At 72.2% G+C, this 115,343-nt stretch carries 63 protein-coding genes and 1 pseudogene (2 of these 64 running past the window's edge); 32 read left to right on the top strand and 32 right to left on the bottom strand.

The window, feature by feature from the left end:
* From ACQPYD_RS19365 to ACQPYD_RS19330, 8 genes are all read right to left on the bottom strand, one after another.
* Positions 1-2,679, bottom strand: partial view of a condensation domain-containing protein gene (locus ACQPYD_RS19365; RefSeq protein ID WP_433696996.1) — the 5' portion only. 3 nt of this gene lie to the left of the window's left edge; 2,679 of the gene's 2,682 nt are visible here — the first part of the coding sequence; the start codon lies at positions 2,677-2,679; its stop codon lies off the left edge, out of view.
* Between the two features lies 1 nt (position 2,680).
* Complete coding sequence (locus ACQPYD_RS19360) at positions 2,681-3,922, bottom strand: hypothetical protein (RefSeq protein ID WP_433696995.1); 1,242 nt, start codon at positions 3,920-3,922, stop codon at positions 2,681-2,683.
* Positions 3,923-3,991: 69 nt separating this feature from the next.
* Positions 3,992-4,243 carry an acyl carrier protein gene (locus ACQPYD_RS19355; RefSeq protein WP_433696994.1) on the bottom strand — a complete coding sequence of 84 codons (252 nt, stop codon included), beginning with the start codon at positions 4,241-4,243 and terminating at the stop codon, positions 3,992-3,994.
* Positions 4,244-4,275: 32 nt separating this feature from the next.
* Positions 4,276-5,127 carry a 3-hydroxyacyl-CoA dehydrogenase family protein gene (locus tag ACQPYD_RS19350; protein WP_433696993.1) on the bottom strand — a complete coding sequence of 284 codons (852 nt, stop codon included), beginning with the start codon at positions 5,125-5,127 and terminating at the stop codon, positions 4,276-4,278.
* 46 nt (positions 5,128-5,173) lie between these two features.
* Positions 5,174-10,591, bottom strand: coding sequence for an SDR family NAD(P)-dependent oxidoreductase (locus ACQPYD_RS19345; RefSeq protein ID WP_433696992.1), 5,418 nt, complete (start codon positions 10,589-10,591; stop codon positions 5,174-5,176).
* A complete protein-coding gene (locus ACQPYD_RS19340; protein WP_433696991.1) occupies positions 10,591-15,213 on the bottom strand; it encodes an SDR family NAD(P)-dependent oxidoreductase in 4,623 nt (1,540 codons plus the stop codon). The genes ACQPYD_RS19345 and ACQPYD_RS19340 overlap by 1 nt, the downstream gene beginning before the upstream one ends.
* Positions 15,210-19,778, bottom strand: a complete 4,569-nt coding sequence (locus ACQPYD_RS19335; RefSeq protein WP_433696990.1) for an SDR family NAD(P)-dependent oxidoreductase — start codon at positions 19,776-19,778, stop codon at positions 15,210-15,212. The genes ACQPYD_RS19340 and ACQPYD_RS19335 overlap by 4 nt, the downstream gene beginning before the upstream one ends.
* Complete coding sequence (locus ACQPYD_RS19330; RefSeq protein ID WP_433696989.1) at positions 19,775-22,369, bottom strand: non-ribosomal peptide synthetase; 2,595 nt, start codon at positions 22,367-22,369, stop codon at positions 19,775-19,777. Before ACQPYD_RS19330 ends, ACQPYD_RS19335 begins: the two co-directional genes overlap by 4 nt.
* Positions 22,370-23,319: 950 nt before the next feature.
* On the opposite strand from ACQPYD_RS19330, the gene ACQPYD_RS19325 reads away from it, so the two are divergent.
* From ACQPYD_RS19325 to ACQPYD_RS19310, 4 genes are read left to right on the top strand one after another with little or no spacing between them, the layout of a single operon-like run.
* Complete coding sequence (locus ACQPYD_RS19325; RefSeq protein ID WP_433696988.1) at positions 23,320-36,558, top strand: amino acid adenylation domain-containing protein; 13,239 nt, start codon at positions 23,320-23,322, stop codon at positions 36,556-36,558.
* Positions 36,555-36,830 (top strand): MbtH family protein, encoded by a 276-nt coding sequence (locus ACQPYD_RS19320; protein ID WP_433696987.1) that lies wholly within the window; start codon positions 36,555-36,557, stop codon positions 36,828-36,830. The genes ACQPYD_RS19325 and ACQPYD_RS19320 overlap by 4 nt, the downstream gene beginning before the upstream one ends.
* Before the next feature lie 46 nt (positions 36,831-36,876).
* Positions 36,877-37,878, top strand: coding sequence for a 2,3-diaminopropionate biosynthesis protein SbnA (gene sbnA / locus ACQPYD_RS19315; RefSeq protein ID WP_433696986.1), 1,002 nt, complete (start codon positions 36,877-36,879; stop codon positions 37,876-37,878).
* Complete coding sequence (locus ACQPYD_RS19310; RefSeq protein WP_433696985.1) at positions 37,875-38,801, top strand: hypothetical protein; 927 nt, start codon at positions 37,875-37,877, stop codon at positions 38,799-38,801. The genes sbnA and ACQPYD_RS19310 overlap by 4 nt, the downstream gene beginning before the upstream one ends.
* A gap of 37 nt (positions 38,802-38,838) precedes the next feature.
* Here the strand turns inward: ACQPYD_RS19310 and ACQPYD_RS19305 are convergent, their stop codons facing one another.
* Genes ACQPYD_RS19305 through ACQPYD_RS19295 form a run of 3 tightly spaced genes read right to left on the bottom strand, consistent with a single transcriptional unit; the run spans position 38,839 to position 40,533 of the window.
* On the bottom strand, positions 38,839-39,447 hold the full coding sequence (locus ACQPYD_RS19305; RefSeq protein ID WP_433696984.1) for a class I SAM-dependent methyltransferase: 609 nt from the start codon (positions 39,445-39,447) through the stop codon (positions 38,839-38,841).
* The gene (locus ACQPYD_RS19300) at positions 39,440-39,709 is read right to left on the bottom strand and encodes an acyl carrier protein (protein WP_433696983.1); all 270 of its coding nucleotides are present in this window, start codon (positions 39,707-39,709) and stop codon (positions 39,440-39,442) included. Before ACQPYD_RS19300 ends, ACQPYD_RS19305 begins: the two co-directional genes overlap by 8 nt.
* A gap of 50 nt (positions 39,710-39,759) precedes the next feature.
* Entirely contained in the window at positions 39,760-40,533 is a 774-nt protein-coding gene (locus ACQPYD_RS19295) for a thioesterase II family protein (RefSeq protein ID WP_433696982.1), read from the bottom strand.
* 853 nt (positions 40,534-41,386) lie between these two features.
* On the opposite strand from ACQPYD_RS19295, the gene ACQPYD_RS19290 reads away from it, so the two are divergent.
* Positions 41,387-43,129 carry a carbamoyltransferase family protein gene (locus ACQPYD_RS19290; RefSeq protein WP_433696981.1) on the top strand — a complete coding sequence of 581 codons (1,743 nt, stop codon included), beginning with the start codon at positions 41,387-41,389 and terminating at the stop codon, positions 43,127-43,129.
* 247 nt (positions 43,130-43,376) lie between these two features.
* Here ACQPYD_RS19290 and ACQPYD_RS19285 read toward each other — a convergent pair whose 3' ends face one another.
* Together ACQPYD_RS19285 and ACQPYD_RS19280 are read right to left on the bottom strand one after the other, a co-directional pair.
* Positions 43,377-45,122, bottom strand: coding sequence for an ABC transporter ATP-binding protein (locus ACQPYD_RS19285; RefSeq protein WP_433696980.1), 1,746 nt, complete (start codon positions 45,120-45,122; stop codon positions 43,377-43,379).
* A complete protein-coding gene (locus tag ACQPYD_RS19280) occupies positions 45,119-46,834 on the bottom strand; it encodes an ABC transporter ATP-binding protein (RefSeq protein ID WP_433696979.1) in 1,716 nt (571 codons plus the stop codon). The genes ACQPYD_RS19285 and ACQPYD_RS19280 overlap by 4 nt, the downstream gene beginning before the upstream one ends.
* Positions 46,835-47,256: 422 nt before the next feature.
* On the opposite strand from ACQPYD_RS19280, the gene sbnB reads away from it, so the two are divergent.
* The 11 genes from sbnB to ACQPYD_RS19225 all read left to right on the top strand — a co-directional run bounded on the left by sbnB (position 47,257) and on the right by ACQPYD_RS19225 (position 69,478).
* Entirely contained in the window at positions 47,257-48,330 is a 1,074-nt protein-coding gene (gene sbnB, locus ACQPYD_RS19275) for a 2,3-diaminopropionate biosynthesis protein SbnB (protein WP_433696978.1), read from the top strand.
* On the top strand, positions 48,327-49,931 hold the full coding sequence (locus tag ACQPYD_RS19270) for an amino acid adenylation domain-containing protein (protein WP_433696977.1): 1,605 nt from the start codon (positions 48,327-48,329) through the stop codon (positions 49,929-49,931). The genes sbnB and ACQPYD_RS19270 overlap by 4 nt, the downstream gene beginning before the upstream one ends.
* Positions 49,932-51,360: 1,429 nt before the next feature.
* Positions 51,361-60,261, top strand: coding sequence for a DNRLRE domain-containing protein (locus tag ACQPYD_RS19265; RefSeq protein ID WP_433696976.1), 8,901 nt, complete (start codon positions 51,361-51,363; stop codon positions 60,259-60,261).
* Positions 60,262-60,264: 3 nt separating this feature from the next.
* A complete protein-coding gene (locus ACQPYD_RS19260; RefSeq protein ID WP_433696975.1) occupies positions 60,265-60,828 on the top strand; it encodes a hypothetical protein in 564 nt (187 codons plus the stop codon).
* 560 nt (positions 60,829-61,388) lie between these two features.
* Entirely contained in the window at positions 61,389-61,730 is a 342-nt protein-coding gene (locus ACQPYD_RS19255; RefSeq protein ID WP_433696974.1) for an Rrf2 family transcriptional regulator, read from the top strand.
* Positions 61,731-61,903: 173 nt separating this feature from the next.
* Complete coding sequence (locus tag ACQPYD_RS19250; protein ID WP_433696973.1) at positions 61,904-62,074, top strand: hypothetical protein; 171 nt, start codon at positions 61,904-61,906, stop codon at positions 62,072-62,074.
* Positions 62,075-63,455: 1,381 nt separating this feature from the next.
* The gene (locus ACQPYD_RS19245; RefSeq protein ID WP_433696972.1) at positions 63,456-64,967 is read left to right on the top strand and encodes an ABC transporter substrate-binding protein; all 1,512 of its coding nucleotides are present in this window, start codon (positions 63,456-63,458) and stop codon (positions 64,965-64,967) included.
* On the top strand, positions 64,967-65,965 hold the full coding sequence (locus ACQPYD_RS19240) for an ABC transporter permease (RefSeq protein WP_433696971.1): 999 nt from the start codon (positions 64,967-64,969) through the stop codon (positions 65,963-65,965). The genes ACQPYD_RS19245 and ACQPYD_RS19240 overlap by 1 nt, the downstream gene beginning before the upstream one ends.
* Positions 65,962-66,813: an ABC transporter permease gene (locus ACQPYD_RS19235; RefSeq protein ID WP_433696970.1), complete on the top strand. Its 852-nt coding sequence runs from the start codon at positions 65,962-65,964 to the stop codon at positions 66,811-66,813. The genes ACQPYD_RS19240 and ACQPYD_RS19235 overlap by 4 nt, the downstream gene beginning before the upstream one ends.
* Positions 66,806-68,209, top strand: a complete 1,404-nt coding sequence (locus tag ACQPYD_RS19230; protein ID WP_433696969.1) for an ABC transporter ATP-binding protein — start codon at positions 66,806-66,808, stop codon at positions 68,207-68,209. Before ACQPYD_RS19235 ends, ACQPYD_RS19230 begins: the two co-directional genes overlap by 8 nt.
* Positions 68,210-68,317: 108 nt before the next feature.
* Entirely contained in the window at positions 68,318-69,478 is a 1,161-nt protein-coding gene (locus tag ACQPYD_RS19225; protein WP_433696968.1) for a chorismate-binding protein, read from the top strand.
* Positions 69,479-69,559: 81 nt separating this feature from the next.
* On the opposite strand, the gene ACQPYD_RS19220 is transcribed toward ACQPYD_RS19225, so the two are convergent.
* From ACQPYD_RS19220 to ACQPYD_RS19205, 4 genes are all read right to left on the bottom strand, one after another.
* Positions 69,560-70,417 (bottom strand): SAM-dependent methyltransferase, encoded by an 858-nt coding sequence (locus ACQPYD_RS19220; RefSeq protein WP_433696967.1) that lies wholly within the window; start codon positions 70,415-70,417, stop codon positions 69,560-69,562.
* A 58-nt stretch (positions 70,418-70,475) separates the two neighbouring features.
* Positions 70,476-71,798: a salicylate synthase gene (locus ACQPYD_RS19215; RefSeq protein ID WP_433696966.1), complete on the bottom strand. Its 1,323-nt coding sequence runs from the start codon at positions 71,796-71,798 to the stop codon at positions 70,476-70,478.
* Positions 71,799-72,054: 256 nt separating this feature from the next.
* Positions 72,055-72,252, bottom strand: coding sequence for a ferredoxin (locus tag ACQPYD_RS19210; RefSeq protein WP_355010571.1), 198 nt, complete (start codon positions 72,250-72,252; stop codon positions 72,055-72,057).
* Positions 72,253-72,422: 170 nt separating this feature from the next.
* Positions 72,423-74,078, bottom strand: a complete 1,656-nt coding sequence (locus ACQPYD_RS19205; protein WP_433696965.1) for a (2,3-dihydroxybenzoyl)adenylate synthase — start codon at positions 74,076-74,078, stop codon at positions 72,423-72,425.
* Between the two features lie 170 nt (positions 74,079-74,248).
* On the opposite strand from ACQPYD_RS19205, the gene ACQPYD_RS19200 reads away from it, so the two are divergent.
* The 4 genes from ACQPYD_RS19200 to ACQPYD_RS19185 are packed head-to-tail and all read left to right on the top strand — an operon-like array spanning position 74,249 to position 89,395.
* Positions 74,249-80,830 (top strand): amino acid adenylation domain-containing protein, encoded by a 6,582-nt coding sequence (locus tag ACQPYD_RS19200; RefSeq protein ID WP_433696964.1) that lies wholly within the window; start codon positions 74,249-74,251, stop codon positions 80,828-80,830.
* Positions 80,827-86,289 carry an amino acid adenylation domain-containing protein gene (locus ACQPYD_RS19195; RefSeq protein WP_433696963.1) on the top strand — a complete coding sequence of 1,821 codons (5,463 nt, stop codon included), beginning with the start codon at positions 80,827-80,829 and terminating at the stop codon, positions 86,287-86,289. Before ACQPYD_RS19200 ends, ACQPYD_RS19195 begins: the two co-directional genes overlap by 4 nt.
* On the top strand, positions 86,286-87,431 hold the full coding sequence (locus ACQPYD_RS19190) for an NAD(P)H-binding protein (protein ID WP_433696962.1): 1,146 nt from the start codon (positions 86,286-86,288) through the stop codon (positions 87,429-87,431). Before ACQPYD_RS19195 ends, ACQPYD_RS19190 begins: the two co-directional genes overlap by 4 nt.
* Positions 87,428-89,395, top strand: a complete 1,968-nt coding sequence (locus tag ACQPYD_RS19185; RefSeq protein WP_433696961.1) for a Gfo/Idh/MocA family oxidoreductase — start codon at positions 87,428-87,430, stop codon at positions 89,393-89,395. The genes ACQPYD_RS19190 and ACQPYD_RS19185 overlap by 4 nt, the downstream gene beginning before the upstream one ends.
* Here the strand turns inward: ACQPYD_RS19185 and ACQPYD_RS19180 are convergent.
* Positions 89,385-90,566: a cytochrome P450 gene (locus ACQPYD_RS19180; RefSeq protein ID WP_267944950.1), complete on the bottom strand. Its 1,182-nt coding sequence runs from the start codon at positions 90,564-90,566 to the stop codon at positions 89,385-89,387. The two genes, ACQPYD_RS19185 and ACQPYD_RS19180, sit on opposite strands and share 11 nt — an antisense overlap.
* A 259-nt stretch (positions 90,567-90,825) precedes the next feature.
* Between ACQPYD_RS19180 and ACQPYD_RS19175 the strand changes: the two genes are divergently transcribed.
* From ACQPYD_RS19175 to ACQPYD_RS19165, 3 genes are all read left to right on the top strand, one after another.
* The gene (locus ACQPYD_RS19175) at positions 90,826-91,617 is read left to right on the top strand and encodes a thioesterase II family protein (protein ID WP_433696960.1); all 792 of its coding nucleotides are present in this window, start codon (positions 90,826-90,828) and stop codon (positions 91,615-91,617) included.
* Positions 91,618-91,642: 25 nt separating this feature from the next.
* Positions 91,643-92,383: a class I SAM-dependent methyltransferase gene (locus ACQPYD_RS19170; protein ID WP_433696959.1), complete on the top strand. Its 741-nt coding sequence runs from the start codon at positions 91,643-91,645 to the stop codon at positions 92,381-92,383.
* A 64-nt stretch (positions 92,384-92,447) separates the two neighbouring features.
* Positions 92,448-92,873: a hypothetical protein gene (locus ACQPYD_RS19165; protein ID WP_433696958.1), complete on the top strand. Its 426-nt coding sequence runs from the start codon at positions 92,448-92,450 to the stop codon at positions 92,871-92,873.
* A gap of 371 nt (positions 92,874-93,244) precedes the next feature.
* Here the strand turns inward: ACQPYD_RS19165 and ACQPYD_RS19160 are convergent, their stop codons facing one another.
* From ACQPYD_RS19160 to ACQPYD_RS19150, 3 genes are all read right to left on the bottom strand, one after another.
* Positions 93,245-96,694 carry a hypothetical protein gene (locus ACQPYD_RS19160; protein WP_433696957.1) on the bottom strand — a complete coding sequence of 1,150 codons (3,450 nt, stop codon included), beginning with the start codon at positions 96,692-96,694 and terminating at the stop codon, positions 93,245-93,247.
* A gap of 51 nt (positions 96,695-96,745) precedes the next feature.
* Positions 96,746-97,084: a trypco2 family protein gene (locus ACQPYD_RS19155; RefSeq protein WP_433696956.1), complete on the bottom strand. Its 339-nt coding sequence runs from the start codon at positions 97,082-97,084 to the stop codon at positions 96,746-96,748.
* Positions 97,085-97,359: 275 nt separating this feature from the next.
* A complete protein-coding gene (locus tag ACQPYD_RS19150) occupies positions 97,360-97,779 on the bottom strand; it encodes a nuclear transport factor 2 family protein (RefSeq protein ID WP_433696955.1) in 420 nt (139 codons plus the stop codon).
* Positions 97,780-98,736: 957 nt separating this feature from the next.
* Between ACQPYD_RS19150 and ACQPYD_RS19145 the strand changes: the two genes are divergently transcribed.
* Positions 98,737-100,863 (top strand): tetratricopeptide repeat protein, encoded by a 2,127-nt coding sequence (locus ACQPYD_RS19145; protein ID WP_433696954.1) that lies wholly within the window; start codon positions 98,737-98,739, stop codon positions 100,861-100,863.
* Positions 100,864-101,224: 361 nt separating this feature from the next.
* Here ACQPYD_RS19145 and ACQPYD_RS19140 read toward each other — a convergent pair whose 3' ends face one another.
* The 3 genes from ACQPYD_RS19140 to ACQPYD_RS19130 form a co-directional block, all read right to left on the bottom strand.
* Positions 101,225-101,713 carry an NUDIX domain-containing protein gene (locus ACQPYD_RS19140; RefSeq protein ID WP_433696953.1) on the bottom strand — a complete coding sequence of 163 codons (489 nt, stop codon included), beginning with the start codon at positions 101,711-101,713 and terminating at the stop codon, positions 101,225-101,227.
* A 275-nt stretch (positions 101,714-101,988) separates the two neighbouring features.
* Positions 101,989-102,459, bottom strand: coding sequence for a hypothetical protein (locus tag ACQPYD_RS19135; RefSeq protein ID WP_433696952.1), 471 nt, complete (start codon positions 102,457-102,459; stop codon positions 101,989-101,991).
* A gap of 293 nt (positions 102,460-102,752) precedes the next feature.
* Complete coding sequence (locus ACQPYD_RS19130; protein WP_433696951.1) at positions 102,753-103,556, bottom strand: SDR family oxidoreductase; 804 nt, start codon at positions 103,554-103,556, stop codon at positions 102,753-102,755.
* Between the two features lie 97 nt (positions 103,557-103,653).
* Here ACQPYD_RS19130 and ACQPYD_RS19125 point away from each other — a divergent pair, with 97 nt between their 5' ends.
* Entirely contained in the window at positions 103,654-104,445 is a 792-nt protein-coding gene (locus ACQPYD_RS19125) for a helix-turn-helix transcriptional regulator (protein WP_433696950.1), read from the top strand.
* Between the two features lie 89 nt (positions 104,446-104,534).
* On the opposite strand, the gene ACQPYD_RS19120 is transcribed toward ACQPYD_RS19125, so the two are convergent.
* The 7 genes and pseudogenes from ACQPYD_RS19120 to ACQPYD_RS19090 all read right to left on the bottom strand — a co-directional run bounded on the left by ACQPYD_RS19120 (position 104,535) and on the right by ACQPYD_RS19090 (position 108,573).
* Positions 104,535-105,161 carry a TetR/AcrR family transcriptional regulator C-terminal ligand-binding domain-containing protein gene (locus tag ACQPYD_RS19120; protein WP_433696949.1) on the bottom strand — a complete coding sequence of 209 codons (627 nt, stop codon included), beginning with the start codon at positions 105,159-105,161 and terminating at the stop codon, positions 104,535-104,537.
* A 107-nt stretch (positions 105,162-105,268) separates the two neighbouring features.
* Positions 105,269-106,729 carry a hypothetical protein gene (locus tag ACQPYD_RS19115; protein WP_344180362.1) on the bottom strand — a complete coding sequence of 487 codons (1,461 nt, stop codon included), beginning with the start codon at positions 106,727-106,729 and terminating at the stop codon, positions 105,269-105,271.
* Positions 106,730-106,853: 124 nt separating this feature from the next.
* Positions 106,854-107,171, bottom strand: coding sequence for a hypothetical protein (locus tag ACQPYD_RS19110; RefSeq protein ID WP_433696948.1), 318 nt, complete (start codon positions 107,169-107,171; stop codon positions 106,854-106,856).
* 13 nt (positions 107,172-107,184) lie between these two features.
* Complete coding sequence (locus ACQPYD_RS19105) at positions 107,185-107,511, bottom strand: hypothetical protein (RefSeq protein ID WP_433696947.1); 327 nt, start codon at positions 107,509-107,511, stop codon at positions 107,185-107,187.
* A gap of 149 nt (positions 107,512-107,660) precedes the next feature.
* Positions 107,661-107,825 (bottom strand): annotated as a pseudogene (locus ACQPYD_RS19100) (BldC family transcriptional regulator); the annotation flags it as partial.
* A 233-nt stretch (positions 107,826-108,058) separates the two neighbouring features.
* On the bottom strand, positions 108,059-108,283 hold the full coding sequence (locus ACQPYD_RS19095; RefSeq protein WP_433696946.1) for a hypothetical protein: 225 nt from the start codon (positions 108,281-108,283) through the stop codon (positions 108,059-108,061).
* Positions 108,280-108,573 carry a hypothetical protein gene (locus ACQPYD_RS19090; protein WP_433696945.1) on the bottom strand — a complete coding sequence of 98 codons (294 nt, stop codon included), beginning with the start codon at positions 108,571-108,573 and terminating at the stop codon, positions 108,280-108,282. The genes ACQPYD_RS19095 and ACQPYD_RS19090 overlap by 4 nt, the downstream gene beginning before the upstream one ends.
* Before the next feature lie 466 nt (positions 108,574-109,039).
* Between ACQPYD_RS19090 and ACQPYD_RS19085 the strand changes: the two genes are divergently transcribed.
* The 3 genes from ACQPYD_RS19085 to ACQPYD_RS19075 all read left to right on the top strand — a co-directional run bounded on the left by ACQPYD_RS19085 (position 109,040) and on the right by ACQPYD_RS19075 (position 110,587).
* On the top strand, positions 109,040-109,861 hold the full coding sequence (locus ACQPYD_RS19085; protein WP_433696944.1) for a helix-turn-helix domain-containing protein: 822 nt from the start codon (positions 109,040-109,042) through the stop codon (positions 109,859-109,861).
* Complete coding sequence (locus tag ACQPYD_RS19080) at positions 109,845-110,027, top strand: DUF397 domain-containing protein (protein ID WP_402911696.1); 183 nt, start codon at positions 109,845-109,847, stop codon at positions 110,025-110,027. Before ACQPYD_RS19085 ends, ACQPYD_RS19080 begins: the two co-directional genes overlap by 17 nt.
* A gap of 344 nt (positions 110,028-110,371) precedes the next feature.
* Positions 110,372-110,587 (top strand): DUF397 domain-containing protein, encoded by a 216-nt coding sequence (locus ACQPYD_RS19075; RefSeq protein WP_433696943.1) that lies wholly within the window; start codon positions 110,372-110,374, stop codon positions 110,585-110,587.
* A gap of 194 nt (positions 110,588-110,781) precedes the next feature.
* On the opposite strand, the gene ACQPYD_RS19070 is transcribed toward ACQPYD_RS19075, so the two are convergent.
* A complete protein-coding gene (locus ACQPYD_RS19070) occupies positions 110,782-111,756 on the bottom strand; it encodes a helix-turn-helix transcriptional regulator (RefSeq protein ID WP_433696942.1) in 975 nt (324 codons plus the stop codon).
* Between the two features lie 83 nt (positions 111,757-111,839).
* Here ACQPYD_RS19070 and ACQPYD_RS19065 point away from each other — a divergent pair, with 83 nt between their 5' ends.
* The 4 genes from ACQPYD_RS19065 to ACQPYD_RS19050 form a co-directional block, all read left to right on the top strand.
* On the top strand, positions 111,840-112,241 hold the full coding sequence (locus tag ACQPYD_RS19065; RefSeq protein WP_330160804.1) for a RidA family protein: 402 nt from the start codon (positions 111,840-111,842) through the stop codon (positions 112,239-112,241).
* Positions 112,242-113,034: 793 nt separating this feature from the next.
* Positions 113,035-114,000, top strand: a complete 966-nt coding sequence (locus ACQPYD_RS19060) for an ATP-binding cassette domain-containing protein (protein ID WP_433696941.1) — start codon at positions 113,035-113,037, stop codon at positions 113,998-114,000.
* Complete coding sequence (locus ACQPYD_RS19055; protein ID WP_433696940.1) at positions 113,997-114,824, top strand: ABC transporter permease; 828 nt, start codon at positions 113,997-113,999, stop codon at positions 114,822-114,824. The genes ACQPYD_RS19060 and ACQPYD_RS19055 overlap by 4 nt, the downstream gene beginning before the upstream one ends.
* Before the next feature lie 162 nt (positions 114,825-114,986).
* Positions 114,987-115,343, top strand: partial view of a helix-turn-helix transcriptional regulator gene (locus ACQPYD_RS19050; RefSeq protein ID WP_433696939.1) — the beginning only. 429 nt of this gene lie beyond the right edge of the window; the window shows 357 of its 786 coding nt (coding positions 1-357); the start codon lies at positions 114,987-114,989; its stop codon lies off the right edge, out of view.

The raw sequence follows: 115,343 nt of genomic DNA, 5'->3' as shown, positions 1-115,343 counted from the left end.
GGCCGGCGGGGGAGGGGTGTCGCGGCGGACGCGCACCCCCAGCTTTTCGAGGTTCTCCAGGGCCTGGAGGAGGCCGGTGCGGTCGTCGGGGCCCTGGCGCATGGTGGTCAGGACGGTGGCCCGGCCGCCGTGCGCCCGCACGCTCTGTTCCAGGGCGGGGGCCAGGACGGGGTGTGCGCTGATCTCGACCAGGACGTCGTGCTCGGCCAGGAGGAGCTCGGTCGCCTCCGCCAGCAGGACGGTGTGCCGCAGGTTGCGTGCGAAGTAGGCCGCGGTGGCCTCCTGCCACTCCAGTTCCCGCCCGGTGACCGAGGAGATCATGGGGAGCCGTCCCGGCCGGGGGCGGAGTTCTCCCACGGCCCGTTCGAGGTCGTCCATGACCGGGTCGATGGCCGGGCTGTGCGCGGGCAGGTCGACGCGGACCATCGCGCACAGCACGTCGCGGGCCTGGAAGTCGGCGACGACGGCCCGCAGTTCGGCGCCGTCCCCGGCCAGCACGGTGGTCCTGGGGCCGTTGTGGGCGGCCACCTCCACCGTCGATCCGCGGGCGTCCAGGTGGGCGACGAGTTCTGCGGCCGACAGCTCGAAGACCGCCATGCCGCTGCCGCGGCCGGCGACGCGGCGCTGCTGGTCGCTGTAGTGGTGGATCAGCCGCATGGCGTCCGGGATGTCGAGGACGCCGGCGATGACGCAGGCGGCGACCTCGCCGAGGCTGTGGCCCGCGACCGCGCCCGGCCTCACGCCCGCGTCCTCGAGCCAGGCGGCGATGCCGATCTGGACGGCGCACAGCAGGGGCTGCATCACCCCCACGTCCCCGGACCGGATGTGCGGTTCGTCGAGGTGGAGCTCCTCCAGCAGGGACCAGCCGGTGTGCCGGGCCAGCTCGGCGTCGCACTCGCGCAGCACCGAGCGGAAGACCGGTTCGGTGCGGAGCAGTTCGCGCGCCATGCCCGCCCACTGCTGGCCGTAGGGGGAGCACACGAAGGCCACGTTCGGCGCCTGTGCGGCGGCCGCAGCCGGCCTGCCGGTGTCCGGGGCCTGCCGGGCGCCCTCGCGGCCCAGCTCGCTGATGCGCAGGTCGGGGGTGGAGGCCGCGGCCTCCAGCAGGTCCAGGAAGTCCTGTGTGAGCTGTTCGGCGTCCTGGTGGGTGTACAGGTCGCGGGCGTAGGTGAGGCTGGTGTCCACCCCCGCGGGGGTCCTGTCGTCGGTGAAGTCCTCGATCAGCTCGAAGCGCAGGTCGAAGCGGGTGATCCCCTCCTCCACGGGTTCGCGCTCCACCGTCAGCCCGGGCAGTTCCAGGTCGGCTGCGGTGGTGTTCTGGAAGGCGAGCATGACCTGGATGAGCGGGTGCCAGGCGGGGGAGCGCTGCGGGGCGAGCGCCTGCACCAGGTGGTCGAAGGGCACGTCCTGGTGGGCGAAGGCGGCCAGACACCTGCCGTGCGTCTGGGAGAGCAGTTCGCGGAAGGTCGGGTCGCCGTCGGTCCGGTTGCGCAGGACGAGGGTGTTGACGAAGAAGCCGACCAGGTCGTCCAGCGCCTCGTCGGTGCGGCCCGCGGTCGGGGTGCCGATGGCGATGTCCGTGCCGGCGCCCCTGCGCGTCAGCAGCGCGGCCAGCGTCGCCTGCACCACCATGAACACGCTGGTGCCGGTGGAGCGCGCCAGTTCCTGCAGTGCGCGGTGGGTGCGGGCGGGGACGCGGGCGGGGACCCGGCCGCCCCGGTGCGAGGGCGTCGCCGGCCGGGGGCCGGTCGCGTCGATCTCCAGCCGGCCGGACAGCCCCTCCAGCTCCTCGCACCAGAAGCGGGTCTGCCGGTTCAGCGGGCTCTGCGGGTCCTGCGGTGCGCCGAGCAGCTCGCGGTGCCACAGGGTGTAGTCGACGTACTGGACCGCGAGGTCGGTCCAGGGCGGTTCCGCGCCGGCCCTGCGGGCGGCGTAGGCGGCGCCGATGTCGCGGACCAGCGGCGCCAGCGACCAGCCGTCGCAGGCGATGTGGTGCACCACCAGCAGCAGCACGTGCTCGCGTTCGCCCAGGCGCAGCAGCCGGGCGCGCAGCGGGGTCTGCGCCGTCAGGTCGAAGAGGTGGCCGGACTCCGCGGTCAGGACCTGGGCGAGGTCCTCCTCGCGGACGAGGTCGACCTCCAGGCCGACCGGGGCCTCCTCGGGGTCGAGCACGATCTGCTGGGGCCGCCCGTCCCAGTCCGGGTAGGCGGTGCGCAGGCTCTCGTGGCGGGCCACCAGGTCCTCCAGCGCCCGGCGCAGCGCCGCGACGTCCAGCTCGCCGCGCAGCCGGTAGGCCATGGGCATGTTGTAGTTGCCCGCGCCGCCGTGCAGGCGGTTGAGGAACCACAGCCGCCGCTGCGTGTACGAGAGCGGGATCTCCTCGGGCCGCTCGGCCGGGGCCAGTGGCGGGCGCGGATCCCGGCCGGCCTCGCCCAGCCGCTCGGCGAGCTCGGCGACCGTGGGGGCGTCGAAGACCGCGCGCACGGGGAGGTCCACGCCCAGGACGGCCCGGATGCGCGTCGTCAGCCTGGTGGCCAGGAGCGAGTGCCCGCCCAGGTCGAGGAAGGAGTCGTTCACGGAGACCGACTCCACCCCGAGGACCTGGGAGAACAGGGAGCAGAGGAGGTCCTGCACCCGGTCGCGGGGCGGTCGGGCACCGCCGGTGCCGGTGGCGCCCATCTCAGATCCCGCCCGCGGCGCGCACGCCCGCACGGACCGGGTCCGGCCAGCCCTGCTCGTCGGTCCCGAACTGGCTCAGGAAGGCGAACACGAGCCGTTCCAGGCCGAACCCGACGCACCCGCTGTGGGAGGGCCCCTCCCCGCGGGTGATGTCGAACGCGCGGCCGAACAGGTCGTCGTGGAAGTTGAACGAGCCGACCGCGATGCTGCGGTCGGGGCCGACGGGGAGCCGCAACTCGTACTTGAGCTCCTGCAGGCGCTGCGACCAGATCCGTGCGGAGGTGTCGGAGCCGCTGAAGAACGGGTCGTTGCCCACCTCGCACCAGCCGCTCAGGCCGAGCTCCTCGAGGAAGGCGAAGACCTTGCGCATGTAGCGCTCCCGCGCCCGCGCGACGTCCTCGCGCGATCCGAGGAAGACGATCTCCCGGATGGTGAAGTCCCAGAGCCGCTCCAGGGTGGTGGAGTAGCCCGCCTCGAACCGGAAGGACTTGCCGCGGGAGGTGACCACGTGCAGGCCCTCGCCCTCCAGCGCCCGCCCCCCGTACTGGGCGAAGGTGTGGTAGCACATGGTCGGCGGCAGGCAGTAGTCCACGTTCCCGCACGACTGCAGCACCGAGGGGCCGATGCCCGTCCGGGGGTAGGTCTCCTGGAAGGACCGGTAGACGTCGATGTCGTTGTGCAGCCGCGTGACGAACATCAGGTGCTGGGGGAAGGACGTGAAGTACCCGGCCCTCTCCAGGGTCGAGGTCCTGATCAGCGTCGGGTACCGGAACTCGCGTGCGGAGTGGTCCTGCGCCAGGATTCCCAGGACCGCGCGGTCGAAGTAGGCGAACAGGGACAGCAGGGGCTCTCCGACGGCGACCTGGCCCTCGCCGACCTCGGCGACCGCTCCGGCCGCGGCCAGGCGCTCGAACGTGTCGCCGTCCGCGGCGCGCTCGTGCGGCGAGGTCCACACGGACTTGGGCCGGGTCGGCATCTGCGGGCGCACGTCGTTGTCGACCATCCGGTTGACCTTGGCCTCCAGCCCGTCCTCCCCGCCGGGCCCGCGGGTGGTCAGGTCCACCGCCGTCACCGTGTCGCCGTCCCCGACCAGCGCGAAACCGGAGATCTGCGGGGACACGAAGTACAGCCGCCTCTCGATCTCCGGCCCCAGCGTCCCGGGGACGGGGGTGTGCAGGGCGACGCGTGTGGGTCCGCCGCCGGCCGGGGCCGGCGGCTGGTCGTTGCGGTGCGTGTGGTTCACGGGGGTGCCTTACTCGCCGTTCGGAAGCAGGGGGCGCACGGGGGCGGGGGCAGCCGGTGCGCGTCGGGGTCAGCTCTGCGCGTTCGTCCTGGACGTGGCCAGGCGGACGAGGCCGTTCACCGTGCGGAAGTTGTCGAAGTCCATGTCGTCCGGGCCGAGCGTCAGCGCGAACTCCTTCTCGACGAAGGCGGCGAGCTGCATCGCGAACAGGGAGTTGACGTAGCCCAGGGCGAAGAAGTCGTCGGTGTCGGCCAGCGGCTGTCCGCCGGTGTGCTCGTGAAGGAACGTGTGGATGCGCTCTCGGGCGTTCTCGGTCGTCATGTCCGTGTCTCCTGTCGGGGGTCGGAAGGGGGTCAGTAGGTGTAGAAGCCCTGGCCGCTCTTGCGGCCGAGCAGGCCGGCGTCGACCATCTTCTGCAGGAGCGGGGCCGGACGGTACTTGCTGTCGCGGAAGCTGTCGTGCAGGACGGTGATCGAGTTGAGGATCGTGTCGAGGCCGATGAGGTCGCCGGTCTCCAGCGGCCCCATCTTGTGGCCGAAGCAGCCGCGGAACATCTTGTCGACGTCCTCGGCCGAGGCGATCCCCTCCTGCACGCAGAAGATCGCCTCGTTGATCGTCAGCATCAGGACGCGGTTGGTGATGAAGCCGGGGGCGTCCTGGACGACGATCCCCTCCTTGCCGAGGTCCTTGAGCAGGCCCAGCGCCGTGTCCAGGGTCTGCTCGGAGGTGAAGTGCCCCTGGACGACCTCGACCGTGTCCATCAGCGGCACGGGGTTCATGAAGTGCAGTCCGAGGATCTGGGGAGCGCGTCCGGTCACCGACCCCACCCGGGTGATGGGCACGGCCGAGGTGTTGACGCCGAAGACCACGCCGGGGCGGCACAGGGAGTCGATCTCCTCGTAGACCCCGCGTTTGACGTCCCAGTCCTCCGTCACGTTCTCCACGACGAAGTCGGCCTCCGCCATCGGCGCGAGCCCGGTGCCGGTCCGGATGCGCGCCAGCACGTCCTCGGGGCGCTCCGACGGGGTCCGGCCGCTCAGCATGCCGTTGACGAGCAGGTCGCGCCCGATCTGGCTGATCGCGCTGTCGATCTGTGCCTGGGAGACGTCGACGAGGACCACGTCGAACGACGCCTCGGCGAAGGCCTGGGCCACGCCGCGCCCGATGGTGCCGGCGCCGATCACGCCCACGGTGCGCACACTCACGCGGTACCGCCTTTCCTGGTTCGGGATGGGGGAGCAGGGATGTGGTTCAGTCCTGGGCGTCCTCGCCGTCGAGGTGGGCGGCCAGGTCCGCGACCGTGGTGAAGCGGAACAGGTCGACCATCGACACCCTGACGTCGAGGGACTTCTGGATGCTCTGGGCGATCCGCAGCGCGGACAGCGAGTCGACGCCCAGGGCGAAGGAGCTGTCGTGGACGTTGACGTCGGTCAGGTCGAGCTCGCGCGCCCAGATGTCGCCGAGGGCCCGTTCGGTGGCGGTGTAGGCGCCGTCCTGCCTGCCGAACAGGGTGGCGCCCGCGGCGGGGGCCTGCGGCGACCCCTCCCGGCGGGCGGCGCCGCGCGCCGCGGCCAGGGCGGTCCGCACGGGCGGGGAGAGCACGAAGGGCGCGCGCCGCAGCAGCTCGTCCAGGCCCCCCGCGCCGGGCCCGGCCAGGCGCGCGTAGTTGACCTCGCCCACGACGACGTTGCCGCGGGCGTGGGCCACGACCTCCTCGAAGCTGTTCAGCGCGTCGGCGGTGGTCAGGGAGCGGAAGAAGCCCCGGTCCTCCTCGACCCCGTGGTCGAAGGCCATCCCGGTCTCGCTCCAGTCGCTCCAGTCGACCGTGACCGTGCGCAGGCCCCGCGCGGCGCGCTCCTCGGCGAAGTGGTCGAGGTAGCTGTTGGCGGCCGTGTAGTCGGACTGTCCGGCGGCTCCGAAGACCGACACCGTGGATCCGAAGAGGACCATGCACGCGGGCGGGTCGTCCCGGGTGACCAGGTCGAGGACCGCGGCGCCGAGCACCTTGGGGGCCAGGGTGCGCCGGAAGGTCTGTTCGTCCTTGCGGAAGAGGAAGCCGTCGCCCGCGATCCCCGCGGCGTGCAGCACGCAGGAGATCGGCCCCTGCTCCTCCCGGACCAGCCGCACGACCTCGGCCATCCGCTCCGGGTCGGCGACGTCGGCGCTGTAGCTGCGGACCCGGGCCCCGTGCTCCTCCAGCTCGCGCACGGCCCGGATCCGGTCCAGGAGCCGGGTGTCGTCGGCCGGGACGCCGTCCCACTCCTCGCGCGGGGGGAGCCCGGTGCGGTTGACCAGGGCCAGGCGCACCCCGGGCACGGTGCGGCTCAGGTGGCGCGCGGTGGCCAGGCCCAGGCCGCCCAGGCCGCCGGTGATGAGGTGGACCCCGTTCCCGGGGAGGGGGTCCTGCGCAGGGGTGCCGCGCAGGTCGACCGGGACGAGTTCGGCGACGTGGCGCACTCCCGCGCGCAGGGCGACGACGGTGGGCGTGCGCCGGGCGAGCAGGAGGTCGCAGACGGGCCCTGGGTCGGTGTCCCCGTCGGTGTCCACGCACAGGACCTCGGTCCCCTCGCTCTCCATGCCGATGACCTTCGCCAGGCCGAAGAGGGTCGCGTGCACGGGGGCGGTGGCCTCCTCCCGGCCGGTCACCCTGGCCACGCGGGGCGCCACGACGCTGAACCGGCCGGGGACGCCGCCGCGCTCCCACAGGCGGCGCACCAGGTGGAAGACGCTGTGCACGCCGTGGTCGAGGCGGTCCGCGAGCTCCTCGGGGCCGCCGCAGGGGCCGTCCGCCGGGGCGGCCACGTGCACGACCTCCTCCGGGGGCCTCTCCCGGAGGGCGTCCAGCAGCCCGTCGAACCCGTCGGGGGTCGGTTCGACTCCGTGGACGTCGCCGCCCGGGGTGCTCCGGGCGCCGGTGAGCTCGGCCTCGGACACGTGCACGCCCCGGGCGCGCAGTTCCGCGGCCAGGGCGCTGCCCTGGCCCGCGCGCTCGGCGACGACCAGGACCGAACCCGGTGCGTCGCGGGGTTCCAGGGCTTCGGTCGCGCGCCGCCAGCGCAGCGCGTGGTGGCGCGTGTGCGGGCGCAGCCGCGCGACGGTCCGCCGGGGGTCGGCCACGCGCTTGGCGGTGAAGCCGCGGATCTCCACGCAGGTGGTGCCGTCGTCGTCGCAGATCAGGACGTCGGCCCTGCGGACCTCGGCGTTGTCGGCCTCCGGGCGCGTGCGGACCAGGCTCAGGCCGGTGGCGGGGACGGGCGCGTGGACGAGCAGCTCGTCGTAGCCGACGGGGAGGAAGAAGTCTGCGGCCGGGGCCGGGCCGTCCTGCCGTCCGGTCCCGTCCCGCAGGGCGAGCCCGCTGAAACCCGTGGCCAGGTCGAGCAGTGCGGGGTGCAGGGCGTGGTCCCCGCACTCCGGCCGGTACCGCTCGGGCATGTCGAGGCGGCCCAGGGCGGCGCGGACGCCGACCCGCACGGTGCGCAGGCTGCCCGTCCACCGCTCGCCGAACTCCATGACCCGGTGCCCGTCCTGGCGGGCGCCGACGTCCACGGTCTCCAGCGAGCACAGCTCGTGCAGCGCGGCCGTGTCCTGGACGGGCGGTGCGTCGAGCGCGCGGACGCCGACGGTCCCGCGGACGTGCTCGGTCCAGTGCCCGCCGTGCGGGGAGAGGCTGGCGACGGTGAACTCGGCCTCGTCCTGTCCGGTCTCCCGGACGGTGGTGTGGACCGTGCGGGGGGCGTTCTCCTGGACGAGCAGCGGGACGAGGAACGTCACGTCGCGGATCCGTGTGACGGGCCGTCCCAGGTGGAGGGAGGCCGCCGCGCGGGCCATCTCCAGGTAGGTGGTGCCCGGGACGATCGCCTCGCCGGACATCATGTGCTCGGACAGCACCCAGTGCCGCTCCGCGGCGAACTCGGTGGCGAAGACCGACTGCCCCATCGAGCGCAGCAGCTCCCGGTCGAGCAGCGGGTGCGGGCCGCTGTCCCGCACCTCGGCCGCCCGGGGCTCCGCTTTCTCGAGCCAGTGCTTCCTGCGGTGGAAGGGGTGGGTGGGCAGGGGGATGCGGCGGGGGTTGCGGTCGGCGTGGTAGGCGTCCCAGTCGGGTGCGGTGCCGTGGAGCCAGAGCTGTCCGAGGGTCTGGTGCAGGGTCTGGACGGCGGTGCGGGGGTCGCGCCTGTGGGGCAGGCTGTTCAGGGTCGTCGCCGGGTGCTCGTGCCCGTTCAGGACGCGCCGGGCGAGGCTGCGCAGGGTCTGGCAGGGGCCGACCTCCAACAGGGTGGTGTGGGGTGGGGCGGCTGCGGTGAGGACCCCGGCGGCGAACTCGACGGTGCCCAGGATGTGCTGTCCCCAGTACCGCGGGTCCTGGGCCTGTTCGGGGGTGATCCAGTCGCCGGTGACGTTGGAGACGAAGGGGATCACCGGGGGGCGCCGTTCGGCTGCGGCCACGGCCGCGGTGAACTCCTCGACCATCGGTGCCATGAGCTCGGAGTGGAAGGCGTGGGAGGTCGTCAGGGGCTGGGTGGGCCACCCGTGTTCGCGGGCGGTCTGCGCGAAGGCGTCGAGCGCCTCCTGCGGCCCGGAGACCACGCAGTCCCGGGGACCGTTGTGCGCGGCGAGGGAGAGCCCGGGGCCCAGGGCCTTCTCCACCTCGTCCCGGTCGGCCATGGTGTTGAGCATGGCTCCGGGGGCCTGCTCCTGCATGAGCCGTCCTCGCAGGGCGACCAGGCGCAGGGCGTCGGGGAGGGTGAAGACCCCGGCCAGGGTGGCGGCGGTCCATTCGCCGAGGCTGTGGCCGAGCATGCCCGTGGGGGCGGCGCCCCAGTGGATCCAGAGCCGGGCCAGGGCGTACTCCAGGACGAACAGGGCGGGCTGGGTCCAGCGGGTCCGGTCCAGCTGTGCGGGGTCGGGGGTGGTGAGGAGCAGGTCGCGGATGTCGGCGCCGAGCAGGGGGTGCAGGATACGGGCGCACTCGTCGACGGTGGCGCGGAAGTGCGGCTCGTCCCGGTAGAGGTCGTGGGCCATGCGCGGGTGCTGGGATCCCTGGCCGCTGAACAGGAAGACCAGCGGGGTGCTCCCGTGCGCGGTGTGGGCCGTGTGGATGTGGGCCGGGTCGCGTGTCTCCAGGGCGGCGGCGACGGCACCGGTGTCGGGGCCGGTGACGGTGCGCCGGTGCGGGAACTCGCGGCGTCCGACGGCCAGGGTGTACCCGGCGTCGGTGAGGTCGGGGGTGTGCCGGCGCAGGTGGGCGGCCATGCGGTCGGTGAGGTCCTCCAGCGCCTCGGGCGTGCGCGCCGACAGGGTCAGCAGCGCGGTACCGCGCGGGGCCGCTCCGGCCGGTTCCCCGGGCTCCTCCGGGGGCGCCTCCTCGAGGACGAGGTGGGCGTTGGTGCCGCCGAAGCCGAACGCGCTGACGCCCGCCCGCCGGGGGTGCTCGCCACGGGGCCAGGGCGTCAGCTCGGTGGTGACCCGGAAGGGGGTGGAGGCGAAGTCGATGTCGGGGTTGGGCGTGCGGTGGTTGAGCGTGGGCGGCAGCTCCCCGTGCTCCAGGGCGAGCGCGGTCTTGAGCAGTCCGGCGATGCCGGCGGCGGCGTCCAGGTGGCCGACGTTGCCCTTGACCGTGCCCAGGCCGATGCGGCGGTCGGTGTCCAGTGCCCGTGCCAGCGCCTGCACCTCGATCGAGTCGCCGATCAGGGTCCCGCTGCCGTGCGCCTCCACGTAGCCGATGCTCCCGGGATCGGCGTCGGCCGCGGCCAGGGCCTCGGTGACCACCTCCGCCTGGCCGGACGCGGTCGGCGCCGTGAAGCTCGCCTTGACCGCCCCGTCGTTGTTGACCGCCGATCCGCGGATGACGGCGTGGACCGTGTCGCGGTCGGCGAGTGCGTCCTCCAGCCGTTTGAGCACCACCACGCCCACACCGGAGCCGAAGACGGTGCCGCGGGCGTCGGCGTCGAAGGGGCGCACGTGGCCGTCCGGGGACAGGAACGACCCCTCCTGGTGCACGTAGCCGGTGTTCTCGGGGACCTTGTAGGAGACCGCGCCGGACAGGGCCATGTCGCACTCGAAGTTGAGCAGGCTCTGGCACGCGGTGTGCACCGCCACCAGCGCACTGGAGCAGGCGGTCTGGACGGGGAAGCTCGGGCCGCGCAGGCCCAGCTTGTAGGAGACCCGGCTGGTGAGGAAGGCCAGCTCGAAGGCGAGGCCGACGTTCTCCCCCTTGATCCTCTCGCCCTGCTCCAGGTTGCTCATGAGGTTGTCGAGGTAGGCCGTCGTGCTGGAGCCCCCGAAGACCCCGATCCGGCCGTCGTGGCGGGCCGCGTCGTAGCCCGCGTCCTCCAGCGCCTGCCAGGACGTCTCCAGGAACAGCCGGTGCTGCGGGTCCATCATCTTCGCCTCGCGGGCGGTGTAGCCGAAGAACTCCGCGTCGAACTCGCCGATCCCCTCGAAGCGCGGCGCGGCCCGCACGTAGTCGGAGCGCCCGAACACCGCGGGGTCCACCCCGGCGGCCTCCAGCTCCTCCTCGCTCAGGCGCCCGATCGACTCCACGCCCTCGCGCAGGTTCTCCCAGAACGCGGACAGGTCCGCGGCTCCGGGGAAGCGCCCGGCCATCCCGACGATGGCGACACCCTCGTGCTCCGGGAGGTCCTCGGACCCCGGCTCGGCCGCGTCGGCCATCACTGCCCCCTTGCCTTGCGGCGCCGCTGCTGGTGCCGGCGCCGCTTCTGCGCGTTCTCTCTGCGTTCCCGGAGCGCGTCGTCCGCGCCGTCCTGCGGGCCGTCGCCGTCCCGGGCCGGCTCCGGCGGCACGGCGACCCCGGCCAGGTGGGCGACGGTCAGCCCCTCGTAGAGGTCGCCCAGCGTCACCCTGCTGCCCAGCCGGGCGTTGACGGCGCCGACCAGCTGGATGGCGATCAGGGAGTCCCCGCCCAGGTCGAAGAAGCTGTCCTGGGCGCCGACCCGCTCGACGCCCAGCAGGTCCTGCCACACCTCGCGGATCACCGCCTCCGCGCCGGGCCCCGGAGCCGCCGGTCCGGCGGCGGCCCCGCCCGGAACGGCCGCCGGGTCCCGGACCGGTGCGGTCGCGGGCCGCGCCGCCAGGGCCTCGGCGAACAGCGCAGACAGGTCGGCGGGCGAGACGACGACCTGCGGCTCGCCCGAGTGCGCCAGGACCGTGTCGAGCGCGCGCAGTCCTTCGAGCGCGCTCATGCCGAGCTGCTCCACGCGCCGGCGCCGGCTGTGCTCAACGGAGGAGGGCAGGGCCGTGGTGACGGACATGCCGACGTCCTTCCAGGCGCCCCAGTCGATGGCGACCACCCGGATCCGTCGGCCGCGGTCCTGCGCGAAGGCGTCCAGGAAGCAGTTCGCGGCGCAGTAGTCCACCTGCCCGGCGCTGCCGATGTTGGCGCCGTTGGAGCCGAACAGCACCAGGTGGTCCAGGTCCTGGTCGGCCAGGACCTCCTCCAGGACGAGCGTGCCCCGGACCTTGGGCCGCAGGACCTCGGCGGCCTCGCGCAGGTCCTTGAGCTGGATGAGGCCCCCGCCCGCCAGCCCGGCGGCGTGGAAGACGGTGTGGACGCCGCCCCAGCGCCGGACGGCCTCGTCCACGACCGCGCGCATCGCGTCCCGGTCGGTGACGTCGGCGCGGACGACGAGCAGCTGCGCGCCGCGGTCCCGGAGCCGTTTGAGGCGGTGCACGATCTCGGTGGTCCGGCGGTCGCCCGTGCCCGCGTCGAGCCAGGCCCCCCACTCCTCGGCGGGCGGGAGGCCGGTGCGCGAGGTCAGGACGATGCGGGCCCCGTCGGACGCCAGGTGCTCGGCCAGTGCCAGGCCCAGGCCGCCGGTGCCGCCCGTGATGAGGTGGACGCGGTCCCTGCGCGCGCCCGGAACCGTGTGGGCCGGGGGCAGGGGGTGGGGGAGGAAGTGCTGCGCCCAGCGGTGGGGGCCGCGGTGGGCGACGGTCTCCGTGCCGGGTCCGGGCTCGCTCGCCAGCTCCGCCGCCAGCCGGTCGATCAGCCGCGGGTCGGGCGCCGCCGCGCAGTCGATGTCGACGCTGCGGCAGGCCGTGTCCGGCAGCTCGCGGGACATGACCCGGCAGGGGCCGAGCAGGGTGGCCTTGGCCGGGTCGAGGACCTCGTCGCCGGTGACGCAGTGCAGCCCGTTGCTGAGCACCCAGAATCGGCGCGGCTCCCCGTCGGCGTGGCGGGACAGGGACGTGGTGAGGCGGACCAGGCTCTCGAAGCCGAGCCGCAGCGCCGTGTCCGGGTCGCTCCGGTCCGCACGCACGGGCGCGGTCACGCTCCAGCAGTGGACGATGCGTGTGGGCACGCCGTCCGGGCCGTCGGCGAGGGCGGCCAGGAGCCGGTCGTGGTCGGCGCTCGAGGCCGGATCGACGGTGAACCGGCCGTCGCCGTCGTCCGTCCAGGCGTCGGCGGCGGCCACCTCGGTGACCCTGGCGCCGCCCTCGCGCAGCCGTCGCGCGAGCGCCCCTCCCACGCCCAAGCCGTCGGTGAGCACCATCCAGTGCCGACTGTGGTCGGGTGCGGTGCGCAGGGGCAGCGGGGCGCGCTGCCAGGACGGGACGTGGAACCAGTCCGCCGTGTTCTCGTGTCGGCGGGGGACGCCGTCCTCCGCCCCGCGCTCCTGCTGCGCGGTCGGTTCGACCTTGTCCAGCCAGTGCTTCCTGCGGTGGAAGGGGTGGGTGGGCAGGGGGACGCGGCGGGGGTCCCGGTCGCTGTAGTAGGCGTCCCAGTCGGGTGTGGTGCCGTGGAGCCAGAGCTGTCCGAGGGTCTGGTGCAGGGTCTGGACGGCGGTGCGGGGGTCGCGCCTGTGCGGCAGCGAGTGGAGCGCGGCAGCGGGGACCCCGGCGTCCGCCGTGATGCGCCGGGCGAGGCTGCGCAGGGTCTGGCCGGGGCCGACCTCGAGCAGCGTGGTGTGCGGGCCGTGTGCGGCGGTGAGGACCCCGGCGGCGAACTCGACGGTGGCCAGGATGTGCCGGCCCCAGTAGCGGGGGTCCTGGGCCTGCTCCGGGGTGATCCAGTCGCCGGTGACGTTGGAGACGAAGGGCAGGCTCGGGGGGCGCCGTTCGGCGGCGGCCACGGCCGCGGTGAACTCCTCGACCATCGGCGCCATGAGCTCGGAGTGGAAAGCGTGCGACGTGGCCACTTCCTGCGTGCTCCACCCGTGGTCGCGGGCGGTCTGCGCGAAGGCGTCGAGCTCCTCCCGCGGGCCGGAGACCACGCAGTCCCGGGGGCCGTTGTGCGCGGCCAGGGACAGTGAGGGCGGGAGGACCGCCTGCACGGCTTCGCGGTCGGCCACGGTGTTGAGCATGGCTCCGGGGGCCTGCTCCTGCATGAGCTGTCCCCGGAGGGCGACCAGGCGCAGGGCGTCGGGGAGGGTGAAGACCCCGGCCAGGGTGGCGGCGGTCCATTCGCCGAGGCTGTGGCCGAGCATCCCCGCGGGGGTGATGCCCCAGTGGATCCAGAGCCGGGCCAGGGCGTACTCCAGGACGAACAGGGCGGGCTGGGTCCAGCGGGTCCGGTCCAGGCGGGCGGTGTCCTGGTCGGCGAGGAGCAGGTCGCGGACGTCGGCGCCGAGCAGGGGGTGCAGGATACGGGCGCACTCGTCGACGGTGGCGCGGAAGAGGGGCTCCTCCCCGTAGAGGCCGTGTGCCATGCGCGGGTGCTGGGACCCCTGACCGCTGAACAGGAACACGACAGGGGGGTTGTCGCGGACAGCCCGCGCGCTGTGCGCGGACGCGGGGTCGCGTGTCTCCAGGGCGGCGGCGACGGCGTGTGTGTCGGGGCCGGTGACGGTGCGCCGGTGGGGGAACTCGCGGCGCCCCACGGCCAGGGTGTACCCGGCGTCGGTGAGGTCGGGGGTGTGCCGGCGCAGGTGGGCGGCCATGCGGTCGGTGAGGTCCTCCAGCGCCTCGGGCGTGCGCGCCGACAGGGTGATGAGCCCTGAGCCGCGGTGGCTCGCGGAGCGCGTGGGCGGCGCAGGGGCCTCCTCGAGGAGCAGGTGGGCGTTGGTGCCGCCGAAGCCGAACGCGCTGACACCCGCCCGCCGGGGGCGGTCCCCGCGCGGCCAGGGCGTCAGCTCGGTGACGACGTCGAACGGAGTGGCCGCGAAGTCGATGTCGGGGTTGGGCGTGCGGTGGTTGAGCGTGGGCGGCAGTTCCCCGTGCTCCAGGGCGAGCGTCGTCTTGATCAGCCCGGCGATGCCGGCGGCGGCGTCCAGGTGGCCGACGTTGCCCTTGACCGTGCCCAGGCGGACACGCCGGTCGGTGGTGTAGGAGCGCGACAGCGCCTGCACCTCGATCGGATCCCCCAGCGCCGTCCCGGTCCCGTGGGCCTCCACGTAGTCGACACCGCCCGGGTCCAGGCCGGCGCGGGCCAGGGCCGCCGCGACCACCGCGGCCTGGCCGCTCACGCTGGGCGCGGTGAAGCCGACCTTGACCGCCCCGTCGTTGTTGACCGCCGATCCGCGGATGACGGCGTGGATCGTGTCACGGTCGGCGAGCGCGTCCTCCAGCCGTTTGAGCACCACCACGCCCACGCCCGTGCCGAAGACGGTGCCTCTGGCGTCGGCGTCGAAGGGGCGCACGTGGCCGTCCGGGGACAGGAACGACCCCTCCTGGTGCACGTAGCCGGTGTTGAGCCCCGGGTCCACGTGCACGCCGCCGGAGAGCGCCATGTCGCACTCGCCGTCGAGCAGGCTCCGGCAGGCGGTGTGCACCGCAACCAGCGCCGTCGAGCACGCGGTCCGCAGGGACAGGCTCGGCCCCTTCAGGTCCAGCTTGTAGGACACCCGTGTGGAGAGGAACCCCAGCTCGTTGCCGACGAGGACCTGGGTCCGGCCCAGGGTGTCCACGAGGCGCCGGTGCGAGTGCACGTGGGCCAGGTACCGGTTGGCCCCCGCGCCGCCGAACACCCCGATCGCGCCGTCGTGGCGGGCCGCGTCGTAACCGGCGTCCTCCAGCGCCTGCCAGGACGTCTCCAGGAACAGCCGGTGCTGCGGGTCCATCACCTGCGCCTCGCGGGCGGTGTAGCCGAAGAACTCCGCGTCGAACTCGTCCGCGCCCTCGAACCTCGGCACGGCCCTGACGTAGTCCGGCTTGCCGGACTCCTCGCCGGGGACCCCGGCGGCCTCCAGCTCCTCCTCGCTCAGGCGCCCGATCGACTCCACGCCCTCGCGCAGGTTCTCCCAGAACGCGGACAGGTCCGCTGCCCCCGGGAAGCGCCCGGCCATCCCGACGACGGCGACGCCCCCGCGCCGTCCGCCCCCGCCCGGGGCCGTCACCGCTCCTCCCCGCGGCCGTCGACGAGCTCGCCGAGGGTGCGCACGGTGGGGCCCTCGTAGACGATGGTCAGCGGGACCGCCACGGCGAGCTCCTGGCGCAGCCGGTGCACGACCTGCAGGCCGAGGAGGGAGCTGCCGCCCAGCTCGAAGAAGTTGTCGTGCACGCCCACGGACTCGACGCCGAGGAGCTCCTGCCAGATCCGTGCGATCCGCTCCTCCGTGGCTCCGTCCGGGGCGACGTAGGGGTTGCGCAGCTGGGGCCGCTCGTGCAGGCGGACCGGGGCCGGCGCGTCGGCGACCGGGTCCGCCCACAGCCGCACGCGGGCGGCCAGGTCCCCGGTGGAGACGGCCACCTGGGGCAGGGGCGCGGAGCGCAGCAGCCGGTCGAAGACCCGGCGGCCCTCCTCCGGGGCCAGCGCCAGTTCGCGCACGGCGGCGCCGAGGTCGGTGCGCGCCCGCCCCTCCTCCCGGGCGAACAGCCAGGCCTCCCAGTTCACGCTGGTCCACGGCTGCTCCGGGCCGTGGTGCCGCTGGGCGAAGGCGTCCAGGGCGGCGTTGGCGGCGGCGTAGGCGGCGAAACCGAGCCCGCCCAGGATCGAGGCGACCGAGGAGCTGATGACCGCGAAGTCCAGGCGCCGCCCGGCGAACACCTCGTGCAGGACCCGGGCGCCGTGCAGCTTGGGGCCGAAGTGCCACGCGCACTCCTGCGGCCCCAGCTCCGTGATGGTGCGGTGGGCGTCCTGCCCGGTGGTCCCGGCGCAGTGCAGGATCCCGTTGACCGGACCCAGCTCACGGGACACCCGCTCCTGGACCGCGCGCACGGCCGCGAGGTCGCCGACGTCGGCCGCGACCACCGTCACCGTCGATCCGAGCTCCTCGATACCGCGCACCGCCCGGACGGCCGACGCGGTGGGCCCGGGCAGCGCCGGGTCGTCCCACTCCTCGCGGGGCGGCAGGCCCCTGCGCCCGAGCAGGACCAGGTGCACCCGCTCCTGTTCGGCGAGGGCCCCGGCCATGAGCAGTCCGATCTTCCCCAGGCCGCCGGTGACCAGGTAGACGCCGTCCCTCCGGACCGGTGGGGCCGTGCCGCCCCGGAGTTCGACCGGTTCGTAGCCCTGGGCCCACAGGTGCCTTCCGCGCAGCGCGAGGACGGGCTCCTGCGCGGGGTGGGCCAGGTGGTCCAGCAGGCGGTCCACGAGCTCGGGCGGCCCGGCGGGGCCGTCCGTCCGCACGTCCAGGTGGACGCACTCCAACGACGGGTACTCCTGGACGGCCACCTTGCAGATGCCCTGGACCGCGGCCTTGGGCGGGCAGAGCGGTTCGTCGCCGAGCACCGGGTGGACCTCGCTGGAGACCACGTCCCAGCGCTGCGGCCCGGCCATGAGCTCGTCCGCGCACGCCTGCGTCCAGTGGACCAGGCCGGTGAAGGCGCGGTCGAGCAGGTCCTGGACCTGTGCGGGGTCGGCGGCCCGTCCGGCGTCGGCGCCGACGCTCCAGCAGTGGACCACCCGCTCGGGCACCGCCCCCTCGGCGCGCAGCGACTCGGCCAGCCGGGTGAAGTGCTCGGGCCGCGCGGGGTCCAGGACGTAGGAGTCCTCGCGGTCGCGGCTCCACCCGCCGCCCGCCCGCACGGTGCGCACCGCGGCGCCCGTGTGCGCGAGCCGCTCGGCGAGCGCCGCGCCCAGTCCCGTGTCGTCGGTGAAGACCAGCCACCGCTGTGCGGCCAGGCGCCCGGCGTCCGCCGCGGGGGCGGGGGGCAGCCGCCGCCAGGAGGGGGCGTGGAACCAGTCGTCCGGCGATCCGACGCGCTCCTGCACCGACCTGTCGCGCAGGCCGTCCCGCCGACCCGGTTCCAGCCAGTAGCGGCGGCGCTCGAAGGGGTAGGCGGGCAGGGGCACACGCCTGGCGGACCCGCGCGGAGGGGAGGGGAGTTCGCGTCCGGCGAGCCAGAGCCGGCCCGCCGCTCCGAGCATCGCGGCCCGGTCGCTGCCGCCGAAGAAGGTGTTCGGCAGGGAGGGCACGACGACCCGGTCGGTGGCCGCCGCGGCGGGGTGCTGCAGGACGTCCGGGGTCAGGGTGGGGGCGGGGCCGACCTCGGCGACCACGATGTCCGGAACGGACCACAGCGTCCGCAGCCCGTCCGAGAAGCGCACGGTCAGCCGCATGTGCCGTGCCCAGTAGTCCGGGTCGACCGCCTGCTCGCCGGTGATCCACGTCCCGGTCGTGTTGGACACGAAGGGCCGCTCGGGCGGGTGCAGCTCCACCGAGCGCACCAGCCGCGCGTACGGTTCGACCACCGCGTCCATCGCCGGAGAGTGGAAGGCGAAGCGCGTGTTCAGCCGGCGGCCGGGGGTGCCCGCCTGCTCCAGGTCGGCGGCAGCCTTCTCGATGCCCTCGACCGTGCCCGAGAGCACGCAGTTCCGCGGCCCGTTGACGGCCGCCAGCCCGACCTCGTCGCCGGTGTGGCGCAGGGCCGCCTCCTCGGAGAGGGGGACGGCGAGCATCGCGCCCTCGGGCTGCTGCTCGATCAGGCGTGCGCGCTCCACCACCAGGCGCAGCGCGTCGGGCAGGGAGAACACCCCGGCCGCGCAGGCCGCCACGTACTCGCCCAGGCTGTGGCCGATCATCGCCTCGGGGGCCACGCCCCAGGAGTCCCACAGCCGGACCAGCGCGTACTCGAGGGCGAACACGGCCGGGTACCCGAGGAGCGGCCGGTCGACGGGGGCCCGGCCGCGCGCGGGCTGCTCCAGCATGCGGCGGAAGTCCGGGGAGGGCGGGGCCGCGGCGTCGTCCCCGGCGAACATGTGCTCGCGCACGTCCTGGCCGAGCAGCGGCTCCAGCAGCGCCGCGCACTCGTCCACGGCTTCCCCGAACACGGGCTCCCGGGCGTACAGGCCCCGTGCCATGCCCGGGTACTGCGAGCCGAAGCCCGTGAACACGAACCCCACCGGCCGGTGGGCGGTCTCCGGGGCCAGGGCGGACAGCAGGCGCCCGTCGTCGCGGGCGTCGAGGGCGCCGAGCGCCTCCTCGGCGCTGGAGCAGACCACCATGCGGCGGTGGGGGAAGGCCTTGCGCTGCCGGAGGGTGAACGCCATGTCGCGCAGGTCGGTGTCCGGGTGGGCGCGGAGGTGCTCCTGGAGCCGGTCGGTGGCGCTCTCGAGCGCCTCGGGGCTGCGGGCGGAGAGCACCAGCAGCTCCTCCCGGCCGGGTTCCGACGGCTCCTCGGGGCGGGGGCGGGGCGGGGCCTGTTCGAGGACGACGTGCGCGTTGGTGCCGCCCAGGCCGAAGGAGCTCACCCCGGCGCGCCGGGGCCCGTCCCCCTCGGGCCAGTCGCGCAGCCGCGTGTTGACGTAGAAGGGGCTCCCGTCCATGCCCAGCCGCGGGTTGGGCTCCTCGAAGTGCAGGCTGGGCGGGATCTGCCCGTGTTCCACCGCGAGCACCGTCTTGATCAGCCCGGCCACCCCGGCCGCGGAGTCCAGGTGCCCGATGTTGCTCTTGACCGAGCCGAGGGCGCACCCGTGCGCGGGGAGTCCGGCGAAGGCGGAGGTGAGCGCGGAGAACTCGATCGGGTCCCCGAGGTTGGTCGCGGTCCCGTGCAGCTCGACGTAGCCGATGCTGCCGGGGTCGACGTCCGCGTTGGCCAGCGCGGTGGCGATCACCTCGGCCTGGGTCGCCGCGCCGGGGGCGCTGAACCCGGCCCGGCGCGAGCCGTCGTTGTTGAGCGCCGTGCCCTTGATGACGGCGTGGATGTGGTCGTCGTCGGCGAGCGCGTCGCCCAGCCGCTTGAGGACGACCATGCCCGCGCCCTCGCCGCCGACGGTGCCCCGGGCCCGCGCGTCGAAGGTGCGGCAGTAGCCGTCGGGGGACAGGATGCCGTCCTGGCGGAAGAGGTAGCCGTCGCGGCGTGCGGGGTCGACGGCCACTCCGCCGGCCAGGGCCATGTCGCACTGGAAGGCCAGCAGGGACTGGCAGGCCTCGGCGACCGCGACCAGCGAGGTCGAGCAGGCCGACTGCACGTTGACGCTGGGGCCCCGCAGGCCGAGCTTGTAGGAGATCCGGCTGCTGACGAAGTCGGAGCGGTTGCCGATCACCGTCTGCTTGTCGCCCAGGAGCCGTTCGGCGTCGGGCTGGGTGGCGACGTTGAACAGCAGGTAGGTGTTGTTGCCCGCGCCCGCGTAGACGCCGATCGGTCCGTCGAAGCGGTCGGGGGCGTGCCCGGAGCTCTCCAGGGCCGACCAGGCGCACTCCAGCAGCACCCGGTGCTGCGGGTCCATGATCTCGGCCTCGCGGGGGGAGTAGCCGAAGAAGGCGGCGTCGAACTTCTCGGAGTCCTCCAGCAGGTAGCCGGCGGCGACGAAGTCCTCGTGGCCGCGCACGTCCGCGGGCACGCCACGCGCGGCCAGCTCCTCGTCGGAGAAGCGGGTGTCCGAGCACACCCCGGCCTTGAGGTTGCTCCAGAACTCCCCGACGTCGCGGGCCCCGGGGAAGCGTCCGGCCATGCCGACGACCGCGATGTCGAGGCTGTCGTCGTGCTCGTCGCCCGTGTCGGGCGCCGGCTGGTTCATGCCCGGCCTCGCTTCGCTCGTAGCTGCTGTTGGCGGCGGCGCAGCAGCGCGTTCTGCTGCGCCCCCCGTGCCGCTTCCGGCGGGGGCGGCTGTTCCGGCTCACCGGCGGCGAGGAACGCGGCCTGCGCGCGCACGGTCGTGTGCTGGAACAGGCCGAGGAGGTCGATGTCGCGGCCGGTCCCGGCCCGCAGGCGGTGCTGGAGCTCGACCAGGAGAAGCGAGTGCCCGCCCAGGTCGAAGAAGTTCTGTTCCACCCCCACCTCCTCCACCCCGAGCAGCTCCCGCCACGCGTCCGCGACCAGGCGTTCCAGCCCGTTCGACGGCGGCAGGGGGGCGGAGGCGGCCGTCGTCGGCGCCGGCACCGGGGGCAGGGCCGAGCGGGCGACCTTGCCGTGCTCGGACAGCGGCAGGCGCTCCATGGGCACCACCGCCTGCGGGACCATGTGCGGGGGGATCCGCTCCCCGAGGTGCCGTTCCAGGTCGGCCCGGTCGAACGAGGCGGGGGAGTGCGGTTCGACGTAGGCCACGATCCCGCGGCCGCCGGCGAGGTCGTCGCGGACGACGGTGGTGGCGTTGCGGACCTGGGGGTGGGACTTCAGGGCGGAGTCGATCTCGCCCAGTTCGACGCGGAAGCCGCGCACCTTGATCTGGTCGTCGCGGCGCCCGAGGAAGGCGATGGTGCCGTCGGGCAGGCGGCGCACGATGTCGCCGGTGCGGTAGAGCCGCTCGCCCGCCCGCGGGCCGAGGGTGTCGGGGACGAACGCCTCCCGGGTGAGGTCGGCCCTGTCGTGGTAGCCCCGGGCGAGGTTGGCGCCGCCGATGAGGAGTTCGCCCGAGACGCCCGTGGGCACCTGCTGCCCGGCCGCGTCCACCACGTGGGCGCGGGTGTTGGGGAGGGGCACGCCGATGGGCGCGGTGTCCCACTCCGCCCGCAGGTGGTCGCCGACGGCGAGGGCGAGGACGCCGACGGTCGTCTCGGTGGGCCCGTAGTGGTTGTAGACGCGGCAGTGGGGGACCGAGCGCTGGATCCCGCGCAGCCACCGCCAGTCGGAGGGCTCTCCCCCCACGATGAGCAGGCGGCGCGGCAGGAGCTCCGCGAAGCGCGGGGAGGACTGCAGCGCCCGCAGGTGGGAGGGGGCGATCTTCAGGCAGTCCACGCCCCGGTCCCGGACCCAGTCCGCGAGCCGGTCCGCGTCCAGGGCGGTCTCCCGCGGGATCAGGTGCACCTGCCCGCCGGTGCACAGGGGAGGCACGAGGGCGGTGACGCTGGAGTCCACCGTCAGCGGCTGCACCATCGCGAAGCTGAGCGGTTCGCGCAGGCCGAACCTGTCGATGACGGCGAAGGTGTAGCTCAGCAGCTGGCGGTGCTCGATCACCACGCCCTTGGGCCTGCCGGTGGAACCGGACGTGTAGAGCAGGTACGCGGCCGTGCCGAGGTCGCAGGACCCCTCGGCGGGCCTGTCGTCGGGGCGGCCCCGGAGCACGGACCAGTCGCGGTCCAGCCCGACGACGCCGCGGCCCGGTCCGAAGGAGAGGGCGGGGTCGGTGGTCACCACGGTCCGCACCGCCGCGTCGGCGAGGATCGCGGCCCTGCGCTCGGCCGGGTCGGTGGGCTCCAGCGGAACGTAGGCGCCGCCGGCCTTGAGGATGCCCAGGACGGCCACCACCAGCCTGGCGCCCCGTTCCGCGCACAGCCCCACCGTCGTCTCGGCGCCCACGCCCTGTTCGCGCAGCAGGTGGGAGAGCTGGTTGGCGCGCCGGTCGAGCTCGCCGTAGGTGAGCGCGGCCCCGGGGGTGCGCACCGCGACCGCGTCGGGGGTGCGCCGGGCCTGGGCCTCGAACAGCTCGTGGAAGGGCTGTGCGGGGACGGCGGTCCCGGTGCTGTTGAGCGCGGCGGTGAGGCGCTCCTCCTCCGCGGTGAGCACGGGCAGGTCGCGGACGGCCCGCCCCGGTGAGCCGGTCACGCCCTCCAGGAGCCGGAGCAGGTGTCCGCAGGCCCGCAGAGCGGTCGCCTCGTCGAACACGTCCGTGGCGTAGACGACCCGGCCGGCCAACCGGTCGCCGTGGTCGGTCAGCCGCACGTCCAGGTCGCAGCGGGTCGTGCGGACCGGCTCGGGGCTGCCGCCGGTCTCAGGGGGGCCGTCGGAGCGGGTGAGGCCGAAACCCGGCCAGGGCAGCGCGGTCGCGCCCTGCCGGTGGTGGCGGCCGTCCTCCTCCGCCCGGCGCAGGCTCTGCCCGGCGCGGTCGACCAGTTCGCGGAAGCTCTCCCCGCCGGTGACCCGGGTCCGTGTCAGCAGCGTGCCGCCGGAGGGGCCGGTGACGGCGACCACGAGGTCCCGCGGGCCGCCGTAGCGGTGCAGCAGGACGAGGTAGAGGGCGAGGGCCGCGGCCTCGGGTCCGCCGCCGGCCTCACCGGCCAGCGCCCGCAGCCCGGCGGCGCCCGCTGCGGGCACCTCGAACGCCACGGAGCCCGCTCTCAGCTCGCGCCGCGCGGGCGCGGGCCGGTCCCAGGGCAACACGGCCGCGGGAAGCGGCTCGGTGGCGCCCGCGGGCTCGGGCGGACTGGTCGACGGGGCGGGGGGAAGCGTCATGGGGCCGCCTTGCGGACGTCGGGGGCTGGGCAACGCAGGTCACGTCGGCTGGGAAGCGGGGCAAGGGGCCCGTGCCGGGGTTGTCGTCCTCCACGTCCCGGGGCACGGTCGCGGGGACGGGGCGGCCGGAGGAGGAACCCGGGACGGAACCGTGAATCAGCCCTGATTCCCACTCCTCGGGACCGTGGTATCCGCATTCCGGTACGCCGTCGTCACCGTGCGGCCTGACCGGTATTTGCGAAAACGGTTTCCGAGGGTAATCGGAAGCATGGTCGAAGTACGTGGAGGGCACACACGAAACCCACCTCACTTCCCCTCGCAGTGGCATTGTCCGACGACTCGCACCCCGGGCTTCGAGAAACATCGGACCGTATGGAACGAGATACCACGACGTCGTTGTTCGGCGCAATGGCGGCAACGGTTCCAGGTTCTTGCGCACCACCGCGGACCGGTGATCCCTGGCGCATAGTAACGGTTTCCGTGGTGGAGCGGAAGCCTCTGTGAACAGCCGATTCACCGGTGGCCGGGGATTCCCGGCCGGTGTGCTGTGCGCTATCATCGCCGACGACGCAGGGCTTTTATCTGGTGGGGGTGCTTGTTCGTGCCGTGTTCGCGGGCCGATCCGACCGGTGGGAACCCGGTGGCGTTACCGCGTCCGGAAGGCACAGGTCAACCCCGGGGCAGCGATGCGATTCATGTCCTCTCCCGGCGTCGTCCACAGGAGAACGGGGCAGTGGCCGCTCCGTACGTATTTTCGGGTTGACGGTCCGGAATCGGTGATTTCGCGAGTGCGAACTCGCGTGGTCGACCGGCGGTCTCTGAATCCGATATGTCTACATCGTGACGGTTCGAAACACCATGGCGACCCCCTGCCGTTTCGTGCCCCGCCGCGGGCGCGGCGCCGTGGGGAACGGCTGCGCCATCACGGCGCAGGACGGGAAGGACGGCCAGTGAACGACGTCAGCGGGGCCCGGCCCCTGACCTTCGGGCAGGAACGCCTGTGGTGGCTCCAGCAGCTCGACCCCCACGACGTCAGCCACAACCTGGTCCTGCGCCTGGACTTCGATCCGGGTATCGCGGAGAGCGCCCTGCGTGCGGCCCTGGACCGCCTCGCCGAGCGGCACGAGGTCCTGCGAACGGCCTACTCCGCCGACGCGGACGGGGTCCCCCGGCAGCACGTCCTCACGGCGTTCACCCTGGAACCGGCCCACGCGCGCGCCGACTCCGGCGAAGCCGTCCGGGACGCGGTCCGCGCAGCGGCCGCGCAGCCCTTCGACCTCCTGGACGCCCCGCCGCTCCGGGCGCTGATCGTCCGCCGCGCCGAGGGACCGGACACCTTCGCCCTGGTCGTCCACCACCTGGTGGTGGACGGGCGGTCCCTGGACATCCTGGAACGCGACCTGCGGGCCCTCTACGGCGCCGCCCTGTCCGGGGGCGACGCGGGCCTCGCACCGGTGCCCGGCCGGTTCTCGGACGTGGCCGCGGCGCAGCGCGCCCCCGACGCCGTCGCCGAGCTGTCCGGGCACGTGGACCACTGGCGCCGGGAACTCCAGGGTTTCGAACGCCTGGAGCTGCCGACCGACACGCCCCGCTCCGACGACTCCGCCCCCGAGGCGGACCGGGTGCGCTTCGAGCTGTCGCCGCGGACCACCGCCGCCCTGCACCGGTTCGCCCTGCGCATGCGGGCGGCCCCCTCCAGCGTCCTGGCGGCCGCGTTCCAGTTCCTCCTGGCCAAACAGTCGGGGCAGACCGACGTCACCATCGGCACGGTCTTCACCGGCCGCACCGGCCCCGACCTCCAGGACGTCGTCGGTTTCTTCGTCAACACCACCGCCCTGCGCGCGGACCTGTCCGGGGTGCGCACCAGCGCCGAACTGGTGCGCCTCGTCCAGGGCGGACTGGCGCGGGCCCAGGCGCACCAGCACGCCCCGTTCGAGCGGGTGGTCGCGGCGGCCACGACCGCGCGCGACTCCCACCGCAACCCCGTCTTCGACGTCGTCCACGTCCACCACGGCGGGCCCGCCGAACCGGGCGGCCCCGAGGGGGACCGGGGCCTCACCCGGGTCCCGTGGAACGGTGCGGCGGCCCAGTTCGACCTGGAGTTCAGCACGGCCGTGACCGACGGCCGACTCCAGGGGGTCCTGACGTACCGCACCGACCTGTGGCGGCGTTCGACCGTCGAGGCGATGGCCGAGCGCCTGCGCAGGTCGATCGAGCTCGTCATCGCCGACCCCGACACCGCGATCTGGCAGTGCGACCTGCTGTCGGACGAGGAGCGCCGTCAGTTGGTGGAGGGGTGGAACGGGCCTCCCGCGGAGGCTGTTCCCGCGTCCTTGGCCGGGCTGTTCGAGGAGCAGGTGGCGCGGTCCCCGGAGGCGCCCGCGGTCGTCACGGACGAGGGGGTGACCACCTATGCCGAGCTCAACGCGCGGGTGAACCGGTTGGCCCACGAGCTGGTGGCCAGGGGTGTGCGGGGTGAGGACCGCGTCGCGATCCTGCTGCCGCGCGGCGTGGACATGGTGGTGTGCGCGCTGGCGGTGCTCAAGGCCGGTGCGGCCTATGTGCCGGTGGATCCGGAGTTCCCGGCCGAGCGCGTCCGGTTCATCCTGGAGGACGCGCGTCCGCGTGTGGTGCTGGACGAGGGGTTCCTGGCCGCGGTGGACCTGGCCGCCCGGTCCGAGGAGAACCCGGTCGCTGCCGGGTGCCCTGCTGCGGGTGCGGTGCAGGTGCTCTACACCTCGGGTTCCACGGGGCGGCCCAAGGGGGTGACCGTCACCGGCGGCTCACTGGTGAACCTGCTCATGTCGGTGAAGCGGAACCTCCCCTTCACCGCGCACGACCGCTTCCTGGCCAGCACCACGTTCGGTTTCGACATCGCCTCCGTCGAGGTGTACCTGCCGCTGGTGTGCGGCGGCGCGACGGTCCTGGTGACGCGTGACGCGCTGCTGGACCCCCGCAAGCTGTCCGAGGCGGTCGCCACCCACGGTGTCACCCACATGCAGGCCACCCCCAGCTTGTGGAGGACCCTGCTCGAGGCGGGGGTCGACCTGTCCGGCGTGCATGCCGTGACGGCGGGGGAGCCCGTCACACGGGAACTGGCCGACGCGCTGACCTCGGCCTCGCGGGGCGTGACCAACGGGTACGGGCCCACCGAGACCACGGTCTACTCCACGACCTGCCGCCTGTACGCCGACGCCCCGGTGACCATCGGCACCGCGGTCGACAACACGCGGGTGTATGTACTGGACGGTGCGTTGGCGCCCGTGCCGGTAGGGGTCGAGGGCGAGTTGTACATCGCGGGCCCGGGTGTGGCGCGCGGGTACCACGAGCGTCCCGGCCTCACGGCGGGCCGGTTCGTGGCCGACCCCTACGGTGAGCCGGGTTCGCGGATGTACCGCACCGGTGACGTGGTCCGGTGGAGTCCCGAGGGCGCGCTGGAATACGTCGGGCGCTCCGACTTCCAGGTCAAGCTGCGTGGTTTCCGCATCGATCCGGGTGAGGTGGAGGCTGTCCTGGCGGCGCACCCGCAGGTTGCGCGAGCGGTGGTGGTGCTGCGCGAGGACACCCCCGGGGAGAAGCGCCTGGTGGCCTACCACGTTCCCGTCGAGGGTGCGGAGGCCCCGGAGAGCGGGGAACTGCGCCATCTCGCGGGCGTGGACCTGCCCGCCTACATGGTCCCGTCGGCGTTCGTGGCCCTGGAGGCGTTCCCGCTGACGCCGAACGGCAAGGTGGACCGGGCCGCACTGCCGGCCCCCGAGGCCGGGGACACGGTCGGACGGGGGCCGCGCACCGCGCGGGAGGAGATCCTGTGCGGGTTGTTCGCCGAGGTGCTGGGCCTGTCCGACGTCGGGGTCGACGACGGGTTCTTCGACCTGGGCGGGCACTCGCTGCTGGCCACCCGGCTGATCAGCCGGGTGCGGTCGGTGCTCGGCGGTGAGGTGGGGGTCCGGGAGTTCTTCGACCGGCCGACGGTGGCCGGGGTCGCCGACTTGCTGGAGCGCGAGGACGGGCGTGCGCGTACGGCGCTGGTGGCGGGGGAGCGGCCCGAGCGGGTGCCGCTGTCCTTCGCCCAGCGCCGGCTGTGGTTTCTCAACCAGATGGAGGAGCCGGGGACCTACAACATTCCCGTGGCTCTGCGGCTGAGAGGCAGGGTCGATGCCGTGGCCCTGGGTGCGGCCCTGGGGGATGTGCTCGAGCGTCACGAGAGTCTGCGGACGGTGTTCGTGCAGGACCGGGACCAGGTCCGGCAGCACGTCGTCACCGCCGAACAGGCGGGCGTCCCCCTGGAGGCGGTCGACTCCGACCCGGCCGGACTCCCGGCCGCGCTCGCGGAGTTCGCCGTGGGCGGGTTCGACCTCTCCGCGCAGCTGCCGTTGCGTGCCCGGCTGTACCGGGTCTCGCACGAGGAGAGCGTTCTCTGTGTGGTGGTGCACCACATCGCGTGCGACGGGTGGTCGATGGCGCCGCTGCTGGGCGACCTGGGCCGGGCCTATGAGGCCCGATCGCGTGGAGGGGCGCCCGTGTGGGCTCCGCTGCCGGTGCAGTACGCCGACTTCAGCCTGTGGCAGCGCCGGGAGCTGGGCGAGCAGTCCGACCCCGGCAGCGTCATGCATACCCAGCTGGAGTACTGGCGCCGTGCCCTGGAGAGGGCGCCGCAGGAGTTGGCTCTGCCCACGGACCGGCCCCGGCCGGCGGCGGCGTCCTGGCGTGGCGGCACCGTCGACCTCGACATCCCCGCCGAGGTGCACGAGGGCCTGGCGGGCCTGGCCCGGGAGTGCGGCGGGACGCTGTTCATGGTGCTCCAGGCGGGGTGGGCGGCGCTGCTCAGCCGGCTGGGCGCCGGAACCGACATCCCGGTCGGGACCGTGGTGGCCGGAAGACCGGACGAAGCCCTGGAGGACCTGGTCGGGTTCTTCGTCAACACCCTGGTGCTGCGGACCGACGTCTCCGGCGACCCCACCCTGCGCGAACTCGTCACGCGAGTCCGCGAGGGCGGCCTGGACGCGTTCGCGCACCAGGACGTGCCGTTCGAGTGGCTGGTGGAGGTCCTCAACCCCGAGCGCTCGGCCTCTCGGCACCCGCTCTTCCAGACCCTGCTGGTGATGCAGAACAACCGGCGGACTTCGCCCGCTCTGGAGGGGTTGGAGGTCGAGGAGTACCCGGTCGATTTCCGGGTGGCCAAGTTCGACCTCTCCCTGAGCGTGCACGAGGAGTTCGGGGAGGACGGCGATCGAACGGGCCTGGGCGGGCACCTGCAGTTCGCCGAGGACCTCTTCGACCGTCCCACCGCCGAGCGGATCGTGCGCTGGTACGCGGCGGTATTGGCGGAGATGGCCCGCGACGGCTCCCTCCGGGTCGGCCGGGTCGAGCTGCTCTCTCCCGGCGAGCGCCGTCAGTTGGTGGAGGGGTGGAACGGGCCTCCCGCGGAGGCTGTTCCCGCGTCCTTGGCCGGGCTGTTCGAGGAGCAGGCGGCGCGCACCCCCGAGGCTCCCGCGGTCGTCACGGACGAGGGGGTGACCACCTACGCCGAGCTCAACGCGCGGGTGAACCGGTTGGCCCATGAGCTGGTGGCCAGGGGTGTGCGGGGCGAGGACCGCGTCGCGGTCCTGCTGCCGCGCGGCGTGGAGATGGTGGTGTGCGCGCTGGCGGTGCTCAAGGCCGGTGCGGCGTACGTGCCGGTGGACCCGGAGTTCCCCGCCGAGCGCATCCGGTACATCCTGGAGGACGCCCGGCCCCGCGTGGTCCTGGACGAGGACCTCGTAGGACGGATGGACCTCACCGCTCGCTCTGCCGCGAACCCCGAGTCGGTGGGATGCGCGGGGGCGGGTGCGGTGCAGGTGCTCTACACCTCCGGCTCGACGGGGCGGCCCAAGGGGGTGACCGTCACCGGCGGCGCGCTGGTGAACCTGCTGTTGTCGGTGAAGCGGAACCTGCCGTTCACGGCGCACGACCGCTTCCTGGCCAGCACCACGTTCGGTTTCGACATCTCCTCCGTCGAGATCTACCTGCCGCTGGTGTGCGGCGGCGCGACGGTCCTGGTGACGCGCGAGGACCTGTTGGACCCCCGGCGGCTCGCGGGCATGGTTTCCACGCACGGTGTCACCCACATGCAGGCCACCCCCAGCCTGTGGTCGACCCTGCTGGAGGCCGGCATCGACCTGTCCGGCGTGCACGTGGTCACGGGAGGAGAACCGGCCACCCCGGAGCTGGTCCGTGCCCTGGCCTCCGCCGCCCGGGGCGTGACCAACGGCTACGGGCCCACCGAGACCACGGTCTACTCCACGACCTGCCGCCTGTCCGCGGACGACCCGGTGACCATCGGCACCGCGGTCGACAACACACGGGTGTACGTGCTGGACGGTGCGCTGGCGCCCGTGCCGGTGGGGGTCGAGGGCGAGCTCTATATCGCGGGTGCCGGGGTCGTGCGCGGCTACCACGGGCGTCCCGGTCTGACCGCCGGGCGGTTCGTCGCCGACCCCTACGGTGAGCCGGGTTCGCGGATGTACCGCACCGGTGATCTGGTGCGGTGGAACGCCGAAGGCACCCTGGAGTACATCGGACGCTCCGACTTCCAGGTCAAGATCCGCGGCTTCCGGGTCGAGCTGGGGGAGATCGAAGCGGTCCTGCGCGGCTGTCCGGGTGTGGAGCAGGCTGTCGTCGCCGTGCACGAGGACGCGGGCGGCGAGCGGCGCCTGGTCGGGTACGCCGTCCCGGCGGCGGGCCGGATCCTGGACGCCGACGACATCCGGAGCCGGACGGAGTCGATGCTCCCCGCCTACATGGTCCCGCTCCTGGTGCTGCTCGACACGTTCCCGTTGACGCCGAACGGCAAGGTGGACCGGGCCGCACTGCCGGTCCCCGAGGTCGTGGCGGTCGCGAGTCGGGCCCCGCGTACGGCGCGGGAGGAGATCCTGTGCGGGTTGTTCGCCGAGGTGCTGGGCCTGTCCGACGTCGGGATCGACGACGGGTTCTTCGACCTGGGCGGGCACTCGCTGCTGGCCACCCGGCTGATCAGCCGGGTGCGGTCGGTGCTCGGCGGTGAGGTGGGGGTCCGGGAGTTCTTCGACCGCCCGACGGTGGCCGGGGTCGCCCGGTTGCTGGGTGATCGGAAGAGCCGCTCCCGTGCGGCGCTGGTCGCGGGGGAGCGGCCGGAACGGGTGCCGCTGTCCTTCGCCCAGCGCAGGCTGTGGTTCCTCAACCAGATGGAGGAGCCGGGCACCTACAACGTTCCCGTGGCTCTGCGACTGCGGGGCGCGGTGGACGTGGAAGCCCTGCGTGCGGCGCTGGGCGACGTGGTCGGCCGTCACGAGAGTCTGCGGACGGTGTTCGTGCAGGACCGGGACCAGGTCTGGCAGCACGTGCTCCCACCAGGGCCGACGGAAGCCTTCTTCGACATCGTGGACCGGGCCCCCGGCTCCGTGGTCGCGGACGGCGTTCCGGAGGGGATCGCGTCGTCGTTGGCGGAGTTCGCGGTGGGCGGGTTCGACCTCTCCGCGCAGCTGCCGTTGCGTGCCCGGCTGTACCGGGTGTCGGACGGCGAGAGTGTTCTCTGTGTGGTGGTGCACCACATCGCGTGCGACGGGTGGTCGATGGCGCCGCTGCTGGGCGACCTGGGCCGGGCCTATGAGGCCCGCGCAGGCGGCCGCGTTCCCGCCTGGGCTCCGCTGCCGGTGCAGTACGCCGACTTCAGCCTGTGGCAGCGTCGGGAGCTGGGCGAGCAGTCCGACCCCGGCAGCGTCATGCACGCCCAGGCGGAGTACTGGCGTGGGGCTCTGGAGGGGGCGCCGCAGGAGTTGGCTCTGCCCACGGACCGGCCCCGGCCGGCGGTGGCGTCCTGGCGTGGCGACGCGGTCGGTCTCGACATCCCCGCCGAGGTGCACGAGGGCCTGGCGGGCCTGGCCCGGGAGTGCGGCGGGACGCTGTTCATGGTGCTCCAGGCGGGGTGGGCGGCGCTGCTCAGCAGGTTGGGCGCCGGAACCGACATCCCGGTGGGCACGGTGGTGGCAGGGCGCTCGGACGAAGCCCTGGAGGACCTGGTCGGGTTCTTCGTCAACACCCTGGTGCTGCGGACCGACGTCTCCGGCGACCCCACGTTGCGGGAGCTGGTGGCCCGGGTGCGCGAGGGCGGCCTGGACGCGTTCGCGCACCAGGACGTGCCGTTCGAGTGGCTGGTGGAGGCGCTCAACCCCGAGCGCTCGGCGTCCCGGCACCCGCTCTTCCAGACCCTGCTGGTGATGCAGAACAACCGGCGCTCCCCGCTGGAGCTCGCCGGGGTCGGGGTCGAGGAGTACCCGGTCGACTTCCGGGTGGCCAAGTTCGACCTCTCCCTGAACGTGTACGAGGAGTTCGGGGAGGACGGCGCCCGGGCGGGCCTGGGCGGACACCTGGAGTTCGCCGAGGACCTGTTCGACCGTTCGACCGCCGAGCGGCTGGCGCGCTGGTATACGGCGGTATTGGCGGAGATGGCCCGCGACGGCTCGGTCCGGGTCGGCCGGGTCGAGCTGCTGTCGGCCGACGAGCGCCGTCAGCTGCTCCACACGTGGGGCCGGGGCGTACAGCACGCCGACGGGCAGAGCGCCACGGAGATCCTGCCCGAGCTGTTCGAGGCGCAGGTCGCGCGGACCCCCGAGGCGCCCGCGGTCGTCACCGATGAGGGCGTGACCACCTACGCCCAGCTCAACGCCCGGGTGAACCGGCTGGCCCGTGAACTCCTCGCGAGGGGGGTGGGGCCGGAAACACGGGTCGCCATCGCCCTGCCGCGATCCGTCGAGATGTTCACCGCCGCGCTCGCCGTGCTCAAGGCGGGCGGAGCCTACGTCCCCGTCGACACCGACTACCCCCGCGAGCGCGTCGCGTTCATGCTCGCCGACGCGGCCCCCACACTGGTGCTCACCACGGTCGCGGCCGACCCCGCGTCTCCCGCCGCACCTTCCCTGCGCCTGGACGACCCGCGGACCGCCGAGGCCGTGCGGAGCCGTGCGGAGCGGGACATCACCCAGGACGAGCGCCCGGCCCCGCTCCGGCCCGAACACGCCGCCTACGTCATCTACACGTCCGGGTCCACCGGAACCCCGAAGGGCGCGGTCAACCACCACGCCGGTGTGGCCAACATGGCCCGCGCCACCATCCGTGCCCTGGAGCTGGGCCCCGACGACGTCGTCGCGCAGGTGGCCTCGTTCAGCTTCGACGCCGCCTCCGCCGAGTGGTGCCACGCCCTGTTGAGCGGCGCCGCGCTCGCGGTGGCCGCAGCCGACACCGTCCTGGCGGGCCAGGACCTGGTCGACTTCCTCGACGGTCACCGGGCCACCCACGCCCTCATCACCCCCGCGGTCCTGGGTTCCCTGCCCGAGACCGCGCCCGCCGTGCTCACCGGACTCCGCTCGCTGGCCTCGGGCGGAGAGGCGTGCTCGACCGAGCTCGTGGCGCGCTGGGCCGAGGGCCGGCGCATGGTCAACGCCTACGGTCCGACCGAGGCCGCGGTCTGCTCCACCTTGAGCGACCCGCTCAAGGGAAGCCCCGGCCGTGTGCCCATCGGACGGCCCCTGTCCGGCACGCGGGTGTATGTGCTGGACGGTGCGTTGGCGCCCGTGCCGGTAGGGGTCGAGGGCGAGTTGTACATCGCGGGTGCGGGGGTGGCGCGCGGCTATCACGAGCGTCCGGGGCTGACGGCCGGGCGGTTCGTCGCCGATCCGTTCGGTGAGCCGGGTGCGCGTATGTACCGCACCGGTGACGTGGTCCGGTGGAGTCCCGAGGGTGCGCTGGAGTACGTGGGGCGCTCCGACTTCCAGGTGAAGGTCCGCGGCTTCCGGATTGAGCTGGGGGAGATCGAAGCGACTCTGCACCGTTGTCCGGGTGTGGAACAGGCTGTCGTCGTCGTGCGTGAGGACGCGGGCGGTGGGCGCCGTCTGGTCGGGTACGCCGTCCCGCCGGCGGGACACGGCTTGGACACGGACGGTATCCGGAGCCGGCTGGCCGGGGAACTGCCCGCCTATATGGTCCCGTCGGCGTTCGTGGCCCTGGAGGCGTTCCCGTTGACGCCGAACGGCAAGGTGGACCGGGCGGCGCTGCCCGCTCCCGAGGCTGTGGCGGTGGCGAGTCGGGCCCCGCGTACGGCGCGGGAGGAGATTCTGTGCGGGTTGTTCGCCGAGGTGCTGGGCCGGTCCGATGTCGGGGTCGAGGACGGGTTCTTCGATCTGGGCGGGCACTCGCTGCTCGCGACCCGGTTGATCAGCCGGGTGCGTTCGGTGCTCGGCGGTGAGGTGGGTGTCCGGGAGTTCTTCGACTGGCCGACGGTGGCCGGGGTCGCCCGGTTGCTGGAGGGGGCGGGGGGTCGTGCGCGTGCGGCGCTGGTGGCGGGGGAGCGGCCCGAGTGGGTGCCGCTGTCCTTCGCCCAGCGCCGGCTGTGGTTCCTGAACCAGATGGAGGAGCCGGGGACCTACAACGTCCCGGTGGCGCTGCGGCTGCGGGGCGCGGTGGACGAGGAGGCCCTGCGCGCGGCTCTGGGGGATGTGCTGGAGCGTCACGAGAGTCTGCGGACGGTGTTCGTGCAGGACCGGGACCAGGTCTGGCAGCACGTGCTCCCGGCAGAGCAGACCCCGGCGCCGCTGGAGATCGTCGACCGTGGGTCGGGGGAGGACGTCGCCGGACTTGCGGGGTTCGTCGCGCTCGGTTTCGACCTGTCGGTGGAACCTCCCGTGCGTGCCCGGCTGTACCGGGCGTCGGATGGCGAGAGCGTTCTCTGTGTGGTCGTGCACCACATCGCGTGCGACGGATGGTCGTTGGCGCCGCTGCTGGACGATCTGAGCCGGGCCTATCGGTCCCGCGCAGGCGGCCGGGTGCCCGACTGGTCGCCGCTGCCGGTGCAGTACGCCGACTTCAGCCTGTGGCAGCGTCGGGAGCTGGGCGAGCAGTCCGACCCCGGCAGCCTCATGCATACCCAGCTGGAGTACTGGCGCCGTGCCCTGGAAGGGGCGCCGCAGGAGTTGGCTCTGCCGACGGACCGGTCCCGGCCGGCGGTGGCGTCCTGGCGTGGCGGCACCGTCGATCTCGCCCTTCCGGCGGAGGTGCACGAGGGTCTGGCGGGCCTGGCCCGGGAGTGCGGCGGGACGCTGTTCATGGTGCTCCAGGCGGGGTGGGCGGCGCTGCTCAGCAGGTTGGGGGCGGGCACCGACATCCCGGTGGGGACGGTGGTGGCGGGGCGTTCGGACGAGGCGTTGGAGGAGCTGGTCGGGTTCTTCGTCAACACCCTGGTGCTGCGGACCGACGTCTCCGGCGATCCCACGCTGCGCGAACTCGTCACGCGCGTCCGCGAGGGCGGCCTGGACGCGTTCGCGCACCAGGACGTGCCGTTCGAGTGGCTGGTGGAGGTCCTCAACCCGGAGCGTTCGGCGTCCCGGCACCCGCTCTTCCAGACCCTGCTGGTGATGCAGAACAACCGGCGTTCCTCGCCCGCTCTGGACGGGCTGGAGGTCGAGGAGTACCCGGTCGACTTCCGGGTGGCCAAGTTCGACCTCTCCCTGAGCGCACGCGAGGAGTTCGACGAACAGGGTGCGCGAGCGGGTCTGGTCGGCCAGTTGGAGTTCGCCGAGGACCTGTTCGACCGTTCCACGGCCGAGCGGATCGTGCGCTGGTACGCGGCGGTATTGGCGGAGATGGCCCGGGACGGCTCGGTCCGGGTCGGCCGGGTCGAGCTGCTGTCGGCCGACGAGCGCCGTCAACTGCTCCACACGTGGGGCCGGGGGGCACCGCACGCCGACGGGCAGAGCGTCACGGAGAGCCTGGCCGGGCTGTTCGAGGCGCAGGTCGCGCGGTCCCCGGAGGCGCCTGCCGTGGTCACGGACGAGGGCGTGACCACCTATGCCGAGCTCAACGCCCGGGTGAACCGGTTGGCCCACGAGCTGGTGGCCAGGGGTGTGCGGGGTGAGGACCGTGTGGCGGTCCTGCTGCCGCGCGGTGTGGAGATGGTGGTGTGCGCGCTGGCGGTGCTCAAGGCCGGTGCGGCCTATGTGCCGGTGGATCCGGAGTTCCCTGTGGAGCGCATCCGGTTCATCCTGGAGGACGCGCGGCCGCGTGTGGTGCTGGACGAGGGGTTCCTGGCCGCGGCGGACCTGTCCGGGCGGTCGGTGGAGAACCTGGCTGCCACCGGATGCCCGGACGCGGGTGCGGTGCAGGTGCTCTACACCTCCGGCTCGACGGGGCGGCCCAAGGGGGTGACCGTCACCGGCGGCTCACTGGTGAACCTGCTCATGTCGGTGAAGCGGGGTCTGCCGTTCACGGCGCACGACCGCTTCCTGGCCAGCACCACGTTCGGTTTCGACATCGCCTCCGTCGAGGTGTACCTGCCGCTGGTGTGCGGCGGCGCGACGGTCCTGGTGTCCCGCGAGGACCTCTTGGACCCCCGACGGCTCGCGCACATGATCGACCGGCACGGTGTCACCCACATGCAGGCCACCCCCAGCCTGTGGCGGACCCTGCTGGAGACCGGCCTCGACCTGTCCGGCGTGCACGTCATCACGGCGGGGGAGCCCGTCACCCGGGAACTGGCCGACGCGCTGACCTCCGCCGCCCGGGGCGTGACCAACGGGTACGGGCCCACCGAGACCACGGTCTACTCCACGACCTGCCGCCTGCACGCCGACGCTCCCGTGACCATCGGCGCCCCGCTCGACAACACCCGCGCCTACGTCCTGGACGACGGCCTGAACCCCACCGCCCCCGGAGTGCCCGGCGAGCTCTATCTCGCGGGTGCGGGTGTGGCGCGCGGCTATCACGAGCGCCCGGGGCTGACGGCGGGGCGGTTCGTCGCCGATCCCTTCGGTGAGCCGGGTTCGCGGATGTACCGCACCGGTGATCTGGTGCGGTGGAACGCCGAAGGCGCGCTGGAGTACGTGGGGCGCTCCGACTTCCAGGTGAAGATCCGCGGCTTCCGGGTCGAACCGGGTGAGGTGGAGGCGGTTCTGGCGGCGCATCCGGATGTCGCGCGGGCGGTGGTGGTGCTGCGCGAGGACACCCCCGGGGAGAAGCGACTGGTGGCCTACCACGTTCCCGTCGAGGGCGCGGCGGAGCCGGAGGGCGGGGAACTGCGCCGTCTGGCGACCCGGGACCTGCCCGCCTACATGGTTCCGTCGGCCTTCGTGGCCCTGGAGGCGTTCCCGTTGACGCCGAACGGCAAGGTGGACCGCGCGGCGCTGCCCGCCCCCGAGGCCGAGAGCTCGGTCGGGCGGGCCCCGCGCACCGCGCGGGAGGAGGTCCTGTGCGGGTTGTTCGCCGAGGTGCTGGACCGTCCCGACATCGGGATCGACGACGGGTTCTTCGACCTGGGCGGTCACTCGCTGCTCGCGACCCGGCTGATCAGCCGGATACGGACGGTGCTCGGCGCGACCGTCGACCTGCCCGCGTTCTTCCGCTCCCCGACCGTCGCGGGCATCTCCGCGGCCCTCGCCGAGGACGGCGGACGGCTCCGGCCGCACCGTCCCGGCTCCCAGGCGCCCCTGCTGGCCCTGCGCAGCGGCGGAACCCTGCCCCCGCTGTACTGCGTCCACCCGGTGACCGGCCTGAGCTGGTGCTACGCCGCTCTCGCCGAAGGCCTGGGCGACCGTCCCGTGTACGGGATCCAGGCCAGGGGGACCGACGGCGCGGGCGGCGCCCCGCAGACGGCCGCCGACCTGGTCACCGACTACCTGGCCCAGATCCGCTCCGTCCAGCCGCACGGCCCCTACCACCTGCTCGGCTGGTCCCTGGGCGGGAACATCGCCCACGCCCTGGCCTGCGCCCTCCAGGAACAGGGGGAAGAGGTGGCGGTCCTGGCGCTGCTGGACTCCTACCCGCACGAGGCCGAGGGCGTCGGCTGGCAGGACGGGATCGGGCCCGAGGAGGTCGCCCGCCTCATGGGGGCGACGGAGGCCGCACCCGCGCTCGGAGAGGCGGACCTCGACGCCCTCGCCCGCACCGCGAACCGGCTCCTGCGCATCGTGGCCGAGCAGCCCACCGCCCGCTTCGAGGGCGACATGCTGTTCTTCGCGGCGACCCGGGGGCGCGGCCGGGGCGCCCCGTCGACGCGGGCGTGGGACCCGCACGTCAGCGGCCGTGTGGAGCGTCACGACATCGACGCCGAGCACGCCCGGATGACCGACCGCGAACCCCTCGGCGCAGTCAGGAAGATCCTGGACGGCGTGCTCGCGGACCCGTGAGCCGCCCCGCGCAGGACGACCACCCGCACACGACCACACCCGTGGAGGAGAACGCGATGACCAACCCGTTCGACGCCGAGGACGGTACCTTCCTCGTGCTCAGGAACGCCGAGGAGCAGTACTCGCTGTGGCCCGGGCACATCGCGGTGCCCGCCGGCTGGGAGAGCGTGTTCGGTCCGGCCGGCCGGGAGGAGTGCACCCGGCACATCGACAGCGAGTGGACCGACATGCGGCCCGCGAGCCTGGTCCGGCAGGCGGAAGCCGGCGCCTGAGCGCCCGCCGCGCCGCCCGGCCCCGCACCGAGAACAGGAGCACGGGATGCCCATCGTTTCCGCGCCGCACGAACTGCTGGAGTCCGACGTCTACGTCGACCTCACGTCCGTGACCGGCCGTGAGATCTACCTGAAGTGCGAGGGCTTCAACTTCGGAGGCTCCGTCAAGCTCCGCACGGCCGCGGCCATGGTGGCGGCCGCCGAGAAGGACGGCCTCCTGCGCCCGGACACGGTCCTGGTGGAGTCCTCCTCCGGCAACCTCGGCGTGGCTCTCAGCGTGGTCGCCGCCAGCAAGGGCCTGGTGTTCACGTGCGTGACCGACCGGCGCTGCAACCCCCACACGCTGCGGCTGATGAGGGCCCTGGGGACCGACGTCGTGGTGGTCGACGTCCCCGACCCCGTCGGCGGCCTCCTGGGCGCCAGGAAGGAGAGGGTCCGGCAGATGTGCCGCGGCGACGACCGGTACCTGTGGCTCAACCAGTACGAGAACCCGGCGAACTGGACGGCGCACTACGAGACGACCGCCGTCGAGATCGCCGGGTGCTTCCCCGATCTCGACGTCCTCTTCGTCGGAGCCGGGACCGGGGGCACCCTCGTGGGCTGCGCGCGGTACTTCCGCGAGCACGCGTCCCGTGTGCGGGTGGTGGCCGTCGACGCCCAGGGGTCGGCGAACTTCGGCGGCGAGCCCGGGCCGCGCCTCATCCCCGGACTCGGGTCGAGCACCCCGGCGCCGGCCCTGGAGCTGGCCTCCGTCGACGACGTGGTCCACGTGCCCGAACGGGAGGCCATCCGGACCTGCCGGTCCCTGTCCGCGCGCGGGTTCCTGTTCGGCGGGTCCACGGGAACGGTGGTGGGCGGGGCCCTGGACTGGCTCGACCGCCACGACCCGGAGCACCGCCTCAGGTCGGTGGCCGTGGCCCCCGACCTGGGGGACCGGTACCTCGAGACCGTCTACAGCGACCAGTGGGTCGACAAGAACTTCGGGGACGAGACCCTCCGGCCCTCCGCCGGGGGTTCCACGACGCCGCACGGCAAGGAGAGTCAGTGAACCCGCAGGGCCCGGACGTGTACGCCGTCCCTCTCACGTCCAGACTCGGTACGCCCGTCCACGTCCGCGACCTGGACGACCCCAGGGTCCGCGAGAACCTCGGCGCGCTGGAGGAGCAGGGCATCCGGGAGGTGCGCGTGTCCTCGGACTCCACCCTGGAGATGGCGGTCGCGGTCACCCCGGGAGCCCCGGGGTCCGCGCGGCCGGACGTGTCCTACGAGGCGGTGGTGGTCTGCAACGACACGGACGAGGGGACGACCCCCAGCGAGTGGGCCCAGGAGTTCCGCGCCGCGGCGAAGCTGCCCTCGACCCCGGTCCTCGTCGTCAGCGGCGACGCCTGCTCGAACTTCTCCTCGGGGACCGACGTGGCCAGGGGCCTGATCGCGTCGGGGCAGGCCGCGTCGGTCCTGCTGGTGACGGTCGACCGGATCGTCTCGGGAACCCGGCACCCTCCGATCAGCATGACGGTCTTCAGCGATGGGGCCGCCTCCTGCCTCATCACGCGGGACCCCGGTCCGGAGGCGTCCTTCCAGCTCCTGGGATCGGCGACCGAGCGCTGGCTGCCCCGGGAGAAGGAGTGGTCGGGCCTGGCCGACGCGAGGGTGACCCTGACGGCCATGCGCACCGCCACGCGTCGGGTGGCACCGCACGCGGAGGAGGGCTTCCGCTACCTGGTGACCCCGAACTTCGGCAGCGCGACCCGCACGATGCTGTCGATGGCCGCCGCGATGCCGCACACGGAGCCCTACCCCGGGCTCGTCTCGACGGTGGGGCACTGCTTCTCGTCCGACGTGCCGATCAACCTGGCCGACCTGGCGGAGTCCGGCCGGATCGACGACGGTGACGCGGTCCTGGCCTGCACCTCGAGCAGGGGCTCCCTGGCGGCCATGGCCCTGCGCTTCCGCGGTCCGTCCGGCCGCTGACCCGTCCCGGCCCCGCCGCGTGCGGGGCCGGGACGGATCAGCGTTTCGTGCAGAGGTAGATGCGGGAGCGGCGGGGCCCGTGGCGCAGGTCGGCGGTCTCCACCTTGCGCGAGAGCCGGTGCAGCAGCTCCTCGAAGGGGCCCGGGTCGTAGCGGTTCAGCCAGATGTAGCCCTCGTCGGTCTCGCGCCGCAGCAGCGCCTCGGGAGCCCTGGGGACCTGGAAGAAGCCGATGATCACGTGGGTGCGGGCCACCCGGAACATCTCCCGGACCGCCGTCTCGTAGTAGGGCAGGCACTCCAGCAGGTGGCGGGAGTTCACGACGTCGAAGGTGCCCTCGCCGAAGGCGAGGTCGGTGACGCTCATCTCCAGCCACCGCGCGCCCGGGTGCTCGGCCCGGCACGCGTCGAGGACCCGGGGGGAGACGTCGATGCCGGTGTAGTCCACGGGCAGGCCCGCGTCCCGCAGACCGGCGTAGGTCACGCCGGACATCACGCCGCAGTCCAGCAGCTCGCAGGAGGTTTCGGGGTAGAGCGCGCCGATGCGCTCGGCGGTCCAGGCGTGGCCGGGGTCCTCGTCCCGCCCGTCCCTGCGCATGTGGTCGACGTCGGCGGTCCGGAGCCACAGGGGGGAGGGGACGTCACCCACGGCTCTCCTCCTCCTCCTCCTCGCGCAGGGCGTAGCTCCTGGCCAGGTCGGCCAGGTCGCCCACGGTCTGCGCCTGGAGGACGTCGACGATGTCGATGGAGGTGCCCAGCCTGTCCTCGATCGCGGCGATGATGCGCAGCAGCAGGACCGAGTTCACCTGGAGGTCGGCGAACGCGTCCCCGGGGGCGACCGACCGGGTCTCGAGTGCGTCGGCGACGATGCCGCCGACGAGGGCCTGGTAGTTCGTGTCGTCTGCGGACATGCTCCTCTTTCCGTGGAGGTGGGGGCCGGTGCGGGCCCGGCCGTGTCGGGTCAGAAGCCGTCGCCGGACAGTGCCCAGCCGATGCTGCGCAGCATCCGTTCGCGCTCCTGGAGCAGGAACAGGTGGCCGCCGGGGAACATCTCCACCCGGGCCGGTCCGTCGGTCAGCGCGGCCCAGCCGTGGAGGTGCTCCTCGGCCACCCGCGGGTCCCGCGTTCCGCCGAACACCGAGACGGGACAGCTCAGCGGCGGTCCGGGCCGGTAGCTGTATCCGGCGAAGAGGGACAGGTCGGCGCGGAAGGTGGGCAGCAGGAACGCGGTGAACTCCGGGTTGCGCAGCAGCTCCTCGGGGGTGGCGCCGAGTACGCGCAGCTCCTCGATCAGCCCCTCGTCCGACAGGTCGGCCTCCGCCGGGGTGCGCGACCGGTGCAGGTGCAGGGCGCGGCAGCCCGACACGAACACGCGGACCGGCTCGAGGCCGTGCGTCAGCCGCAGCCTGCGGCACAGCTCCCAGCAGACGATGGCGCCCATGCTGTGGCCGAAGAACGCGAAGGGCCTGTCGAGCAGCGGCAGCAGCCCGGGGGTGAGGGCGTCCAGCAGGTCGTCGAGCCCGGGGACGGGACGTTCGTGGAAGCGGTCCTCGCGTCCGGGCAGCTGGACGGCGAAGCCCTCGGTGCCCTCGGGAAGGCCGGCCCCCCAGCTCCGGTAGGCGGAGGCGCCCGCCCCCGCGTAGGGGAAGAAGAAGAGGCGCAGCCCGCCGGGGGCGGTCGCCCCGGCCAGGGGGCGAACCCATTCCTGCGCGGTCCGGTGGGGAGTGGAGTGCATGGAGGGGCGGGGGTCCGTTCTGTGGGCGGTGTGGTCCGGAGCGGCCGACCCGGCCTGCGGGGCGTCCTCGGATCACCGCGGCGGACCGGTGCTTCGAATGCGTGCCTTCCGGTGCGTTCCCGGCGCCGGAAACAATGGCGGCGACCCCTGCTCCTCGGGCCGGTATTCGCACCACGGGCTGTCGCAGCATAGTAGGCGTTTCCCGTCCACGCCAGGGGTCGGAGCGGGATTTTCTGCGGCACCGCAGCGGGGGAGCGGTTTCCTTTCCGGGGCGGGCCGCGCGGAAACGGAACCGGGGTGCGCAGTCCTCGGATCACCCTGGTCCGGGAAAGCTTCGAAAGCCGCTAATCCGGATCATTCGGATAGGGGAGGGGGTTGGAGGACGCACAGGAGGAGACCGGCGGAGTGGAACCGGGAACCATATTCGCCGGGGTGCCCGAAACCGGAATGACCCCGGACGCGTGCGCTCGTTCCACACGAACGGAGCACAAGCGCGAACCCGGTTCGTGCGTCGAAAGGCATCCGCGTTCGGACAAACGGATTCGCTATTCCCATACCGTTCGGCCCGTCCTATACTCATGCCGTTCGACGAAGGGCCCGCACGCCAGGGGCCCGGCGGAGGAGTGCCCGGAAAGAGGGGGAGGTGCCCGATGACGGCGAAGCGTCGCGGAGTCTGCTCCGGCTTCTGACCCCCTGCTTCCCGGCCGCCGGTCCCGCCGACCGGGAGGAAGCGCTCACGCGGTCGGCACGGGCGGCCGCTCAGGCGCCCCGCGCCCCGGGGGCGTGAACCGACCCGCCCCACCCGCACCCCGGGGCGTGGGGCGGAGAACGCCGAGCCCACACAAGGAGAACGGTGATCGTACTCGGCCTCAGCGGCCTCCCCCACTCCCAGCCGCACCACCTCCGGAGCAGGCCGGGGATCGCGGAGGTCGACAGCAGGATCTGCCAGGGCATGGACAGCGCCGCCTGCCTCGTGGTCGACGGGAACATCGTCGCCGCGGCGGCCGAGGAGCGCTTCACCGGGGAGAAGGCGACCGGGGCCTTCCCCGAGAAGGCCATCGCCTACTGCCTCGACCACGCCGGGATCACCGGCGACGACGTCGACCTCATCGCCCACGGTTTCAACTACGACCGGTTCCGCCGCTTCTTCCACCGGACCCCCGAGTACTTCGACGAGGTGCTCAGCGGCCGGACCGTGGTCGAGGAACTCGCGCGCACGGGGTGGAAGAACCCGGGCGACCGGTTCCGCCCGGTGGACCACCACGTCGCCCACGCCGCCTCCGCCTACCACCTGAGCGGTTACGAGGACGCCCTGTCCGTGGTCTCCGACGGCATGGGCGAGACCGTCGCGCTCACCGTGCACCGGTTCACCCGGGGCCGCATGGAGGAGCTGTACAGCCAGGGCATCGACTCCTCCCTGGGCATCCTCTACTCGATCCTGACCCGCTACCTCGGGTACACCTTCAACTCCGACGAGTACAAGGTCATGGGCCTGTCCGCGTACGGCGACCCCCGCCGCTACGCCGCGTTCTTCGCCCGCTTCATGGGCGCCGACGAGGGGCGGGCCGCCATCGGCTGGCCCCAGGGCGCGCTCGGACGCGCGGGGGAGGGCTACCCGGACGCCCTGGCCTTCCTGGAGGAGTCGCTCGGCGTCGCGCCGCGCGAGCCCGGCGCCGCGGTCCCCGACGAGTACGCCGACATCGCCGCCGCCTTCCAGGCGCGCTTCTCCGAGGTCCTGACGGACCTGGTCCGCCACTGGCTGCGGCACACGGGCCAGGACTCGCTGTGCCTGTCGGGCGGGACCTTCCTGAACTGCCTGGCCAACCAGTCCATCTCGGAGCTGCCCGAGGTGTCGCGCATGTTCGTCCCGCCGGCCGCGGGCGACGACGGCACCGCGATGGGGGCCGCACTGCACGTGGCCGGGGGCTTCTCCGGCACCTTCAGCGCCTACACCGGTCCCGGCTACGGCGCCGGCGACGTGCGCTCGGCGCTGAAGGCGTTCGAGCGGTCCGGAGGCGCGTCCCCGGTCTGGGAGTACCACGGGTTCACCGACGAGTACATGGACCTGGCCGCCCGCGACCTCGCCGAGGACAGGGTCGTCGCCTGGTTCGCCGGACGTATGGAGTTCGGCCCCCGGGCGCTGGGGAACAGGTCCATCCTGGCGCTCCCGAACGGGGACGACATCAAGGGGCGGCTCAACGCCATCGTCAAGATGCGGGAGGGGTTCCGGCCCTTCGCCCCGGCGATCCTCGACTCCGACTACGAGGAGGTCTTCGAGGGCCGGGCCCTGTCGCCGAGCAGGTACATGCTCAGCACCGCCCGCACCCGGCCCGAACGGATCCCGGGCATCCGGGGCGCCGTGCACGTGGACGGCACCGCCCGGGTCCAGATCGTCACCAAGGAGGACAACGAGGTCTTCTGGCGGCTCCTGCACAAGGTCAAGGAGCACACCGGCCTGGGCTGCGTGATCAACACGTCCTTCAACGTCAAGAACCAGCCGATCATCGCCTCGCCGGACCTGGCCCTGGAGGCGCTGGAGAGGATGTCGCTGGACCGCCTCTACATCGAGGGGTTCCGCGTGGGCCTGGGCGGCTGAACGGCCGGGACCGCCTCGTCGTCCCGGGACCGGGCTGCCCCCGGCCCCGGAACGGGGAGGCGCTCCCGGGCCCCGTCCCGTGCACCGCGACCGGGCCCCGGCCCCCCGCGCGCCTTCGCCGAGATCCTGCGCCCGGCCCCGCCGGTGCGGATGACCGTGCGCCGGGCAGTCCGGGCAGCCGCGTCCGTGCTCGCCGGCGCCGCGCAGGGCCGCCCGGCGGTCGTGGGCGCGGCGGCCCTGAGACCCCCTAGTCCCCGTGCCAGGACCTCCACAGGTTCGCGTACGTCCCGCCCCGGGCGAGGAGCTCGCCGTGGCTGCCGAGCTCGATGATCCGGCCCTCGTCCATCACGGCGATGCGCTCCGCGTCGTGCGCGGTCTGCAGCCGGTGGGCGATCGCGATGACCGAGCGCCCCTCGAGGACCGCCGCGAGCGCCCGTTCGGTGTTGCGCGCCGTGGCGGGGTCCAGCAGGGCGGTGGCCTCGTCCAGGATCAGGGTGTGGGGGTCGGCGAGCACCACCCGTGCGAGGGAGAGCTGCTGCGCCTGGCCCCCGTTGAGCTTGTGCGTGTCGGGGCCGAGCACGGTGTCCAGCCCCTCGGGCAGCTCCCGGGCCCAGTCGGCCGAGACCGTGTCCAGGGCGGCGTGCAGCTCCGCGTCGGTCGCCCCGGCCCTGGCCAGGAGCAGGTTGTGCCGCAGCGTGTCCCGGAAGACGTGGTGGTCCTGGGTCAGCAGTACCACCTGGCGGCGCAGCAGCTCCGGCGCCAGGTCCGCCACGGGGACGCCTCCCACGGTGACCTCCCCCGTCCGCGGCCTGTCCAGCCCCGCCAGGAGCCTGCCCAGCGTGGACTTCCCGGCGCCCGAGGGGCCGACCACGGCGAGCCGTTCCCCCGGCTGCACCGTCAGGTCCAGCCCGTGCAGCACGTCCCCGCGGTGGTCGTAGGCGTAGCGGACGTCCCTGACCCGGATGCGGTCGTCGGCCGGTTCGGCGGAGGCGGGCCGCTCGGCCGCGGGCGCCGCGGCCAGTCCCTCCACGCGGGCGAAGGAGGCGCCGCTCGCCTGCAGCTCCTCGACCCACAGCATGATCGTGTCCAGCGGGACGGAGAGCTGGCGCAGGTACAGGGCCGCGGTCACGACCGTCCCCAGGGAGACCGACCCGTTCTGGTAGAACACGCCGCCGATCAGCAGCACGCCCACCAGCGGCAGGACGGCGGAGACGTCCACGGACGGGAAGAGGACGGTGCGCAGCCACAGGGTGCGCAGCCGCGCCCCGCGGGCCGTCCCGATCGCGGTCTCCGCCGCGGCGATCCGGCGTTCCTGCAGGCGCAGGGCCTCCACGGTCCTGGCGCCGCTCGCGGTGCTGGTGAGGACCTCGGCGAGGTCCGAACCGGAGGCGCCCTCGGCGAGGTAGGCCGTCCGCGCCCGGCGCAGGTACCAGCGCAGGGCGACCACGATGGTGACCAGGGTGGCCAGTCCGCAGGCCCCCAGCACCGGGTCGATGAACAGCACCGCGCCGATGAGGAACAGCCCCTGCGTCAGGGCGACGAACACCTCCGGGATCGCGTTGCGCAGGGCCGACGCGACCCTGGTGACGTCCGAGGTGCCGCGCGCGGCCAGGTCGCCGGTGGCCGTGTGCTCGACCGTGGCGGCCGGCAGGGCCAGCGTGCGCTCCAGGAAGCGCTCGCGGATGCGGGCGGCGGCGCCCTCGCCGAACCTGTAGCCGACGTAGAGGGAGTAGCGCGCCAGCAGGATGTGCACGACCGTCACGACGACGATCGCCAGCGCCGTGCGGTCCACGGAGGCCACCGCGGCCGGGCCGGGGGACCGCTGGACGGTGTCCACGATCAGCCCCACGAGCCAGGGGGCTATGAGCGCGGCGAGGGCGGCCAGCACGTTGAGCGCCAGCATCAGGGCGAACGTCCACCGGTCGGCGCGGATCTCGCGCACGGCGGCGCGGCGCACGTGCGCTCGGTCCGCGACGGGCAGCACTGCGGTCATCGGAGCGGCTCCCACTCTGCGTCGCGCGACACCAGGGCCCGGTATCCGGGTTCGGTGCGCAGTAGTCCGTGGTGTGTGCCCGTGGCCGCCGCCCGCCCGTCGACGAGGTAGACCACCGCGTCCGCCTGGTCCAGGACGAGCGGCGAGGTGGTGGAGACGACCGTGGTCGTGCCCGCGCGGGCCTGTCGCAGGCGCGCCGCCATCGCGGCCTCGGTGAGGGAGTCCACGGCCGAGGTGGGCTCGACCGCGAGCAGGACCTCGGGCTCGGTGTACAGCGCCCGGGCCAGCCGCAGGCGCTGGAGCTGGCCCCCCGAGAGGTTGTGGCCCCGCGCGTTCACCACCGAGTCGAGGCCGTCGGCCATGGCGTCGACGATGTCGGTGGCCACGGCCGTGTGCAGCACCGCGCGGACGGCCTCGTCGTCGGGCTCCCCGGCCCCGGCGACGACGTCGCGGATGCTCCCGGAGAAGAAGTCGGCGTCGTTGTCCGCCAGGAGGACGCGCTCGCGCACCGCGTCCAGGGGCGCCTCGCGCAACGGGACCCCGCCCCATTCGGCGTCGGAGGCGGTGAACCGGCCGAGGCGGTCCAGGATCTCCTCGGCGTCCGCCGGCCGGGCGCCGGCCAGCGCGGTCAGGCCCCCCGGGCCGACGCGCACGCCCGACGCGGGGTCGTACAGCTCCGCTCCCGGCGCCGGCGGCCGCCCTGTGGCGCCGTCGTCCGCGTGCTCCGGTTCGAGGTTGAGGAACCGGATCACCCTGCGGGCGCAGACCAGGGCCCGTGTGATGTCCGTGCCGCCCTCGATGAAGAACGCGACGGGGACCACCAGGACGGCGACGTACCCGTACACGGCGACGAGGTCGCCGATGCTGATGGCGCCGCTCGCCGCCATCCTGGCCGCGAGCCAGGTGACGACGGCCAGGAACAGGGCGGGCAGGCCCACGCCCAGGGCGCCCACCCAGCTGGTGACGCCGCCGATCCGGTACCCCTTGTCCCGCAACTCCCGGGACTCGCGGTGGAAGTGGCGCGCGAACGCGTCCTTGCCGCCGAGCCCGTTGAGGACGCGCAGGCCGGTCACCACGTCCACCAGGCGCGCGGTGAGGGCGCCCTGCATCTCCCGGTAGGCGGAGCCGATCCCCAGGAGCCGGTGGAGCAGGGGGCCGACCGTGATCGCGAGCATCGGCACACCGGCGAGGACGACGACGGCGAGCAGCGGGGAGATCGACAGCAGGAGCGCGGCGATGACGATGTAGGCCACCACGGCGCCGAACCCGGGGCCGGTCACGGTCAGGGACTGGGCGATGACCTGGACGTCGGCGATCCCGATGGAGGCGACCTCGCCGCTGGAGACCCGGCGCGGCAGCGTCGCGCCCAGGCGGGTGGAGTGGCGGACCGTGGCGCGAACGGTCCGGAACGAGGCGTCCATACGGATCTTGGTCATCGTCCGGTGCCGCGCGATCCCCAGCGCGGCGTTGAGCACGCCGACGCCGAACAGGACGGCCACCCAGAGCGACAGGGCCCCCGTGTCGCCCGCGCTCAGCCCGTCGTCGATCGCCCGGGAGAGCACGTAGGGGGGCAGGGTCAGACCCAGCATCCACAGGCTTCCGAGGGTGGCGCCCGCGGCGATCCGGGATTTCTGGCTGAGGACCAGCCACAGCAGATACCGGACAGGGGTGGCTGTGTTCCCGGGGGAGGGAGGGGTAAATGTGTCGACCACCGGGCCACCTTACTGCGTTTGCCCCGGCAGGGATAGTTTCCCGCCTGGTATTGACGCGCATTTATTCGTATGGTAAAAGCGTTTGCCGTAATGGTGTCCGGAGGGGTGGGCGGTATCCGCCGCACTCCGGTACCGGGTGCCACAATGGCCCGTTCCGCCGCCGTTCACCGGGTGCCCGACCTGGTTTTCCGCCAACGGAGCCACCGAGAACAGGCAGCCCGATTTGCGCAAAGGGAAAACCCCCGGAGGAAGGGCGCCCACGGTACACTCCGCCCTTGGTAAGCACTTTCTTCCCTTCAGACCACAAGGGTTTCGAAGTTCGCAGCGGTGCCCCGGGCCGAGCACGGCGTGTCCCCGGAACCGCCGCGGGCGAACTCCGTTTCCCCTCGCGTCGTACAAGCGGACAGGTACCGGGAGCAGCCATGGGCACACAGTCGATTCCACCGTTCACCGTCATATCGGGGGCCACCGTCCACGATGTCCTCGCGGGACGGCAACAGGAGCTGACCGACCTCGTGGAGCAGGCCTACCTGCTGCACGGCTCAGGCGAGACCACGAACCCGCCCTCGTACTTCCTGAGGTTCCCGGACAAGCCGTCCTCGCGGATCATCGCCCTGCCCGCGGCGGTCAGGGGGGACGTGCGCGTCGACGGCATCAAGTGGGTGTCCAGCTACCCGGAGAACATCGAGCACGGCATCCCCCGGGCCTCGGCCGTCCTGCTGCTCAACGACGCCGCGACCGGCTACCCCTACGCCTGCCTCGAAGGCTCGATCATCAGCGCCGTGCGCACCGCCGCCTCCGCGGCGGTCGCGGTGCGCCACCTGGCACGCGGGCGCGCGCCCCTGACCAACGTGGGCTTCTTCGGCGCCGGCCTGATCGCGCGCTACCTCCACGAGTACCTGGCCGCGCTCGGCCCGGCCTTCGACCGGATCGGCGTCCACGACCTCTCCGAGGACTACGCCCGCGGGTTCGCCGGCCACGTGCAACAGGCCTCGCCCGGCAGCAGCGTGCGGGTGCACGGGTCGGCCCGGGACCTGGTCTCCTCCTACGACATGGTCGTGTTCGCCACGACCGCCGCCTCGCCGCACGTCACCGACCCCTCGTGGTTCTCCCACAACCCCCTGGTCCTGCACGTCTCCCTGCGCGACCTCTCCCCGGAGGTCGTCCTCGCGAGCACCAACGTCGTGGACGACGTCGAGCACGTGCTCAAGGCGGACACCTCGGTGCACCTGGCCGAGCAGCGCACCGGCCGGCGCGACTTCGTCCACGCGACGCTCCCCGAGGTGATCAGCGGCCGGTTCCGCCCCGAGCCCGGTCGCCCGGTGGTCTTCTCCCCCTTCGGCCTCGGGGTCCTGGACCTGGTGGTCGGCGACTACGTCCACAGGAGGGCCGCCGAGGACGGCGGGGCGACGACGGTCGAGGACTTCTTCTACGACACCGAACGGCACCGGCGCCCGGACCGGGCGCGCGCCGCCCGGAACGGGGGCGCCCTGTGACCACGTCCCACCGGCTGCCGCACCTGGCCGACCTCCCCTACACGGGACAGGGGCCGGCGCCCGCGCTGGCCAACCCCGGCGACGCCGACACCACCGGCACCGTGCTCGACCGCGTGAACGCGTGGGCGCGCAAGAGCCCCGACCGGCGGGCCGTCGTCGGCGCCGGGGCCGAGATCGGCTACGCGGACCTGGTCCGGCGCGTGGAGCGGATGCGCGCCCGCCTGGAGGCGGCGGGCTGCGGGGCGGGAGACGTCGTCGCCTGCCTGGGCCCCCGGTCCGCGCGGACCATCGTGCTGTTCCTGGCCCTGGAGAGCCTGGGCGCGGTTTACCTCCCGGTGGACCCCGGGTGGCCCCGGGCGCGCATCGACGAGGTGCTGCGGCTGAGCTCCAGCGCCCTGGCCGTGGAGTACACGGCCGGGGACGACCAGCCCCCGGTGGTCGAGAGGACCTCCGGCGGGGGAGGAGGCCCGCTGGAGGCCCCGGCGGGGGAGGAGCCCCGCTACGTCATCTACACCTCGGGGACGACGGGCCGGCCCAAGGGCGCGGTGGTCGCCCAGCCGGGCATGCTCAACCACCTGTGGGCCAAGGTCGCGGACCTGGACATCACCGAGGACAGCCGGGTCGTGTTCACCGCGCCGCTGGTCTTCGACATCTCGATCTGGCAGATGCTGGCCCCGCTCATGGCCGGGGCCACGGTCGTGGTCGCCTCCGACAACGACGTCCTCTACCCGCCCCGGCTGCACCGGCTGCTCCTGCGGCACGAGGCGACGATCGTGGAACTGGTGCCCACCGCCATCGGGACCCTGCTCGACGACATCGCGCGCAAGGGGGGCGGTGAGGTGCTCCCCGCCCTGCGCTGGCTCATCTCCACCGGCGAGGAGCTCAAGCCCAGCCTGGCGGAGCGCGCCCTGGCGGCCCTTCCGCACGCCGGGCTGCTCAACGCCTACGGGCCCACCGAGTGCTCGGACGATGTGACCCACCACGTGGTGTCGCCGCAGGACACGGCCGGGGCCCGCCTGCCCGTCGGCCGCCCCATCGGCAACGCGAAGATCTACTGCCTCGTCCACGACAGCGAGGAGGGCACCTGGTCCGCGGCAGGCCCCGGACAGGCCGGCGAGCTCTTCGTCGGAGGCGTCCCCGTGGGACTGGGCTACCTCGGCGACCGCGACGCGACCCTCTCCGCGTTCTTCCGCGACGTGTTCGACCCGGACTCCCCGACGGGCCGCCTGTACCGCACCGGCGACCTGGGGAGGATCGACGGCGACGGAGTCCACTACCTGGGCCGGGTCGACCGCCAGGTGAAGGTCGCGGGCGTGCGCATGGAGCTCGACGAGATCGAGGCGGTGCTCAGCCGGCACGGCTCGGTGAAGCTCTGCGCGGTCACGCTGAGGCAGGAGGACGGGAGGCAGCCGGTCCTCACCGCGCACTACGTGCCCGGAGCCGAGGTCGGGGCCGGTGAGCTGGAGGCGTTCCTGCGCTCGGCCCTGCCCGCGAGCCTGGTCCCGCGGAGCTGGGACCGGCTGGAGGAGATGCCGCTGACCCCCAACGGGAAGGTGGACCACCGGGCGCTCGCGCGCAGGGAGCCCCCGGGCGAGGGCTGATCCGGCCCGGGGCCGGGGAGGGCCGCGCGGGACCCGCCGCCCGCCCCTCCCCGGCCCCTTCGCGCGGGGGAGGGGCGCCCCGTGTCGGATACCGGTCACCGGGGGCGGACTTCCGGACGTTCGGACCTCGCAGTCCGCGCGGCCGGCAGGGGCCGGGGCCGGTCCGCCCCACCACAGGGCGTCCTCCTCGGCAGCCGCGGTCACTAGCCCGGATCCGTCTTGGCGCCGGACGTGGCAATCCGACTCCGTCACTCCTGGCATCCGGTCTGTCTCCTGGGCCGGGCGGCCCTCGGCGGCCGTCACCACGATCGTCCCGAACCGCCATGGTGGCACCGACTTCCCAGCAGTTCGCCGGAGAGGCGAAGGACCCCGGACCGGTCTCCCCTGAGGCGATGCACTTGTTCGTCGAGGACAGTTCTGTCTGGTCGGCGCTGGTCGGCGCTGGTCGGCGCTGGTCGGTGCAGAGGTCGGTCCTCTGCCACTTGCCAGCTCGCGAGACCTCGGTGAATTCCGAGCGAAGGATCGTCCCCATTGACGGTTCTCTCCCAGGGAGAGCGAAGGGCGCCAGCCGAAAAGTCGCTATCTGGTTGCCAGCCTGAGTGAATGAGTAAAAGGGCAGGTCAGAAGCATCTTGGTTCTGTGGGATCGGCCAGCTCGCCTCAGGTTTCGTCCTGGTCCCCCAGGCCTCCCCTTCAGAGTTAAAGGACGTGCCGTTACCAAGTTAATGCCTTGGCATGATCCTCGTGCAGAGCTTCATCTGTCGGGTTCGGTCTCGTCGAGACTTCTGAGGCGTAAGAGGTAAGCCCGGATTCTCGGTACCAGATCAGAGCGTCCTCCGTTGGCTGTTCGTCACGAATAGTACCGAGGGCGATGCTTGGTGTTAGCTGGAGCGATGTGACTGTCGTGAGCCTTGGGTCTCATGTTGATAACGGGGCGTGGAAAGTGGTCGTGAGGCCTTGTGGGGGCATTCTCGCCTTCTGCTACTTTCATCCTTGCTTGGTTGTTTTGGAACTGCGTTCCGGATCTGCGGACTTCGGGGGAAGTACGCACGCCTGATCTTTCAGTCGTGTCCTCCGCATATGGTTCGCTCTACGTGATCCGGAGGTGACCGGTCGTGCCGACCGGCCAGCAGCCGTCCTTCAACGGTGCTCTCAACGATGTTTCGGAGCATGGCTCCGGTGGCGTGCGAAACAAGCGCGTCCGCACCACATTGTTGAAGACGACAGCCGTAGGAACAGCCCTGGTGCTGCTCCTCTCGGACTCCATGTCATCCCTCCCGCCCCACCTGACGATGCCCCGCCTCACACCGGTGTCCGCAGCCGATGTGGAAACCCCGTCGCAGGAAGACGGGACTGCGTCAGGGCTACCCCATGACACGGGGAGCGCGCTCGCCGCAGACATTCCTTCCGGCGAGGGAACGGGCAGTGAAGTGCCCGACGGAGCTCTGCCCTACGAATGGCCGGACCTGCCGGAGGACGCCGATCCCCTGCGTCCCCCTGCCTCTGACACAGATGACGCGGTCCGGCTCGCGGACGAAGAGCCGGAGCCGGAGATCTCCGGGTTCGACCCGGACACCAGCGTGGAACTCGTCGAGGAGCGCGACGAGTACTCGCGCACCTACGAGAACGAGGACGGCACCCTCGCCACCGACTTCTCCCTGGAACCTCTCCACTACGAGGAAGACGGCGACTGGGAACAGATCGACACCACCCTGGTTCCGGAGAACACCGCCACCTGGACGAACGCGGCCGACTCCCAGGGCGTCGCCTTCGCCTCCCACGCCGACGGCGAGGAACTCGCCCGCATGGAGCTGGACGGCCAGTACAGCCTGGCCTTCTCCCTCGAAGGAGCAGCCGGGGCGGAAGGGCAGGTGTCGGAGAGCGACGCCGACACCATCCTCTACGAAGAGGCCCTGCCCGGTGTGGACATCGAACTGAAGTCCCTGGTGGGCGGTGTCGTCAAGGAGACCATCTGGCTCAACGAGCCTCCTGCCGGCGAAGAGGACGCCACATGGCGCTTCCCCCTCGCGCTGGAGGGGCTCGAGCCCGTTCTCCTCGAGGACGGCAGCATCGACCTGGTCGACGGCGATGGGGAGCCTGTAGGCCACATCCCGGCCGGACACATGGAGGACTCGAACATCGACCCCCACTCGGGGGACGGTGCCTGGTCCGAGGCAGTGCAGTTCGACCTCGTCGAGGAGAACCGGCAGTGGATCCTGGAGGTGGAGGCTGACTTCGCATGGCTCTCCGACGAGGACCGTGTCTACCCGGTGGGAGTCGACCCCACATCGACGTGGAACTACAACGCTTCCCAGGACACCTATGTCCAAAGCGGTTTCAACACCTCACGCCACACCGAGCAGGAACTCAAGGCAGGAACCTACGACGGCGGCTCCACACGTACGGCGTCCTACCTGAAGTTCAACTCCATGGTCAGCGCCTTGCGGCACCACAAGATCTACGGAGCCGAGCTCTACCTGTTCAACCACTGGTCCTACTCCTGCACGCCCTCCCCGGTCTCGGTGCACGAAGTAACCCAGTCCTGGGACCACAAGTCGATCTCCAACTTCCCCGGGCCCAACTACAACTCGACCGCCCTGGGCACGGAGAGCTTCGCACGCGGCTGGATGCCCATCGGAGCCTCCAGTAGTTCCTGCCCCGCACGCTACGAGGGCATCAACCTCGGGAACCGCGGTCGCGACCTCGTCCAGGCATGGGTCGACGGGGACAAGGCGAACCACGGCCTGACCGTCCGGGCGTCGAACACCAGCAGCTCGGGCTGGAAGAAGTTCGGCAGCCGCGAATCCTGGGGCGCACCGTACATGACGGTGACCTACAGCCCCTACCGGGCCGACTATGCCTTCGCTCAGAACCCGCCCGTGTTCGAGCCGGCGCCCCACGCGAACCGCACCACCAACGTCGACGTCAAGGTCACCAACCGGGGCAAGGAGACCTGGACCCCGAGCAACGGATACAAGCTCAGCTACCAGGTCTTCGACCAGCAGGGCAACCGCATCTACCACGTCGCCCCCACCACTGTCATGCCCCGCAACGTGGCCACGGGACAGACCGCGACCGTCAGCGCCAAAGTCGGTCCCCTCCCCCCGGGAACGTGGACGATCAAGTTCGACATGACCCACAAGGCACAGACCTTCGCCGCATGGGGAGTGCCCATGACGGCCCAGGTCGAGCTGGAGATCCCCGACCTGCCACCCCAGCTACTGGACTACAGCCCACGGGACGGTGCCCGCGTAGCGACCCTGGAACCGGAGTTCACCGCTCTGGGCCGCAACAACGACGCCTGGCCCACCGCAGGCATGGAGTTCTGGTTCAACTTCTGCGACGGGGAATGGCCGGACTGGGAGTGCGTGGACTCCGGCTGGCAGGACGAGACAACCTGGAAACTGCCCGAAGACCGCATGCAGTGGGGCAACCAGTACTGGTGGAACGTCTTCGTCCGAGACGGCAGCCAGATGACCGAGAGCGGCTGGCTGCGCCTGATCGCCGAACCCGACCAGCCCGCGGTGACCTCCAACCTCGCCAACTCCGGCGGAACCGACGGCACCGGAACGGTCGACGCGCTCATCGGCAACTACACCGAGACCGTCACCGACGCCTCCCTTCCCTCCGCCGGTCCGCCCTTGAGCATCACCCGCACCTACAACTCCTCCGACCCGCGCCAGAACGGCATCTTCGGCGCCGGCTGGTCCACCCGATTCGACATGGGCCTCGTCCCGGACGTCGACGGGACCGGGAACGTCGTGGTCACCTACCCCGACGGACGCCAGCACCGCTTCGCACGCAACGCCGACGCCAGCTTCACCCCGCCCTCCGGCATGCACGCCGTCCTCTCCCGGACGGAGAGCGGCTGGAAGCTGATGGACAAGGCCTCCACCACCTACGCCTTCGACGACGCGGGACGCCTGCTGGAGGTGACCGACCACCGGGGACGCGCCCAGACCATCGACTACGACTCCTCCGGGCTCATCTCGACGGTCACCGCCGAAGGAGGCCGTACCCTGGCCTTCACCTGGGACAACGCCCGCGTCACCTCGGTCACCGCCCAGGGCGGGAACACCGAGGCGCAATGGTCGTACACCTACGACGGGCAGCGCCTGGCCCAGTCCTGCAACCCCGAGAACGAGTGCACCTCCTACACCTACGCCGACGGCTCGCACTACCAAGCCGCCGCCATGGACGCCAACCCCTACGGGTACTGGCGCTTCGAGGAGACAAGCGGAGAAACGTCCCTCAACGAGGTACCGCAGACACTCGGAGGGGAACCGGCCGACATCGTCGGATCCTCCCTGGGCGCCCAGGGCGCGCTGGCAGGCGTGCAGACCGGCGCTCTGCAGACCTCCTCGGGCAGCCACGCACAACTCCCGGAGTCGATCCTGCACAAGGTCGGCACCCGCATCACCCTCGAGACCTGGTTCGCCACCACCGAACACGGCACGATCATCGGTGCGCAGAACAAGCCGACCTCACCCGGCGAGCGCACACCCCTGGTGTACGTGGGGACCGACGGCAAACTACGCGCACAGTTCTGGACCACCTCCGGTGGGGCGACCCCCATCACCACCGACGGCACGGTCAACGACGGCCAATGGCACCACGTGGCCCTGACCTCGGACGGCACTTCCCAGACCCTCTACCTGAACGGCGAGCAGGTCGGTACCAAGACAGGGCAGGTCGACCACCGCAGCACCAAGTTCGTCTACGTCGGTACCGGCGTGGCCGACAGCGCCTGGCCCCAGACCCGCTCCACCACCGGAGAATTCCCCTTCACCGGGAAGATCGACGAAGTCGCCGTCTACCAGCGCCCCCTCGACGCGGACACGATCGCCCTCCACCACACCGCCGGCGTGGACGAAGCCGACCGGCTCCACGAGGCCACCACCCCCGAGGGCAACCGGGCCACCCACCTCACGTTCGACGAGTCCACCTCACGCGCACAGATCCACATCGACCACAACGGTGGCAAATGGGTCTACTCCAACCGCACCTACGACGGTGACATTCAGGCCGAAGACCCCCAGGTCACAGCCGAGGTGACCATCCAGGACCCCGGAGGCGCGAGCTCCTCCTCACGCTACGACGCCCTGGCCGGCCACCGCCGCGCCGCAGACGTCGACCAACTGGGCTACGAGACCACCTACACCTACGACGTGGGCGGGTTCCTGGTCGGAACCACACTGCCCAGCGGCGCGCAGAGGCGCTTCTGGAACGACGCACGAGGCAACCGGCTCGGACAGATGAGCTGCCGGGACGTCGAGGCCACGAACTGCCACTGGGAATGGTTCGCCTACCACCACAACCCCGATGACCCCTTCGACTCGCGCAACGACCAGCTGGTCGCGCACCACGACGCCCGGTCGGAGAACTTCCTCGACCCCACCTACCGCACCTGGTGGGCCTACAACGCCCACGGGGACCAGATCTCCGAGACGAGCCCGCCAACGGAGGGCTTCCCCGACGGCCGCACGGTCCGCTACTTCTACACCGAGGGCACCGAGTCAGCGACCGGCTCCGGAACCGTCCCGGCCGGACTGTTGGCCGAATCCTGGGACGCCGACGGGGGCAAGACCCGCTACTCCTACAACGAGCACGGCGACATCACCCGAGTAGCAGAGCCCTCCGGCCTCGTCACCGAGTACACCTATGACGGACTCGGCCGGATGCTGACCACCACCGCCGTCACCGACGCCTTCCCCGAGGGGGTCACCACCACTGTCACCTACGACGACGCCGGCCGGGTACTCACCGAGACCGGCCCCGAGGTCACCAACGAGCTCACGGACACCTCCCACCAGTCGCTGACCCGGTACGCCTACGACCTCGACGGCCGCCCCATCCAGAGCACCGTCAGCGACCTGGTCGGCGAAAGCCCCGACCGCATCACCATGTGGGCGTACAACCACTACGGTCACCTCGTCGCCGAGACCGACCCCGAAGGCCGCACAGAACACTTCGGATACGACTTCACCGGCACCCGGACCCACCACCAGGACGCGGCCGGAACCATGTTCCGCACCACCTACACCGACCGCGGCCACATCGCCGAGCGCATCATCGACGGATGGACCGGCCATCCGGGCGAGGACAACGAACCCTCCTCGCTGGTGTTGGAGTCCAACGCCTACGACCCCGACGGCAACCTGGCCTCCACCACGGACGCTGTCGGCCGCACCACCGCCTACACCTACTACGCGGACGGTCTACCGGCACAGACCATCGCCAGCCAGGTGATGCTCAACAATGCCGATGAACCCCAGGACGTGGTCCTGGAGGACAACACCTACGACGCGGCCGGCAACCTCACCAGGTCGGTCACCGGGGACGGTGCCACGCGCGTGGACCAGGCATGGAGCGCCGACTCCCGTCTGACCAGGGAAACCCTCGACCCCGACGGGCTGGCCCGGGTCACCGCCTACACCTACGACGGTCGCGGCAATGTCACCGAAACCGCCCTGAGCGATTCCTCGGAGACAACAGAGCGCACACGCTTCACCTACGACGCAGGCGGCCACCTGATCGAGGAAGCCGTCGTGACCGCAGAAGGCGAGCTGGTCACCAGCTACCAGCTCAACGAACTCGGTCTGACCACAGCCGTCACCGACCCGCGCGGCAACCAGAGCGGCGCCGATGCCGCCGATTTCACCTCGCACATGCGCTACGACGAACTGGGCCGACTGGTCCAGGAGCAGTCCCCCGAGGTGGAGATCGTCCATCACGCGGAGCCCACCCTCACCGCCCGCCCCACCACCAGGTATGGCTACGACCTGGTCGGCAACCTCACCCACCAGCAGGACGCCGAGGGCCACACCTCCGTCTTCGGCTACGACCTCGTCGGACAGCGCACCCGCAGCCAGGCCCCCGGTTTCACCGGCGTGGACGGGACCCGACTGACGCCTGAGGCCGGCGCCGACTACGACCAGCTCGGCCGTATCAGCACACAGACCGACGCCCTGGGCAACACCCGCACCTACACCTGGGACCAGCTCGGCAACCTTGCAGGGATCACCGACCCGCAACTGGAAGGCATGCCCGAAGCCGGGCAGTGGACGTTCGCCTACAACCCCGTCGGGGAACTGCTCGCAGTCACCGACCCGGTCGAAGCACGCACCGAGGCCACCTACGACGACCTGGGACGCCAGGTCACCGATACCCAGATCGAACGCATCCCCGCGGCAGCGGCCTACATCAGCCGCTACACCTACGACACGGCGGGCAACCCCGTCTCCGTCACCGACCCTCTGGGCCACCAGACCACCAGCACCTACAACCCCGCCGGTGAACTGGTTCAGACCACCACCCCCACAGGGGAAACCACCGAGTTCGACTACGACCTCGCCGGAAGAACCACCAGGGCCACCGACCCCGCCGGAACCCGAACGATCTCGGAGTACGACCTCGCAGGACGGCTGACCTCGACCCGTATGGTCGACGCAGAAGGCGAAGAGCTTCGGACCTCTACCACCGAGTACGACGCGGCCGGACTGGCGATCGAACAGACCGACCCGCTCGGTCAGAAGGTCGAGATCGAGTACAACGCACTCGGCCGGCCGACCCGACAGGTGGAACCGGTCAGCGACACCGAGACCATCACCACCACCTTCGGCTACGACGCCCTGGGACAGCGAACCCGCATCACCGACGGGCGCGGCAACAGCACCTACACGACCTACACCCCCAACGGCCAGGTCCAGGACCTCATCGAGCCCAGCACGGACGGCACCCCCGACCTGGCCGATCGCACCTGGACCACGTTCTACGACGCCGCAGGAAACCCCGTCCAGCAGCACGTGCCCGGCGGCATCGTGCGTGAACGCACCTACAACGCGATGGGCGGCCTGACCAAGGAGACCGCCACCGGCGCCGCAATCGCGACCGAGGACCGCAACATCGGCTTCGACCTGTTGGGCCGGCCGATCGGCATCGGAACCCCGGGCGGCGCCATCGAAATCGTCTACGACGACCGCGGCAACCAGGTGCAGTTCCTCGGCCCGACCACCGTCTCCTACGAAGGCATCGCCCCCGGAACGACCACGAGCTACGACGCGGCTGGCCGCGTCGACACCCGGTTGGACATGACCGGGACCACCACCTTCGACTACGACGCCTCCGGACGCGTGGTCGGGCACCACGACCCGGTGACAGGGACCGACCTGGCCATCGACTACAACCAGGCCGGACTCCCCGAGCACGTCACCACCAGCGACGGAGCGGTCCGCAGTTTCAGCTACGACCCGCTCTCACAGCTGACCGAGGACACTCTCCTGTCCTCCGCCGGTGAGCAGACCGTGTCCACCACCTACGCCTATGACCGGGCCGGGCGTATCACCGAGCGCTCCTCGGCCGGTGGAACACCCGCCGGGAGCCACCGCTACGCCTACGACTACGCCTCGAGGCTGGTCTCGTGGACCTCTCCCGAGAACGAGGAGACCGAGTACGCATGGGATGCCTCCGGGAACAGGGTCCAGGCCGCAGGAGAGACCTTTGAGTACGACGAGCGCAACCGGCTCACCTCCTCCAGCGACGGGGACGCCTGGTCCTACGACCCGAACGGGACCATCAGCTCACAGTTCGTCGACGGGCAGTTGCGCACCCCGCAGTTCGACGGCTTCGAGCGCATGGTCAGCGCGGGCAACGGATCCGGCGAGTACTCCTACGACGCCCTGGGGCGCGTCACCGAACGCGAAGCCCCCGGCAGCGAGGCGCAGACCTTCGTCTACCCGGACCTGCAGAACAACCCGGTCGGGATCCTGGACGGCACCGAAACCCCCGTCGCCCAGTACGGACGCGACCCGTACGGGCAGCTGATGAGCGTTGCCGACCGGGGACAGACACCGGCGCTGGCCTACAGCAACTCCCACGGTGACGTGCTGGCAATGCATACCGGTACGGGATCCGTCGTCACCTCTGCCGACTTCGGCCCGTTCGGCGAGCAGCTCGGTGCCGCCCCTGCGGCATCGATGGGCTACCAGGGGGAGTGGACGGACCCGGACACGGGCGATGTCAACATGCACGCCCGCTGGTACCAGCCCGACACGGGCAGGTTCGCTTCACGAGACACAATTACCCTCGAGCCAACACCATCTGTGCAGGCCAACCGATACACATACGGAAACGCGAACCCGGTCTTGTACGCGGACCCCAGCGGCCACGCTTCGGGTGCTGCTATTAAATGTCCTCCGGTAATCTGCACGCCTTTGAGTTACATAAATCGGGGTATCCAGAAGGCGGAGCAGTATGCGAATCGCGGCCGTGCTGCCGTTCGTTCCTCGCTCAAACGTTCTGTGCGAACGCGAGCCTTGCTCTACGCATACGATTATCTGAGTCAATCCTCTCCCGCTTATGGGCCGGTTTGTCCGGGGCCTTGTGCCAACTACATGCCTCAGAGATCCTCAGCGAACGGGTCATCCGCAAGATTTTCTCTAAGCGCCTCTGCAAGATCATATTTTGGTGGCAGAGGCGGTTTGGGCAGCGGTTGGACCGTAGGGTTCAGCGGCGGTCAGTATGGGGCTTTCGGTGGCGGGGGAGGTGGAGTTTCTAGAGTCTTCATTCCCCTTGTTGATCCACGTAGAAGTATCCTGAGAACGATTCTGAATACTCCTCAGGAGCGCCCCCCTCTTAGGGGTTTGGTTACTCAAGAGGAGATTGATGAGGAGAGGCTGAAGCGAGAGAAGAGCGCCTACAAGGCTGTCCTAAATTTCAATATGGAACTTTCTCAGGAGTTTCAAGAAACGGTAGAATCCTATAGGGGAAAGCCTTTGGGCTCTCAAGTTGGAAGTGGTGACTGCAAGAATAATAGGGTAGTGATGGAGGGCAATAATCGGTGGAATGAGCAAGAAAAGGCAATTGGTGTCATTGCCTTGCTCTGTGACAGTCATGATTTTGATCAAGGAACAGCGGCAAATGATTCGATCAATCCTCCGGGGTGGCCTGGAACTCCCACGGGTCCCGAAGGAAAGAATAAGCCCCAAAAAAATGGAGGTTGGGTGTTTCATAGAGGGCACCTGGGTGCGAACAGCCTGGGTTTCAGTGGCGACAACCCGTGGAACCTTGTCACTCTGCATGCTCGAGCAAACAATCCTGAAATGGAAAATATCGAAAATCGCGTAAAAAGTGCCGTTGTAGGAGGGCAGGCGGTTTACATGTCAGTTGTTCCCATTTACTCGAAAAACCAGGAAATGCCAACCCACATATTCTATCGAGCTGTGGGCAGTGGGGGGCTGGATGTGTATTCCTGTATTGAGAATACTGCCACGGCAAGAACTCTCGATGGCAGTGAATGTACTGCTATGATGGCCGCACGAGGGGGATGGTGATAAGTGGTGGCTAGAGTAAATGAGCTTGTCAGGCTTCTTCGGGAGGGAGTGCCGGAAGGGGCCAACCCAAATCGTAGAGATTATCCTATTTCTGGTTCGATCCCACTCCCGGGCGACTATGTCGACACGATAGTTGAAATAGGATCTGGTTTCTATATTGATGAAAAATTTAGTGTACTTCACCCTAGGGTGGTGTCTCAAGATTTCAGGCAACATCAGGATGATTTGGTCAGAATTCATGAGGCTGAAGGTATTTATTTCCGTGATGGCAAGTTGCTCTTCCCGGGCCAATTTTCCCCGGATGACGACTATGTAAGATTCTCCAAGCTTATTTGCTGGGGTCTGGAGAATTCTGGAAAAAAGGTCTTCTGGGATTCCTCGGGAAGTTCAGATTATTGGCACGTGATCGCCACGGATTGCTCTGATTCTTGGGTGCGTCATAAAATAAAATTTAGCGACTACCTCTATGGCATTCTCTCTAGAGAACTGATTTGTCCTGTGTTGACTGGGCCTGCTTGGCCGCGTGGAATTGTAAGCGAACTTGATTTGCATGAAATAGATATCTAGTTTTGACGTCAGATGGAGGGAAGGTGGAACGGGCGATTTCGGGTCATGCGAGTGTTGCGTTAAGGGTGGATATCTGCTCTAGTATGATTCTGTGTAATAATTTGCGTTCTCCTGTAGTTCATTTGCGAATCTCCGGCGATTGGGGAGGTTGGAAATGCAGAATAGATCGTGAAATTTGTTTGGATAATTGATGCTTGGTTTGCTGGTCGAGTGGGTTTGAGGTTTTCTAATTTCAAGTGTGACAGTCGCCTTCCGGGGCAGAATCTAGGATTTCGACGCGCTACACGTGGAAGAAGGGCCATGTAGTGGGGTGACTGTCGTCCTTCGGGGCGGCCGAGGATCGTGCCGCCAGTCGGCCGGTCTTGGGCTTCTGCTGTCGGGTCGGCCGTTTTCGTTCTAATTCTGGATGATCAGTAACCTTTTTTGCGAATGAGCGAAGACGTCGAGCGGGTGCTCCATAGCTGACTCAATCTCGCCTGAGACGGGCCCGAACGGGCCGTGACCAGTGCGAGGCTGGCCGACTATTACCAGCTGCCCGCCGCCTACATGAACAATCAGCTGTGCAGGCTCTGGCCTGGGCCGGGATCTTCTACTTCACCCCGGGGCCGGGCGGCGGATTCTGGCTGATCCGGGCCCTTGGCGAGATCACGCTCATGGATGTGGTGTCGGCAATCGAGGGCCGGGGCGAGGCCTTCTGCTGTGCCAAGATCCGACGGCGAGGGCTGGGCACGGCCGAGGGCGAGCCCTACGACCTGTATCAGATCGACCGTGCCATGCATCGTGCCGAACTGGCCTGGCGACGCGAACTCGGCGCGCAGCCCCTCGGTGAGTTGGAGGCCTTCGTGGAGAGGGAGGAACCCGAGGTTCTGGTGCGGACCCGGAGCTGGTTCGCGGGCCCCTGACCGACACGATTGGCGAGCCCCTCCGCGACGGGGCTTAAAACGAAGATGAATCTGCTTGTTGTATATCCAGTTTATGCGTGGTCTCGAAGGACGCAGGGCAGTGCGGTGCCCGCGTACCCGGGCACCTCCGACCGGAAGGACCGGTCTACGACCGACCCGCCGGGTGGATGGCCGTGACCGCCGTCGCCCTCGGGATCTTCACACTCATGACCACGGAACTGCTCCTCGCCAGGCTGCTCACCGCGATCGGCTCCGACCTGTCGGTCACCGACGGCTCCGCCACGTTCATGGTGCCTGTGCCCGGCTTCGTTGCCGCCGCCTTCGCTCCGTCCTCACCGCCTTGACAGCCGCCGCCAACGCCGTGTGCGTATGGACCTACGCGTTCACGGTCGTGCTGGCCGCGCGGGTCCTGGTGGGCGTGGGCATCGCGGGTTCTAGGCCATCGTCAGAGGACGGGCCCCAGACTCGTCCCCGCACGACACGTCCCCCGCGCCACCGCAATCGTCTTCGGCGGTGTGTCCGCGGCCTCCGGGCTTGGCATCCCTTCGGAACTCTCCTCGGCGACCTGCTCTACTGGCGGTCGGCCTTTCTCGCCATCGTGGGCCTGGCGGCGTTCGTGCTGCTCCTGATCCTGCTCCCGCCGCTGCCCGCGCGGCCAGCGGTCCGCTTCATTGATCTCTCCGCACTGCTGCGCTCCCACGGGGCGTGCGCGCGGCAGTGCTCGCCACCGTCCTCCTGGTGGCCAGCCAGTTCTGCGCTTTCAACCTGTCCATCGCCCTGGGTGTTCTCCTCAACGGCCTGGTGGCCGACGCACACACGGTTCGGCGGCTTGGCCAGGTGCACTGACCACGAAGGCCGGAGATCCCGCCCTGTCCAACCCGGTCGGCGGACATCGGACGCGGAGTCCGTCGGGTCGGCGGCCGACCGCCCACGGCCCCTCCGCGCAGGAGTGCGGGCCGGCGGCCGGTGCGATGCGCGTCGGAGCTTCCTTTCCCGAGCCCCTGTGGCCGCGGAGGCGATCATCGCCCCGCGGCCACAGGGGCTCGGTGCGTTGAGGGTGGGGCGGGTGTGATTCGGGCAAAGCGGACTCGCGCGTGCTACGGTACTGATAATCATTTTCATTCACGCGACTCGCGCTCCCCCAGGAGTCCTCCCCGTGTACGTAGGGCGAAGCCGATGCGGCGCTCACCTCCCGCCCCTGGCGATCCCCGACCGGGCAGCCGACCGGCATGCCCGGGACGCCCGGATACGCCATGGCCGCGTTCAAGTCCCTCGGCGGCGCCGCCCGCTCCCTGCGCTGCCGGGAGCCCCCTCATGACCTGGATCGTCCGTGCGCCGCCACCTCTCCTGCCGGGGCTGCGCTGAGGCGCAGGAGAGCACGGGGAGCGCCGAACCCGCCGGGGCCGTGAAGAGGATCCGGCACACGAGCGGTGACGCGCGGACCGACCGGCCCGCCGACGCCCGTTTGCGTTGCCTGTGACGCCCCGCCGAGGCACGCGCGCCGTAGGCGGACAGGCCCGGCCCCACGGACGACACCCCCGCCCACCGCGCTGCTTCCGCCCGCGCGCCGGACGTCCGCGCGAGCGCACCGGTGACCGCGCCCCCGCGCCCGGCCCGCCATCGTCCCTCAGCCGCCGTGACCACCCACGAACCCTCCCGGCCCCGTGCCGGGAGCCACCTACTGGGGCCGTGCCGACCACGGCCCATCCCGAGAAAGGCCGAACGATGAGACGACGATTCCTGCCCGCGGGCGCCCTCGCGGTGCTCCTGGCGGCCACCGCCTGCGGTGGAGGTGAGGGAGAGCAGGCCGCCGCCGAGGGCCCCACCCTGCGCTACGCGGCGGTCGGAGCCCCGGCGGCGACCACCCACGACCCGCACGGGCGCGTCGGCAACGAGTCCGACTACCTGCGCTTCGCCATGCTCTACGACGTGCTGACCGTGACCGACGAGGACGGCGTGGTCCAGCCGCGCCTGGCCCTGTCCTGGGAGCCGGCGGGGGAGGACCTCGACCTGTGGACCGTCGCCCTGCGCGATGACGCCGTCTTCTCCGACGGAGAGCCCGTGACCGCCCACGACGTCCTGTTCTCCCTGAACCGGATCCAGGGCAAGGGCGCCGAGAACAACGGACGCCTGTCGGTGTTCGACCTGGAGGCCTCCTCGGTGGTGGACGAGCACACCCTGGAACTGGCCACCCACCAGCCCTACGCGGAGGTCGGCATCGCCCTGGCCTCCCTGACCTTCGTGGTCCCCGAGGGCAGCGACGACATCACCGAGCCCGTCGTCGGCTCCGGACCGTTCCGGCTGGAGGAACACGACGACACCACCGCGGTCCTGACCCGCAACGACGACTGGTGGGGCGGTGCCGCCGACTTCGAGACCCTCCAGATCAGCGCCATGCCCGACCCGGCCGCGCGGGCCGAGGCGGTGGCCTCCGGACAGGCGGACGTCGCGGGCAGCGTGTCCCCCGCCGGTGCGCAGCAGTACGAGTCGGACGACGCGGTCCGGGTGAGCACCCGGCCCGCCGGTGTGAACTACCCGCTGGTCATGGACCTCGACACCGAGCCCTTCGACGACCCGGGCGTCCGTGAGGCCGTCAAGCTCGCCCTGGACCGCGAGCAGCTCGTCGAGACGGTCTTCCTCGGCTACGGGGAGACCGGCGCGGACATCCTGAACTCCCAGGAGCCCTTCGCCCCCGACGCCGCACCCGTGGAGCGCGACCTGGACCGGGCCCGCGAACTGCTGGAGGAGGCGGGCCACGCGGACGGCGTCGAGCTCACCCTGCACGCCACCAACTCCTACCCCGGCATGGAGGAGACCGCGACCCTGGCCGCCGAACAGCTCGCCGAGGCGGGCATCGAGGTCCGGATCGAGGTGGGCGCGCCCGACACCTACTGGGCCGAGGTGTGGAACGTCGAACCCTTCTACCTCAACAGCCTGGGCGGGAACGGGTTCGTGGACTACGCCCGGATGGCCCTGCTCTCCGACGGCCCCACCAACGAGACGGGCTGGGACGTCCCCGAGTGGGACGCCGACTTCGCCGAGGCCCTGGCCACCGAGGACGAGGGCGACCGCCACGCGATGCTCGCCGACCTGCAGCAGCGCGTCGCCGACGACGGCGGCTACGTTGTCTGGGGCACCGGGGACGGCATCGACCTGGCGGGTTCCGGTGTGAGCGGCCTGCCGACCGGGCCCGGGTTCAACCGCCTGTTCATCGAGCGGGTCGAGGTCTCCGGCTGATGACCCGCCCCGTGACCGCCCCCGCGGCCCCCCGCCCCCGCACCGCGGGGGCGGTCACGGGGGTCCCGCTCCTGTTCGCCCTGGTGCGGACCGTGCTCCTGCTGGCCCTGGTATCGGTGGCGGTGTTCACCGCCACCGAGCTCCTGCCCGGCGACGCCGTGGACCTGCGTGTCACCCCCGGCGCCGACGAGGAGGAGGTCCGGGAGCTGCGTGAGGAGCTGGGACTGGACGCCGCGCCCTGGCGGCGCTACCTCGACTGGGCGGGGTCCCTGCTCACCGGCGACCTCGGCACGTCCCTGGTCAACGGCCGCCCGGTCGCCGACGCCCTCGCCCAGCGGCTGCCCGCCACCCTCGCGGTGGTGGGCGGGGCGCTGGCGGTGGCGACCCCCGCGTCCCTGGCGCTGGCCTGGTGGGCCGGGGGGACCCGGCGGGCGCGCCGGCTGTCCACCGCGCTCCTCACCGGAGGCGCCGCCCTGCCCACCGCGGTCACCGCCGCCGCCCTGGCCGCCCTGTTCTCCGGAACCCTGGGCCTGGTGCCCCCGGTGTCCCTGCTCCCGCCCGGAGCCGCGCCCTGGCAGCACCCGGAACTGCTGTTCCTCCCGGTGGCCTCCCTGGCCCTGCCCACCGCGTTCTTCGGCGCGAGCCTGCTGGCCGGGGCGGTGGCCGACACCGTACGCCTGCCCCACGTGGCCGACGCCCGCCGACGGGGGGTCCACCCGTGGCGGATCGCCTCGACCGACGTGCTCCCCTTCCTCCTGGCCCCCTTCACCCGGGTCACGGCGAACACCGCGGGAGGGCTGATCGCCGCGGCGGCGCTGGTGGAGACCCTGTTCGGCTATCCGGGCATCGGATCGCTGCTCGTCTCCTCCCTGGCCTCCCGGGACCTGCCCGTCGTCCAGGCCACCGCGGTGGTCGCCGCCGCGGTCGTGCTGGTGGGGCTGCTGCTGGGGGACCTGGTCGCCGCCCTGACCGAACCACGCCGGAGGTCGGCCCGGTGAACCGTCGCCCCGCTGCGATCCTCGCGTCGCTGTCCGTCCCCCTGCTGTCGGCCGCGGTCCTGTCCGTCGCCCTGTTCGGCGGATGGTGGGCGCCGCACAGCCCGACGTCCCCGACGGGGGCGCCCTGGCAGCTGCCCGACCCCGTCCACCTCCTGGGAACGGACGCCCTGGGCCGCGACGTCCTGTCCCGTGTCCTGGCCGGCGGAAGGGGGCTGCTCGGCGTCTCCGTCGCGGCCGCCGTGTGCGCCTGCGCCGTCGGGACCGCCGGCGGGCTGGTCGCAGGGTGGTTCGGCGGGCCGGTCTCGCGACTGCTCACCGCCGGGGCCGACCTGTTGCTCGCCCTGCCCTCCCTGCTCCTGGCCCTGCTCGCCGCGATCGCCCTGCCCTGGCACACGGCGGTGGTCGTCGCGACGGTGTGCGGAGGGGCCCCGCTCACCCTGCGCCTGGTCGGGGACGCCGTCCGCGCGGCCCGCACCTCGGGGTACGTGGAGGCCGCGCTCCTGCGCGGGGAGGGCACCGCCTCGATCCTGCTGAGGGAGGTCCTCCCCGCCATGCGGGGGCTGGTCGTCGCCGACCTCGGGCTGCGCCTGGTGGTCGCGCTCCAGGTGGCCTCCGCCCTGAGCGTCCTGGGGCTGGGCGCCGCCCCGCCCGCCCCCGACTGGGCCCTCATGCTCAGGGAGAACATGACCGGCGTGGCGATCAACCCCTGGGCCGTGGCCGCACCGGCCGTGGCGCTGGGGGCCGCCACCGTCCTGCTCGCCCTCCTGGCCCAGCTGTACCTCTCCGACGACCGCACGCCCGGGGCCCGCGACCGCGGTCCCGCACGGAAGGAGCCCGCGGATGGCTGACGGACTGCATGCGGAGGCGGTGCTGGTCGAGACCGATCGCGGGGACACTGTGGTCGGCCCGGTGGACCTGCGCGTGCCGGAGGGCGGGGTGCTCGCGGTCATGGGCCCCTCGGGGAGCGGCAAGACCAGCGCGGTCCTGGCCGTGCTGGACGCCCTGCCGCCCGGCCTGGTGCGCAGGGCCGGCCGGGTGCGCTGGCGGGGAGCGCCGGTGCCCGCGGGGCGCGCGGCGCGCCGGTGGCGCCGGGCCGCCACGGGCGTGCTCGGCCAGGACCCCGCCTCGGACCTGCACCCCCTGCGGCCGGTCTGCGCCCTGGTCGCCGACGCCCTGCCGGGCGGCCTGCGGCGCGCGAACGCCGGGGCGGTCCGCGCGGCGCTCGCCTCGCTGGGGCTGGACGCCGACGCCCTGTGGCGCCGGCGCCCGCACGAGCTCTCCGGGGGCCAGGCCCAGCGCGTGGCGCTGGCCCGTGCGGTCGTCGCCGATCCCGAGGTGCTCGTGCTGGACGAGCCCACGAGCGGCCTGGACCCCGCCACGGTGGAACTGGTGCTCGAGGTCCTCGAACAGCGGCGGGGTAGCCCGGGGAGGGTCACCGTCGTGGTCACCCACGACCGGGGGTTCGCCGACCGCGTGGCCGACCTCCGCCTCGACGTCGGCGGGCCCGAACCGGTCCGCGGAGCAGCTTCCACGACCGCGGGCCCCCGGCCGTCGGGGGGTGCGCCGGTCCTCGGCCTGCGTGGGGTGCGCCTCACGGCGCCGGGCGGGCGCGAACTGCTCGGCGGGGTGGACCTGGACGTCGGTCCGGGGGAGGCGGTCGCCGTCCTGGGCCCTTCCGGATGCGGTAAGTCCACCCTGCTCAGGAGCCTGGCGGGGCTCCACCCTCCCGCGGCGGGCACCTTCTCGCTCGGCGGCCGGCCCCTGCCGGCCGGCCACACGGACCGTTCCCGGGAAGCATTGCGGGCCGTCCAGCTGGTCGCCCAGGACCCGGCCGGGACCCTGAATCCGGCTCAGCGGGTCGCCACGGCGCTCGCCCGACCGGCCATGGTGCTGCGGGGGCTGAACCACGCCCAGGCCGCCGCGGAGGTCCCCGGGCTCCTGGAACGGGTCGGGCTGCTGGCGGACGTCGGACGCGCGCTGCCGGCCCGCCTCTCCGGCGGCCAGCGCCAGCGCGTGGCCATCGCCCGGGCCCTGGCCGCACGCCCCCGGGTCCTGCTGGCCGACGAGGTGTCCTCCGCCCTGGACGCCGCGAGCGCCCGCACGGTCCTGGACGTCCTGGACGCGCTCCGCGCCGAGGAGGGGCTGGCCGTGGTCATGGTGACCCACGACCGGCACGTCGCCGACCGCATGGACCGTGTCCTGACGCTGGACCCGGAGCGCCGCACCCTGGCACCGGGGCCGTAGCGCCGCCCGCGGCAGCGGTTCCGGCCGGCGCGGACCCGCCGCGGCGCGGTCGCGCCCGGGCGGCAGTTCCATCGCAGACCACTCCCACCCCTGTAGAGGATTCGACACATGCCTGAACAGAGAACGCCGGCGCCGGCGCCGTCCGTCGTCGAGCTCCTGGCCTCCTACCGGCCGGGGGACACGTTCTTCTCCACCGGTGCCGGTGCCGGCGCACTGCACGGGACCGGGGTCCTGGGGGTCGCGGAAGAGGTGCACGAGGTCGACTCCCTGCTCAGGAGCGCGGGGCCCGAGGGCGTGGTGATGGGCGCCATCCCCTTCGACGGGCGGCGGTCGGCCCGGTTCCTGCTCCCACGAACGGTGCGCCACGCACCCGCGCCGCCCCGGGGCCGGGCGCCGGGCCTGCGCCGGCGGCCGCTGCCGGGGGAGTGGGGGTCCACGCCCGTGCCCGCCCCCGACGAGCACAGGGCGTCGATCGAGCGGGCGATCGCGCTGACGGCCGGGGACGGCGGGCCGGACAGGGTGGTGTCGGCCAGGGGCCTGCGTCTGCACAGCACGTCGGCGGTCGAACCGTCCACGGCGTTGCACAACCTCCTCTGGCGCGATCCGGGCGAACCCGTCTTCGCGATCGACGTGCCCGGCCCCGGGGCGGAGGACCGCACCCTTCTGGGGACGGGCCCGGAACTGCTGGTCTCCAAGCGCGGGAGCCGGGTGGCCTCCCAGCCGCTGTCCGGCTCCGTCCCCCGCAGCGCCGATCCGACCAAGGACTACCGCAACCGCGAGAGACTGCGTGCCTCGGCCGGGGACAGGCGTGAGCACGCCGTCATGGTCGACGCGGCAGCGGAGTCGCTGGAGCCCTACTGCCGGACCCTGGCCGTGCCGAAGCGGCCCGAGCTGGTCGGAACCGCCACGATGTGGCACCTGTCCACCCGCCTGGAGGGGACGCTGCTGGACGCGGATGTGCCGGCGCACCTCCTGGCGGCGGCCCTGCGTCCCGCCCCGGCCGTGTGCGGCTCCCCCTCGCGGCCCGCGTCCGGGGCGATCGGCGCGCCGGAGCACTTCGACCGGGGTTTCCACTCCGGAGCCGTCGGCTACAGCACGGCCCGGGGCGACGGCGAGTGGGTCGTCGCCGCCCGCTGTGCCGAGGTGTTCCACAGCAGGGTGGACGCCTTCGTCGGCGGTGGCGTCATGTCCGGTTCCGACCCCGGGGCCGTCCTGTCGGAGACCACCGACAGGATGCGCGCGCTCCTGTTCGCCCTGGGCGTGCGCTGAGCGCTTCCGGGACCGCCGCGGGCGGTGGGCCCCGCGCGGAGCCGGCCGGCCCCCGGGGCGGGGGCCGGCCGGTCGCCCGTCTCAGTCCGAGGGGCGCCTTCCCACGGCGAGCAGGGTCGGGTGGACCGTGTAGTAGCCCGCGGTGTCGACGATGTAGTCCGGGTGGCCCGGGGTCAGGAGCCGTTCGGCCTCGGCGACCTCGTCACTGCTCAGGCCCGCGTCGGCGCCGCGTTTGACCAGCGATTCGCGCAGTTCCGGCCATACGGCGTTCTCCAGGTAGGGGCGCACGGTCGGGTCGGCGTCCACGGGCGAGCCCACCCGCGGGAAGACGTCCACGCGCACGTCGAGCAGCCCCGCGGCCTCCATCCAGACCGTGTGGAGCTCGTAGTGGGCGGGTCCCCCGGAGGGGATCCCCCAGTTGAGCTCGGAGGCGGTGCGCGCCGCCCGCTCCAGCCGTGAGTGGCCGGGCAGGAACATGGCCTGGTAGTAGTTGCTGGTGAACAGGCCCAGCACGCCGCCGGGGGCCAGGGCGCGCGCCGCGCGTGCCACCAGGGCCCCGGGGTCGTCGAAGTTGCCGGGCCAGACCACGTCCGAGGCCCAGATCGCGTCGAACCCCTCGCCGGAGCCGGCGGCCTCGTCGAGCACGTCGACCAGGTCGGCGGCGCGCACCTGGACCCGCTCCGAGACCCCCTCGGCCCGTGCGTGCTCACGGGCCAGGTCCAGCACGTCGGGGTTGCTGTCGACGGCCAGGACGCGGGCCCCCGGGCCGGCCGCCCGGGCCAGCGCCACCAGCCCGCCCCCGGCTCCGGTTCCCGCGTCGAGCAGGCGTGTGCGTCCGGACAGGTCCATCGCCCCGACCGCCTGTTCGACGGCCGGGGCGACGAAGGCCCGGTTGGCGAGCAGGTAGGGGACCAGCCCGTTCTTCTGGACGTCTGTCATGGTGTGACTGCCTCGGCTCTCTCACAGGGGGGACGGTGGTGCTCGTTCGCCGGCGCGGTCACGGTCGCGCCGCGGGCACGAGGTGGGGCAGTACGCTGGCCAGCTTCTCGCCGGTCTCCTCGAATTCGCGTTCGGGGCGGGACCCGGCCACGATGCCGGCGCCCGCGCGGAGCCAGGCCCGGCCCTGCTCCTCGTAGACGGCGCGCAGGACCAGGGCGGCGTCGAGCTCGCCCCGGGACGTGGCGGTGACCACGGCGCCGGAGTACAGCCCGCGCCCCTCCTCCAGGCGGGTGATCGCCTCGATCGCCTGCGGTTTGGGGATCCCCGACGCCGTGATCGCCGGGAACAGCGCCTCGAAGGCGTGCCACGGGGTGGCCCCCTCCGCCAGGCGCCCCCTCACGGTGGAGGCCAGGTGCTGGACGCTGCCGCGGACCGAGACGCTCATGAAGTCGGACACCGCGACGGAGTCCGGGGCGCACACCGACCGCATCTCCGTGACGGCTTCGCGGACCGAGATGGCGTGCTCGTGGATCTCCTTGGGGTCGGCCTCCAGCTCGGCGCGGGCGGCGGTGTCCGCCGCCGTGCCGCGCCCCGCCGCCCGGGTGCCCGCGAGCGGGTTGGTCGAGACCTCGCGGTCGGGTCCGACCGTGACGACCAGTTCGGGGCTGAAGCCCGCGCTGCGGAGCCCGTCGAGGTCCAGCAGGAAGGACCGGGCCGGGGTGTTGGCCCTGCGGCCGACCGCGTAGGTGGCGGGGATGTCGACGGGGAAGGGCAGGTCGACCTTCCGGGAGAGGATCACCTTGTGGTAGTCGCCGCGCTCGATCTCGGCGAGGGCCTCGCCCACGAGCGCGCGGTAGCCGTGGGGGTCGGCCTGGGACTCGACGGTGGCGCGGGGCCGTGCGGGGGCGGCGAGCGGTTCGAGGAGCAGGGAGCGCACCTTCTGGCGCATCTGCGCCTCGCCCCCGCTGATCCGGGCGCCGTCGGCGGTGATGCGGACCTCGGTCCGGGGCACGATGAGGCGGGCCAGCCGCGCGGGTCCGCCGCCGGCGGGCGGGGCCGATCCGCGGGAGCGGAGCGCGAAGTCGAACCCCACCCAGCCGTAGGCCCGCCAGGACGGGTCGGGCAGTCCGGCCAGGGCCTCCGCCAGCGCGTCGGCCGGGCTGCCGGTGTAGGCGCGGGAGTCCGCGGTCCCGTCGGCGCCGCGGACCGTGACCCGGTCGCTGTCGAGGTCGACGCCCCACCGCTCGCCGCCGCCGAAGCGCCAGACCCCCTCGCGTTCGTAGAGGACGTATTCGGGGAAGAGCCCCGAGCCCGCGAGCCGGGCGGCGGCCTCGACGGGGTCGAGCGGCCCTTCGACCTGTTCGGTTTCACTACGGCTCACGGTCGGCTCCTTGCCCCGGACGGCCCGCAGGCCGCCTCCGGTGTACCCGTGGTCAACATGTTTCTCCGGTCTTGTTTCGAGGGCGGCGAGGACGGCCGCCCCAGCGGCGGACGTGCGCGGTCGCCCGCCCCGGACGTGCGCGCCGGACGCGGTCCGCTCCACGGCCGCGGCCCGCCGCGAGAGGGCGTCGGCCCGGGGCGGACGCGGGCTCCGGGAGGGCGGGGACGGGGGAGCGGGGGAGCGGGGGAGCGCGACGTCAGTCCGAGGTGAGCTCGATCGCGCCGGAGGGGCAGCGGTCGACCGCGTTGCGCACGTGCGCGGCGTCGGCGGGGCCGGGGCGGTCGGTGCGCAGGCGCACGAGCCCGTCCTCCTCGCCCTGGTCGAACACGCGGTCGGCGGCGACGACGCACTGGCCGGCGCCGATGCAGACCTCGGGGTGGACGGTGATGCGCACGCGGGGACGTCCTCTTCACTGTGGAGCGGCCCGGGCAGGGCCGCCGGGCGCCCGGGGGCGCCACCGAATCGATCGTAAATGATTATCGTTTTCATGCGAAGCGCATGCCCGTGTGGCCGGGGTCGCAGCGCCGTGCGTGTCGCTCCGGTCGCGCGGGGTGACGACGCCACTCAGCGGCTCCGCTCGCGCAGCGCGTTCTTGTCGACCTTGCCGACCGCGGTCAGGGGAAACGCGTCGACGGTCTCGATCCGGTCGGGGGACTTGTAGCCGGCCAGGCCCCTGCCGCGCAGGAAGGCGGCGAGCTCGCGGACGGTGGGCGGGGCGCCCGCGCAGACCAGGAAGGCGACCGAGCGCTCGCCGAGGTCGGGGTCGGGGGCGGCCACCAGGGCGGCCGCGGACACGCCCGGGTAGGCGAGCAGCTGGCCCTCGACCTCGGTGGCGTCGATCTTCTCCCCGCCGCGGTTGATCTGGTCCTTCACCCTGCCGACGACGTCGATGTGGCCGCTCGGACGGAGCCGGACGAGATCGCCGGTCCGGTAGAACCCGTCGGGCGTGAAGTGCGTGGCGGCGAGCTCGGGGGAGCGGTAGTAGCCGCGCAGCGTGTAGGGGCCCCGGGTCAGCAGCTCGCCCACGGCGCCGACGGGCACCGGGGCGCCCGACCCGTCGACCACCCGCACCTCGTCGCCGGAGGAGATGGGCCGCCCCTGGGTGGTGCACACCAGCTCCTCGGGGTCGTCGAGCCGGGTGACGTTGATCAGGCCCTCGGCCATGCCGAACACCTGCTGGAGACGGCACCCCAGGGTGGGGCGGACGCGGCGCGCCAGGTCGTCGGCCAACCGCGCTCCCCCCACCTGCAGGACCGAGAGGCTCTCGAGCTCGGCCGTGCCCGGAGCCCGGTCGGCGTAGGCCTCCAACCACACGGGCACCATCGGGGGGCTGAGCGCCGTCACGGTCACGCCCTCGCGGGCGATCAGGGGGAACGCCGTCTCGGGGGCGGGGCTGGGCGCCATGACCACCGTGCCGCCCGCGGTCAGCGTGCCGAGGATCCCCGGGCAGCACATCGTGAAGTTGAAGGCGGCGGGCAGTGCGGCGAGGTAGACGCTGTCCGCGGTGAGGCCGCAGGCGTCCGCGGCGGCGCGGGCGTTGTAGCCGTAGTCCTGGTGCGTGCGCGGGATGAGCTTGGGCGTCCCCGTCGTCCCCCCGGAGAGCAGCAGGAGCGCGATGTCCCCGGGGTCGGGCCGGGCCGGGGCGGGGACGCTGTTCGCGGGGGCGTCGGCGCGCAGTTCCCCGAAGCCGACGGCGTCCTCCAGGCCGCCGGTGTCACCGACGACGATCACGTGGCGCAGCCCCTCGTGCTCCTCGAGCATCGACGCGGCCAGTGTCCGGTAGTCGAAGCGCGCGTGGCGGTCGGCCACGGCGTAGCCGACCGCCCCGGTGGTCCGCAGCAGGTGGGAGATCTCGTGGCCGCGGTGTCCGGGCATGGCGTGGACCGGGACGGCGCCGAGGTACTGCAGCCCGAACCAGAGCAGCAGGAACTCCGCCCGGTTGGGCAGCTGCACCACCACGCGGTCGCCCCGGCGCACCCCCCGGCGGTGCAGCCCCGCCGCCACCGCTCCCGCCTCCGAGGCCAGTTCGGCGTAGGTCCACCGGCGGGCGCCGTCGACGAGCGCGACGGCGCCGGGGCGCCGCCGCGCCTGCTGCGCCAGCAGGTCGGCCAGGACCTCCTCGCGCCAGAAGCCGGCCGCCCGGTAGCGCTCGCGCGCCTCCTCCGGCCACCCCGGCCAGTCCGGTGCCGGCGCCTCGGGCGGGTTCGCACTCTTCGTCATCTCTGCTCCTTTTGCGTTCTTCGCCACACAAGTGGGGGATCGCGCTCGATGCCGCGCTTAGGATAAAAAAGATAACGGTTTTCGTTTTCATCTGTACCATCGGCCCCCCAGCCCCCGCCGGAACCGGGCCGGAACCCCCGAGCCCCCGCCAGCCAAGGAGACGATCACGCGTGTCGCTGCCAGCCGGTCCGCCAACGGTGCCCACGACGGAGGGGGAGCTGCGCGACGCCGTCGCCGCGCTGTTGAGCATCCCCCCGGAGGAGATCGGCCCCGATGACGACCTGTTCGAGCTCGGTCTGGACTCCATCGCCCTGATGCGCCTGGCCACCAGGTGGCGGCGCTCCGGCCTCGGGGCCGGCTTCGACGAACTCGCGGAAGCGGCGACCCTGCGCGGTTGGCAGCGGCTCCTGACGCCGGCCGACCCCGCCCGGGGGCCCCGCTCCGACGCGGAGGGCCCCGGCACCCCCTTCCCGCTCGCCGCCATGCAGCACGCCTACTGGATCGGACGCCAGGAGGGCCAGCCCCTCGGCGGGGTCGGAGCGCACTTCTACGCCGAGCTCGACGGCTCGGCCGTCGACCCGGTGCGCCTGGAGACCGCCGTGACGGCACTGCGCCGCCGCCACGGCATGCTGCGGGTCACCGTGCTCGACGACGGCCGCCAGCGCGTCCTGGACCACCCGCCCGGCCCCGCGCTGACCGTGCGGGACCTGAGCGCGCAGACGGCCGAGCAGGTCGAGCGGCAGCTGGCCGAACTGCGCGAGCACTACACCCACCGGCGGATGGACGTCGAGCGCGGCGAGGTGTTCGACCTCGCGCTGACGCTCCTGCCCGGCGGGGCAACCCGGCTGCACATCGACCTCGACATGCTGGCGGCCGACGCCGCGAGCATGCGGGTCCTGCTGCGCGACCTCCAGCTGCTCTACACCGACCCCGGAGCCGGCCTCCCCGAGCTCCCCCTGGACTACCGCGCCTACCTGGACGCCGTCGGGACCGCGCGGGAGCGGGAACGCGAGGAGGACCGCGCCTGGTGGAGCGGGCGCCTGGAGTCGCTGAGCGCCCCGCCGGCCCTGCCCACCGTCGTGGACCCCCTCGACCCGGATTCGGCCGCGCCGCGCTTCCACCCGACCACCCGGCTGCACTACTGGCTCGACCCCGAGCGCAAGCAGCGGCTGCTGGCCGCCGCGCGCGGCCACGGGGTCACCCCCGCCGCCGCGTTGGCGGGCGCCTTCGCCGAGACCCTCGGGGCCTGGAGCGACTCCCCGAGATTCCTGCTGAACCTCCCGCTCTTCCACCGCGACCTGGACGTGGAAGGGGCCGAATCGCTGGTCGGGGACTTCAGCAGCTCCATCCTGCTCGACGTCGACCTCACCGAGGAGCGCGCCTTCGCCGAGTCCGCGCGCCACGTGCAGACCCGCCTGCGCACGGCGGCCGCCCACGGCTCCTACTCCGGCGTCGAGGTGCTCCGCGACCTCTCCCGCGCCTCCGACGGCGTTCCGGCCCTGGCCCCCGTCGTCTACACCAGCGCCCTGGGCCTGGGCGAGGTCTACGACTCCGAGGTCAGGGACGCCTTCGGCGAGCCCGTGTGGATCATCTCCCAGGGCCCCCAGGTCTGGCTGGACGCACAGGTGACCGAACTCGACGGCGGACTCCTCCTGAACTGGGACGTGCGGTACCGCGCGTTCGAGCCCGGCGTTCCCGAGGCGGCGTTCGCGGCCTACCGCGACCTCGTCGAGTCCCTCGTCGACGACCCCTCGGCCTGGACCGCGCCCGTGCGCCTGCCGCTCCCCGAGGACCAGGCGCGTGTGCGCGCGGCGGCCAACGCCACCGACGCGCCCGCCGTGACCGAGCGGCTGCACGAGGGCTTCTTCCGCGCCGCCCGCGAACACCCCGAGGCCCTCGCCCTGATCCCCGACGCCGGCGAACCGGTGACCTACGGCGCGCTCGCCGACCGCGCGGGCCGTGTCAGCGCGCTGCTGGCCGGGGCCGGGGTGGCCCCGGGCGACGCCGTGGCGGTCAGCCTGCCCCGGGGCGCGGCACAGGTCGCCGCGGTGCTCGGGGTCCTGGGCGCCGGCGCCGCCTACGTCCCCGTCGGGGTGGAACAGCCCGCCGAGCGCACGGCGCGCATCCTGGCCGCGGCCGACGCAGCGGCCCTGCTCACCGACGCCGCGCACGCCGACCGGCCCACCGGCCCGGAGCGGGGCCGCACCGGACCGCCGGTCGTGCTGGTCGAGGACGCGGACGGGTGCGCACCCGCGCCGCCGGACCTCGCACAGCCCCTCGACGCGACCGCCTACGTCATCTTCACCTCGGGATCCACCGGGGTCCCGAAGGGCGTGGAGGTCTCGCACGGGGCGGCCGTGAACACGATCACCGCGCTGAACGACCGCTTCGACGTGGGACCGCGGGACCGCGGGCTGGCCCTCGCGGACCTGGACTTCGACATGTCCGTCTACGACCTCTTCGCCCCCCTGTCCGCGGGAGGGTCGGTGGTCCTCGTCCCGGACGAGGCCCGCCGCGACGCCCACCACTGGGTCGCGCTGATGCGCGAGCACGGCGTCACGCTCCTGAACTGCGTGCCCGCCCTGCTCGACATGGTGCTGACCGCCGCCGAGTCGCGCCCCGGCGGCTTCGGCGACCGGCTGCGGTTCGTCCTGCTCGGCGGCGACTGGGTCGGCCTCGACCAGCCCGGGCGCCTGCGCGCCCTGGCCCCGAAGGCGCGGTTCACCGCCCTGGGCGGGATGACCGAGGCCGCCGTGCACTCCACGGTGTTCGAGGTCGACCGGGTCGACCTCTCGTGGACGTCGATCCCGTGGGGCCTCCCGCTGCCCAACATGCGCACCCGGGTCGTGGACCACCACGGCCGCGACCGCCCCGACTGGGTCCCGGGCGAGCTCTGGGTCAGCGGCGCGGGCCTGGCGACCGCCTACCGCGGCGACCCCGGGCGCACCGCCGAGAAGTTCGTCACCGACCAGGGCCGCAGGTGGTACCGCACCGGCGACCGGGCACGCTACCGCTCCGACGGCGTCCTGGAGTTCCTGGGCCGCGCCGACCACCAGGTGAAACTGCGCGGACACCGCATCGAGCTGGGCGAGGTCGAAGCCGCCGCCGCCTCGTGTCCGGGCGTCCCGGCCGCGGTGGCGCTCGTCACCGGCACACCGCGCAGGCTTGCCCTGGTGGCCGCCGCGGTGGCGGGGCCGGCGGCCGAGGCGGAGCTCCGCGCCACCCTGGAGCGCAACCTCCCCTCCTACATGGTCCCCACCCAGATCGTGCTGGTGGACGCCCTCCCCCTGACCGCCAACGGCAAGCCCGACCGCCGGCGCGCCGAGGCCCTGGCCACGGCCGCGACCGGCCGCGCCCCCGAGGACGACGGCGACGGGGACGGGTCCCCGCGCGGGTGGGCCGAGACCGTGGTGGCCGAGGTCTGGGGCGAGCTCCTGGACGTCAAGGGCATCCGGCGCGACGACGGGTTCTTCGCCCTGGGCGGCGACTCGCTCCTGGCCACCCGGATGATCGGCGCCCTGCGCGAGCGCGGCGCGGGCGGCGCACGGGTCGCGGTCCTGTTCTCCTCTCCCGCGCTGGCCGACTTCGCCGCCACCCTCACCCGGCAGGAACCGCCGACCGGCACCGTCCTGGGCGAGGGCGACACCGCCGACCGCCACCTGCCCTTCCCGATGACCGACGTCCAGCGGGCGTTCTGGATCGGACGCGACAGCAGGCTCTCCCTCGGCGGCGTGGGCACCTACCACTACAGCGAGTTCGACGGCGCCGACGTCGACCTCGACCGGTTCACACGCGCCTGGACGGCCCTGGTGGACCGGCACGAGATGCTGCGCGCCGTCTTCGACGAGGACGGACGGCAGCGCATCCTGCCGCAGACGCCGCCGGTCACGGTGGCCGTCACGGAGGCGGCCACCGAGGAGGAGGCCGCGCAGGCCCTGGCCGCGCTGCGCGAGGAGGCCTCCCACCTGAGCATCGATCTGACCCGGTGGCCCCTGTTCGAGCTGCGGGCCGTGCGCTACCCCGACGGCGGCGCCACGCGCACCCGCCTGGCGATCGGGCTCGACTACATCGTCCTGGACGCCGCCTCGATCATCGCCCTGTACGGAGAGCTCGACCGGCTCTACAGCGACCCCGGGGCGGAGCTGGAGCCGATCGACGTCTCCTTCCGCGACTACGTCCTGCAGTCCGAACCCGACCCCGACGCGGTCGAGCACGCGCGCCGGCACTGGACGCGCCGGCTCCGGACACTGCCGCCCGCACCTGCGCTCCCGCTGCTCGCCGACCCCTCCACCGTGGAGCACCCCCGTTTCACCCGGCGCCGGCGCCCCCTCCGCGCGCAGACCTGGGAGGCGATCGCCGACAAGGCCCGCGCCCACGGCCTGACACCGTCGGTCGTCCTGCTGACCTGCTACGCGGAGGTCCTTTCGGCCTGGAGCGACCACCCGGAGGTGGCGGTCAACCTCACCCTGTTCAACCGGCAGCCGGTCCACCCCCACATCGACCTGATCATGGGCGACTTCACCTCGGTGTCCCTGCTCGGCTACGAGCCGCGCCCCGGGGAGCCGTGGACGGCCGCCGCGCACCGCCTGCAGCGCGTCATGAGCGAGGACCTCGACCACCGCGAGGCCTCCGTGACCTGGCTGCTGCAGGAGCTCGCCAAGCGCACCGGGGCGGTCGACGCGGCCATGCCCGTGGTCTTCAGCAGCTCCGTCGGGGTGGGCGACCGCACCGTCAAGGACCTCTCCGACGGTTTCCCCGAAAAGGTGTGGGGCATCTCCCAGACCCCGCAGGTGCTCCTGGACAACCAGGTCACCGAGTCCCAGGGCGGCGTCATGGTCACCTGGGACGCCATCGAGGAACTGTTCCGCCCCGGCGTGCTCGACTCCATGTTCGACGCCTACAACACGATGCTGGCCTGGCTGGCCGAGAACGACTGGGACACGGCCGCCCCGCCGGTGCTCCCGCGCGCCCAGGCGGACACGCGCCGTCCCGCCCAGGGAACCCTCCCCGCCGCCGCGGAGGGCACCCTCCACGGCGAGGTCCTGCGCCGGGCCGAGGAGGAGCCGGACCGCCCCGCCGTACTCGGGGCCCCCGGACGCGAACCCCTCACCTACGGTGGACTCGCCGCGCGGGCCGCCCGGGTCGCGGGCGGCCTGGCCGAGCGGGGCACGGGCCCCGGCGACGTCGTCGCGATCACCCTGCCCCCCGGAGCCGACCGGGTCGTCGCGATCCTGGGGGTGCTCTCCATCGGCGCGGCCTACCTGCTGGGCGACCCGGGGGCGCCCCGCTCGCGACGCGAACACGACCGGCGGGCGGCCGGGGCCCGCGTCTCGATCGTCGGCCCCGGCCGCGCGGACGGACCCGACCAGGCCGAACTCGCCGACCTCGCCGCCGCCGAACCCCTGCGGACCGCCATCGCCGCCGACCCCGGGGCGAGGGCCTACGTCACCGTCCGGGCGGGCCTGGACGGGGAGGACGCCGCGGTCGGGTCCGTCGACCACCGCTCGGCGGTGGCGACGATCGCCGCGGTGCGCCAGAGGTTCGGCATCGACGCGCGGGACCGGGTGCTCGCGGGCGACCCCCCGGCGGCGGCCGTGGGCGCGTTCAGCGTGTTCGGGCCGCTCGGCGCCGGCGGCGCACTGGTGTGCCCCGAGACCGACGTCGCGACCGACCCCCGCGCCGCGGCCGCGCTGGCCGCCGAGCACGGCGCGACGGTGTGGAACGGCCCGCCGATGCTGCTCGACGAGCTGATCGCGGCGGCCCCGGCCGGCGAGGGGGCGCCGCTGCGCGACCTGCGCCTGGCGCTCGTCTCGGGCGACCGGGTGGGCACCGGACTGGCCGGGCGCCTGCGCCGGGCCACCGGCGGCGGCCGGCTCGTCGCGCTGCACGGCGGCCGCGGCAGCGCCGGCTGGGCGAGCGCCGTCGAGATCGACGCCGACGCGGACCGCTCGGCGCCCGCCGGACGGCCCCTGGCGGGCCACCGGTTGCGCGTGGTGGACTCCGCGGGCCGCGAATGCCCCGACCAGGTGATCGGCGACCTCTGGATCGCAGGCCCAGACCCCGTGCCCGACCCGGCCACGACCGGGGCGCCCGACCCGGCCGGGCGGCTCCGCCCGACCGGGACCCGCGCCCGGTACCTGCCCGGCGGCGCCGTCGAGTTCCTCGGCCCCGACCCGCAGGTCTGGCTCAACGGCCGCCGCGTCGACATCGGCGCGGTCGAGGGCGCCGTCGAGTCGCACCCGGGCGTCGTCCACGCGGCGGTGGTCACCGTGGGAGAGGGGCGCGAACGCCGCCTCCACGCCTACACGGTGACCGCCGACGGGGAGGAGCCCGACGGCCTCTCCCGCCACCTGTCCGGCCTGCTGCCCCCCTTCGCGGTCCCGGCCCGGATCACCCGCCTGCCCCGCCTGCCCCTGACCGCCGCGGGCGCCGTGGACCGCGGCGCGCTGGCCGAGGAGGCCGCCGTCCGGGAGCGCGCCGCGTCGGGACCGCCCACGGGCGAGACCGAGATCCGCGTCGCCGCCCTGTGGACCGAGCTCCTGGGCGCCGGGGCCGAGCACCGCCACGCCGACTTCTTCGCCGCCGGCGGCGACAGCCTGAGCGCCCTGCGCCTGGTCACAGCCACGGGCGAGGCGTTCGGCGTCGAGATCTCGGTCCGTTCCTTCCTCACCGCATCCACCCTCGCCGACCTGGCACGACAGGTCGACCACGCGCTCGCCTCCCGCGACGAAGAAGAAAGCGGAATCCTATGAACGCCCATCAGCTCGTCTCCGAGATGGAGAAGGACGGCATCCGGCTCTGGGAGGACGACGGCGCCCTGCGGTTCCGCGCCCCCAAGGGCGTGCTGACCGAGGAGCGCAAGGCGCTGCTGCGCGAGAACCGCGCCGAGGTCCTCGCCCACCTGACCGCCCGCCGCCTCGCCACCCGGATCACCCCCGACCCCGAGTCGGCCGGAACCCCCTTCCCGCTGACCGACATCCAGGCGGCCTACCTGGTCGGCCGCGGCAGCGCCTACGGGTACGGCGGGGTGGCCTGCCACGTCTACGTCGAACTCTCCTTCCCGGCCGACACCGACCCGGAGCGGCTCCAGGAGAGCTGGTGGTCCGTGGTGCGCCGCCACGGCATGCTGCGCGCGGTGGTCCACCCCGACGGCTTCCAGGAGGTCCTGCCCGAGATCCCGGAGAAGCCGGTGCCGACCGCCGACCTGCGCGGCGCCACCCCCGCCGAGGTCGAGGAGCGCGTGGACCTGGTGCGCCGGGAACTCGCCTCCAGGGTTCCGCCCACCGACGTGCCGCCGCTGTTCGAGCTGCGGATGACGCGCTGCGCCGACGAACTCGTCCTGCACCTGTCGATCGACCAGCTCATCGTCGACTACGCCAGCCTGCTGCTGGTCCTGTCCGAACTGGAGGACACCTACCACGGCCGGGAGACCGGGACCCCGGAGATCGGTTTCCGCGACTACGTCCTGGCGCGCCGCAACCAGACGCTCACCGGCGAGTACGACCGCGCCCGCGACTACTGGACCCGGCGGCTGCCCACCCTGCCCCCCGCCCCCGACCTGCCGCTGCCCGCCGACGGCGGCCGGGTCGGCGCCTTCCGGCGCTTCGAGGAGATCCTGGGCGCCGGGCAGCGCGCGTCCTTCGAGGCCAACGCCGCCCGCGCCGGGGTCACCGCCTCGGCCGCCGCGATGGCCGCCTACGCCGAGGTGCTGGGCCGCTGGAGCCGCAGCCCGCAGTTCACGCTCAACGTCCCCACCTTCACCCGCCTGCCCCTGCACGCCGACGTCGACCGCCTCGTGGGGGACTTCACCGCGGTCGAACTCCTCGCCGTCGACCTGCGGCCCGCGCAGACGTTCGCCGAACGCGCGGCCACCCTGCGCGACACCCTGCTGGAGGACCTGGCGCACTCCCTGTACACCGGGAGCCAGGTCCTGGCCGACCTCACCCGGCGCAGCGACAGCGACACCGTGCTCATGCCGGTCGTGTTCACCAGCACGCTCGGCTCGGCGGCGGCCCGCCGGCCCGCCGCGGCCATCCGCCACGCCCAGACCCAGACCCCGCAGGTCTGGCTGGACTGCCAGGTGATGGAGCGCGCCGACGAACTGGCCCTGAGCTGGGACGTGCGCGAAGGGGTCCTGGGCGGTGACACCGCCGCCGACCTCTTCGCCGCCTTCACCGACCTCATGACCCGTCTCGCCGAGGACCCGGACGCCTGGAACGAGGCGGCCCGCATCGAACTGCCGGAGGGCACCCGCGCCGTCCGCGAGCGGGTCAACGACACCGCCGCCCCGGTGCCGCGCGCCCTGCTGCACGAGGGGGTGCTGGCCGCAGCCGAGCGCGACCCCGGGCGCGTCGCCGTGATCGACCGGGACCGCTCGCTGACCTACGGCGAGCTGGTCGGGCGCGCGACGGCGGTCGCACGGGCGCTGGGCGCCGCCGGCGTCGGCGCGGGCGACCTGGTCGCCGTCACGATGGAGAAGGGGTGGGAGCAGGTCGCCGGCGTCCTGGGCGCCCTGATGGCGGGCGCCGCCTACCTCCCCCTGGACACCACGCAGCCGGCGCGCCGGCGCACGGCGATCCTCACCGACGCCGGGGCCTCGGTCGTGCTGACCCAGTCCTGGCTGGTGGAGGAGGGGGAGTGGCCCCCGGGGTGCACCACCGTCGCCGTCGACAGCCTCCCCCTCGCCTCCGGCCCGCCGCCGCGGTCCGACACCGGCCCCGACGACCTGGCCTACGTCATCTACACCTCGGGGTCGACCGGCGCCCCCAAGGGCGTCATGATCAGCCACGCCGCGGCGCTGAACACGGTCACCGACGTCAACCGCAGGTTCGGGGTGACCGCCGACGACCGCGTCCTCGCACTGGCCCAGCTCGGTTTCGACCTCTCCGTCTACGACGTCTTCGGCCCGCTGGCGGTGGGGGCCGCCGTGGTGCTGCCCGACCCCGCGCGCCGCGGAGACCCCTCCGAGTGGATCGAGACCGTCCGGTCCGCGCAGGTCACCTTCTGGAACTCGGTCCCCGGACAGCTGCAGATGGTGCACGACTACCTGCGCGCCGACGACCCGCCCCTGCCCTCCCTGCGCGTCGCGCTGCTGTCGGGCGACTGGATCCCCACCGCGCTGCCCGAGGCCGTGCGGACCTGGGCCCCGAACATGGCGGTGCACAGCCTGGGCGGTGCCACCGAGGCGTCGATCTGGTCCATCCACCACCCGATCGACCGGGTCGACCCCGCCTGGCGCAGCATCCCCTACGGCAGGCCGATGGACAACCAGACGTTCCACGTCCTCGACACGGCGCTGCGGCCCTGTCCCGACCTGGTCGTGGGCGAGCTGTACATCGGGGGCATCGGGCTGGCCCAGGGCTACTTCGGCGACGAGGAGCGGACGGCGGCCCGGTTCATCCGGCACCCGGAGACCGGTGAGCGCCTCTACCGCACCGGCGACATGGGCCGCTACTGGCCCGACGGGGTGATCGAGTTCCTCGGGCGCGAGGACCAGCAGGTCAAGATCCGCGGCTACCGGATCGAGCTCGGCGAGGTCCAGGCGGCGGTGGAGTCGCTGCCGGAGGTGGGCGCGGCGGCGGTCGTGCTCACCGGTGGGCGCGGATCCGGGCCCACGGGCGCGGGCCAGAGCCTGACGGCCTTCGTCGAACCCGCCCACCGCGACACCCCCCTCCCGCTCCCGGAGACGCTGCTCCCCGCCGTCCGCGACGCCGCCCGGCAGGCCGGGCAGCGGGTGGACCTCGACGGACTCGCCGCGTTCCGCGCCGCGCTCGGCGAGGCGGCCGCGGCCTCCATCGCCGACACGCTCGCCCCGGCCTTCGCCGGGGGCGGTGAGCTCTCACCGGAACAGGTGTGCGACGCGCTCGGAGCGGCCCCCGCACACCACCGCCTGGTGCGGCGCTGGATCCAGGGGCTCGTCACGGACGGCCTCCTGGAGCGCACCCCCGGCGGGAAGCTCGCCGGCCTGCGCGCCCCCGGCCCGCAGGCCACCGCCCGCGCCTGGGACGAGGCCGCCCGCCTCGAGAAGCAGGCGCGGTGGAGCCCCGAACTGTTCGCCACGGTGCGTGCCGGAGCCGAGCACCTGGCCGACCTGGTCGCCGGGCGGGAGGAGGCGGCCCGTCCGTTCTCCGGCGCCGACCCGCGGGCGCTGACCGCCGCCTACGCCGCGAACGCCGGATCCTCCGCGCTGCGCTCGGTCCTGGCGGCCGCGGCCGCCGAGATCGCACGCACCCGCGACACCGCAGAACCGCTGCGGATCATGGAGGTCGGGCTGCGCGGCGGCGGCGTGGCCGGCGACCTGCTGCCCGCCCTGGCCGACCACCGGGTCGACTACCTGGGGACCGACGCGTCGGCGCAGAACCGGTCCGTGTTCGAGCAGGACTTCGCCGACGACCCGCGCGTGCGCTGCGCGGCCTTCGACCCCGCGCAGGACCCCGCCGGGCAGGGGCTGGCCCGCAACTCCGTGGACCTGCTGGTCTGCGTCGGCGTCCTGGACAACCTCCCCGACGTGGAAGAGGCCCTGGAGCGCCTCTCCACCCTGGTGGCGCCGGGCGGGTGGATGCTCCTGCTGGCCAACACCGACGACGACGACCACGCGCTCCGGATCTCCGCGGAGTTCACGGCCGAGCACGCGGGACCGTTCACCGACGTCCGCCGGGAGCAGGAGCAGACGTTCCTGCGCCACGAGCAGTGGCAGGAGCTGTTCCGCGGCCGCGGCCACCAGGTCGCCGCCGCGTTCCCCGAGGACACCGGAACGGCCCGGGCCTTCGGCCAGCACCTCTACCTGCTCCGGGCCAAGCCCCTGCAGGAGCCGGTCGAGGTGGCGTCGCTGACGCGCCGCGGCCACGAACTGCTCCCCGAGTACTCGGTGCCCTCCCAGTGGGAGGTCGTCGACGCCCTGCCGAGGACGGAGAACGGCAAGCTGGACCGCGGCGCGCTGGAGAAGCGGTCGCTCGAACTGGGCGCCGGCCCCGCCGAGGAGGCCGGCGACCAGGACCCCCGCGACGACCTCGAGCGCGCACTGGCGGCCCTGTGGGCCGAGCTGCTCGAGACGGAGCGCATCGGACGCGACGACGACCTCTTCGCGCTGGGCGGCGACTCGCTGCTGGTGGCCCGGATCGTCGGACGGCTGCGCGACGGGCTGGCCGGCCACGAATGGGACCTCGAGTGGGAGGTCGTCCTGCGCCACCTGCTGCGCCGGCCGACCATCGCCGGCCTCGCCGCCTACCTGCGGGAGCTCTCCGCCCCCGAGGCGGAGGCCGGCGCCGAGAACTCGCCGCTGGTGGAGCTGATCCGGCCCGAGCCCGGCGCCCCGGTGACCGTGCTCGTGCACGCCGGAACGGGGACCCTGCTGCCGTACCGGCCCCTGGTCACCCGGCTCCGCGCCCGTTCCGACGGAGGACACGGGCTGGTGGGCCTGGAGCTGCCCGCGCCCGAGAACTTCCGCAACGCCGACCCGAACGGGCTCATCGACCGCACGGCGGCCGAATACGTGCGCGCCCTGCTCGACGCCGGGCACACGCGGGTCGACGTCGTCGGCTACTGCGTGGGCGGGGTCATCGCCACCGAGGTGGCCCGGGGGATCGCCGAAGCCGGCGCCACCGTCCGCAGCCTCACGGTCATCAGCAGCCACAGCCCGACCTTCCGCATCGACGACGAGCTGCTCTCGGAGTACTCCTTCTCGCTCATGATGGGCATGGACCCGGCCCACATCGGGTTCCCCGCCGACTCCGAGCGCGTGGGCGAGGCGGTCTCCGCCGTGCTCGACCGCTCTCCCGAGGCCGTCCTGGACGGCGCGATCGCCGACCTGGACGGGGAGTTCGCCGACGTCGCGGCCGCCTTCGAGGCCCTGGAGGCGGTGCCGCGCATGGCCCGGGTGACCCGCATGTGCGAGGCGCTGCCGCCCGAGCTCGCCGACACCTACCAGCCCGAGGGCCTGCTGCGGGCCCTGCGCACCTACCAGCAGAGCACCTTCGCGCTGAGCCGGCACCGGGCCGAACCCTACGCGGGCGACATCACCTTCCTGCGGCACAACGGCGCCTACCCCTTCCCCGGCAGCGCCGACACCATCGCCGACCACTGGGCGAGGATCTGCCTCGGCGAACTGCGCACCCGCGACATCCCGGGAGAGCACTTCACCTGCATGACGGGTGAGAACGTCCCCACGGTCGACGACCACCTGCACGAGATCATCGAAGGGAAGACGTCTTGATCGGCATCATCGGCGCCTCCGGCGCGGTCGGGCGCCACACCGCCGCGGCCCTGGCCGCGGCCGGAGCGGGCCCGCTGCGCCTGGGGGCCCGGCGGCCCTCCGCCGTCCCACCGGGCCCCTGGCCCGAGGGCAGCGAGACCGTCGGGGTCGACGCCTCCGACCCCGCCTCGCTCGCCCGGTTCAGCGACGGCTGCACCCTGCTGGTCAACTGCGCCGGTCCCAGCTACCTCCTCAAGGACACCGTCGCGCTGGCCGGACTGGCCGCCGGCGCCGACGTCGTCGACGTCATGGGCGACGACCCCGTCCACGAGTCCCTGACGGAGTCGGGCGCGGTCGGGCCGGACCGCTGCGTCGTCCTGTCGGCCGGGACCGTCCCCGGCCTGGCGGGCCTGGTCCCCCTCTGGCTCGCCGGGGCCGGCCCCGCGAACGGGCCGGCGCTCAGGATGACCGGCTACGCGGGCGGGCTGGAGCACGCGACCGAGAGCGTGGCGGCCGACATCGTGCTCTCCCTGGACACCGGGGGAGCGGGCGGCGAGCGCTTCGGCCACCCCCTCGCGGCCTGGCGGCACGGCCGCCGCGCCCCGGGGGTCCTGCGGGTGGCCGACAGCGCCCAGGCCCCCTACTTCCCCCACCCGGTCGCCCTGCAACCGCTCCTGACCACCGAGGTGGAGCGCCTGGCCGCGCGCATGGACCTGGCCGAGGCCGACTGGTACAACGTCCTCCCCGGAACACAGGTGCGCGAGCTGCTCACCGCGCTGCCGACCCTGCCGATGGACACCGCCGAGCAGCGCGACGCGGTGACCGGGCGCATCCGCCGCGCCGCCGAGGTCGACGCCGCGGGCGGCGTGCCCTACTACCGGCTGGTGTTCAGCCTCTCGGGCCGGGACTGGGCGCGCACCTGCGTGGTCCACTGCGACAGCAGCTACCGGCTCACCGGCGCCGTCGCGGCGCTCGCGGCCCTGGACGTCCTGGCCGGCCGCATCGGCAAGGGGCTGCACTACGCGGCCCAGGCGATGGACCCGCGGGCCACGGTGGAGGCGCTGAGGGCCAACGGGGACGCGGAGTTCGCGGTCCACCACCACGCCGCCGCACCGCCGGTCCCCGGCGACGCGGCCGAGGCCGTCGAGGACGGTGAGCTGTGAACGCGCCGGCACCGCTGCGGACCGTCGTCTGCGGCACCAACTTCGGCCGCCTCTACATCGACGCCGTCCGGCGCCACCCCGGGTTCACCCTCGCGGGGCTCCTCTCCACCGGCAGCAGCCACTCCCGGGAACTGGCCGAACGGCACGGCGTGCCCTGCCACACCTCCCCGGACGAGCTCCCCGCCGACATCGACGCGGCCGTCGTGGCGGTGCCCGCGGCGGTCATGGGCGGCCAGGGTTCCGAACTCGCGCGCACCCTGCTCGCCAAGGGCGTGCACGTGCTCCAGGAACACCCGCTGCACCCCGACGAGCTGTCGGAGTCCCTCCGCGCGGCGAGGAAGGCCGGCCGGCAGTTCCAGGTCAACACCCACTACCCCCACGTGGCCCCGGTGCGCGAGTTCATCGAGGCGGCGCGCCGACTGCGCCGGCTGCAGCGTGTCCTGTTCGTCGACGCGGCGGCCCCGGTCCACGTCCTGGCCCCCCTGATCGACATCCTGGCGCGCGCCCTGGGCGGCACCCGCCCCTGGAGGCTGGGCGATCCCGTTCCACCGTCCGAGGACGTCGTGGCGGCGGCGAAGGGGGAGGCGCCGCTGAGCCTGCTGCACGGGGCCATCGCCGGGGCCCCGCTGACACTGCGGGTGCACAACCAGATCCACCCCGGGGACCGGGACAACCACTCCCTCTTCTGGCACCGCGTGGCGGTGGGGACCGAAGGGGGGGTCCTGACCCTGGCCGACACCCACGGGCCAGTGCTGTGGCACCCGCGGATCCACTCCCCCCGCGACCCCGGGCACCGGCTGGTGTTCACGCCCGGAACCGGGGCCGAGTCGCTGCGGCTGCCCGCGTCGGCGGTCCTGGGCCAGGCGGGACCGCCGCCCCGGATCTCCGAGATCTTCTCCGAGCTGTGGCCCGCGGCGATCGGCGAGGCCCTCGACGGGTTCGCCGCGGCCGTCGCCGAGGGCGGGGACCCGCTCCGGTCGGCCCAGCAGGACCTGGCGGTCTTCGCCCTCTGGCGGGAGCTGATGGAACGCCTGGGGCCGCCGGAGCTGATCCGTCCCCCCGCCCCCGAGCCCCTGGCGCCGGATGTGCTCGCGGCACCGGGCGCCGACCCCCGGGCGGAGCCCGCCGCGTCCGAACCGGGGGCGACCGCGCGGCCGGCCCCGGCCCCTCCCGGTGAGCCGGCCCGCCCGCACGCGGCGGACCTGTCGGACTACAACGAGGCGGCGGAGTTCTTCGACCTCGGCGCCCGCGAGCACACCGCGCGCACGGGCCCCGCGGTCGTGGCGTGCCTGAGCGGGATCGACCCCCGGAACGGCCCGCTGGTGGACGTCGGGGCGGGCAGCGGACTGGTCACCCGGCAGGTCGCGGCGGCCTACCCCGACTGCCGGGTGATCGCCACCGAACCCGCGGCGGGGATGCGCGCCCTGCTCACGGGCAGGGTCGGCGACGACCCCGGGCTCGCGAAGCGGGTGACCGTCCTCCCGCACGCCGCGGAGCGCCTGCTGGAGCCGGGGGTGCTGCCCGACCGGCTGTGCGGGGTCGTCGTCTGCGGGGTGCTGGGCCACCTCGACCCGGACCTGCGCAGGGACCTCCTGCGGGGACTGGCGGAGCGCCTGGCGCCCGGCGCCCCGATCGTCGTCGAGCTGACGGGGATGCGCGAGCCCATGAGGATGGCCCCCACCCTGCTGCGCCACGCCGAACTCGGCGAACAGCGGTACGAGTGGTGGATGTCCGGCCGACCGGACGGGCCGGACCGGATGCGGCTCGACACCGAGTGGCGCGTCCTCCGCGGGGGCGAGCCCGTCCGCACGGTCCGCGAGCAGTACCGCTGGTACACGCTGGAGCTCGAACAGCTCGCCCGGGAGAGCGGCCTGCGCCTCGCGCCGCCGCCCGCGCCCCACGCCGCGGGCGTGCCCTACCTGGGCACGCTCACGGCGCCGGGGGACGGGGCGGTCACCACGTGACGAGTACCCGCTCGGGCCCGAAGGCGATGCCGTCGTGACGGAAGCGGACCGACTCGAACGGCTCCGCCGCCCGCAGGCCCGGCATCCGGTCGACCAGGGTGCCGATGGCGACGCCGAGTTCGAGGCGGGCGACGTTCTGGCCGACGCACTGGTGGATCCCGTAGCTGAACGCCACGTGGGTCCTGCCGGTGCGGTCGAAGTCGATCCGCTCCGGGTCGGGGAACACGGCGGGGTCGTGGTCGGCGGCCGCCAGCAGCGGGATGATCCCGTCGCCGGCGGGGATCACGGTCCCGCCGACCTCGATGTCCTCGGTGGCGGTGCGCAGGGCGATGGAGTCGCCCACGGACAGGGTCCGCAGGAGCTCCTCGACCGCCTGCGGGAGTACCGCGGGGTCGCGCCGCAGCCGTTCGAGCAGGTCCGGCCGCTGCAGCAGGGCGAGCACGCTCAGGGCGATCTGGTTGGTGGTGGTCTCCCACCCCGCGACGATCAGGATGCTGATCGTGGTCACCAGTTCCTGCCGGGTCAGCTCGCCCGACCGCAACCGCTCGTGGACCAGCCGGCTCAGCAGGTCCTCGCCGGGGTCCTCCTCCTTCGCGCGCACGGCGTCCTCCACCACCGCGCCCAGGGCGCCGATGCCCTCGCTGGCCCCCTCGGCGGTGCTGCCGCCACCGCCGAAGACCTGCGAGCCCAGGGTCTCCGTGACGCGGCGGAACAGCTTGTCGCCTCGGCGCAGGCCGACCAGCTCGCACATGACGGTGCTGGAGACCACGTGGGCGAAATGGGTCACCAGGTCGGCGGGCGGGCCGTAGTTCAGCAATTCGTCGATCCGGTCGTCGACGATCCGCTGGATGTCGCGGCGCATCCGGCGGGCCTTGCGCACCGTCATCTCGGCGAGCAGCATCCTCCGGAACCTGGAGTGCTCGGGCGGGTCCATGCGGATGAACGGCGTCGTCTTCGTGCCGGCCTCCTGTTCTCCTTCCACCAGCGCCGGAAACCCCGGCCGGCGGATGTCCGCGCTCACGCGGGTGTCGGCGAGCACCGCGCGGACCTCCTCGTAGCCGGTGACCACCCAGGCCGTGCGGCCGGTCGGCAGGGCCACCCGGGCCACGGGCCCCCGCCGGCGCAGGTCGGCGTAGGCGCGCGGGGCCGAGAACGGGCACTCGCGCGGCATGGGGAAAGCCGGAGGGTTCACTCGGTCGGCGTCGGACACGGGGACACCAGCCCTTCTGCTCGGATTGCGGATACCACGGGAAAACTCGGAGAAATGGAGGGTTCAACCGGTTTCCATTCATAACTTTACAGTCCGCGGGTTCGAGTGCCAATATGAAGACCGCCCGCAATTCGAGATCAAAGTCACCGGGGTCGCCAATGGCGATGCCATTAAAAGCCATTCTTTTTTCACAGGAAAGAACGCGAGGAGAAGAATTCCCATGGACCCGCGGCAAGCGCCCCTCAGCCCGTGGCTGCGCCGGCCCCGGCACCGCCCCCGGGCGGACGTGCGCCTCATCTGCCTGCCCCACGCCGGAGGGTCGGCGTCCTCGCTGCGACCGTGGCAGTACCTGCTGCCCCCCGGCATCGAGGCGCTGACCGTGCAGTACCCCGGCCGCGAGGACCGCTTCGGCGACCCCATGGTCGACACGATGCCCGAGGTCGTCGACGCGGTCGTGGACGCGCTCGGCCCCCTCCTGGACCGCCCCTACGCACTCCTGGGGCACAGCATGGGCAGCGCCGTCGCCTACGAGGCGGCCGTGGAGGCGCGCCGCAGGTCGCTGCCGCCGCCGGTCCGGCTCTTCGCCTCGGGGCGGCCCGCACCCCACCACGTCGAGCCCGGCGACGTCCACCTGCGCGACGACGAGCACCTGGCGGCCGACCTCACCCGGCTGGGCGGCACCCCGCCGGAGGTCCTGGCCGACGAGGAGCTGCGGACCGCGGTCCTGGGCTACGTGCGCAACGACTACCGGCTGATCGAGACCTACCGGCCGACGCGGGCGGAACCGCTCGAGATGCCCGTGCACGTGTTCGTCGGCGCACAGGACCCGGAGTGCTCCGAGGAGGCCGCCGCGACCTGGAAGACCACGACGACCGGCGACGTCACGACCGAGGTGTTCCCGGGCGGGCACTTCTTCCTCGCGCAACAGCGCCGCGCGGTCGCGGCGACCATCGCCCGGGCCCTGGGCCACGAGCCCGCCGAGACCGCCCCCACCTGGCCCAGCACACCCTGAGACCCTCACGACAAGGAAGATCACCATGGTCGCGGACTACTACACGGCCTCCGCCGAGTTCTACGAGATGGTCGCCGCACGCCACGTGCTCACCAGCGCCGGACCGCTGCGCACGGCGCTGGCCGGCGTCGACCCCGCCCACGGCCCCGTCGTCGAGATCGGGGCGGGCACGGGCCGCATCACGGAAGTGATCGCCGCGGCCCTGCCGCACTCCCCGATCCTCGCCGCGGAGCCGTCCACGCCCATGCGGGCGATGCTCACCAGCCGCGTCGTCGGCAAGGAGGACCTCCGCCGCCGCGTGACCATCAGCGCCGAGCCCGCCCAACACCTGCGGCTGCCCGACCGCGTCGGCGCGGTGGTCGTCTTCGGCGTGCTGGGGCACCTGACCAAAGAAGAGCGGGTCGCGCTCTGGCGCAAGCTGGGCGAACACGTCCCGCCCGGCGCCCCGATCGTCGTGGAACTCATGGGAACGGGCACCGCCAGGACCATTCCCCCCTTCCGCATGCTGCGCGAACGCATCGGCGAGCAGACCTACGAGTGGTGGACCCGGGCCGAACCCGTCGAGGGCGACCTCTTGCGATGGGAGACGACCTGGAAGGTCCTCCGTGACGGCGAGGTGGTGCGCAGCACCAGCGACACCTACATGTGGGAGAACCTCAGCGTCGCCCGCCTCGCCGAGGAGGCGGGCATGGACGGACGCCTGGTCAGCGAACCGGGCCTTCCCGGAGCGCCGGAGATCGGCGTCCTCACCGTCCGGGGGGCCTAGGAGCCGCCCCCTCATCCCCGGGGCCTCCGGGCGCGATGCCGGGTACGGTCGTCGGGTGATGCCGATGACGCGACGCGAGTGCCCGCTGCACGGAGCGGGGGTGGACCCCGCACGTCTGGTCGGGCGCCGCGTGCGTCAGGTCATGGCCGCGTGGCACGCGCGCGCCGACCGGGGCGCGACCGACGACCCGGTCGAGGTCTGGCTCGTCGACGACCTCGGCGACGCCGTCCACCTGACGACCGGCTCCGACTGGTGCCTGGTCGTGGACGACGCCGCGCCCCACTCCGGTTACGGCATGGGTGGGCACGGCAGTGTGGAGGTCGCACCGTGGACGCGCGGGTCGCCGTTCGTCCGCCATGCGGGGGAGCCCGTCGTCGCGGTGCACGAGAGGTTCGACTCCGAAACCGGCCGTGTCAGCCTGGAGATCGTCTTCCCGACCGGCAGTGTCGAGTACGGGAGCTGGGGCGGAGACCTGCGTTCGGTGGGCTGACCGCCAAAGGGCCGACCTCGGTCGCGGCCGGTGCGGGTCACGGGACGGAGACCATTCCCGGGAAGGCTGGTTGTCTACCTCCGGCCGGTTCCGGAATTCCTGAGGTCTTCGAGTGGCCGGAGGTAATTTCCCAGGCGCTTTGGTACAGGCTCAGGGCGCTTCTCCATGGGGCTCGGTACGTCGTGGGCGTGGGCGGGGGCACGGCTACGGCCTGTCAGTAGGGATTCCAGGAGCAGGGGCGTCCTGGTTCTCCGAGATCGGTGACCCGCCGGTCGATCTCGGTGTCGGTAGGGCGATTCCAGCCCAGACCCGAGCCTCCATCGCGCCCGGTACGAGACGGTCGTGTGATGAGGGGTGTGCTGTCCGCCGACTCAAGACACATCATCAGCTTTTTTCGGGTTGCCCAACTCCAATTTGATGCGGGTGGATTCCTCGAAAAATTCGAAAGATTCCGTATAACGCCCCAGGGCGACTAGGATTCGGCCTATGCTGCCCAGGGATTCTGACAAGTCGGAAAGGTGGTCATCGGGGTTCTGATCCGCGAGTTCGAGACGGATACTGACAGCCTCGCTGATTACTTCGAGACCTTCCTCGGCACGCATCAGAATTTGCAGCCGACCGGCTTGGTCGTGCAAGGATGCCGCCAGGTCGGGAAGGTAGGCCTCCGGGCGCTGCTCAGCCAGGATGCGGCGGATGCCAACGGCTTTGGTGATCGCTTCCAGGGATTCCTCGGACCGGACCAGATCTCCCAGCTGGCCGGCTTGGTCGTGCAGGGACGCCGCCAGGTCGGGAAGGTAGGCCTCCGGCTGCTGTTCAGTCAATGCCTCGTACTGGCGGACGGTTCGGGTGATGGCTTCCAGCGCTTCTTCGCCCCGCTCCGGGTCTGCCAGGGAGCGACGGACACTGACGGCTTCGGGCATGGCGTCCAGAGCTTCTGAATCACGTCCCAGTTTCGTGAGGACTTTGACATGGTGGTCCAAAAAGTCTGCGAGTTTGGGCAGGTGGACGTCGGGGTTCTGCTCCGACAAGGAACGGGTGATATCGACAGCTTGGGTGATGGCATCCACAGCTTCTTCGTCCCGGTCCAGAGCACTCAGATGGCCGGCCTGATTGCCCAGGGCGAGGGCGAGGTCGGGGAGGTGGGTGTCGGGGCGTTGTTCGGCCAGGGTCCGGTAGTGCTCCACAGCTTCGGTATTTGCCTCGAACGCTTCCTCGAACCGCTCCAGAGCATTCAGGTAGATCGCCTGGTTGGTCAGGGCCATGGCGAGGCTCGTCAGGTAAGCGCCGGGGCGTTGTTCGGCCAGGGTCCGGTAGTGCTCCACAGCTTCGGCGCTTGCCTCGAACGCTTCCTCGACCCGCCCCAAGGCACGCAGGGTGAGGACTCGGGTGTTCAGGGCGAGGGCGAGGTCGGGGAGGTAGGTGTCGGGGCGTTGTTCGGCCAGGGTCCGGTAGTGCTCCACAGCTTCGGTACCTGCCTCGAACGCTTCCTCGACCCGCTCTAAGTCACGCAGGGTGAGGGCTCGGGTGTTCAGGGCGAGGGCGAGGTCGGGGAGGTGGGTGTCGGGGCGTTGTTCGGCCAGGGTCCGGTAGTGCTCCACAGCTTCGGTACCTGCCTCGAACGCTTCCTCGAACCGTCCCAAAGCGCGCAGACGGAGGGCTTGATTGTTCAAGGATCCGGCGAGGTTGGACAAGTAGGCGTCGGGGTCTTGCGCTGCCAGCCCCCGACGCACCCTGACCAGGCACGCCGTCAATCGCTCGGCCCAGACCGCCAGCCGATGGCTGGACAGGGGCAGGGCGTCGCTGAGCCGTCCGAGAACCGCGTGAGAGGTGTGGGGATCGTCTGTGACATCTTCCAGGGCCTGGACGAGCGGGCCGGGGTGTTCCACCTGGGTGGCCACGTCGATGACCGCCGGGCCCAGCGTGTGGATGTGGCGGGTGCACAGTGCGCTCAGGTGCCCTTTCACGGCGGACAGGGCGGGGTGCGCGGCCGCGCGGGCGTACAGGGTCACCAGGCGTTCGGCGTCCGCGGTGGCGATGGTGTCCAGATGGGGGTCGAACAGGGCGGGGTCGCGCTGCAGGCGCTGGCCGAGGAAGTACTCCAGCAGCCGGTCCGGTTGCAGGTGCCCCCACATCCGCTCCCCGTCCGGGGGGTACAGGCCGCCGGCCCACAGGCGGATCTGGTGCCTGCGGGCGGTGGTCTGGCCCCGGAGCACCGACGCGTTTTCCAGGAGTTCGTCCGCCTCCGCGACGCCGGCGGGGGAGAGGGTGAAGACCAGGGCCAGCACGTCGCGCAGCGGTTGCGCCAGGTCGGCGTCGCCCAGGCCGTAGGCGGCGGCGCTGTGGTCCCAGTACCGGTACTCGTGGGCCAGCACCCGCCCCTCCACCGCGGTATCGGCGGTGACGGCCGTAGGGTCCTGGGTGGCGTCCAGCAGGTCGGCCAGGGCGCGCATGTGCACGCTCAGCACGGTCTCCCACTCGGGGCCCGACAGGTCCGGATCGGTCAGGCGGGCCGCGACCCGGGCCCAGCCGGCCGGGCGCGGTGTGCGGGCCGTGGGCAGGGCGTGGGCGAGGTGGCCCAGGGCGGTGCGGTACTCCCGGGCACGGTCACCCGTGTGGGGTGCCAGCGGCGGTAGCGGGAGCTGCAGGGCGAGGTCGGCCAGCAGGTGGCCGGTGGCGGTGTTGACCTGGTCCCACCACTCGCCCAGGGTGCGCACCAGCAACAGCAGTCGGACGGGGGCGTGCCCTGGGGGCCGGTCGCACAGCTGGAGCAGGCGGACGAGCTGCGCGGTGCGGGTCTCGGCGTAGTCCACCACCACCAGCAGCGGGGCCGTGGCCTCCTTGACCGGGCCCAGTTCCTCGACGGTGGCGTCCTGCCTGAGCCACACGGTGGCCCACCGCCTCCCCCGGGGGTCGGGCTCGGCCAGGCGCGCGGTGAGTTCGTGGGCCAGGCGGGTCTTGCCCTGCCCGCCGGGCCCGTGCACCACCGCCGCCGTGAGCGGTTCCTCGCCCTGGCACCACTCCAGCAGGGTCCGCATGGTCTCCTCGCGGCCGTGGAAGTCCACCACCTGCCGGTGGGCCTCCAGCAGCGCGGCGGGGGAGGGGCGGTGGTGGGCGCGCGGGGTGTGGGCCAGGTGGGCGAACTCGACCGGCTCCAGCACCAGGGGGACACCGTGCTGGGCCAGGACCGCCCGGAAGGCGGGGTCGTGGTGCAGCACGTAGGCGGGCACGACCTCCAGGGCGGCGTGGTCGCGGTGTTCGAGGTCGGCGGCCACCACGCCCACCACCAGCTCGCCGTCGGCGCAGCGCATCGCGGCCCCGGACAGGCCCGCCCACAGCGAGCGCCGCTGCCCGGATCGTTCCTGCTCCCGGATCTCGTGGGGGAGCCAGCGCGGCGGGTGGGCGCTCAGGTCCATCACGTGCCGGTGGTTGACGTAGTGGCTGCCAGGGGCGACCGTGCCGGTCAGCTGGGCGGTCTCCGCGGCCCGGCCGGTGCGCTGCACCAGGTCGGGGAAGCCCCACACCTGGCAGGGGGTGCCGGGGGTGGTGGTGACCAGCCTTCCCCACCTGGTGGTGACCGGGCGATCGGTCCAGTCGGGGTCGGTGACCTCCACGAGGGCGGCGTCGTCGTGGCTGTGCGGGGTGCCGCGCCAGAGGACGCGTCCGGTGCGGGACCGGTGGTCGGTGGCGGTGTGCACCTCCACCTGGCCGCCGGGATCAGGGACCGTGTGGGCGCTGGTCAGGACCAGGCGCGGGCCGATGAGGTAGCCCGACCCGGTGCTGGTGGGGGTGGTGATGCGGGTGATGCGTTGGGCGGTGTCCAACAGGTTCTCCGGTCGCTTCTACGGACCCCGCACACGGGGGGATCTGGGGTCTTAGCGGCTGAAGGCCGGGGGAGGGGTGTGCTCGCCGGGGTCGCGGCGGGTGCTGCTGATGGACACGTCGCCGCCGGGGGTCTTCCTGGGGTGGGGGGTCAGGGTGAAGGACACCCGGTGGGTGCGGGTCCGGCTCGCCCCGGCCTCGACCTCGCCGGAGGCGATCCACGCGGAGAGCTTGCCCTTGGCCTTGCCGTCGACGCGGAACTGGACCTCGAAGTCCATCTGGATGGGGCCGACCTTGAAGGCGATGTCGGGGCTCTGGGCCTCGGCCTCCTCGACCGCCTCGGTCAGGTCCTCGCGCAGGGTGCGGACGGCGTCGGTCAGGCGGATTTCCACATGGGCTCCTCGAAGAGCGGGGGAGAAAGGACGATCCCACGATCGCAGAACCCGTGCCGTGGCGCGGGCGCCGGAAGGGGGTTTGACCGTATGCGGCCAGCCCTCCACCTTCCGGTCGGCGGTGGCTTCGGCACGTTCCGCGCCCGCGACCGTCGGGCGACCGCTCGTGGAGACGCCGACACAAGCGAAAGCGTCCACAGGACATTCCGCGGCCGGGGGTTTCGGTTGTCCTCGAAGGGTTCCGCCGGCGAGCGGCGCCGGTGTGCGTGGTGGTGTCAGCCCTGCGCGCCGGCCTTCTGCTCCTCTTCTTCCCGCGCCTCTCGGGCGATCTGGTCGAACTCGGCGCCCATGGCCTCGGCGAGGGCGGTGGCCGCGGACAGCGGGCGGACCATGACGACGAAGTCGTCGATCCTGCCGTCCTCGTCCGTGTGGAGGAAGTCGCAGCCGTGGATCCGCCGCTCGCCGACCCTGGCCTCGAAGACCAGTGCGTGGTCGCGGTGGTCGGATCCGGTGATCTCGCGAACGTAGCGGAAGTCGGTGAAGACCCTGCTGACGCCCCTGATGATCGCGGCGGTCACGGCTCGGCCGGTGTAGGGCTTGAAGGCGACCGGGCTGGTGAACACCACGTCCTCGGCGAGCAGGGCGTGGATCGCGTCGTGGTCGTCCGCCTCGACGGCCTCGCGGAAGGCGCGCACGATTCTCCTCTTATGCAACTTGTTGAATAGGTGCTGTGGAGGGTACCAACGGGGGTCGCGGCCGTCCAGGGTCGATCTCCGGCGTCGGGTTCCACGACGATCCGTTCCTCCGCCGTTCCCCGGGCGTCCGACCTGGTTTTCCGTCAGTGGTGAAGCGACGGGCAACGGTCCGTTCTGCGCAAAGGGAAAACACACGAGAGGAAGCTTGGCCACGGTGCGCTCTGCCCTGGGCGAGAACCTTCCTGTCCTCATTCCGCCGGGGATGCGGAGTGCACAGTGGTGTCCTGGAAAGATCCCGGCGTTTCTCCGGAGTCGCCGTGGGCGGGCTCCGTTTCCGCTCGGGCCGTACAAGTGGAAAGGTCCGGGCAGCCATAGGAACGCCGTTGGTTCCGCCGTTCGGCGTTATTTCGGGAGCACCATCCACGATGTCCTCGCGGGACGGCACCGGGCGTTGGCCGACCCCGTGGAGCATGTCTGCCTGCCGTACTCAGGGCTCATCTCATGTGGTGAGTTTGCGGTAGTAGATCAGTGTGCGGGCGATGTCGGCGAAGGCCGGGAAGTGGTCGGCTGGCAGCGGTGGTGTGGGAGGCGATCTTCAGACAGCCATGGCGTGCTCGACTCGCCGGCGGTGCTGTCCCCTGGGTGTCGGCTCCCAGGAACACCACGGACCGGGGCGAGATGGACTTCAAAAACCCGGTGCGAGGAAACGTTCCAGGTGGAGCGGCAGTACCGGTCTGACACGGTCACGGGGGCGTGGTCATCGGTGGACAGTAGAGCACGACGACCCCCTTCATCCGACCCGCACGCTGACGGCCCCTGTGCGAGGCCTCTGCCCAGCCCTTGTAGCGGGTAGCGTGTTCGCCCCAGCGTTGCGGGCAAGACCGTGAACCCGGCAGAACAGGGACACGGAGTCACGGAGTCCCTGCGGCGCAGGGATTTGCGACAGGATTGCGGGTTATGAGCCGGTCGAGGAAAGTCGCCTGCGCGGTCACCGTCACGGTGCTGTTGGGCACGGTGGTCGGGGCGGGGTTGTGGTGGGGCGGCGGCGTGTTCAGCCGCCAGGGGTGGGAGGCCACCTCGTGGGTTGCCGCGGTGGCGGGGTTTCTCCTTGCCGGTGCCCCGGTGTGGGTGTGGGCGCTGCGCCGTGAGGAATCTACCCCGGCACCCGCCCCCGTGCCTCCTGGTGCGCAGGTCGACAGCAGCGTCGCGGGCGACGTGACGGGGGTCGCGGTGCAGGGAGGGGCCTTCTTGTCTCCGGTCACGATCTACCAGGGCGAGCGAGAGGCGACGAGCACCGTGTCGGCGTGGTCGGCACCGGTGACGGAGGTCGACCTCTACCAGGTGGGGGTGCACCGCTCCCGGTCCGTGAACGGCCCGGAGGGCCCAGGCGTTGTGACCGCGTACGCGGACCGCGACATCGACAAGGATCTGCGCTCGCGGGTGGCCGCGGCGGGCCGTGACGGGGGTCTGGTGTTGGTGGTGGGCGGGTCCGCTGCGGGCAAGACCCGGGCGGCCTGGCAGGCGGTGGCAACCCAGTTGCCTGACCACCGCCTGCTCGTTCCGAACGCGGGCGCCGACCTGGCGCACCTGCCCGAGCGGGTCCGGGCCGAGGCCGTCGGCTGCGCGGGGGTGGTGGTGTGGTTGGACGACATGGACCGCCATCTCAACACCGGCCGCAACCTCACCGCCGCCCTGATCCACACCCTGACCCAGGAACGGGTCGTGGTGGTGGCGACCCTGCGCCAAGGTCCCTACGACACCTACCGCAGCACCACCCCGACCGGCCAAGGAGGTGCCGAGGAACTGGCGCGGATTCAGACCGGACAGGACCTGGTGCGCGGCGTCGAAGCGGTGCGCGTGGAACGGGTGTGGACCCCGGACGAGTTGGCCAACGGCACCCGCATCGCCGCCGAGCGAGGAGATATGGTGCTGGCCGATGCGGTGGCGCGCCAATTGCGCGGTCTCACCGACGGGGCGGCCGAGCACGGGGTGGCCGAGTACCTGGCCGCGGCTCCTGAGCTGGTGGCCCTGTGGCAGCACGCCAGGGACAGCCTGGGCAGCGAGGGCGGGCACCCGCGCGGACACCGCCTGGTGGCCGCGTCGGTGGACCTGGCCCGCATCGGGGTGGGGTCCGCCGACGCGCGCCTTCTCGAAGCGGCCCACGCCCACTACCCTCTGCCCGCGTCCTCGCGCCCGGAGTCCTTCGCCCGGGCCCTGGAATGGGCCGGCGCGGTGCGGTTCGGTGCCAGCGGTCTGCTGATCCCCACCACCACCACCGACAACACCCGGTGGCGGCCCTTCGACTACCTCCTCGACACCGCCACCCCCGTCCCCGACCCGCTGTGGGACACCGCCCTGACCCACACCACCGACGAGGCCGGTCTCTTCTCCATCGGTCTCGCCGCCTCCCGGGTCGGGCTGACGGCCATCGCCGAAACTGCCTGGACTCGCGCTGCTGAGGCCGACAACACTTTTGCCATGGTCAACCTCGGGTTCCTGCTTTGGGGGCGGGGTGAGGACGAAGAGGCCGAGACCTTGTGGCGGCGCGCCGCCGAGGCCGGTGAAACCCGCGCCATGGTCAACCTCGGGCTCCTGTTCAAGGGGCGGGGTGAAGACGAGGAAGCCGAGACCTGGTACTTGCGCGCCACCGCGGCTGGCGACACCCGCGCCATGGTCAACCTCGGGCTTCTGCTGGAGGACTGGGGCGAGGAGGAGGAAGCCGAGACCTGGTACCGCCGCGGCGCCGAGGCCGGTGACACCAACGCCATGGTGGGCCTCGGGTTCCTGCTTTCAGGGCGGGGTGAAGACGAGGAGGCCGAGACCTTGTGGCGGCGCGGCGCCGAGGCCGGCGACACTTTCGCCATGGTCAACCTCGGGCTTCTGCTGGAGGATCGGGGCGAGGAGGAGGCCGAGACCTGGTACCGCCGCGGCGCCGAGGCCGGCCACGCCCGCGCCATGGTCAAACTCGAGCTCTTGCTGAAGGAGCGGGGGGAAGAGGAGGAAGCCGAGGTGTGGCAGCGTCGTGCGGCCGAGACGGAAGCCACCAACCTGGTTCCTCCCAGGACCGGGCAACGGGGCAGCTGATCCGCGAGTAGCTTTCAGCGCAAGGAGGACAGCTTCGGGGGCGAGCACATCCCCCGCCAAAGGGTCACACTGAGATCACGACAGTCCCCGCGCAACCGAGCGTTGCGCAGTGGCCGAGAGCGTGGACCGGTTCAACCACCGCCGCCTGCACGGCGAGATCGGGCTGGTCCCGTCGGCGGAGTGCGAGGACGACTTCTACCGGCAACAGGACGGGTCAACAGAAGACGAAGCATTGGTTCCGAGCCTCCAATACACCAGGCACAAGACACCAGGTCACAGAACCCTTCCCAGCTGTCGGCCAGCATGCGCACCTGCGTCGACTTGCCGCTGTTGTCCGGCCCGTTGAGGCTGACGAACCCGGTCACGGGCCCTCAGCCCTCTCAGGCACCTTGTCGGCCTGGTCCAAGAGCGCAAGGAGGCCGTGGACGTTCGCTCGGGTGAACTCGGCAAGCGGGGGTGGCAGGAGACGGATCTCCGAGAGGGCGGAGCGTGTGGCGGGAACGCTGACCACCTCGTAGGCGCCGCGGCCGGGGGCGGTGAACTCGGCCCCGGTACGGCGGGCCAGGTCCATGGAGGTCAACCGTGCGACGAAGACGTGCTGGAGGCCCACACCTGCGTGCAGGTCGTCGGTGATGAGGAGGACCTGGCGGACCTGGTCGATTTCTCCGCCGAGTTCCTCGAGGACCTCCCGGCGCAGTGCGGCCTCGACGTCGGTGTCTTCCGACTCGAGTCCGCCTCCCACAGCGACCCAGTAGGGTTCCTGTCCCGGTTTGGTGCGCTTGATGAGTATCAGTCGCCGCTCACTGTCGAACAGGAGGGCACGGGCACTCTGCCTGACGGTCTCGGTCATATCCCTCATTTCTCGGTCGTGTGTTCGCGGCGGTGGGTAGGCGTGCAGGCCTGGCCTCCTTTTGGCATGTATCCCAGCAGCAGGGGGCTACTCCCCTCCCAGGGGCTATGAGGACTACACATCTTGCTATCTCTCACAGGAGCGACAGAGCCCCTGAGTAGATTCAGCCATCACTCCGGCCGGGCGTCGGCCAGCGCGGTCAGGACCCCCGGGCCGACGCGGGCGTGGCACATCCTGTACAAGACAGCCCACTCCGAGCCCGGGGTGTCGTGGCGTCACGGCGGTTCGGCCAGGCGGACGACCCGGTCGGCACGGACGTCGTACCCCAGAACGGGGTGGCCACGGGAGCCTTCCGGTTCCATGAGAACGGGTTTGCCCAGGCGGCGTCCGATGGCCGTGAGGAAGTGGCACAGGACGTCCAACCGCTCCTGCCCCTGGAGTTCACGCAGGTCCACGTCGAAGTCGATCTCGTCCGGAGCGTAGAAGCGAAAGATCGCGAGTACACCGCCACTCGGCCACACCCGCAACTCCGAGAACCCGGGGCGCGACAATGCGGTGTGCGCCGGTCTCAGGAGCACCACGGCATCGCCCTCGGTGTACCGGTGCCGCCATCCGCGCTCGACCACCAGCTCCAGGAAGCTCTGCCAGTCCCGCACCGAGGCGTCGGGAACCCGCAGGTCCGGCAGCGAACCCATGAGGTGGGGGTCGAACAGGTCCTTCACATCGTCCCAGAGCAGCGCGGTCATCCGTCCATGCTGACACCTGACGGAGAAGGACGGAGCTTCGGCCACAGGGCGGCGAGGGTTCGTGCCCGTGAGGCGGCAGGACCAAAATCGAGCTGTGCTCCACCCCGACCACACGGTGCAGACCGGGGCCTGCACGCCTGCCTGCGGCAGCGCGACGCCGACGACCCGGAGGTGCTCGCCCAACGGTGGGGCGAGCGCCTCCGAGCGCGCAGCGGGAGAGGCCTGTGCCGCGGAGACCGTCTTCCGGTCACCGCGGGATGCCCCCGGTCCGGCGAACCCTTCCCACCACGGCGTCAGATGATCTGCTCGGTCGGGAGGATGGTGATCTCGGTCAGGTTGACGTGCTTGGGGACCGCGCTCATGAAGGCGACCGTCTCCGCGACGTCCGCGGACGACAGGACGTCGATCTGGGCGATCAGGTCGGCCATGAGCTTGCTCGCCGCCGGGTCGGTGACGTGGTCGGGCAGTTCGGTGTCGACCATGCCCGGCTCGATCGTCGCCACGCGGATCTTCTTGCGGCCCAGCTCGGTGCGGAGCAGTTTGGAGAGCTGGGTGACGTAGGCCTTGGTCGCGGAGTAGACCTGGAAGCCCTCCAGGATCCGGACGGCGGCGATCGACGAGGTCATGACGAGGTCGGCGCTGCGGCCGTCGGCCGCGGCCGACTCCAGGGACGGCACGAAGGCCTGGACGGTGTTCATGACGCCCTTGATGTTGAGGTTGATCTGGGCATCCCAGTCCGCTGTGGCCAGGTCGGTGATGCCGGAGATGAGCTGCACGCCGGCGTTGGCGAAGACGAGGTCGACCCGGCCGAGCTCCTCGGCGACGCGGTCGGCCGTCGCGAGGACGGCGGCGCGGTCGGTGACGTCGGTCGGCAGGGCCAGGGCGGTTCCGCCGCCGGCGCGGATGCGGTCCTCGACCTGGTCGAGCCGGTCGCCACGGCGGGCCACCAGCGCCACCTTCGCGCCGAGTTCCGCGAAGCGCAGGGCGGTCGCCTCGCCGATGCCGCTGGAGGCGCCGGTCACGACGGCGACACGTCCGGCGAGCGGGGTTCCGGAGACGAGCTGGGCGGAGGGCTGGGTGTTCTGTGCTGTGTTCATGTCGACCAGCATGCGACCGGTTCCGCCGGATCGGGGGGTAGCGATACGGCCCCCCAGCGGTCCGGGGGAGCCCCGTGCCCGTCGGTAGGCTCGGGGCATGCCACGCAGCGAGTTGGGTGAATTCCTCATGACACGCCGGGCCAAGGTGGCGCCCGAGGCCGTCGGAATGCCCGCGGCGGGCGAGCGCCGCGTCCCCGGCCTGCGCCGCGACGAGGTCGCCGCTCTCGCCGAGGTGAGCGTCGACTACTACCGCCGCCTGGAACAGGGCAAGGAGACCCGCCCCTCGGAGGTGGTCCTGTCCGGCCTCTCCGAGGCGCTGCGGTTGACCGGGGCCGAGGAACGGCACCTCTACGCACTGGCCGGTACGGCGCGCAGGCTCGACGAAGAGGCCACAGTCCAGCCGGTGCCGACCGAGCTGCTGAGCCTGATGGACTCCTGGATCGACTCCGGGGCCATCGTGCTGGACCCGGTGCTCGACGTCCTGGCGCTGAACGCCCGGGCGCAGGAGCTGTTCTCCGGTTTCGAGGAGACCGCGAACCTGTTGGAGATGGTCCTGCTGGACCCCGAGGGCCGCCGGTTCTTCGTCGACTGGGAGGCCTCCGCAGAGGCGACGGTGGCCAACCTGCGTGCCAGCGCCGACTTCGCCGTCGCCCCCGCGCGGCTCCGGGAACTGCTCGACCGGCTGGAGGCCGAGAGCCCGGAGTTCCCCGGCCTGTGGGCGCGCCACGACGTGCGGCCCAAGACCCACGAGACGAAGGTGTTGCGCCACCACGCCCGGGGTCTGCTGAGCATCGACTTCCACGCCTTCGACGTCGCCAGCGTGCCCGGGTACCAGCTCCTGGTCTACCGGGAGAAGGGGACGGAGGAGGGGACCGGCGCTACCCCCTGAGAGCATGCCCGGACCTCGGCGGCCCACGAGCGATCAAGCTCTGTCCGGGGCTGCGCCGTCCGTCGGCGCCCGGCGGGTCCCGTGAGGGGTCAGCTCACCGGGTGTCGGGAGCCGTCCTCCGGACAGGCTCCTCGAGGAGGCCGCCCCACAGCGGGAAGGATGGCGTGGTCCACGATGCGTTCGAGGTGGGCGCGTGTGGGGACGCGCCCTGTGTCGGAGAGGTGTTTGAGGACCAGGGCCTCTCCTATGTCGACGACCACGTCGTTGACCAGGGACGGGTCTATGTGTCCGTGCTCCGCGTAGTGGGTCAGGACGGTGCGGGTGAAGCGACCGCCCTTGGGGTCGAACACGCGGGTGTACAGGGCCTCGGCCAGTTCGGGGTGGCGGTCGCGTTCGGTCAGGATCGCGGCCGCGGCCCGGGCCGTGGGGGTGGTGGTCCACTCGGCCAGGCTGACCAGGGCCCGGACGAGGTCGCCGCGAAGGTCGTCGGTGCCGGGGGAGACCGTCTCCTGCGGGAAGTCGTGCTCGAGGGCGTCGAGCACGATGTCGATGGGGGCGGACCAGCGCCGGTACAGGGAGGTGCGGGCGGTGCTCGAGCGCTGCGCGATGCCCGCCATGCTCAGGCGGCCGACGCCCACCAGGCAGAGTTCCTCGACGGCTGCGGCGCGGATGTCGGCCAGCAGTTGTTCGGGGCCGCGGCGGCCACGGGCGGTCATGGGCGTTGTCCTCCCTGTCAGGGCACCGGCCCAGTGTAGGGCCGGTGCCGGGAGTGACCGGCGGGCCGGGCTTCCCGTGGTGGCGGCGCCGGCCGGCGACGGTGTTCTCAGGCCAGGGTCGCCACGGTGGTGGAGAAGGGGCCCAGTTCCAGGAGGTCGCCGGATGCCGGGGCCCGGAGGGCCGGGCGGTGGGAGGTGGCGGTGTCCACGTGGGCGGTCTCGTGGAAGCGGCCCTCCCCGGTGAGGGTGACCTGGACGGGGTCGGGCCCCGTGTTGACCAGCAGGAGGCGGCGCCGACCGTCGGAGGTGACGAACCCCTGGGCGTGCACGGGGGGTTCGGGGGACAGTTCGCTGCCGGCGCGTGTGGGCACGAGCAGGTCGCCGGGGCCGAAGTGCTCCAGGAGCAGCGCCAGGACGCGGTAGCGGGCGTTGGGTTCGCCGGTCTCCCAGTCCAGGAGGCTGGTGCCGGGGATGACGGTGGGGTAGCCCAGGAACTCGGCCACCCCCACGAGGTCGATGCCCAGCGCGGTCAGGCGGGACCACAGGTAGGCGACGAGCGCCCCGGCCAGGGCCCAGTACTGGTCGGGGATGTCGGGCTCGGCGGCCATGACGTCGGGGGCGAAGCTGCCGATCTCGTTGATGTGGGTGCGTGTGTGGGGGCTGAGGCGCTTCTTGATGGATTCGATGAGGCTGACCTGGCGCAGGAACCCGTCGGCCTGGGCGAAGAAGGTGGTGTGCCAGGTGGAGAAGGGGGCGTTGGGTCGGCTGTCCACGGCGTCGGTCAGGGCCGGAGCGGCATAGAAGTGGTACGAGATGGCGTCGATCGGGATGCCGGGGGCGTGGTTGGCCGGGTCGAGGAAGTGCCAGAAGTAGTCGGGGTCGTCGGTGATCGGGCTCAGAGACAGCCCTACGAAGCGCATGTCGGGGTCCAGGGGGCGCAGGCGCTGGACCACCTGGTCGTAGAGGCGGGTGTAGGCAGCCGGGTCCCACTGGTGGCCCACGTCGGGTTCGCAGAGGACCTCCCAGTAGGCGAACCGGTGGCGGTGCGGGGAGGTGTGGCGTCGGCCGAGCTCGTCGGTGAATCCGCCGCTGATGTACCAGCGGGCCATGCGCTCGAAGTAGTCCGCGATCTGGTTCAGGGTGGCGTCGCGCGGCTGTGTGCCCTGTTCGTAGTCCCATTGCGCGGCGTCGGGATCGGTGCCCACCGCCACGGGTTCGGGGGTGTCGAACATCCAGGTGGGGATGGCGGCCAGATTGGCGACCACCGGTCGGCCCCGGGTGGCCTCCATGAAGTCGTCGAGGAGGGGGTCCAGGTGGGTGAAGTCCCAGGAGGTCGCGTGGTCGGAGGGCGGTTCCAGCGCGGGGACGGCCAGGTGGGGATGGGTCCAGAAGGAGAGGAAGCGTGTGTGGTCGGTGTCGAGCTCGCGCAGGGCGGCGAAGGCCCTGTCGTGGATGGGTGATCCGCGGCGCAGGGGCGGGGCCGTCCACAGGTGGGTGGTCAAGGTGGTGCGCGAGGTGCACAGGACGGCATTCCAGTCCGCGTGCACGGGGATGGCGGGTCGGGTCATGGGTGTGTCCTCATGCCGTGGGCCGACGTGGGGCGACGACCGCTCGCGCACCACCTTAGCTACATCACCGTAGCTACACAACTGTATCTAAAGTTGGAGCGCGTTCGGGGGCGACAGCGTGCGCTCACGGTGTCCTCGCGGAAGCAGCCGCACTGCGCACACCAATGAGTGCCTGGTAGCTGCGCAGCACCGTGGCCAGGGCTTCGGTGTCGAGGTCGTCGACTCGCGTGCGCGCCTCGGCCAGTCGCCGCCGTGCGGCGGCGTACTCCAGGTCGGCGGCTCTGTGGCGCTGTTCGGCCGCGAGGAGTTCGAGGCGGGCGATCCCCGCCGCGGCGTCGGCGGCGCGCTGTCTGTGCCCGGCCATGATCCGGGGTGCGACGGCTTCGGCGCGGTCCAGGTAGCGGGGGACGGTGGGAGTTCCGTCGCTCGCCCTCGTGCTCATCGGGGTCCGTCCTTCACAGGCCGTGTCGGGTGCGGGCGTCGGTGATGCGCCGGATCAGGTCGGGCGGGGTCTCGGCGTGGACCACGGTCACGCCGGGGTACTGCGCCCAGAGCCCGTCCAGACGTGACACCGGGGTGGTGCGGATGAGGAAGCCCACGTACCAGCCGGGGTGGGAGCGGTCGATCTCCTCCAGAGCGAGCAGGTCGGCGGTGACCCGGTCCGGGTCGGTGGCGCGCAGGATGGTGCGGGTGTCCTCCCAGGGGCGGCGGAAGCTCACCGCGGGGCGGTCGTTCACCGTCGCCGTCTCGATGTGCCAGCCGGGTGCGTGGTCCTCGCCCATCAGTGCCTGTCTTCCCGGGTGCGCAGGGTGGTGATGAGGTCGTTGATGCGGGCGGCGGCGGTGGGGTCGCCGTGGGCGGTGGCCAGGTCGCGGACCTCCTCCAGGGCGAGCAGGACGGCTCCGCCGCCGGGGCCGGGGCCGGGGGTGGTGAGCAGGGCGTTGATCTGGGTCTGGGGGTAGCGGCGGTGTCCGCCCAGGGTTTTGACCGAGGCCAGGCGGCCGTCTTTTTCCCAGCGGGCGACGGTTTTGGGGTCGACGCGGAAGAGGCGGGCGACCTCTGCGGGGGTGAGCAGGGTGTCGGCGTTCTCGACCAGGTCGGGCCGGGGTCCGGTGGGCGCGGTGTTCTCCGTCAGCGTGTGTCGTCGGTCGTCGGGTGTGGGTGGTTGATGGTGGGTGGGGTCGGGTCCGGTCCGGGGAAGTACGACCGGACCCGAGCGGGTGGGGCGGGGCCGCCGGCCCCCCTTTTGGCGGCGGCCCCGCGGCCCGGTGGTGGTGTTTCACCGGGCGGGGAACCCCCGGGCGCAGCGGTGCCGCCCGGAGGGGGTTCTCAAGGGGAGCGGCCGGAGGCGACCGTACGGGTCACGTGCCGCATCTGCCGGGAGAGCCGGTCGGGGTCGGCGCAGCGCAGCGGCGCCACCGCGGCCGGGCCGAGGAAGAACGCCACCCACATACGCAGGGAGTAGGACCACATCACCCACCAGCCCGGGTGGTGGTAGGTGAGCGATGCGGCCACCTGCCGGTACTCGCGGTCCTGCCCGGGATGCCACCTCACGGGTTCTCGACCACCGCGCGCACCGTCAACGGCCCCGCCCCGGCGCCCTTCCACGCCCACTCCCACTCCCAGTACACGGCCAGGTGGTCCACCAGGTGCAGACCGGGAAGCGGGGCCTGTCGGGGATCGCCCAGACGCGGATAGGGGATGACGGTGTCGCCCCGGGGGCCGTTGTCGGTCACCGCGACGCCGACCAGGAACGGGTTGACGTCGATGACCACCCGCACGGTCCCGCCAAGGTCCCCGGAACGGGAGTGCTTGCGGGCGTTCGACACCAGGGCCTCGGCCACCAGACCGACCGGTTTCCTCGCCCGGCGGGGAACCACCGTGGGCACCCACGCGGCCAGGGCGGTACAGCCCCGCTCATGGCCCAGAAGAATGCCGTGCCGATGGGGCTCGGAGAACCCGATCCGGTGCGGGTACGGCACTTTGGGCTCGGGGTTTACGTCTGGTTTCGGTGTGGTGATGCCGGTAGGCTGCATTCGTCTCACCTCGGTGGTTCGGGGTGGGGTATTGAGCCTCGGAGGCCGGTTGCGACGGTCGCCGGGGCTTTTGGCTTGCAACGGACTTTCAGCCGGACGCCTCCGTTTTCATCGGCATCCGCTGCTTCTCCGTGGCTCTACCTTGAACACCCGGCCGGTCCGAGCGCTAGAGACATCACTGACCTGTCACGATCTTGTGGTTTCGGTGAAGTTGGGAAGACCCATCGCCTTGAATGAGTCGACCTGGTAGATCCCCCGGTGTACATGGAGAGTCATGGACCGTCCCCCGAAGCCCGACCTGATACGCCTCGGCCTCGTCATCCAGAAGACGCGTAAGAAGGCGAAGTCCACGCAAGTCCAGCTGGCCAAGGCTCTGGCGGTCGTGCCCTCGACCGTCTCGGCGTGGGAGTGCGGGACGCGCAGGCTCAGTGAGCAGGGCGCACGAGATATCGACCGAGAACTCGGTAGTTCGGGTGTAGTTCACCGTGCTTGGAAAGCCGCAAATGACGCAACTGGGGTTCCGGAATGGTACGAGGAGGTAGAGCAGCTCGAACGGAAGATCTCGGAGCTGCGTGAGTACCAGAACCAGGTAGTTCCTGGTCTCATCCAGACCGAGGCGTATGCACACGCAGCGAACCGGGACACCTCTCCCGGCGCCAGTGAGGCCGAGCTGGAGGAGATGGTCAAGTCGCGGATGAGGCGACAGGCGATCTTGGAGACAGACCCGCCGCTGATCTACATGGTGCTGGAGGCGAACGCGGTGACGAGGGTCATCGGGAGTCGGAAGGTTCTCTCTGATCAGCTCGGTGAAGTGCTGTCATTGATGGAGAAACGGGTAGTACGTCTACAGGTCGTACCGCCCAACCCCGGGTGTCACCCTGGGGCCTCCGGTCCTTTCCGGGTGTACTCGTTTCCGGACAAACCCATGGTGGCGTCGGCGGAGTATCAGCAAGGTGAGATTCTGATGGATGACAGCGGCAGAGTGCAGGCCTGCCTGTCGATTTTCAGCTCTGTGCAGGCAGAGGCGTGGTCGCCGGGCCAGTCCGCCGACTTCATCAGGAAGGTCAAGGAAGAACTCGATGAGTACACAGCGTGAGCCCGAGTGGCACAAGAGCAGCTACAGCACGGCGAACGGAAGCTGTGTCGAGGTCGCTGAGGGGAAGAGCGTCCTCGTGCGTGACACGCAGAACCGGGAGTCGGGCCACCTGTCGGCCGGGGCTTCCGAGTGGACCGCCCTGCTTGCGGCGGTCCGAGGCCGGTAGGTACGCAGCACGAACCGGTCTCGCCCAGGAGTAGTGGACGGGACCGGTTCCGTGTTCAGCGGGTTCAGGCTACCCCGGAGCAGAACGCATCTCCAGGAGCAAAGCCCCGCTGTACCGGAAGCCGTAGACGTGAACCCGCCCCCTGGAGCCTCCCCTCAGACGATGCCCGAAGTCCTGATGAGGCCGACCTGATGGTTGCCCCGAGAGGCAAGAGGCACGGTGGGACCTCATGCACTTATCGGTTCCGGCCGACCGTGCTCTCGGTGCGGTCGACGGAGCGCCTACGACGCATCACGGGCCGGTAGCCTCCCCCCATGTGCTGTCAGAAGCCTGAGGAGGCCGATATGACGGTAATCCCCGGAGGCGGAGCCCCGACGGCCCCTACCACCGACGACAAGTGGCACAAGAGCAGCTACAGCGCTAACGGAGGAAACTGCGTCGAAGCTCGGGAGCACACCGGCGGCGCTGACGTCCGCGACACCCAGAACCGCGCCGCGGGGTATCTGGAGTTCACCGGCGGCGAGTGGGCAGCTTTGGTGAACGCGGTGCGCGGCCTGTAGCGCCCCCTCGCACGTGAAGAACAGCGTCCCCTCATAACTGGTGACGGGACGCTGTTCTCGTGTTCAGCGGGTGCAGGCCACCCCGGCGCGCGACACACCACCGGGGCCGAAGCCCTGGCACCTCCTGCGCTCCTCGGGAGCCGCGTCCTTCCGCGCCGCACACCTGCCGGGCAGCGTGGGGAGGGTGACGGCCCTCAGGGGGACTCCCCGTAGCAGGCGGCGATCGCGGCGGCGCGGTCGCGCAGAGAGGTGCGCAACCACTGCGGAGCCAGGACCTCCGCGTCCGTCGAGAGCTGCCACAGCGCCCATTCGGCGTGCCGCGCATCCTGGAAGGCGACCTCCAGCCGCAGCCGGCCGTCCGCGTCGGCTTCTTCGGAGAGGACGGCCAGCGCGGTGCCCACCAGCTCCTCCCGCCGCGCCGGGTCCACCCGAACCAGCACGGCGACCTGGTCGCCGCCGGTGCGGAACCGCGTGCTGCGCTCCTGCCAGGCCCGGTCCAGGTCGACCCGCTCCGGTCGCCGCGCCGGTTCGTCGAGCTCCTCGGCGGCCAGGACCCGGGAGAGCCGGTAGGTGCGGTCGGCTCCGGACCTCGTGGCCAGCAGGTAGCCCTGGTCGCGTACGGTGACCAGGCCGATCGGGTCCACCGTCCGCCACACCGGTTCCCGGTCCGCAGCCGCGTAGTGGATGCGCAGCCTGTGCCCGGCGAACACCGCGCGCCGGATCTCGGACACCACGGTGTCGGGCACCTCTTCGGTCTCCAGGCGCCGCGCGAGGAGGTCGGTGTCCGGGTCGACGAGCAGGCGCCGGGCCGCGTCGGCCGCGGTGGTCCGATCCTTCTCGGGCAGCGCGTCGACCACCTTGAGCACGGCCGAGGCGAGCGCCGAGCCGAGTCCGAAGGCCTGCGCGCCGCGCCGCGATCCGGCGATCAGCAGGGCGAGCGCCTCGTCGTGGCTCAGCCCGGTGAGCTCGGTCCGGAAACCGGGCAGCAGCGCGAAGCCGCCGTGCCGACCGCGTTCGGCGTAGACCGGGACGCCGGCAGCGGAGAGCGCGTCGATGTCGCGCAGCACGGTGCGGGTGGACACCTCCAGCTCGCGGGCCAGCGCGGTCGCGGACAGCCGACCGTGTCGGCGCAGCAGCAGGACGAGCGATACCAGGCGGTCGGCGCGCATGCGAAAACCCTACGGGAATACATGACACAGGATGTCGTGATTTGTTGCGAGGCTTTCCCCATCGCCATCGAGAGGGGATTCCCATGGCACACGCCATCGTCAATCCGGACGGCCTGCACGACCCGGTGCCGTTCGGCTACAGCCACACCGCCACCGTTCCCGCGGGCACGGAACTGGTGCTCGTCGCGGGCCAGTACGGGTCGGGCCCGGACGGCGCGGTCGTCTCGGCCGACTTCGCCGACCAGGTGAAGCAGACGTTCCACAACATCGGCGTCGCGCTCGCCGCCCACGGGCTCGGCCTCCGCCACGTCGTCCAGCTCAGGACGTACGTGGTGGACCACGACGTCAGCAAGCTCGGGCCGATCACCGCGGCCGTGCGTGAGGGCTGGGGCACGGAGCCGCCCGCGCAGACCCTCATCGGCGTCGCGGGCCTGGCCGCCCCCGACGTGCTGTTCGAGGTCGAGGCCGTCGCCGCCCGGCCCTGACCCGCCGCCCGCGTCCGGGACGGCCAACCCGGACGCGGGGGCGGTTCCGGGCCAGGGCTAGCAGGGGACGGGCGACACCCCGCTCCGGTGAGGAACCGCCTCGCTGGCGGGCCGCGTGCGCCCGCCTGCGAGGCGTCGCCTGATTTCTCCTGGGGTTTTATGGTGATCCCGACAGGATGCGAACCTGCGCCCATCGGATTGGGTGTGGTGTTTCGTGTCTCCGTGTGTCGATCAGTGTTCCTTTGTGAATATTGGTCTTGTTGGAGAGTGCTGTTCGGTGCAGTGGGGCGTCCCCCTGCCGTGTCGGCGCGCAACCTCGGAGCATAAACGGGGCGCCCGCCGGTGGGAGGTTGCGCACATCGGCTCCACGCGGCGTGAAACCTGGTCGATGAAATGCGAAGACGCCCTCGGCTGGGGTCTGTTCCCGGTCCTGCGTGATCGGTCGACGCCCCTGAGGGGAAGCGGGTCTCGGCTTCTGCGCGGTCCTGTCAAGTCATATTCACAGGGCTTCCCGTCGCTCGTCGGGTGAGAGAGAATGACCAGGTGAAAGTGAGGTTTTTACTGATTTGGGCAGTCATTCTTCAACGGTGCTCCGAAAGCTTCCCGTGTCGATGTGGCCGACATCGGCCAGCGCTTTCAGGTGGGCTTGTCGGCGGGTAGTGTGAGGGCGATTCGGCGGGCTCTTCGCTTCCTTTCCCGGGTGGTTCCCCTTTTCGCGCGATCCTCGTTTCCAGCTGGTTGATCCGAGCGAAGAGCTTCTTGTCGTGACTATCGGCACAGGTGAGGAGCATTTATGGACGCGGCGATCATCGCCGAGGGGTTGTCGAAGAGGTTCGGGAAGGTGACCGCGCTCGACGGCCTGGACCTGACGGTGCGGGAGGGGGGCGTCACCGCGCTCCTGGGGCCCAACGGCGCGGGCAAGACCACGGCTGTGCGCATCTTCGCCACCTTGTCGCACCCCGACTCCGGCATCGCGCGGGTCCACGGATTCGACGTGACGCGATCACCCCAGGAGGTGCGCCGCCTGATCGGCCTGACGGGGCAGTACGCGGCTGTGGACGAGATCCTCACCGGCCGGGAGAACCTCGTCATGCTCGGCCGGCTGGGGCGCCTCACCCTGCGCGACGCGCGCGTGCGCACCGACGAGCTGCTGGACCGGTTCGGCCTCACGGACGTGGCCGAGCGCCGGGCCAAGACGTACTCCGGCGGCATGCGGCGCCGCCTGGACCTGGCTGCCGGGTTGATGAACCGCCCCCGGCTGCTCGTCCTGGACGAGCCCACCACCGGTCTGGACCCCGCGGCCCGGCTCAAGCTCTGGGCCCTCATCGAGGAACTGGCCGCGGACGGCACCACGGTACTGCTGACCACCCAGTACCTGGAGGAGGCGGACCGGCTCGCGGACGCCGTCACGGTGATCCAGCGCGGTTCGGTGATCGCGGAGGGCACCCCGGACGAGCTCAAGCGGCGCGTCGGGGGCGACTACATCGAGATCTCCCTCGACAACCTCTCCCAGAAGGCCACCGCCGGCGAGGTGGCCCGGGAGAAGACCGGTCAGATTCCCGAGATCGACGAGGAGACCGGCCTGCTCACGATCGCGGTCCCGGAGGCGGCCAACCTCCTGCCCCAGTTGATGCACGGCCTGGGCGAGGCGGGAGTGGGCGTGTTGGACATGCACATCCGCCGCCCCACCCTCGACGACGCCTTCCTCGCCCTGGTGGGCGAGGCCGACCTGACCGCGAAACCGGAGGAGACCCGATGAACGTCATTCAGGCCGAGCGGCCGGAAACGCAGACCGCCCCCGCCGCACGTGACGGGATCGCATGGTGGTTCACGGACATCTGGCTGATGGCCCAACGCAACCTGCGGCGCATTCTGCGCTCGCCCGACGTTCTCGTCATGTACGCGGTCGTGCAGCCCGTCATGTTCATCCTGTTGTTCGTGTTCGTCTTCGGCGGGGCGATCCAGGTTCCGGGCGGGGACTACACCCAGTTCTTCGTCCCCGGGATCTTCGTCCAGATGATCGTCTTCACCGCCGTGGCGATCGTGACGGTGGGCGTTGCCGAGGACATGCAGCGCGGGGTCATGGACCGCTTCCGGTCCCTGCCCATGAGCCGTGCCTCGATCCTGATCGGCAGGGTCACCTCGGAGGTCCTGCGCAACCTGATCGCGCTGGCCGTCATGGTGGTGTGCGGTCTGGTCATCGGCTTCCGCTTCCAGGGCGACCTCGGCCAGATCCTCGGCGGCTTCGCCCTCCTGCTGCTGTTCGGCTTCTCCTTCTCCTGGCTGGGCGCCGTGGCGGGCCTGCTGCTGCGCAGCGTCGAGGCCGCCCAGTCGGGCATGCTCGCGTGGCTCTTCCCCTTCGCCTTCATCAGCTCGATCTACGTGCCGGTCGAATCCATGCCGGGATGGTTGCAGGCCTACGCCGCGCACAGCCCGGTCACCCTCATCACCGACACCCTGCGCGCCTGGTTCAACGGTCAGGACGCGGGCTCCTCCCCCTGGCTCTCGGCAGCCTGGTCCGTGGGGATGGTCCTGGTCCTGCTGCCCATCGCCGTCGTGAGGCTGCGACGGCTCTCCAGTTGACCCTCGGTGCGGTCGGTCCGCGCCAGGGACGAGACGAGGCCCGCCGGGGAGAGGTGGCGACGATTCATGGCTTTCATCGATCACACCGAAGAACGTGTCGACAGGACGCCGCGGCGACCGCCGACCCCTGCGAAGGCGGTGTCCGGACCGACCGGAACCGAGATGAAGGACGCTCTGGAGCGGGCTCTGCACGGTATCCGTGACTTCGCCGACGAGGCCCTGGAGGGCTCCCGGCGTTGGAGACCCGACCACGGCGCGTCCTCCGTCCAAGGGGGCGGAGCGCATCCGCTGGAGGACTTCCTCGACGAGGTCGGCTCAGGGCCGGTTCGGGAGATCTGGGCCGCGCACCCGGAGGAGAAGGGCTTCCACTCGGGACTCGTCCACCGGCGGGTCCGCGTGGTGCCCCGAGACGTCGCGACGCTCCTCACCGAGCCCGCGGCCCTGGCCCTGGCCTCGTGGGAGCGGAAGCTCCTGCGGCAGGGCCGTCAGCGGGTCACGAGGCAGGAACTGCCGGCCTCG

Origin of the sequence: Nocardiopsis sp. CA-288880, from assembly GCF_050955985.1 — a bacterium.
Lineage (GTDB): Bacteria > Actinomycetota > Actinomycetes > Streptosporangiales > Streptosporangiaceae > Nocardiopsis > Nocardiopsis tropica.
The sequence above is the reverse complement of the archived record's forward strand: the minus strand, read 5'-3'. Positions and strand labels throughout refer to the sequence as shown.

What these genes read in the sequence shown, in the direction of transcription:
- ACQPYD_RS19135 (WP_433696952.1), bottom strand. Translation starts at nt 102,459, where the DNA reads ATGACCGCGCTGCTCTGGGACGATGTGAAGGACCTGTTCGACCCCCAC.
- ACQPYD_RS19345 (WP_433696992.1), bottom strand. Translation starts at nt 10,591, where the DNA reads ATGGCCGACGCGGCCGAGCCGGGGTCCGAGGACCTCCCGGAGCACGAG.
- ACQPYD_RS19295 (WP_433696982.1), bottom strand. Translation starts at nt 40,533, where the DNA reads ATGCACTCCACTCCCCACCGGACCGCGCAGGAATGGGTTCGCCCCCTG.
- ACQPYD_RS19105 (WP_433696947.1), bottom strand. Translation starts at nt 107,511, where the DNA reads ATGGGCGAGGACCACGCACCCGGCTGGCACATCGAGACGGCGACGGTG.
- ACQPYD_RS19120 (WP_433696949.1), bottom strand. Translation starts at nt 105,161, where the DNA reads ATGACCGCCCGTGGCCGCCGCGGCCCCGAACAACTGCTGGCCGACATC.
- ACQPYD_RS19245 (WP_433696972.1), top strand. Translation starts at nt 63,456, where the DNA reads ATGAGACGACGATTCCTGCCCGCGGGCGCCCTCGCGGTGCTCCTGGCG.
- ACQPYD_RS19240 (WP_433696971.1), top strand. Translation starts at nt 64,967, where the DNA reads ATGACCCGCCCCGTGACCGCCCCCGCGGCCCCCCGCCCCCGCACCGCG.
- ACQPYD_RS19055 (WP_433696940.1), top strand. Translation starts at nt 113,997, where the DNA reads ATGAACGTCATTCAGGCCGAGCGGCCGGAAACGCAGACCGCCCCCGCC.
- ACQPYD_RS19180 (WP_267944950.1), bottom strand. Translation starts at nt 90,566, where the DNA reads ATGCCGCGCGAGTGCCCGTTCTCGGCCCCGCGCGCCTACGCCGACCTG.
- ACQPYD_RS19175 (WP_433696960.1), top strand. Translation starts at nt 90,826, where the DNA reads ATGGACCCGCGGCAAGCGCCCCTCAGCCCGTGGCTGCGCCGGCCCCGG.
- ACQPYD_RS19330 (WP_433696989.1), bottom strand. Translation starts at nt 22,369, where the DNA reads ATGACGCTTCCCCCCGCCCCGTCGACCAGTCCGCCCGAGCCCGCGGGC.
- ACQPYD_RS19080 (WP_402911696.1), top strand. Translation starts at nt 109,845, where the DNA reads ATGAGTACACAGCGTGAGCCCGAGTGGCACAAGAGCAGCTACAGCACG.
- ACQPYD_RS19115 (WP_344180362.1), bottom strand. Translation starts at nt 106,729, where the DNA reads ATGACCCGACCCGCCATCCCCGTGCACGCGGACTGGAATGCCGTCCTG.
- ACQPYD_RS19225 (WP_433696968.1), top strand. Translation starts at nt 68,318, where the DNA reads ATGCCTGAACAGAGAACGCCGGCGCCGGCGCCGTCCGTCGTCGAGCTC.
- ACQPYD_RS19060 (WP_433696941.1), top strand. Translation starts at nt 113,035, where the DNA reads ATGGACGCGGCGATCATCGCCGAGGGGTTGTCGAAGAGGTTCGGGAAG.
- ACQPYD_RS19195 (WP_433696963.1), top strand. Translation starts at nt 80,827, where the DNA reads ATGAACGCCCATCAGCTCGTCTCCGAGATGGAGAAGGACGGCATCCGG.
- ACQPYD_RS19085 (WP_433696944.1), top strand. Translation starts at nt 109,040, where the DNA reads ATGGACCGTCCCCCGAAGCCCGACCTGATACGCCTCGGCCTCGTCATC.
- ACQPYD_RS19075 (WP_433696943.1), top strand. Translation starts at nt 110,372, where the DNA reads ATGACGGTAATCCCCGGAGGCGGAGCCCCGACGGCCCCTACCACCGAC.
- ACQPYD_RS19110 (WP_433696948.1), bottom strand. Translation starts at nt 107,171, where the DNA reads ATGAGCACGAGGGCGAGCGACGGAACTCCCACCGTCCCCCGCTACCTG.
- ACQPYD_RS19070 (WP_433696942.1), bottom strand. Translation starts at nt 111,756, where the DNA reads ATGCGCGCCGACCGCCTGGTATCGCTCGTCCTGCTGCTGCGCCGACAC.
- sbnA (WP_433696986.1), top strand. Translation starts at nt 36,877, where the DNA reads ATGCCCATCGTTTCCGCGCCGCACGAACTGCTGGAGTCCGACGTCTAC.
- ACQPYD_RS19230 (WP_433696969.1), top strand. Translation starts at nt 66,806, where the DNA reads ATGGCTGACGGACTGCATGCGGAGGCGGTGCTGGTCGAGACCGATCGC.
- ACQPYD_RS19145 (WP_433696954.1), top strand. Translation starts at nt 98,737, where the DNA reads ATGAGCCGGTCGAGGAAAGTCGCCTGCGCGGTCACCGTCACGGTGCTG.
- ACQPYD_RS19130 (WP_433696951.1), bottom strand. Translation starts at nt 103,556, where the DNA reads ATGAACACAGCACAGAACACCCAGCCCTCCGCCCAGCTCGTCTCCGGA.
- ACQPYD_RS19125 (WP_433696950.1), top strand. Translation starts at nt 103,654, where the DNA reads ATGCCACGCAGCGAGTTGGGTGAATTCCTCATGACACGCCGGGCCAAG.
- ACQPYD_RS19165 (WP_433696958.1), top strand. Translation starts at nt 92,448, where the DNA reads ATGACGCGACGCGAGTGCCCGCTGCACGGAGCGGGGGTGGACCCCGCA.
- ACQPYD_RS19335 (WP_433696990.1), bottom strand. Translation starts at nt 19,778, where the DNA reads ATGAACCAGCCGGCGCCCGACACGGGCGACGAGCACGACGACAGCCTC.
- ACQPYD_RS19220 (WP_433696967.1), bottom strand. Translation starts at nt 70,417, where the DNA reads ATGACAGACGTCCAGAAGAACGGGCTGGTCCCCTACCTGCTCGCCAAC.
- ACQPYD_RS19205 (WP_433696965.1), bottom strand. Translation starts at nt 74,078, where the DNA reads ATGACGAAGAGTGCGAACCCGCCCGAGGCGCCGGCACCGGACTGGCCG.
- ACQPYD_RS19300 (WP_433696983.1), bottom strand. Translation starts at nt 39,709, where the DNA reads ATGTCCGCAGACGACACGAACTACCAGGCCCTCGTCGGCGGCATCGTC.
- ACQPYD_RS19170 (WP_433696959.1), top strand. Translation starts at nt 91,643, where the DNA reads ATGGTCGCGGACTACTACACGGCCTCCGCCGAGTTCTACGAGATGGTC.
- ACQPYD_RS19140 (WP_433696953.1), bottom strand. Translation starts at nt 101,713, where the DNA reads ATGACCGAGACCGTCAGGCAGAGTGCCCGTGCCCTCCTGTTCGACAGT.
- ACQPYD_RS19355 (WP_433696994.1), bottom strand. Translation starts at nt 4,243, where the DNA reads ATGACGACCGAGAACGCCCGAGAGCGCATCCACACGTTCCTTCACGAG.
- ACQPYD_RS19285 (WP_433696980.1), bottom strand. Translation starts at nt 45,122, where the DNA reads ATGACCGCAGTGCTGCCCGTCGCGGACCGAGCGCACGTGCGCCGCGCC.
- sbnB (WP_433696978.1), top strand. Translation starts at nt 47,257, where the DNA reads ATGGGCACACAGTCGATTCCACCGTTCACCGTCATATCGGGGGCCACC.
- ACQPYD_RS19065 (WP_330160804.1), top strand. Translation starts at nt 111,840, where the DNA reads ATGGCACACGCCATCGTCAATCCGGACGGCCTGCACGACCCGGTGCCG.